Source organism: Nannocystis punicea (assembly GCF_026965555.1).
GTDB classification, from domain to species: domain Bacteria; phylum Myxococcota_A; class Polyangia; order Nannocystales; family Nannocystaceae; genus Nannocystis; species Nannocystis punicea.
Map to the genome: position 1 here is coordinate 9,674,910 of NZ_CP114040.1, position 115,343 is coordinate 9,790,252.

At 69.1% G+C, this 115,343-nt stretch carries 88 protein-coding genes and 3 pseudogenes (2 of these 91 cut by a window edge); 55 read left to right on the top strand and 36 right to left on the bottom strand.

Translation table 11 applies throughout. The features are described from left to right. A protein-coding gene (locus O0S08_RS36950; protein WP_269034167.1) for a hypothetical protein crosses the window boundary here: on the bottom strand, positions 1 to 894 show its 5' portion. It extends 441 nt beyond the left edge of the window; the window shows 894 of its 1,335 coding nt (coding positions 1-894); the start codon lies at positions 892 to 894; the stop codon falls past the left edge of the window. 164 nt (positions 895 to 1,058) lie between these two features. On the opposite strand from O0S08_RS36950, the gene O0S08_RS36955 reads away from it, so the two are divergent. The 3 genes from O0S08_RS36955 to O0S08_RS36965 all read left to right on the top strand — a co-directional run bounded on the left by O0S08_RS36955 (position 1,059) and on the right by O0S08_RS36965 (position 3,393). Continuing rightward, positions 1,059 to 1,193: a hypothetical protein gene (locus tag O0S08_RS36955; protein WP_269034168.1), complete on the top strand. Its 135-nt coding sequence runs from the start codon at positions 1,059 to 1,061 to the stop codon at positions 1,191 to 1,193. Between the two features lie 946 nt (positions 1,194 to 2,139). After that, a complete protein-coding gene (locus O0S08_RS36960; protein ID WP_269034169.1) occupies positions 2,140 to 2,340 on the top strand; it encodes a hypothetical protein in 201 nt (66 codons plus the stop codon). Between the two features lie 15 nt (positions 2,341 to 2,355). Then, positions 2,356 to 3,393: a radical SAM protein gene (locus O0S08_RS36965; RefSeq protein WP_269034170.1), complete on the top strand. Its 1,038-nt coding sequence runs from the start codon at positions 2,356 to 2,358 to the stop codon at positions 3,391 to 3,393. Between the two features lie 379 nt (positions 3,394 to 3,772). Here the strand turns inward: O0S08_RS36965 and O0S08_RS36970 are convergent, their stop codons facing one another. The 4 genes from O0S08_RS36970 to O0S08_RS51415 all read right to left on the bottom strand — a co-directional run bounded on the left by O0S08_RS36970 (position 3,773) and on the right by O0S08_RS51415 (position 7,523). Then, a complete protein-coding gene (locus O0S08_RS36970) occupies positions 3,773 to 4,960 on the bottom strand; it encodes a hypothetical protein (RefSeq protein WP_269034171.1) in 1,188 nt (395 codons plus the stop codon). Between the two features lie 266 nt (positions 4,961 to 5,226). Then, positions 5,227 to 5,505 carry an integration host factor subunit alpha gene (locus O0S08_RS36975; RefSeq protein WP_269034172.1) on the bottom strand — a complete coding sequence of 93 codons (279 nt, stop codon included), beginning with the start codon at positions 5,503 to 5,505 and terminating at the stop codon, positions 5,227 to 5,229. 409 nt (positions 5,506 to 5,914) lie between these two features. Further along, a complete protein-coding gene (locus O0S08_RS36980) occupies positions 5,915 to 6,961 on the bottom strand; it encodes a serine/threonine-protein kinase (RefSeq protein WP_269034173.1) in 1,047 nt (348 codons plus the stop codon). Positions 6,962 to 7,244: 283 nt separating this feature from the next. Then, entirely contained in the window at positions 7,245 to 7,523 is a 279-nt protein-coding gene (locus O0S08_RS51415; protein WP_371879512.1) for a DUF1918 domain-containing protein, read from the bottom strand. 397 nt (positions 7,524 to 7,920) lie between these two features. On the opposite strand from O0S08_RS51415, the gene O0S08_RS36985 reads away from it, so the two are divergent. The 8 genes from O0S08_RS36985 to O0S08_RS37020 all read left to right on the top strand — a co-directional run bounded on the left by O0S08_RS36985 (position 7,921) and on the right by O0S08_RS37020 (position 21,054). Beyond that, positions 7,921 to 9,471 (top strand): serine/threonine-protein kinase, encoded by a 1,551-nt coding sequence (locus O0S08_RS36985; protein WP_269034174.1) that lies wholly within the window; start codon positions 7,921 to 7,923, stop codon positions 9,469 to 9,471. Positions 9,472 to 9,867: 396 nt separating this feature from the next. Further along, positions 9,868 to 10,368, top strand: coding sequence for a hypothetical protein (locus O0S08_RS36990; protein WP_269034175.1), 501 nt, complete (start codon positions 9,868 to 9,870; stop codon positions 10,366 to 10,368). A 613-nt stretch (positions 10,369 to 10,981) separates the two neighbouring features. Next, on the top strand, positions 10,982 to 11,299 hold the full coding sequence (locus tag O0S08_RS36995; RefSeq protein WP_269034176.1) for a hypothetical protein: 318 nt from the start codon (positions 10,982 to 10,984) through the stop codon (positions 11,297 to 11,299). Positions 11,300 to 11,347: 48 nt separating this feature from the next. Beyond that, entirely contained in the window at positions 11,348 to 13,708 is a 2,361-nt protein-coding gene (locus O0S08_RS37000; protein WP_269034177.1) for a coiled-coil domain-containing protein, read from the top strand. Positions 13,709 to 14,298: 590 nt separating this feature from the next. Continuing rightward, positions 14,299 to 15,795 carry a prenyltransferase/squalene oxidase repeat-containing protein gene (locus tag O0S08_RS37005; protein ID WP_269034178.1) on the top strand — a complete coding sequence of 499 codons (1,497 nt, stop codon included), beginning with the start codon at positions 14,299 to 14,301 and terminating at the stop codon, positions 15,793 to 15,795. A gap of 13 nt (positions 15,796 to 15,808) precedes the next feature. Further along, a complete protein-coding gene (locus O0S08_RS37010) occupies positions 15,809 to 16,690 on the top strand; it encodes a hypothetical protein (protein WP_269034179.1) in 882 nt (293 codons plus the stop codon). A gap of 188 nt (positions 16,691 to 16,878) precedes the next feature. Next, positions 16,879 to 18,066, top strand: a complete 1,188-nt coding sequence (locus O0S08_RS37015; RefSeq protein ID WP_269034180.1) for a WD40 repeat domain-containing protein — start codon at positions 16,879 to 16,881, stop codon at positions 18,064 to 18,066. A gap of 258 nt (positions 18,067 to 18,324) precedes the next feature. Further along, positions 18,325 to 21,054, top strand: coding sequence for a serine/threonine-protein kinase (locus O0S08_RS37020; RefSeq protein ID WP_269034181.1), 2,730 nt, complete (start codon positions 18,325 to 18,327; stop codon positions 21,052 to 21,054). Between the two features lie 13 nt (positions 21,055 to 21,067). Here O0S08_RS37020 and O0S08_RS37025 read toward each other — a convergent pair whose 3' ends face one another. Next, complete coding sequence (locus tag O0S08_RS37025) at positions 21,068 to 21,985, bottom strand: FHA domain-containing protein (protein WP_269034182.1); 918 nt, start codon at positions 21,983 to 21,985, stop codon at positions 21,068 to 21,070. A gap of 381 nt (positions 21,986 to 22,366) precedes the next feature. Here O0S08_RS37025 and O0S08_RS37030 point away from each other — a divergent pair, with 381 nt between their 5' ends. Together O0S08_RS37030 and O0S08_RS37035 are read left to right on the top strand one after the other, a co-directional pair. Next, positions 22,367 to 23,866, top strand: a complete 1,500-nt coding sequence (locus O0S08_RS37030) for a hypothetical protein (protein ID WP_269034183.1) — start codon at positions 22,367 to 22,369, stop codon at positions 23,864 to 23,866. A 273-nt stretch (positions 23,867 to 24,139) separates the two neighbouring features. Further along, the gene (locus tag O0S08_RS37035) at positions 24,140 to 26,188 is read left to right on the top strand and encodes a hypothetical protein (RefSeq protein WP_269034184.1); all 2,049 of its coding nucleotides are present in this window, start codon (positions 24,140 to 24,142) and stop codon (positions 26,186 to 26,188) included. 335 nt (positions 26,189 to 26,523) lie between these two features. Here O0S08_RS37035 and O0S08_RS37040 read toward each other — a convergent pair whose 3' ends face one another. Beyond that, positions 26,524 to 27,174 carry a hypothetical protein gene (locus O0S08_RS37040; RefSeq protein ID WP_269034185.1) on the bottom strand — a complete coding sequence of 217 codons (651 nt, stop codon included), beginning with the start codon at positions 27,172 to 27,174 and terminating at the stop codon, positions 26,524 to 26,526. A 145-nt stretch (positions 27,175 to 27,319) separates the two neighbouring features. Between O0S08_RS37040 and O0S08_RS37045 the strand changes: the two genes are divergently transcribed. The 7 genes from O0S08_RS37045 (at position 27,320) to O0S08_RS37075 (ending at position 36,584) form a co-directional block, all read left to right on the top strand. Further along, complete coding sequence (locus tag O0S08_RS37045; RefSeq protein WP_269034186.1) at positions 27,320 to 28,111, top strand: hypothetical protein; 792 nt, start codon at positions 27,320 to 27,322, stop codon at positions 28,109 to 28,111. Positions 28,112 to 28,418: 307 nt separating this feature from the next. After that, positions 28,419 to 29,612 (top strand): leucine-rich repeat domain-containing protein, encoded by a 1,194-nt coding sequence (locus O0S08_RS37050; protein ID WP_269034187.1) that lies wholly within the window; start codon positions 28,419 to 28,421, stop codon positions 29,610 to 29,612. Positions 29,613 to 29,761: 149 nt separating this feature from the next. After that, on the top strand, positions 29,762 to 30,397 hold the full coding sequence (locus tag O0S08_RS37055; RefSeq protein ID WP_269034188.1) for an RNA polymerase sigma factor: 636 nt from the start codon (positions 29,762 to 29,764) through the stop codon (positions 30,395 to 30,397). Then, the gene (locus O0S08_RS37060) at positions 30,394 to 31,674 is read left to right on the top strand and encodes a tetratricopeptide repeat protein (RefSeq protein WP_269034189.1); all 1,281 of its coding nucleotides are present in this window, start codon (positions 30,394 to 30,396) and stop codon (positions 31,672 to 31,674) included. The genes O0S08_RS37055 and O0S08_RS37060 overlap by 4 nt, the downstream gene beginning before the upstream one ends. Further along, positions 31,671 to 32,675 carry a hypothetical protein gene (locus O0S08_RS37065; protein ID WP_269034190.1) on the top strand — a complete coding sequence of 335 codons (1,005 nt, stop codon included), beginning with the start codon at positions 31,671 to 31,673 and terminating at the stop codon, positions 32,673 to 32,675. Before O0S08_RS37060 ends, O0S08_RS37065 begins: the two co-directional genes overlap by 4 nt. A 253-nt stretch (positions 32,676 to 32,928) precedes the next feature. After that, positions 32,929 to 34,866 carry a G8 domain-containing protein gene (locus tag O0S08_RS37070; protein ID WP_269034191.1) on the top strand — a complete coding sequence of 646 codons (1,938 nt, stop codon included), beginning with the start codon at positions 32,929 to 32,931 and terminating at the stop codon, positions 34,864 to 34,866. A gap of 188 nt (positions 34,867 to 35,054) precedes the next feature. Further along, positions 35,055 to 36,584: a hypothetical protein gene (locus O0S08_RS37075; protein ID WP_269034192.1), complete on the top strand. Its 1,530-nt coding sequence runs from the start codon at positions 35,055 to 35,057 to the stop codon at positions 36,582 to 36,584. 285 nt (positions 36,585 to 36,869) lie between these two features. On the opposite strand, the gene O0S08_RS37080 is transcribed toward O0S08_RS37075, so the two are convergent. Further along, positions 36,870 to 38,294, bottom strand: a complete 1,425-nt coding sequence (locus O0S08_RS37080) for a tyrosine-type recombinase/integrase (RefSeq protein WP_269034193.1) — start codon at positions 38,292 to 38,294, stop codon at positions 36,870 to 36,872. A gap of 82 nt (positions 38,295 to 38,376) precedes the next feature. Between O0S08_RS37080 and O0S08_RS37085 the strand changes: the two genes are divergently transcribed. Next, positions 38,377 to 39,657: an IS256 family transposase gene (locus O0S08_RS37085; RefSeq protein WP_269034194.1), complete on the top strand. Its 1,281-nt coding sequence runs from the start codon at positions 38,377 to 38,379 to the stop codon at positions 39,655 to 39,657. An 827-nt stretch (positions 39,658 to 40,484) separates the two neighbouring features. On the opposite strand, the gene O0S08_RS37090 is transcribed toward O0S08_RS37085, so the two are convergent. The 4 genes from O0S08_RS37090 to O0S08_RS37105 all read right to left on the bottom strand — a co-directional run bounded on the left by O0S08_RS37090 (position 40,485) and on the right by O0S08_RS37105 (position 47,951). Further along, complete coding sequence (locus tag O0S08_RS37090; RefSeq protein ID WP_269034195.1) at positions 40,485 to 42,983, bottom strand: VapE domain-containing protein; 2,499 nt, start codon at positions 42,981 to 42,983, stop codon at positions 40,485 to 40,487. 199 nt (positions 42,984 to 43,182) lie between these two features. Then, on the bottom strand, positions 43,183 to 43,356 hold the full coding sequence (locus tag O0S08_RS37095) for a helix-turn-helix domain-containing protein (RefSeq protein ID WP_269034196.1): 174 nt from the start codon (positions 43,354 to 43,356) through the stop codon (positions 43,183 to 43,185). Between the two features lie 2,426 nt (positions 43,357 to 45,782). Beyond that, on the bottom strand, positions 45,783 to 46,166 hold the full coding sequence (locus O0S08_RS37100) for a hypothetical protein (RefSeq protein WP_269034197.1): 384 nt from the start codon (positions 46,164 to 46,166) through the stop codon (positions 45,783 to 45,785). Positions 46,167 to 47,519: 1,353 nt separating this feature from the next. After that, the gene (locus O0S08_RS37105) at positions 47,520 to 47,951 is read right to left on the bottom strand and encodes a MerR family transcriptional regulator (protein ID WP_269034198.1); all 432 of its coding nucleotides are present in this window, start codon (positions 47,949 to 47,951) and stop codon (positions 47,520 to 47,522) included. 528 nt (positions 47,952 to 48,479) lie between these two features. On the opposite strand from O0S08_RS37105, the gene O0S08_RS37110 reads away from it, so the two are divergent. From O0S08_RS37110 to O0S08_RS37145, 9 genes and pseudogenes are all read left to right on the top strand, one after another. Beyond that, the gene (locus O0S08_RS37110) at positions 48,480 to 49,217 is read left to right on the top strand and encodes a Crp/Fnr family transcriptional regulator (protein ID WP_269034199.1); all 738 of its coding nucleotides are present in this window, start codon (positions 48,480 to 48,482) and stop codon (positions 49,215 to 49,217) included. A gap of 235 nt (positions 49,218 to 49,452) precedes the next feature. Then, positions 49,453 to 49,797 carry a hypothetical protein gene (locus tag O0S08_RS37115; RefSeq protein ID WP_269034200.1) on the top strand — a complete coding sequence of 115 codons (345 nt, stop codon included), beginning with the start codon at positions 49,453 to 49,455 and terminating at the stop codon, positions 49,795 to 49,797. Between the two features lie 609 nt (positions 49,798 to 50,406). Then, positions 50,407 to 53,364 (top strand): hypothetical protein, encoded by a 2,958-nt coding sequence (locus O0S08_RS37120; protein WP_269034201.1) that lies wholly within the window; start codon positions 50,407 to 50,409, stop codon positions 53,362 to 53,364. 68 nt (positions 53,365 to 53,432) lie between these two features. Beyond that, a pseudogene (locus tag O0S08_RS51420) lies at positions 53,433 to 53,666 on the top strand (transposase); the annotation flags it as partial. A 43-nt stretch (positions 53,667 to 53,709) separates the two neighbouring features. Further along, positions 53,710 to 54,669 carry an IS5 family transposase gene (locus tag O0S08_RS37125; RefSeq protein ID WP_269034202.1) on the top strand — a complete coding sequence of 320 codons (960 nt, stop codon included), beginning with the start codon at positions 53,710 to 53,712 and terminating at the stop codon, positions 54,667 to 54,669. A 75-nt stretch (positions 54,670 to 54,744) separates the two neighbouring features. Continuing rightward, positions 54,745 to 55,512, top strand: a complete 768-nt coding sequence (locus O0S08_RS37130; protein WP_269034203.1) for a Crp/Fnr family transcriptional regulator — start codon at positions 54,745 to 54,747, stop codon at positions 55,510 to 55,512. Then, positions 55,513 to 56,052 carry a hypothetical protein gene (locus O0S08_RS37135; protein WP_269034204.1) on the top strand — a complete coding sequence of 180 codons (540 nt, stop codon included), beginning with the start codon at positions 55,513 to 55,515 and terminating at the stop codon, positions 56,050 to 56,052. 36 nt (positions 56,053 to 56,088) lie between these two features. Further along, complete coding sequence (locus tag O0S08_RS37140; RefSeq protein ID WP_269034205.1) at positions 56,089 to 61,971, top strand: FG-GAP-like repeat-containing protein; 5,883 nt, start codon at positions 56,089 to 56,091, stop codon at positions 61,969 to 61,971. After that, on the top strand, positions 61,968 to 62,297 hold the full coding sequence (locus O0S08_RS37145) for a DUF7668 domain-containing protein (protein ID WP_269034206.1): 330 nt from the start codon (positions 61,968 to 61,970) through the stop codon (positions 62,295 to 62,297). Before O0S08_RS37140 ends, O0S08_RS37145 begins: the two co-directional genes overlap by 4 nt. 284 nt (positions 62,298 to 62,581) lie before the next feature. On the opposite strand, the gene O0S08_RS37150 is transcribed toward O0S08_RS37145, so the two are convergent. Continuing rightward, the gene (locus O0S08_RS37150) at positions 62,582 to 62,905 is read right to left on the bottom strand and encodes a hypothetical protein (protein WP_269034207.1); all 324 of its coding nucleotides are present in this window, start codon (positions 62,903 to 62,905) and stop codon (positions 62,582 to 62,584) included. Between the two features lie 10 nt (positions 62,906 to 62,915). Here O0S08_RS37150 and O0S08_RS37155 point away from each other — a divergent pair, with 10 nt between their 5' ends. Next, positions 62,916 to 63,698 carry a hypothetical protein gene (locus O0S08_RS37155; protein WP_269034208.1) on the top strand — a complete coding sequence of 261 codons (783 nt, stop codon included), beginning with the start codon at positions 62,916 to 62,918 and terminating at the stop codon, positions 63,696 to 63,698. A gap of 13 nt (positions 63,699 to 63,711) precedes the next feature. On the opposite strand, the gene O0S08_RS37160 is transcribed toward O0S08_RS37155, so the two are convergent. After that, entirely contained in the window at positions 63,712 to 64,110 is a 399-nt protein-coding gene (locus tag O0S08_RS37160; RefSeq protein ID WP_269034209.1) for a hypothetical protein, read from the bottom strand. 221 nt (positions 64,111 to 64,331) lie between these two features. Between O0S08_RS37160 and tnpA the strand changes: the two genes are divergently transcribed. The 3 genes from tnpA to tnpC are packed head-to-tail and all read left to right on the top strand — an operon-like array spanning position 64,332 to position 66,799. After that, positions 64,332 to 64,760, top strand: coding sequence for an IS66 family insertion sequence element accessory protein TnpA (tnpA, locus tag O0S08_RS37165; protein ID WP_269032851.1), 429 nt, complete (start codon positions 64,332 to 64,334; stop codon positions 64,758 to 64,760). Next, positions 64,757 to 65,098 carry an IS66 family insertion sequence element accessory protein TnpB gene (tnpB, locus tag O0S08_RS37170; RefSeq protein ID WP_269032852.1) on the top strand — a complete coding sequence of 114 codons (342 nt, stop codon included), beginning with the start codon at positions 64,757 to 64,759 and terminating at the stop codon, positions 65,096 to 65,098. Before tnpA ends, tnpB begins: the two co-directional genes overlap by 4 nt. Positions 65,099 to 65,128: 30 nt before the next feature. Then, a complete protein-coding gene (tnpC, locus tag O0S08_RS37175; protein ID WP_269032853.1) occupies positions 65,129 to 66,799 on the top strand; it encodes an IS66 family transposase in 1,671 nt (556 codons plus the stop codon). Between the two features lie 402 nt (positions 66,800 to 67,201). On the opposite strand, the gene O0S08_RS37180 is transcribed toward tnpC, so the two are convergent. From O0S08_RS37180 to O0S08_RS37200, 5 genes are all read right to left on the bottom strand, one after another. Beyond that, positions 67,202 to 67,690 carry an IS5 family transposase gene (locus O0S08_RS37180; RefSeq protein ID WP_371879549.1) on the bottom strand — a complete coding sequence of 163 codons (489 nt, stop codon included), beginning with the start codon at positions 67,688 to 67,690 and terminating at the stop codon, positions 67,202 to 67,204. Next, the gene (locus O0S08_RS51175; protein ID WP_371879513.1) at positions 67,641 to 68,642 is read right to left on the bottom strand and encodes an IS5 family transposase; all 1,002 of its coding nucleotides are present in this window, start codon (positions 68,640 to 68,642) and stop codon (positions 67,641 to 67,643) included. The genes O0S08_RS37180 and O0S08_RS51175 overlap by 50 nt, the downstream gene beginning before the upstream one ends. A 121-nt stretch (positions 68,643 to 68,763) precedes the next feature. Next, positions 68,764 to 69,282, bottom strand: a complete 519-nt coding sequence (locus tag O0S08_RS37190) for a YfbU family protein (protein WP_269034211.1) — start codon at positions 69,280 to 69,282, stop codon at positions 68,764 to 68,766. A gap of 2,044 nt (positions 69,283 to 71,326) precedes the next feature. After that, a complete protein-coding gene (locus O0S08_RS37195) occupies positions 71,327 to 72,400 on the bottom strand; it encodes a M48 family metalloprotease (protein WP_269034212.1) in 1,074 nt (357 codons plus the stop codon). Between the two features lie 307 nt (positions 72,401 to 72,707). Then, positions 72,708 to 73,115: a MerR family transcriptional regulator gene (locus tag O0S08_RS37200; RefSeq protein ID WP_269034213.1), complete on the bottom strand. Its 408-nt coding sequence runs from the start codon at positions 73,113 to 73,115 to the stop codon at positions 72,708 to 72,710. Between the two features lie 496 nt (positions 73,116 to 73,611). Here O0S08_RS37200 and O0S08_RS37205 point away from each other — a divergent pair. Both O0S08_RS37205 and O0S08_RS37210 read left to right on the top strand, forming a co-directional pair. Next, positions 73,612 to 73,917, top strand: a pseudogene (locus O0S08_RS37205) (transposase); the annotation flags it as partial. Beyond that, complete coding sequence (locus O0S08_RS37210; protein WP_269034214.1) at positions 73,889 to 74,491, top strand: IS5 family transposase; 603 nt, start codon at positions 73,889 to 73,891, stop codon at positions 74,489 to 74,491. The pseudogene O0S08_RS37205 and the gene O0S08_RS37210, both read left to right, overlap by 29 nt. Positions 74,492 to 75,486: 995 nt before the next feature. Here the strand turns inward: O0S08_RS37210 and O0S08_RS37215 are convergent. The 5 genes from O0S08_RS37215 to O0S08_RS37235 form a co-directional block, all read right to left on the bottom strand. Beyond that, positions 75,487 to 76,608 (bottom strand): methanobactin export MATE transporter MbnM, encoded by a 1,122-nt coding sequence (locus tag O0S08_RS37215; RefSeq protein WP_269034215.1) that lies wholly within the window; start codon positions 76,606 to 76,608, stop codon positions 75,487 to 75,489. Further along, positions 76,608 to 77,501, bottom strand: coding sequence for an MbnP family copper-binding protein (locus tag O0S08_RS37220; protein WP_269034216.1), 894 nt, complete (start codon positions 77,499 to 77,501; stop codon positions 76,608 to 76,610). The genes O0S08_RS37215 and O0S08_RS37220 overlap by 1 nt, the downstream gene beginning before the upstream one ends. Positions 77,502 to 77,629: 128 nt before the next feature. Next, positions 77,630 to 78,160, bottom strand: a complete 531-nt coding sequence (locus tag O0S08_RS37225) for a hypothetical protein (RefSeq protein WP_269034217.1) — start codon at positions 78,158 to 78,160, stop codon at positions 77,630 to 77,632. A gap of 158 nt (positions 78,161 to 78,318) precedes the next feature. After that, entirely contained in the window at positions 78,319 to 79,152 is an 834-nt protein-coding gene (locus tag O0S08_RS37230) for a hypothetical protein (RefSeq protein ID WP_269034218.1), read from the bottom strand. Continuing rightward, on the bottom strand, positions 79,137 to 79,427 hold the full coding sequence (locus O0S08_RS37235) for a c-type cytochrome (RefSeq protein ID WP_269034219.1): 291 nt from the start codon (positions 79,425 to 79,427) through the stop codon (positions 79,137 to 79,139). The genes O0S08_RS37230 and O0S08_RS37235 overlap by 16 nt, the downstream gene beginning before the upstream one ends. Before the next feature lie 1,207 nt (positions 79,428 to 80,634). Here O0S08_RS37235 and O0S08_RS37240 point away from each other — a divergent pair. After that, positions 80,635 to 81,780: a WD40 repeat domain-containing protein gene (locus tag O0S08_RS37240; RefSeq protein WP_269034220.1), complete on the top strand. Its 1,146-nt coding sequence runs from the start codon at positions 80,635 to 80,637 to the stop codon at positions 81,778 to 81,780. A 101-nt stretch (positions 81,781 to 81,881) separates the two neighbouring features. Further along, complete coding sequence (locus O0S08_RS37245) at positions 81,882 to 82,229, top strand: hypothetical protein (protein WP_371879514.1); 348 nt, start codon at positions 81,882 to 81,884, stop codon at positions 82,227 to 82,229. Between the two features lie 43 nt (positions 82,230 to 82,272). On the opposite strand, the gene O0S08_RS37250 is transcribed toward O0S08_RS37245, so the two are convergent. Genes O0S08_RS37250 through O0S08_RS37260 form a run of 3 tightly spaced genes read right to left on the bottom strand, consistent with a single transcriptional unit; the run spans position 82,273 to position 85,792 of the window. Then, entirely contained in the window at positions 82,273 to 83,631 is a 1,359-nt protein-coding gene (locus O0S08_RS37250) for a DUF3526 domain-containing protein (RefSeq protein WP_269034222.1), read from the bottom strand. Between the two features lie 50 nt (positions 83,632 to 83,681). Continuing rightward, a complete protein-coding gene (locus tag O0S08_RS37255; RefSeq protein ID WP_269034223.1) occupies positions 83,682 to 85,073 on the bottom strand; it encodes a DUF3526 domain-containing protein in 1,392 nt (463 codons plus the stop codon). Beyond that, on the bottom strand, positions 85,070 to 85,792 hold the full coding sequence (locus O0S08_RS37260; protein WP_269034224.1) for an ABC transporter ATP-binding protein: 723 nt from the start codon (positions 85,790 to 85,792) through the stop codon (positions 85,070 to 85,072). The genes O0S08_RS37255 and O0S08_RS37260 overlap by 4 nt, the downstream gene beginning before the upstream one ends. A 129-nt stretch (positions 85,793 to 85,921) precedes the next feature. Here O0S08_RS37260 and zigA point away from each other — a divergent pair, with 129 nt between their 5' ends. Genes zigA through O0S08_RS37280 form a run of 4 tightly spaced genes read left to right on the top strand, consistent with a single transcriptional unit; the run spans position 85,922 to position 90,831 of the window. Further along, complete coding sequence (gene zigA, locus O0S08_RS37265; RefSeq protein WP_269034225.1) at positions 85,922 to 87,148, top strand: zinc metallochaperone GTPase ZigA; 1,227 nt, start codon at positions 85,922 to 85,924, stop codon at positions 87,146 to 87,148. A gap of 39 nt (positions 87,149 to 87,187) precedes the next feature. Next, positions 87,188 to 88,006, top strand: a complete 819-nt coding sequence (locus O0S08_RS37270) for a class I SAM-dependent methyltransferase (RefSeq protein ID WP_269034226.1) — start codon at positions 87,188 to 87,190, stop codon at positions 88,004 to 88,006. A gap of 12 nt (positions 88,007 to 88,018) precedes the next feature. Further along, positions 88,019 to 89,020, top strand: a complete 1,002-nt coding sequence (locus O0S08_RS37275) for a hypothetical protein (protein WP_269034227.1) — start codon at positions 88,019 to 88,021, stop codon at positions 89,018 to 89,020. Beyond that, positions 89,017 to 90,831, top strand: a complete 1,815-nt coding sequence (locus tag O0S08_RS37280; RefSeq protein WP_269034228.1) for a DUF5829 family protein — start codon at positions 89,017 to 89,019, stop codon at positions 90,829 to 90,831. Before O0S08_RS37275 ends, O0S08_RS37280 begins: the two co-directional genes overlap by 4 nt. A gap of 312 nt (positions 90,832 to 91,143) precedes the next feature. Here O0S08_RS37280 and O0S08_RS37285 read toward each other — a convergent pair whose 3' ends face one another. From O0S08_RS37285 to O0S08_RS37305, 5 genes are all read right to left on the bottom strand, one after another. Continuing rightward, positions 91,144 to 91,512: a hypothetical protein gene (locus O0S08_RS37285; RefSeq protein WP_269034229.1), complete on the bottom strand. Its 369-nt coding sequence runs from the start codon at positions 91,510 to 91,512 to the stop codon at positions 91,144 to 91,146. Between the two features lie 244 nt (positions 91,513 to 91,756). Continuing rightward, positions 91,757 to 92,626 carry a hypothetical protein gene (locus O0S08_RS37290; protein ID WP_269034230.1) on the bottom strand — a complete coding sequence of 290 codons (870 nt, stop codon included), beginning with the start codon at positions 92,624 to 92,626 and terminating at the stop codon, positions 91,757 to 91,759. A gap of 181 nt (positions 92,627 to 92,807) precedes the next feature. After that, positions 92,808 to 93,980, bottom strand: a complete 1,173-nt coding sequence (locus tag O0S08_RS37295; protein ID WP_269034231.1) for an FAD/NAD(P)-binding protein — start codon at positions 93,978 to 93,980, stop codon at positions 92,808 to 92,810. A gap of 3 nt (positions 93,981 to 93,983) precedes the next feature. After that, complete coding sequence (locus O0S08_RS37300) at positions 93,984 to 95,198, bottom strand: GTP-binding protein (RefSeq protein WP_269034232.1); 1,215 nt, start codon at positions 95,196 to 95,198, stop codon at positions 93,984 to 93,986. Beyond that, the gene (locus O0S08_RS37305; protein ID WP_269034233.1) at positions 95,195 to 95,968 is read right to left on the bottom strand and encodes a hypothetical protein; all 774 of its coding nucleotides are present in this window, start codon (positions 95,966 to 95,968) and stop codon (positions 95,195 to 95,197) included. The genes O0S08_RS37300 and O0S08_RS37305 overlap by 4 nt, the downstream gene beginning before the upstream one ends. A 94-nt stretch (positions 95,969 to 96,062) precedes the next feature. On the opposite strand from O0S08_RS37305, the gene O0S08_RS37310 reads away from it, so the two are divergent. The 4 genes and pseudogenes from O0S08_RS37310 (at position 96,063) to O0S08_RS37320 (ending at position 98,791) form a co-directional block, all read left to right on the top strand. Next, positions 96,063 to 97,412, top strand: coding sequence for a CobW family GTP-binding protein (locus O0S08_RS37310; protein WP_269034234.1), 1,350 nt, complete (start codon positions 96,063 to 96,065; stop codon positions 97,410 to 97,412). A gap of 128 nt (positions 97,413 to 97,540) precedes the next feature. Continuing rightward, positions 97,541 to 97,663, top strand: a pseudogene (locus tag O0S08_RS51425) (WD40 repeat domain-containing protein); the annotation flags it as partial. A 3-nt stretch (positions 97,664 to 97,666) separates the two neighbouring features. Continuing rightward, positions 97,667 to 98,434, top strand: coding sequence for a WD40 repeat domain-containing protein (locus O0S08_RS37315; RefSeq protein WP_269034235.1), 768 nt, complete (start codon positions 97,667 to 97,669; stop codon positions 98,432 to 98,434). 66 nt (positions 98,435 to 98,500) lie between these two features. Then, complete coding sequence (locus O0S08_RS37320; protein ID WP_269034236.1) at positions 98,501 to 98,791, top strand: hypothetical protein; 291 nt, start codon at positions 98,501 to 98,503, stop codon at positions 98,789 to 98,791. Here O0S08_RS37320 and O0S08_RS37325 read toward each other — a convergent pair. Next, positions 98,778 to 101,258: a TonB-dependent receptor gene (locus tag O0S08_RS37325; RefSeq protein WP_269034237.1), complete on the bottom strand. Its 2,481-nt coding sequence runs from the start codon at positions 101,256 to 101,258 to the stop codon at positions 98,778 to 98,780. The two genes, O0S08_RS37320 and O0S08_RS37325, sit on opposite strands and share 14 nt — an antisense overlap. Positions 101,259 to 101,267: 9 nt before the next feature. Then, complete coding sequence (locus O0S08_RS37330; RefSeq protein ID WP_269034238.1) at positions 101,268 to 101,930, bottom strand: hypothetical protein; 663 nt, start codon at positions 101,928 to 101,930, stop codon at positions 101,268 to 101,270. Positions 101,931 to 102,027: 97 nt separating this feature from the next. Between O0S08_RS37330 and O0S08_RS37335 the strand changes: the two genes are divergently transcribed. After that, positions 102,028 to 102,474 carry a Fur family transcriptional regulator gene (locus O0S08_RS37335; RefSeq protein WP_269034239.1) on the top strand — a complete coding sequence of 149 codons (447 nt, stop codon included), beginning with the start codon at positions 102,028 to 102,030 and terminating at the stop codon, positions 102,472 to 102,474. A 197-nt stretch (positions 102,475 to 102,671) separates the two neighbouring features. Beyond that, positions 102,672 to 103,055 carry a MerC domain-containing protein gene (locus O0S08_RS37340; protein ID WP_269034240.1) on the top strand — a complete coding sequence of 128 codons (384 nt, stop codon included), beginning with the start codon at positions 102,672 to 102,674 and terminating at the stop codon, positions 103,053 to 103,055. Positions 103,056 to 103,814: 759 nt separating this feature from the next. On the opposite strand, the gene O0S08_RS37345 is transcribed toward O0S08_RS37340, so the two are convergent. After that, the gene (locus O0S08_RS37345; RefSeq protein WP_269034241.1) at positions 103,815 to 105,884 is read right to left on the bottom strand and encodes a TrkH family potassium uptake protein; all 2,070 of its coding nucleotides are present in this window, start codon (positions 105,882 to 105,884) and stop codon (positions 103,815 to 103,817) included. A 100-nt stretch (positions 105,885 to 105,984) separates the two neighbouring features. After that, positions 105,985 to 107,193, bottom strand: a complete 1,209-nt coding sequence (gene dapE, locus O0S08_RS37350) for a succinyl-diaminopimelate desuccinylase (RefSeq protein ID WP_269034242.1) — start codon at positions 107,191 to 107,193, stop codon at positions 105,985 to 105,987. 174 nt (positions 107,194 to 107,367) lie between these two features. Here dapE and O0S08_RS37355 point away from each other — a divergent pair, with 174 nt between their 5' ends. The 7 genes in view from O0S08_RS37355 to O0S08_RS37385 are tightly spaced (at most 16 nt apart) and all read left to right on the top strand, a layout consistent with a single transcriptional unit that may run on beyond the window. Further along, complete coding sequence (locus O0S08_RS37355) at positions 107,368 to 107,502, top strand: hypothetical protein (RefSeq protein WP_269034243.1); 135 nt, start codon at positions 107,368 to 107,370, stop codon at positions 107,500 to 107,502. A 16-nt stretch (positions 107,503 to 107,518) separates the two neighbouring features. Beyond that, positions 107,519 to 107,611: a K(+)-transporting ATPase subunit F gene (kdpF, locus tag O0S08_RS37360; RefSeq protein ID WP_269034244.1), complete on the top strand. Its 93-nt coding sequence runs from the start codon at positions 107,519 to 107,521 to the stop codon at positions 107,609 to 107,611. Continuing rightward, positions 107,608 to 109,341 carry a potassium-transporting ATPase subunit KdpA gene (gene kdpA / locus O0S08_RS37365; protein ID WP_269034245.1) on the top strand — a complete coding sequence of 578 codons (1,734 nt, stop codon included), beginning with the start codon at positions 107,608 to 107,610 and terminating at the stop codon, positions 109,339 to 109,341. Before kdpF ends, kdpA begins: the two co-directional genes overlap by 4 nt. 12 nt (positions 109,342 to 109,353) lie before the next feature. Next, entirely contained in the window at positions 109,354 to 111,420 is a 2,067-nt protein-coding gene (kdpB, locus tag O0S08_RS37370) for a potassium-transporting ATPase subunit KdpB (RefSeq protein WP_269034246.1), read from the top strand. Between the two features lie 13 nt (positions 111,421 to 111,433). Continuing rightward, positions 111,434 to 112,006 carry a potassium-transporting ATPase subunit KdpC gene (kdpC, locus tag O0S08_RS37375; protein WP_269034247.1) on the top strand — a complete coding sequence of 191 codons (573 nt, stop codon included), beginning with the start codon at positions 111,434 to 111,436 and terminating at the stop codon, positions 112,004 to 112,006. Further along, positions 112,003 to 114,717 carry a DUF4118 domain-containing protein gene (locus tag O0S08_RS37380; protein WP_269034248.1) on the top strand — a complete coding sequence of 905 codons (2,715 nt, stop codon included), beginning with the start codon at positions 112,003 to 112,005 and terminating at the stop codon, positions 114,715 to 114,717. The genes kdpC and O0S08_RS37380 overlap by 4 nt, the downstream gene beginning before the upstream one ends. After that, positions 114,714 to 115,343, top strand: the 5' portion of a protein-coding gene (locus O0S08_RS37385; protein WP_269034249.1) for a response regulator. The gene runs 84 nt beyond the window's last position; 630 of the gene's 714 nt are visible here — the first part of the coding sequence; it begins with the start codon at positions 114,714 to 114,716; its stop codon lies off the right edge, out of view. Before O0S08_RS37380 ends, O0S08_RS37385 begins: the two co-directional genes overlap by 4 nt.

Sequence of the window (115,343 nt, forward strand, 5' to 3'; positions counted from 1 at the left end):
GAGCTGGAACCACTGCGGACGCTCCGTCTCGCCGATCACGAGGTCGACGACGCCCGTGGCGTCCAGGCGAAAGAACCCCGCTCGCTGCGAGTTGGAGCCCCAGATCCGGCCCGACTCGTCGGCGGCCGCGACGATGTCGGGCAGCTCGATCGTGTCTTGCGAGTGCTTGACCTCGAGCTCGCGGGCGACAGCGTCCTCCTCGTAAAGGAGGATCCGCTGGTTGTCCTCGCTGAGATCGTCCGACACCGACACGGCCACACCGTGCCCCGGCCAGGGGAAGAGCCCCGTGACCCACGTTTCGGTCGCGCCGACGCGGGCCGGGATCTCGAGCGCTTTCACGAGTGCACCGGTCACCGTGCGGATGAGCGGGTCCCCGTCGCCTGCCACATAGACTGTGTCCGCGCCGCTGGCGGCGACCCACCGGGCCCGCCCGTCCCAGGTCGTGCGGCCCGCGAGCTGACCGTCCGGGGTCGCGGCGGCCTGGCGGGCGGTCGCATCACCGAGGCATCCGACCTGGATCGCCACGAGCTCCGGAGTGACCGCCAGCTGCCGCGGGTCGCCGTAACACGCGGGCGCGCCGAAGTGGCCGCCGTCGTCGATGTGCAGGTACCACAGCTCGCGTCGCGTCCACCTGCAGTCGCTCTCGCAGCCGTCACCGCCGCCGAGGTTGCCGTCATCGCACTCCTCACCCTCGTCGCGGACTCCGTCGCCGCAGCCGACCACGACGTCGCCGCTGGTCGGAGCGGCGGTCTCCAGGCTCGTGGTCACCTCACCGATCGTGACCTCCTGTGCAGTCGTGGTGCCCTGGGTGGTGGCGTCGTCGGTCTCCTGCGAAGGTCCTGCGGAGGGCCCACAGGCGCACGCCAGCAGGATGAGGCCGTGCTTCGGCGACACGACCACGAGCATAACCCGCGCGTGACGAACCGCGCAAGCCGGCTGCAGGGCCTGTCGCGCAGGAGTCCGGAGGCGTGCCGCTTCGAACCGCTCCAGCGCACCGACGCCGATGCGTGAGAGCAGCGAGGTGCTGCGGCGTTTGTTGACGGAGGCCGGTGCGTGCCGTGGCCACCGCCGTCCGCGAGCACGCGCTCATGGTGAAAGACTCGCCGCGTCGCCTCCGGTGGCGGGTGGAGGCGCTGCACGACACGGCGATGGCGCTGCCGAGAGCGCTCGCCGAGGAGCGCGGTATGGGGTGAGCGTTCGTCGCAACCGCTCGCCGAGGGGCGCGGCAGAGGCATGCGGGAGCGCCATGGATCATCGACGCTGCTGGGGTGAGTCTGCTAGGATGTGGCCAATGCGATGGCTCGCCCTCGTCCTGACCCTAGCGACCGGGTGTACGTCGATCCCCGTCGGGACGTGGACACCGCGCGAACCAACGACCGGCGCCAGGACGGCCCACCCGGATATCTACACCGATTGCGCAGCCTTCATTGGGGTTCGTCGGTGCCGCCTCGCCGAGGTGAGAGACGGAAGGGCCGTCGACTCGGAGCTCGCCGAGATTGCGCACACCCTCCCCGCCACGCCTCGCCAAAACCCCGGGCCGCAATCATCAGCCCCTCCGAGCGGCCCCGCGCGCCCGGGCGCCCAGTTCTGGGGTAAGGTGGCCGAGTCCGCCTTGTCCGCGCTTTTGAGGCCGTTCACCACGTCCCGATGACCGGCCCGATCGCGGGCAGCCCGTGAGCCCTTGTTCGGGGGCGCGGTGCAGGGCCGCCATGACCTGTGCGCCCCGCATCCTCGCCGACCCGCTCGACAAGTCGACCCGCGCGGCAGCGCCGTGGCGCAAGACACCGAGCCCCGCTCGCATGACGGGCCATTTGCGGGTCGACGGGCCCGCGACTGCGCCCGGTGGAACAGACCGCGAGGCCGCGTGAGCACATTTGCGCCCCGCACGGATCCGCGCGGCCCTCTCGGCGTCGTCGCTTGAGCGTGCCCCGCGCATTCGCTCCGGCTTCTGTGGCCAATATCGACGAACAGCGAACCCTTCGGCCGGCCGGTCGACCTGCTCCACCTGCGTCCACGCGGCCTCTCGCAAGCTCGAGTCATGCACTACTGTATCGGCCGGAGCGGGCAACCGCCGAATCGGGCCACCGATGCGGCGGCCGCACGCGCGCGCGCTGGGAACCGAGCAGAAGGAGCACGAAAATGGCCGACCAGGGACTCATGATCAGCATCCAAGTCGCGGACCTCGCCCTCGATGAGGAAGGAAAGGTGATTATCCGGAATCCAGCGATCGCCGAACAGGTCGCGGCCGCCATGAAGCGGGCGGAGACCGACGACACGCCGACCCCGCGCGTCAACAACTGCCACGGCGGCAATTGTGCCGCGGGCTGCCACCCGAAGTAAGAGGACGGTGTGGACATGACCGGGGAACTGTCGTCCTTCGACGAACAGCTGACCGCATCCGTCCGCGCCGATCGGCTGCAGCTCATCCTGCTGCCGACCGAGCAGTGCAACTTTCGCTGCACGTACTGCTATGAGGATTTTGCGATCGGACGCATGACGCCGGAGGTGGTGAGCGGCGTCAAGAAGCTCATCGACCGCCGCGCGGACGGATTGTCACACCTGCAATTGTCGTGGTTCGGCGGCGAGCCGACGCTGGCGCGTTCGATCATCGAAGACATCTCGTCGCACGTGCTCCGGACGCAGGAGCGGTGCGAGGGCCTGCGCTATCAGAGCGACATGACCACGAACGGCTATCTGCTCGACGGACCTGCCGCCGAGCACCTGAGCAGGCTGGGGATTCGGAGGTACCAGGTCTCGCTCGACGGCCCCGGCGAGCACCACGACCGCACCCGACTGCGCGCCGACGGCAAGGGAACCTTCGAACGGATCTGGTCCAACCTGCTGTCGATCCGGGCCTCCTCGGCGGACGTGCACGTGATGCTGCGGATCCACCTGACCCCGGAGAACATCCCGACGATGAAGGATTTCCTGCGGCTCGTCCGCGACACCCTCCTCGTCGATCCGCGCTTCACCGTGTTCTTGAAGCGGGTGGTGCGCCTCGGCGGCCCCAACGACCCGGCGATGGAGGTCCTCGAGTCCGACGATCCGCGGATCGCGGCGCTGGTCGCTCTCGTCGCCGAAGGCGGCACCGAGGACCGGCTGTTCGAGCCGGAGGAGGTCTGTTATGCGGCGCGCGCCAATTCACTGGTCGTGCGCGCAGACGGCCGGCTGGGAAAATGCACGGTGGCTCTGTCGGACCCGGCCAACACGATCGGGCAGCTTCTTCCCGACGGCAGGGTCCGGATCGACAACGCCCAGCTGCGCCCATGGCTGCAGGGCTGGGAGTCCCGCGATCCGGAGCTGACCGGCTGCCCCTACGTCGCTTTCACGTCCCCGCAACCACGGCTGGTGCAGATCACGAATCGGCGCTCCGAGTTGCTGACGCCGACCTGAGGCGTTCTACGGCTCGAGCGGTATTCCAGCAGCGGCGCCCGCGGCTGCTCGGCGACCCCGTCCGACAGCGCCGGTCGGGCCGCCGTCGCCGTCAAGAGCCTCCGGCCCGAGCTCGACGGCGGTCGCGAGGAACGCTTCTGCCGCGAGGGCAAGATCCTCGCGAACCTCCGTCACGGGAACATCGCCGACTTCATCGACTGCGGCACCACCGAGGACGGCCAGACCGCGAACGGGGCCGTCGAGTCAGCGGCGACTCGCGGCGCGCTCCGTTCTTCATTCTTCATCCGATGCTGCGCCAGAGCGCCTTGCAGGACCGCCTCTCCGTGACGAAACGCCTCCACGGGGCTCATCTCGGCTGGCGCGCAGATGCTGCCCAGCATCAAAACGCGTACGAGAAGTTTCTCGACCCCGTGTAGGTCGTCGGCACCTTCACCTTGGTGCGGAGATATGTTTCGATGCAGCTGGCGGCCGCTTGGCGAGCGCTGTCTTCGCTGCTGATGTTCGCCTCGGCGCGCGCGACCCGGGTCTCCTCGATCGTAATCCGCAGGACGACGAGCGCGTTGCCGAGCCCGCGCGGATTTTTGCATTGCTTGGCGATCGCGTCGCGATGCGGTCGAAACAGGTGCTCGGGCTCGGTCGGCGGATCCGGCATGGCCGGCGGCGGCCCTTGCTCGCTCGCAGGACTCGACTCCGACGAGCCCCTGTCGGCGGACGCCTTCTCGGAGGTCTTTTGCGCCGCGGGCTCCACCTCGCCACTTGATTGTTTCTGCCGATCGGCCTCGCGGGTCCCCGCCGATTCGGACTTCGCCGAGGAGGTATTCGCTGATTCGGACTTCCCGGCTCCAGATTGCCCGGACTCGGATTTCTCGGACCCGGATTGCTCGGACCCGGATTTCCTGGACTCGGATTGCCCAGACCCGGACTCCTCGGACCCGGACTTCTCGGACCCGGACTTCCCGGACTCGGATTGCCCGGACCCGGACTTCTCGGACCCGGATTGCCCGGACTCGGATTGCCCGGACCCGGACTTCTCGGACCCGGACTTCTCGGACCCGGACTCTGCTGCTTTTGGCTCTTCGGCGCCAAGCTCTCCCGCGCCGGGATCTCCCGCGCCGGGCTCGCTCGCCCTGGACGGGGACGAATCGGCCGGAGGCGTCTCGCCCGCCGGTGACGAGTCAGCGCTCTCCGGGGCCGCGGCTTCTGCCGGCAGCAGCTCCGCTCGTTCATCCCCGTCCGAACTCGCCATGCGAACGCCGAGCACGACCACACCCAGCCCGAGCAGCGCGAGAACAGCGATGAGCCCGGGCGGCCGTCGCTGACCTGTTGGTGTCGGTGGTGGAACGCCGGGCGCGGGGGGTGCTTTGGGCGGCACCGAGGGCTCTTCGCCGAGGATGATCTCGCTCCACTTGTCCGAAGGCGGGGGCGTCGGACCACCCGCCTGTGCCATCATGATGAGTGAGGAGAGTGGCGTTGCCGCCGCGCCTCGATCGCGCGCGCCACTGAGGGCCGCGGTGATGATGCGATGACGATCTTCGAGGAGCTCCCCCGACGCGAGTCCGCTCGGCATGGGCAGAGCGTCGCAGAGCCCGCCCCGCCGCGCAAGGGCGGGGAGCGCGGCATACTCCCCAGGGTGTGTGCTGTCGTCGGCGACGACACGCAGCGCGAAACGCAGGACCGGGGCTGGGAACGCCCATTCATGCTGTCTGAAGAGACAGCCGCCTCCCGACGACAAGCGGGCTCCGTGGCCGCCCACCAATCATGTCTTGTCGGAAGAGACAGCCCCTCCGACGACGCCGAGCGCAGGCCGACCAGGCGCGCGCCAGGCTCTCTCGTCTACGCGTTGATCGTGGCTTTCAGGCGATTGCTTGGCTTGAACGTCAACACGCGGCGAGCCTCGAGCATCATCTCCTCCCCGGTCTTCGGATTTCGACCGCGGCGCGTGGTCTTGTAGCGAACGACGAAGTTGCCAAAACCAGGCAGCTTGACGCTTTCACCCGAAGCGAGCGTCTCCTTGATCAACTCGAGAACGATCTCGACCATGTCGACGGCCTCCTTCTTCGAGAGTCCGCCAAGCTCGTCGGACACACGCTCGATGATGTCTGCCTTCGTCATGTGCAAGGCATCCTTGGAGAAGGATGCAGACCGCATGTGGCGGCGACCAGGAGGGGAATGAAGACGAGGCGAGACTGCCGGGGTTTGAACATGCGCATGTCCTGAGCAGGGCGAAGACGGGCGTTGGACCGTGCGATCCGCGGACCCTCCAAGAACCCCACGACGGCGTCAAAGATCACCGCGAGGGCTGCGCGCTCACCAGCGCGAGCCGCCGCGATCACGGCGGGGTCCTCCGGGTCCTTCGTGAGCGTGCGAGGCTCGGCCACGGGAGCTGCGGATCGCCGACGCCGTTCGACCGCATGGGAGTCGGCTGGCTGTTCGGACAGGCGCATCGGTGTGCCCGAAGAACGCATCGACGAAGTCGTCCTGCCATCGCAGTGGCCAGCGTCCGCCGGAGCCGCCGGCCACCTCACTGCCCCATCGCCCAGAGGGCGATGATCAGCAGCGCGAGAGCGGCGAACACCGTGATGAAAACCATCAACCCGCGGTTCGGCGGCGGCGCCGGTCGTTGGGGCTGCGATGCTGGGGGCTGAGGCGGCGGTGTCGGAGCCACCACTGCGGAGGCCGGACGATTGGCAAGAGCGCGCAGTTGGTCACGGACCTCGCGAGCGGTTTGTGGCCTCTGCGCAGCTTCACGCGCCAGCAGTTGGCTCAGGAGGCGGTCGAGTTCAGGGGGCAGATCCGGAATCTCGCGCGCGAGCGCCGGCGGTGCCTGCGTGAGCTGTCGAATCGTGATGTCGGACAGCTCGCCGCCGTCCCAGAGCTCGCGCCCAGCGAGACTTTCCCAGAGGATCACCCCGAGCGCGTACATGTCCGTGCGGTGATCGGTCGGCTCGCCTGCGGCCTGTTCCGGCGACATGTAGCCGGGCGTGCCCATCACGGTGCCGAGTCGCGTCAGGGGGGTCATGTCGGGACCTGAATCGGCGACGCGGGCCAGTCCGAAGTCCAACACCTTGACCACTGTAGCGTCCTCGCGGGCCTCGAGGAGGATGTTGTCGGGTTTCAGGTCGCGATGAATGATGCCGGCCCCATGGGCTGCGACGAGCGCGTCGGCGATCTGGGCTCCGATGTCACAAGCCTTCCGCCAGGGCAACTTCCCGCTGGCGATCGTGTTCGTCAGCGTGCGCCCCCGGACCAACTGCGTGACCAGGTACGCGCCGCCCCCCGGCAGCGGGCCGAAGTCGATCGCGCGGACCACGTTCGGGTGATCGATCTTCGCCGTCGCCATCGCCTCACGCCGAAAGCGCTCGGAGATCTCGGCGTTGCCGGTGAACTCGGCGTGGATCATCTTGACCGCGACCATCGTGCGGAGGCTGAGCTGCTCCGCCGTGAACACGGCTCCCATCCCCCCCTCGCCGATCAGCTCACGGAGTCGGTAGCGGCCGTCCAGCGTGTGCCCGATCCATGTCGCCGGCGACGCACCAGGAGTGGGGTTGAGTGATGCGGCGTTGCTCAAGATGACTCCGGAGTCGTGGGGGAGGCGACTGGGCCGAGAACGGGTGGGAGTACCCCCGGCCTCGTGTGCATGGTGACCTCTACTCGGGCGGTTGCAGACCGACGACCGCAGTCTCCAGGCTCGATGTGCGGCGGTCAACAGCCTCCCGCATGGCGCACCGGCCGCCGAGTCCTCGAACGCGTGCTGCGGCGCGAACCCATTCACTTGGAAAAGTTCACGGGCGGCCGGTCCAAGAAGGTTTTCCCGAGCAAGCGGTCGCCTCGATGCGCCCGGCGCGAGCCAGTTACCTGGGCCGCTTGTGCTCGATGATGGTGTCCGGAGACGGATTCATCACCAATTCGTGCCCGTTCGGAAACTTCACCCTGTACGGTGGCGCACCGTCGGGGCCGAGGACCTCGACGATCTCGCCGACCAACGGAGGATCGCTGAGGACCGTTATGCGAATGGAATCGCCCACGTGTGCCTGCATGATGAACTCCTTCCTGGCGTTCTTCCGCTGTGGCCCTGGCCCTGTCAAGCGAGGCCAGCCGGGCCCATGCGGCGGCGCTCGACGCGATGGCATGAACAGGACGTCTACCCACGATGCGGCATCGAGTCTTCAAGCCCGCACGCCGGCGACGCGGGGCGCCGTGATGTGAAGCGTCCCGCGAGGAGGCGCCGCGTTGCCTCGACGGGCCCACGTGCGCTCCCGTCGACGGCTTGTACGTGCTCGTCGTCAGCGCGCCGCGCGACGAGAACGGCGAGCTGTCGGCGACCGCGAAGTTCCCCCTCCAGGCGACGACATGCTCTTCCTGTCGGGCATCCGGAGCGCCTACGCCGCGGTCGCCTCGGGCCTGAACCTCGTTACCGCGCCAGGCGCTGCAGTTACGCCTGGGACTGGGCCGAGGGTAATGCCCAGGCCGGCGCTGGGCCCGCTCCTCGGGGGCTAGGCATTCGGGTATAGTCCACCCCGCTTTCGCATGTCGAACGCCCCCGAGAGCACCCCCCGCGAGTCGCGCTGGATCGGCCGTGTCGTCGACGAGCGCTACAAGATCGTCGAGGTGCTCGGCGAGGGCGGCATGGGGGCGGTGTTCGTGGCCGAGCACCTGCGTCTGCGCAAGCAGGTCGCGTTCAAGACGATCAGGGCCGAGTTCGCAGCGCACACCCAGGCGGAGGCCCGCTTCGAGCGCGAAGCACTGGCCACCGGGCGCCTCGACCATCCCCACGTCGCCAGCGCGATCGACTACGGACCGTTGCCGGAGGGCGGGTTCTATCTGGTGACGCAGTTGGTCCGCGGTGAGAGCCTGAGCAAGCGGCTCGAGGCGGGGCCGCTGCCATGGCCACAAGTGTGTCTGCTCGGCAGCCAGATCGCCGATGCGCTGGCGGCAGCGCACGCGCTCGGCATCGTCCACCGCGACCTCAAACCCGACAACATCCTGCTCGAGCAGCGCCGCGACGGGGCGCTGCACGTTCGCGTGGTCGACTTCGGGATCGCTCGCGTGTCGGGCGAGCAGGCGACCATCGCCGACGTCGCGCAGCCGCTGACGCGCTTGGGCGCCGTGATCGGCACGCCGGGGTACATGTCGCCCGAACAGGGCACGGGCCAGCAGGTCGACTTCCGCGCCGACCTGTACGCGCTCGGCGTCATCCTCTGGGAGTCGTTCACGGGACAGCAGCTGTGGCAGGGCGACACGCTGGTTCAGATGCTCACGCGCCAGCTCGGGCGCCCCGCGCCGAGCCTGCGCGCAGATGTGCCCGAGGCCATGGCGGTGATGATCGAGCGGCTCCTGGCCCGCGCTCCGGCGGAGCGCCCGGAATCGGCGCTCGAGGTTCGGGACGAGCTCCGTCGTCTGGTGTTCGGCAACGAGGTCAGCCTCCCGCCAGCGGTTTCCGCGAGCGCAGCGCTTTCGTCAGCGATGTCGGGCAGCGCAGCGAGACCCCTCGTGGCCACGCCCGGCGAAGTGACTCACGCCGACGTACGAAGCGGCACGACGGCAGCGACCAAGCCATCCGGAGTGCTCGAGCCTGGGACATCCCCGCGGAAGAGCCCCCGCGGGGTATGGATCGGCATGGCGGGGGCGCTCGTGATCGTCCTCGCCGTGCTCGTGTACGGCCGAAGCAAGACGGACGAGATCACCAGCGAGACGGCTGTCGGCACCGAGTCGGCCCCTGTCGACACCAAGCCCACGCCGCATGCGACCGTCGACGAGCTCATCGCCCAGGCGCCGGCGGCCTATGCCGAGGACGTCAAGATGCTGCTCATCAGCAGGCACCCGCAGGCCCGCCGACTCGCAAGCGAGGCGATCGCGGGTGCGCCGTCCAGAGACTTGAAGAAGATCCCGGAGTACCTCCGCGACTTCGCCCGGTTGGAGCTGGCCGACGACTGCGATGACAAGAAAGCCATCCTGAAGAAGTTCGAAGCAGCCGAGGAGGTCCGGGCGCTCCCGGGGCTGAAAGCCATCGCTGGCGGGCGGAGTGACTCCTGTGAGCTCCGCGACGAGCTCACCCGCCTGATCGCCCGCTTCGAGTGAGGAACGTGAGCCGAGCCGGGCGAGCCGCCGGCCTCGACCTCGAGCCCGTTGCCCGCGGCGGCGCTTTGAACATTCCTTCGATGCTTGCGGTCGCGGCCTCGGTACCTGGGCGCTCGACTCGCACGGTGCTTCTGGCCGTCCATCACGACGGCGACCGCGCTCCCGGTCCGAGCTGCGAGCACGACGACCGAGTCTGCGAATGGTAGCCTGCCGGGTGATCACGTTCTTCAGAGAACGGCCACAGGCGAGTGCTCGCACTTATGCCAACTTTGGAATCACCAGATTTCGTCGGGTCTAAATTCGTCTACAAACAACGAAGATTCCACCGGCCGCGGTCGTCCGCAGGCGCATGATTTTGAGAGGAAGGACGCCAGCGTGCATGCTATGGTCGCGGCCATGCCCAAGTTCGACTTTGTCTCTGCAATCGAAGATCGCAAGCGTCAGCTCCTCGTCGAGGAGCTGCGGAAGCAGCATGAGCTCACGATTGGCGAGCTCAACCAGCTGGCGCGCGGCGAGCTCGGCCCGGTGCTCCGCTCGATCACGATCGCCGAGCTGATGGGGTCCGGGCCGGTGCCGGGCGTCTCGGGTGCCGCTCGCGGCGCCTCCCCGCGGCCGGAGGCCCGGGTACCCCGGCGGAACCCGAGCAACTCGTCCTCCTCCCAGAATAAGCCCCTGCGCAACGAGGTCGTCACCCGCACGGCGGCGGGGCGTGAGGCGTTCGATAAGCAGATCCTCGAGGTGATCGAGGCGATTGGAGGCCCCGCGAGCGCGACCGAGATCCAGCGCCGCGTCGGCGGTACGAACATGCAGGTGCGCTCGGGAGTCAACCGTCTGATTGAGGCCGGCCATGTCACCTGGACGGGCAAGGCGCGCGGGACTCGCTATTACCCGGCCTGAGCCCGCGTCGCCTTCCTGTAAGAATCGGCCCGCTCGCCCCGCAATCCATCCCGACGTCGTGCTCAGCCACGCTTCAGGTGGGAGCCTGAATCGCGAGACAGCGCGGGGCGAGACTGGCGGTCAACTGGCGGGTTGCGGCTGCCGCAACGATCTGCACGAAGAGACAGGTCCAGGGCTGCGGCGCGGGCTCCTCGCGCTCGCGTCGCCGGTGTCGGAGCCGCGCAACCTCGTGTCGCCGCTCAGGCGGCCGCGCCCCCGGCGCCCTGTGCAAGCAGCTCAAGTGCATGGCCCCGTGCTCACGCGCTCGCCGTGGCGTCAGCTTCACGTCGCGGGTCGGCCATCGTTGTTGGACCGCCGCGCCAGCGGCGATTCCAAACCCCGGCCGCGCAGTGCTGCAGTTCTCGGCTCCCCGGCCTGCGGTATCATGCGGCCTCTCGAGGAGACCCTGCGCATGCGTCGTGCCCCCCGTCCCCATGTCCTCCCGCGCCATGGGCTGCTGCGCACCGTCCCCATCGCCGCGCTGTTGATAGCGAGCTGTACGCGTCCGCCGCCGCACTCCGTAATCGATGACGCTGAAGCGGCGCGTCTGGCGTACCCCGGCCTCGATCATGCGGTGGACCGCGCGCTCAAGCTCGGGTTCGACGGCTTCAACGCGGCCTCGAGCGCGAACATCCCCGAGCAGTCCGAACCCGGCGAGGCCGCGGGGTTGATGGTGGTCAATGGGAAGGTCGATCAGGGCAGCTCAGCCAACAAGGGGATGCGGCTCGAGGTCAGCCTCGCGGACTACTCGGACGGACTGATCGAGGGCGTGTACGACGTCGTCTACGACGGTGGTCCCAATGGGATCTTTCGTCGCAAGGCGGGGACGATTCACGTCGTGGGCACCGCGACCTCCGACTACGGGGTCTTCAACGTCGACGTCAGCCTGTAGTGAAGCCGCTCGGCGTCGCTATCCACTGTCACCAAGGTACCCTCGTCCATGAGCGACTCTCTCTGGCAAAAACTCCATGAGAAGATGATCATTGCGGCTCGCGGCCGCCTGCCCGATCCGCCGCCGGACAGCCAGCTGATCCGCGTGAGCTGCGAGGTCGCACCGGCCGCCTTGCGACCCCTCCTCGAGGCGCGACGCTTGACCGAGGCGATCTTGGGCGAGACGAGGTCCGGACGGACCCGTCCGCGGACCCGCACGCTGTTCGGCGACACGCCGGAGCGCGCGACGGAGGCGGTGGTGGTCGAGCTGTGGAACCGCCTCGCCAAACAGAACGGTGCCCGGTGGGTGGTCGTGTTCGACGCGGTGGAGCGGGCCGACGAGGCGACCCTGGCGGCGCTGACCCAGATCGTGCAGCAGCCCGGCTGGCTTCGGTTGCCGCTGCTGCTGGTGTTCCATGACGAGCCGAAGGCGGCCGCGGCCGAGCTACTCGCCGCCGTGCGTGCGCGCGACGGCGACTCGGTGGTGCGTGGGGAGGAGGCGCTCGCCAGCGAGGCGAAACCGATCAAGTGGAGCACGTTGCCTCCCGAGGTTCTGCGCGCGCTTCGTGCCGGGGCGCTGATCGGCCCGGGCTTCGAGGTCAGGGTCCTCGCCGAGCTGCTGTCGATCGATCCGGAGCTCGTGCTCGAGCGGCTCCAGCACGCCATCGATCTCGGCGTCCCGGTCGAAGATCGGGGTGAAGGCAAGTTCTCGCTGCCGAGCTCGGCGCTCTCGGCCCTGTCCGCGTCCATCATCCCGTCGCTCGCACAGGCGTGGCACCGAAAGCTCGGGCAGCTGCTCGGCGCACGGGCGGCGAGGGCCATCCCGCCGCCCCCTCCCGCTCCAGGAATCGCGGGGATAGCAAAGTTCCAGGCGGAGAGCGTCGACGACACCCGCGTCGCGGAGATCATCGACATGTCTCATGAGGTCGTCGACCTGGCCTCAGAGACAGCCGCGGCCACGTCCGGAACGTCCGGCGCCGGCGTTGACGCCGGTGCGCGCCCCGTCGCTCCTGACACGAGCCGCCCGCAAGCTATCTCCGGGGAGATTTCAGATCGAGTCGAGTCGGCCCAGAGCAACCCACCTCGGCGGCCGGTTCAGCGCAAGACCGTGCTAGCCCCGCCCGCCGAGGGCGCACGCTCGACACGGCGCAAGACCTTGGTTCTGAAGCCGGAAGTGGACATGCCGGCGCCGGTCGAGTTGACCGCGACCGGGAAGGTCGCAGCGGCGACGGTCGGCGACCCGCTGATCGACAATGTTCGGGCGGCCGAGCACATGCGCCGGGCCGGTGACCTCGATTCGGCCGCGGAGCACCTGTGCGAGGCGGCCCGCGAGGCGGCAGCGATGGGCGCGCCGCAGGCCGCGGTGGAGCACGCCAATGGGGCGCTCGCGCTGCTGGCGACGCTGCCGGTCGGCGTGTCTCGACAGCGACTCAAGGCGCGGGCGCTGCTCGAGCTGGGACGGGTACAGTGGCAAGCGCCAGGCTACGAGCACGGGTTTACGCTGGCGCGGGCGCGGGCGTCGCTCGAGGCAGCGCGCGCCGAGCTCGACGCGGACGCACCGGTCGAGCTCGTCGTCGATCTGGCGCAGGCGCTGGCAGGGGTCCACTTCGACCTCGGTGATCCGCCGTCGCTCGCGCTGGCGCTCGCCGAGGTGGAGGAGGCGAGCCGCGTGTTGCACGCCGCGAACGACGCGATCGGGGCGGCCCGCCTGTTCAACGATCAGGCCGCGGTGCGCGTCCGCATGGGCGACGGCGCCCACGCACTGAAGCTCCTGCGCGCGTCTCGAGCGATCTTCGACGCGCGCGCCCAGGACGATCCGGCAGCGCTGCGCGAGCTCGCCGAGTCGGAGCACCTCCTGGCCAACTTGCCGCTTCATGCACGCATGCGGCTCGGTCGCGAAGAGGAGGGCTACGCGATCGGTATGGATCATGCGCTCGCAGCAGAGCGGGCGTTTGGCGAGCTCGACGATGACCGCGAGCTCGCCCGCGTGTGGGAGACGATGGGCCGGCTCGATCTCAAGCGCCTCCGCCTCGAGGAAGCGAGGCTGCGGCTCGAGGCCGCCTTCGAGGTGCAGACGCGAATCGGCGACCTGACTGGGCTGGCGCAGACCACGGAGTTTCTGTCGGAGGTGCTGGCATGGTGCGGTCGCAACGCCGAGGCGATCACGATGCTCCGCGACTCGGTGATCTACAACCGCGACAAGGGGTCGCCGCGCGGGCTGATCTCCAACCGCCAGGCGTTCACCGCACTGTCGTCGCGTTTTGCCCAACTGCCGCAGCACGCGGACGGTCTCCGGGAGGTCGAGATTTTGTTGGCCGCCGGGGAACGCGAGCTCGGCGTGTCACCACCGGACGCGACCGAAGAGCGCTGAACATCCTTCGGCACAGCGCTAGCGAGCGGTGAGCCCGAGCTCGAGCCCAGGCGCCGAAATCGCGGCTATCGCATGCTACCGCCGCAGATACGCCGTGGGCGACGTCCTGACGTACCGGCAGGTGCGATTCGGGCGGTCGGTGAGGGCGGCGACCAGGCCGGCCCGGTCGGGAGACAACCCGTAGTAGCGGTCACGTAGCTCGGCCGCCAGGCCAGCATCGTGAAATGAGCCCTGCGGAAATTCCAGTCGCCGGCCCGCGAGTGCTCGTGGGCGCGCGTCGCCGCCCTCAGCCACCGTCTTACATCGCGGCGCTTGAGCGCAGTACTGCGCTTTCACCGGCGCGCGGCTGCGCGTGTCACCTTTTGCAAGGTCGGTGAAAGATGCGAATCACCATTCTCCGGGTATCACTGCACCGCGGCTTGGCGAGGACGACGATGCTCGTGACGACTCATGGTTCGGACGAATCTTCGAAACGAATAAATGGCGGGTTCGATCATCAAAATCGCGTGAATGCGAACGCGTCGGCTGCGCAGATCCCACTTCCTGACCGAGCCGAGCTCGAGCGCGGTCGGGACAGGGGACTTGAGCACATGCTCCGCCACTTCCAGTGCCCGGAGGATCGAGGTGAGTTCCGCTTCCTCGGCCCTGCGAGCGGCCGGGTCCTGGAATCTGCGCTCACGTTGCACGTCCTCCGACGCACGAACATCGAGCCGGAATGGCAACAGCGGCTGCGGGGCTTCCTGGTGGGCCACAGCGCGGGAGCGGATCCCATCAGCAGGCTCTTCGCGGCCGCCGCTCTCGGGCTGACACAGACCGAGGACGCCATGACGGCGCTGGACGGCTTCCTCGGCGATCTCGCATACGGCCGCCGCCGGAAGCGGGCCTTGTTGCTCATGCTGCTGGTCGAACTGGAGGTGGTGCCGCTCGCGCGCGCCGGGATCATGCTGGACGACTTCGCGGTGCAGGCGGCCCACCGATTCAGTCAGTTGCATGGGGCCGCCTCGCGGCTCATGTTCGGACGACATGCGGGCGGTATCCCCGAGGGCACGGTACCGCGCGACGCCGCTTTCATCGTGGCGTGCCAAGCCGCCAACGGCGGCTGGGAGCAGCAAGCGCTCCTCACGTTGCTGGCGATGCTCGCTCTCGGCCCCGACCACCCAGCCTTCGAGCGCGGCCTGCGGTTCCTACGCGGGCTCGAGCGTGAGGACGGGGGCATCCCGTTCATTCCCGACGTCGATGTATGGCTCAACGCTCTGGCCGGCCTCGCCCTGCAGGCGGGGTCCTCGCTGCCCGAGGTGCGCCGGCAGGTGGCGCGGTTCTTGATCTCGCGCCAGCACACCCACGGCGGGTGGAGCTTTACCGACGGCGTCCAGCAGACGGATAGTGACTGCTCTGCGCTCTGCGTCGAGCTGTTGCTGCGCGAAGACGCGGAGCGCCATGCTCCTGCGGTCGACCGCGCGCTGGAGTATTTCCGCGAGAGGCAGCGAGACGACGGCGGATACCCGGCATATGAGCGCGCGGGTGAGTCCGAGCCTACCATGACCGCCAATGTCCTCTTGGCTCAGTGCCTTGGGGTCGGCCGGCGACCGGAATTAGTGCCTTCGATGCGCGCCGCGCGGCAGTTCATTCGTGGCAGCCAGCGCAGCGACGGTCGCTTCGAGACGAGTTGGAGCCTGTGCGAGACCTACTCCATCTTTCGCGTGATGGCCTCGCTGGAAGCTCACCGGGCCGTGGACCCCGGGCAGACCCCGGACACTGTGGGGGAGCGAGCGTTGCGTTACCTGCTCGCGCATCAGCGGACCGACGGCGGCTGGGGGCAGGCCGCCACTGCCCCTTCTGACGCCCTGAGCAGCGCGTACGCCCTCGCAGCTGTGAGTCTGCCGCGCTTCGCTACCGTCGTTCCGCCGGCATGTGCGCGGCGAGCAGCCGCATACCTGCTGGGACAGCAAGATCCGCGGACTGGCGCGTTCGTGTCGATCCCGGATCAAATGGGACCTCGGCCGATACCCTACGAGGTCCCGGTGCTGAGCACCGTGATGGGTGTATGGGCTCTATCGCTGACCATTCAGCGGTTGTCCCAGGGATAGGAGGATTCCGACAATGTCACAGAGGTCCACGCACTCGATCCCCACGCTCGAACAATTCCTCGCAGCCCCGCTCGCGGAGGTGCGGCCTGTGGCGCCGGCGACGATGGTATGGGTCGTGGAGGGCACCCGTCGCAGCGCGGCGCTGGCCGGCGTCCCCGCCGAGGACTATGGGCGCTGGTCGGTGCCGCGGATGAACGCCTGCGTGCGCATGTTCTTCGAGCACGGCGTCCGTCACGTTTTCACGCCGTTTCTGACGCCGAGCCAGTTTGGAGAGAAGACGCCCGGCTACCGTGAGCGCTTGTTCGAGTATGCCGGGCTCATCGCCAGCGAGCCGGAATTCCTCGCTCCGTACATCACGCACGGCTGGCGCGTGCGGCTCCTCGGAGGCGACAGCCTGCCGGAACTGCGGCCCTACGCCGCGAAGTTGATCGAAGCGACCCCGTACGGCGATCACACGCTGTGGTGCTCCGTGGTGGCCGAGACGGGAGCGCCATGGAGCGAACTGCTGCAGGCGGTAGTCCGCAGCGGCGCACGCACGCGCGAGGAGGCCATCTCTGCGGTCTATGGTGAGGACATCCCACTGGCCACATTGATGGTCGCGTTCGGCAAGCCGCTCGTGTCGCCCGAGCAGGTGCCACCGCTGCTCGTCGGCAAGATGGACGCCTACTGGACGCAGCGTCCCGGCTATCGCATCGACGAACGCGAGTTCCGGGCGATCCTCCACGATCACGCGTATGTTCGACGCACCTGGCAGGAGGACAAGACGGGTCGCCCCGACGAGGCGGCGGCGTTCCGCCGCGCGTGGGAAGAAGGACCGACGCTGGGGCTGGGCTTCCGCTTGGGTCCGTTTTGGTACCCGAGCGCGACCGGGGTGCCTGTCGGGTCGCCGGGTTGACGCCGCGCCTCCCCTGTCAACCTCGGGGGTTTGCTCGCCGACATCAATCTCACAGGCGACCTCCCCGGGCGACGGGTCGTCCGCTCGCTTCGACCTCCTCTTACCCATCGAAAATCTCACTTTGAACTTCTTGAACGCGAAATAAATGGCTCAGTGATTCGAAGACACGTACAGAAGGAGATGAACAAATGAGCAATGTAACCCTTATTGGCGTTGGTACGGACAATCAGCTCTACACGCGGAACAAGGTGAACGGCCAGTGGATCCTGGTGCCCAACAGCGGCTCGGTCAAGTCGGTGGAAATGCTGGCGGACGGCACCCTGATGGGAGTGGGCACGGACAACCAGCTCTACACGCGAGCCCGCGTGAAGGGCCAGTGGACCCTGGTGCCCAACAGCAGCACGGTCATCTCGGCGACCCAGCTGAAGGACGGAACCATCCTGGGGGTGGGCGGCGACTACCAGCTCTACACGCGGCGTAGCGTGCAGGGTCAGTGGACCCTGGTGCCCAACAGCGCCACGATCCTGTCGGTGACCGAGCTGCAGGACGGCACTCTGCTCGGCGTGGGCGGCGACCACCAGCTCTACACGCGGCCTGGCGTGCAGGGTCAGTGGACCCTGGTGCCCAACAGCGCCACGGTCCTGTCGGTGACCGAGCTGGAGGACGGCACCCTGGTGGCGGCGGGCGGAGACCACCAGCTCTACACGCGGGCGGGCGTGCGGGGCCAGTGGTCCCTCGTCCCCAACAGCGGCTCGGTCATCGCGGTCACCTCGCTGCTCCCGGCCATCCTCGGCGTCGGTACGGACAACCAGCTCTACACGCGGACCGGCATCAAGGGCCAGTGGTCCCTCGTGCCGAACAGCAGCACCATCCTGTCGGTGGCCGAGCAGGAGGACGGCACCCTGCTGGGAGTAGGCGGAGACAACCAGCTCTACACGCGGACCGGCGTGCAGGGCCAGTGGTCCCTCGTGCCGGGCAGCAGTACGGTCCGATCGGTGGTCGTGCTCAAGGACGGAACCATCCTGGGGGTGGGCGGCGATTACCAGCTCTACACGCGGACGGGCGTGCAGGGCCGGTGGACCCTGGTGCCCAACAGCGCCACGATCCTCTCGGTGACTGAGCTGCAGGACGGACGGTTGCTGGGAGTGGGCGGAGACCACCAGCTCTACACGCGCCCTGGCGTGCAGGGCCAGTGGACCTTGGTGCCCAACAGCGCCACGGTCCTGTCGGTAACCCAGCTGGCGGACGGCACCCTGCTGGCGGCGGGCGGAGACCACCAGCTCTACACGCGGCCGGGTGTGAATGGTCAGTGGACCCTCGTGCCCAAGAGCGGCTCGGTCATCGCGGTGGCCGCTCGACACGTCCACCTCTCTTGATCGCCGTCGGCGCGTAGACGCAGTGCTCGTCGAGCTCGAGGTGCTTCTCGCCTCCCTCGCGCATTCGGCCGCGCGTAACACGCGGAGCGTCCCCGCTCCCCCGGCGCTCCGAGCACCGGCCGGCGATCTGGACCATCACGATGCCGATCCGGGGGATTACGAGCGCGCCCACGCCAGCGCGGTCATGGACACCGTCGTTTGCGACGAAGCGCCGACACCGTCGGTGGCGGCCGGGTATCCTCGGTCGCCGCCTGATTCATGTCCACGACGCTGCCCACGCACTCGGCGACGCTCTCGGTGAGCGCCGACACCCTCACGGCCCCGTCCACCCAGCCGCCCGCGGATCGCCTCACCCGCGGCGTGCTCGTCGGTCGATACATCATCATCGACTGCATCGGCGACGGAGGAATGGGGCAGGTCTATTCGGCGTACGACCCGGATCTCGGTCGAAAAGTCGCGCTCAAGCTGCTGCACGACGATGCGACGGGCCACCAGCGCCAGGCCAGACTTCTCCGAGAGGCGCAGGTGATGGCACGCCTGTCACACCCGAACATATGCCCGGTGTACGACGTGGGGAGCTTCCACGGGCGGGTGTTCTTCGCCATGGAATTCATCGATGGGGAGACGCTCCGGGCGTGGCTGCGAGCGCGCGCGTGGGAATGGCGGGAGCTCCTCGCGGTGTTGCTCGCCGTCGGTCGCGGAATCGCGGCGGCGCACGCGGAGGGGCTGGTGCACAGCGACCTCAAGCCCGAGAACATCATGCTCGGCGCAGACGAACGGCCGCGGGTGATGGACTTCGGGATCGCCCGCGTGGACGGAGCGCCGCGCACGGAGGCGCCGCAGTCCCTGTCCGGGCTCGCGCTCGACATGGAGAGCAGAGGGACCAGGACGATCAAGGGGACCCCGCAATACATGGCGCCCGAGCAGTGGCACGAGGACTCGCTCGACGCGCGCTCCGACCAATTCTCGTTCTGTATCGTGGTGTGGGAGGCGCTGTTCGGCGAGCGGCCGTTCGCCGACGGCCACGTCGCGACGCATGTGCGGGCGCGGCAGGAGCTCCGCCCGCGCCCGCCTCCGCAGCCCTCCCTCGCGCCCTCGTGGCTGCGCGCCGTCCTCTTGCGCGGTCTGTCGGCGCGACCGGAGGACCGGTTTCCCACGATGGACGCCCTGCTGGTCGCCTTGGCCTCCGGACAGGCCAGGCGTCGCCGCTCCTTCATCGCCGCCGGAGCGGCCGCGCTGGCGCTCGTGCTCGGCGGCGCCGCTGGCGTGCGCTGGTGGGAGCACGAGCAGCAGGTCGCGGCGTGCGCGGGCGTGGGCGAGAGCATCTTCGCGGACGCGTGGAACGAGGCCGTGCGAGCGCGCCTGCAGGCGAACTTCGCCGCCTCGGGGCTACCCGACGCCGGCGACCTCGCCGCGCGGATCGCCGGGTGGATCGACACCTTCGCGGGCCGCTGGCGACAGGTCCGCGCCGAGGCGTGCCTGGTCGGCGACGTGCACCCGCTCGGGTGCCTGTACGATCAACGCCAGCGGCTCCTCGGCCTGCTCGACGCGCTCGCGGAGGACGACCCTCGCGCCCGGTCCGGAGCGATCCGCATCGCCGCAGCGCTGCCGGACCCGAGGACCTGCGCCGACCCCGTGCTCGTGCCGTCCGCGCCGCCGGCCGAAGGATTCCATGCGCAATTGGTGGCGACCCGCCTGCGGCAGGAGCTGCGGCGCATCGAGGTCTCCGGAGCCTCCGGGCACCTTCACGAGGCGAGGGCGCGGGCGTTGGAGGTGCGTGGACAGGCCGCGAGCGCGGGGCTCCCGGGCCTCCACGCCGAGGCGACGAACGTCGCCGGGATGCTGGCCGACTGGGACTCCGATTACACCGAGGCCGCGCGACTGCTGCGACGCGCGGTCGTGGAGGCTGGCGCATCGAAGCGCGACGACGTCGCCGCCGACGCCGCGATCCGGCTGATCCTCGTCGTCGGTGACCACCAGGCTCGGCATCAGGAGGCGCTGGTGATCGGCGACTTCGCGGAGATGCTCGTGCGACGACTCCAGCAGGCCGATCGCTACCGCGGCGCGCGGCTGCTCGGTTTCCTCGCCGTCGTCCACCGGGGGACCGGCGCGCTGTCCGAGGCCGAGGCGCTCAACGAGCGAGCGCTCGAGCTGCTGCGGCGCGAGCTCGGGGAGGTCCACCCCGAGCTGTCGGTGTCGATGGGCCACCTCGCGAACATCTACTACCAGCAAGGCAAGTACCGCGAGTCGCTGGCGCTGCACACCGCGGCGCTGGCGAACGCCGAGGCCCTGTACGGCGCGAACAGCATCGAGGCCGCGGCGTGCCTCACCAACATGGGCGCTGCCCACACCCAGCTCGACGAGGACGAGGCGGCGCTGCCGTTGCAGGAGCGGGCGCTGGCGATCCTCGAGCGCGCGCTCGGGCCCGAGGCCCCGGATGTCGCGCGTGCGCGCCACAACTTCGCGGTCGCGCTGGGCCAGCTCGGTCGACACGCGCAAGCCCGCGAGCAGATCGAGCGCGCCTACCGGGCGGTCGAGGCCACGCTCGGCCCGACGCACCCCCAGACGGCGCTCACCCTCCTCGATTTCGCCTTCATGCAGAAGGAAGCCGGCGAGCTCGAGGCGGCCGAGCGGAACTACCGCCGCGTCCTGGCGCTCTGGGAGGAGACGCTCGGCACGGAGCACCCGCAGCTCGTCCTCGCCTTGAACGCGCTCGGCGGGCTCGCCCTCCAGGCGCAGCGCGCCGAGGAAGCGATCGTCGTCTTCGAGCGGGCCATCAAGCTCGGCGAGACCCGCGGCTCGCCGCCCGAGCTCGTCGCCGACGCCCGTGCGGGGCTCGCTCGCGCTGTGTGGGAGGCCCGGGGCGATCGGGTCACCGCGCTCGCGCTGGCGGGCAGGGCCGCCGCCGTCTTCCGCGAGGTCCGGGGCCAACGCCTCCCGGCGCTCGCCGAACTCGAGGCCTGGATGCAGCAGCTCGCCCCTCCGTGAGGCTGGCCTCGTCTCAGTTCTCGAGGAGCGGGAAGATCTCGAGCGACGCCACGCCGATCCGCAGCAGCCCCGTCCCGGGGCGCCGCTCGATCAGCCGGGCCGCGTCGGCGACCCCCGCGTCGGCGAGCTGACGACGGCTGCGAAAGATGTCGATGTACAGCCGATCGCCGTCGCAGTGGAGCTGGCGGAGCAAGTCGCTCTGCTCGATCCACCCCTGGCGATCGGCGGGCGAGGCCGCGTCACGCAGGCGCGCGCGCGCGAGCAGCAGCAGCGGGTAGTGATGGACCCGGACCTTGAGGTCGATCACGCCGCCGCGATGGAGCGCGATCATCTCCACGGTCTCCTCGTCGCGGCTGACGCGGAACCGGAGACCGATCGAATCGATCGTGGGCTCGTCGCCCTGCGCCTCGTCGGTCTGCATCAAAGTCCCGGGCAGGTGGAGGTGCCATGCCCCGCTCGCCGAACGGACGGTGTCGCCGTCGCGTGCCTCGCTCACGCGACCCGCCTGCTCCATCGACCACCCGTGCTCGGCGCTGCGATGCACCGTGATCTCGGGCGCGTTCGAGTCGGGCAGCGCGAGCAGGCCGTCCTGCGCCTCGATCTGCGGGCCGCCGTCGAGTGGTACGGCGAAGGCCGCCGGCGGCTCGACGCCGGCGAACACGTAGCCGTCAGCGCTGCCGAAGCCGAGCGCCGCCCCCGCGGTCAGCGACACGCGCTCGCCGACGCCGACCCGCCGGCCCGCGACGAAGGTGCCGTTGCGGCTGCTCAGGTCTTGCAGCTCCCACGCGCGCCCGTTCCAGCGCACGAGCGCATGCTCCGCCGACACCTTGCGGTCTTCGAGGCAGACGGTGCATACGCGAGAGCGGCCGATGAGGCTGCGCTCGTGGAGAAACCACGCTCCTGCTCCGTCGATCCGGCGAATCTCGGCCATGGCGCGGCCGCACTGTAGCGCAACGCGAGCCCGTGGACCCGCTCTCGGCGCGTCCGCGGGACCATCGCCTCGCCGCGAGCGCGGGCGCGAACCCTGCGCGGCGCCGCACTTGCGAGTCCGGTTGATCCGCGCGCCCTTGGCGTTGGCCGAGCTCGAGCAGCTCGGACTGCAGCACCGCCGATCAGAAGGGCGCGCCGAGCCAGCGATAGATCGCCTCATTCGGGTCCATCCAGAGGAACTCCCGTCGCTGGCGACGGACACGTGCTTCAGCGACCCTTCGATGCCTTCCCACTCGTCCTCCGCATATGTCGCGACGGAGGTTCCGCTCGCTCACGCTATTATCGAGCGGGAGGCGGCCTCAAACGGAGATAAAGTGGCGAGATGCGCCGCCTCGCCCCCGTCCTGCTCCTCCTCGCGTGCGGCCCGGACCTCCCGACCCCCGGCGACGGATCCACCAGCGACATCCCCGGCTCGTCCTCCGCGCCCTCGCCGACGAACACCAGCGGCTCGCCCGCGACCACCAACACGCCCACGAACGCCACGACGAGCGCCCCCGACGACAACACGTCAACGACGCTCGACCCGCCCGCCACCACATCGACCACGACCGGCGAGCCGACCCTGTGCGGCCCCGCGTGCGCCGAGCTGCGCGACATCACCGGCAACCTCGAGATCGAGCCCGGCACGGACCCACAGACCTTCGCCTGCGTCCGCCGCATCGACGGCGACCTCGAGATCCACGACCTGGCGGACGGCGACATCCTCGCGCACCTCGGCAACCTCGAGGAGGTCACCGGCGGCGTGACGATCCGGGACAACGCCGGCCTCACCGACGTTCCGGGCCTCGGCTGCCTGCGCAGCGTCGGCGCCCTCCGTATTCAAGACAACGGCGCCCTCACCAGCCTCGCCGGCCTCGCCGGCCTGCGCAACGCCGGCAGCCTCAGTCTTCAGGACAACGGCGCCCTCACCAGCCTCGCCGGCCTCGCCGACCTCCGCCGCGCCGGCGGGATCTACCTCGACGGCCTCCCGGTCCTGAGCGAGCTCCCCGCATGGACGTTCGAACCCGACAACGCGCTCGGCGGCCTCAGCTTCATCGACCTCCCGGCCCTGACCGACCTCGACGTGTTCGCCGGCATGACCACCACCAACGGCGAATTCTACTTCACCGCGATCGGCTGCCCCGCGCTGACCAGCGTGGTCGGCGTCGGCGACCTGCTGCGGTCGGCCGACCCGGTGTTCGTCTATCTCCGCGACCTGGCCACGCTCACCGACCTCGCCGGCCTCGACGGCGTCCCCGCGTTCAACAACCTCGACCTCCTGTCCTTGCCGCAGCTCGCCTCGCTGGCCGAGCTCGAGGGCACCCAAACGATCCACACCCTGAACGCTTCCTCGCTGCCGAAGCTTGCCGACCTCCACGGCCTCGAGGACCTCGCCGAGACCGACATCCTCGCCCTCGCCGACCTCCCGCTCCTCACCGACATGTCCGCCCTGTCCGCCCTGACGAACATCGCGGTCCTCTCCCTCGACCGCCTACCCGCCCTGCCCGACCTGTCGGGCCTGTCGTCGCTGCACACCATCAGCATCCAGCTCAGCCTCGGGTCGTGCGACGACAGCCCCGACGCCGGCCTCGACAAGCTCGTCGACCTCACCGGCCTCGACAACCTCGAGGTCGCGTTGAACGTCGTGATCGGCAACAACGACGACTTCGCCGGCTTCACCGGCGCCCCCAAGCTCGCGACCGTCAGCGAGCTCCACGCCGTCCACAACCCCTCGCTCGCCCCCGGCACTCTCGCCGCCTGGGCCGCCACCCTCGACCCCACCCCGATCCTGTGCGAGAGCCAGGACCTCGACATGTGCAGTTGCTTCGTATTCGACCCGTGACGCGAAGCCTCACCGCATCGCCGCCACCCGCCCCGCGTAGAACTTCTCGACCTCGGCCTGCCACCGCTCCGGCGCCTTCGCCAGCGCCCGCGATGAAGCGGGTACCGCCGAGTCAGGTGCGGTGGCGCAAGGAGCGGGAGCTGTTGCATCACGCCCTATCCCGCTCACGCGGGATCGTCGGTCCGACGATCTCAAAGGTCGGACGGGGAGATGCCGCCCCGGCCCGCATCCGCGGACCCTCGGTGTTCTGGCACTGGACCCGGCGAGAGTACTGTGGCTTGGAATTTCCCAAGCGCACTCAGTAGACGCTGCCAACCCTTCGCCGGCCGAAGGTACACCGAGACGAGGCCCCCCTTGCTTCCGAGATTCGCTTCGAATGTTCATGCACAAACGGGCCTCGTGCTGGCGACGGTGCTAGCGATCGCGTTGCCCGAGGCCGAGGCCCACGCCGACTGCGGGTGCGACGGCACGATCACCGCCGACGGCGACGGACCCTGCCTGCGCTACGCGGCCCCGTCGGGCCCCGGCAACGACATCACGTTCCGCTTCGCCGAAGCGTACGAGTGCGGGCAGTACGTGACGGGCGAGTTCTTCGTCGTCGCCTCGGGCGCAGCGATCACTATCGCCGCGATCACGCCCGACGGTGCGCCGGGTCGTCACGGTGTCGACGTGAATCCCGATCCGAACGGACCGCAGCGCTGGGACGATCGCCTCGGCGACTACGCCGACGCGGTCGGCTTGCCGCTCGACGTCGCAGCGAACAGCTCGGTCGTCAAGTACGTGTCCGACAATCCCGCCGGTGATTGCGACGGCGATGCGGACGAGAAATCATGCGGACGGTTCGCCGCGGTGGTGACGATCGTGGACGCGGCGCCCGACGATCCGAGCACCGCGTTTCGTCCGCCGTTCGTCGGCGCGGACAAGCCGACGTTGTCCGCGGCGACGTTGCAGACGCAATTGTTGTCGCGGCTGTCGGCCGACTGCGCCGATGTGCCCACGCTCGCAACCGCCGAGGCGTGGACGCGGCACCTGCGGCTCGACTACACGAGCGACTCGGTCACGTGCGATCTGATGCCGCCGGAAGATGCGATCCCGAACGGCCGGCCGTGGTCGACCGACATCTGGGCCGACGACACCGACGTGCATGGGTGGCTGCACCTGGCCGACGTCTGCGACGCACCGCCGTGCACGCCCGAGCAGGATCTCGCGACGAAGATGCCCGTGCTCGTCGGCTACGTGCAGCACGGCATCGACGTGTGGGGCGTCGACCGGCAGGACGCGAGCCTGTTCCGCGGCGGCGGAGGCAACGGCGGCGGCAAGCTGCACGCGTACGTGTTCGCGGCGACGATGCTCGCCGACGCGGAGATGCTCGCCGATCTCGCGGCGATCGACGAGGAGCGCTTCTTCGAGAGCGCGAGCTACTACGCGGGCGAAGGCGGCGTCGCGCTGTGGGGCCAGCCGACCGGCGACGAGGCGGCGTACTGGAACGACTTCGGTGATCAGTCGACGCGGACGATCCGCGACCCGTACCACTCCATCGACGGCGGCTTCGAGCCCGGCGGCTGGTATCAGGACAACACGGCGAAGCCGACGCAGTACACCGCGCTCCTGATGCGGATCATGCCGGCTTTGCAGGCGAACTGGCCGGTGAACGGCGACGTCGTGCTCGCGTATGCGGATCGCTGGGTCGAGCACGGCGCGCTGACGCAGCCGGATGACTGCGCGCCGATCGGCGGCGAGTACGGCGTCGACTACGGTCCCGACGGCATGGGCGGCTGCATCGCAGGGGGCGGCCGCGTGCCCGAGCTCGACGGCAACAACGCGAACGGAGGCAATCGTTCGCGCCCGTTCGGCGAGTGCATGTGGCAGAGCTTTCGCGCCTGCGCCGAGGACTGCTCGTGCCCGGGGCAATCGTGCAAGAGCGCGAGCATGTGCGGCAACGGCATCGTCGATCCGCACGAGGCGTGCGACGGCGACGACGCTGCGAGCTGCGCCGAAGGTTGCATCGCGCCGGGCCAGCCCGGCGCGTGCACGTGCGCGGACGGGGGCGCGGACGGGGGCGAGGGCGGAAGCGATGGCGCGGACGAAGGCGGCACCCCAACCGAGTCGGCGACTTCGATGGACGCCGACGACACGGCGACGTCGAACGCGAGCGCCGGCGACACGTCGAGCGGCTCGTCACCCGCGGAAGGAAACGACGACGACGCGAGCGGCTGCGGCTGCCGCTCCTCGTCGACGCCGCCACCGAGCCTGTTCTTCCTGCTGTGGATCGTCGCGTGGCGCCGCCGTTGCCGGCGGGCGATCGCCTCGTCGCGCCGCTGATGCTCCACGCGATCCCGCCGACCGCGAGTACCGCGACGCCGGCCATCATCACCACAGGGAGCTCGATCCCTGGTCACGACACCGACGAGGAAGAGCGCGGCAGACGCTGCCGCCGCTCGCAACCGCTGCTGTCGGTGCTCGACGAGGATGTCGAGCCAGGTTTCCTCCGCAGCCACGCGGTGTGGACCGCGTGGATCGCTTTCGGTCAGCGCCGTATCTGCTCGACGCGACCGCCGACGACGAGCGCCGGCCGCGGCAGGTGCATCACGAATTAGGCCGGCTGTACCCGAGGGCGGTCACTGCATCGACCGCCACCATCGGCTGACCGAGGCGGCTCAGCGCGCAGGCGCGGTTGAAGTGGGCGATCGCGATGTCGGGGCGACGGCGATGGCGGCGTCGAAGCCGGCGAGCGAGCCGGTGTAGTCGCCCTTGCGGTGGAGCTTGAGGGCGTCGCAGTTGTGCTTCGGGGCGGCCTTCGGTTGTTCGCGCAGGTCGCTGGACACCGCCCTGCCCGACCGCGTCGTCGTGCTGGCCGACGACTTCCTCCACCTCACCGGCCACGACCCGCTCACCGGCGCCGAGCAGGGCATCCATCGACGGGAAGCACCGCCGGGGGCCGCCCGGAGGCCGCGCTCAGACCCGCCGCGGCGCTGACGGGTCTCGTGCGCATGGTGCAAGAAGCGACCGGACGGCACGCTCAAAAAAATATCGCAAAAACCCGCAACGGTTCCCGTCTCCTTGTCGGCCTGGGCGATCGCGCCCGGCCCGGGAAGGAGCGCGCACGCAAACGGGATCGTAACGTTGGCCATCGCTGCCGGAGGCGGGCTCGTCATCCATGCGGTGACATTCACGGCCAACTCCGTCTGCGGCCACGTACAGCTCACCGAGACACCGGCAACGCCGCGACGGACGCCGAGAGGAACCCTCGACGACACCGGCGCGGACGAGGTGATGCGCGCCAAGACGGCCGCGATGGTGCGCATCATGACACTGCTTCACGGCGGCCCACTGCCTGCGCGCACCCGTCGTCTCCCGATGGCCCGGCGATCGTCGCCGGCAGAGTTCACGCGCGCGTGAACTGCAACGCTCGCGGGCACAGCGTCGTGCCCGCTTTGTCTGAAGGTCGAACACATGAACAAGATCATCGTCATTTTTGCATCCCTGTCACTCGGGCTCGGAGCGGGCTGCGCGGGCGGCCTGAAGCTGGACAGCAATTCGCTGTTCAAGAAGAAGGCGGACGAATCGTCGGCTGCCTCGCCGGAGGCCGAGGTCGCCGCGGCGGGCGCGTCGGACAAGCCCACCGCGACCCCGCCCGCCGACCCCGCCGCGGAGCGGCGCGCGTACTACCAGCCGCTGATCGACGACGTCGATAAGCTGCAGCAGCAGCTGCCGGCGTGCTGTCAAAGCGAGGACTTTCTGCTGGAGCTCACGTCGCCGTACCCGAGCCATGAGTTCGTCAAGCAGTACAAGTCCGCCTGGTCGCACAAGTCGATGCGCAAGGCCGAAGACCTCGAGACGCCGGAGTGGAAGGCCGTCGAGGCGAAGTACGCGGAGCTCGACGAGGCGCTCGCCGCCGCGGTCCGCCTGCCGAAGGACGTCTACAAGGCCAAGGACGCGAAGCAGCTCAAGCGGCTCTTCTCCGACTACGCCGCGAGCCACACCAAGAAGTCCGTCGTCGACGTCGTGCTGCTGTACGACGACTGGGGCCGCAAGTCGGGCAGCGAGTGGCACGGCGACCAGCTGGTCAACTACGATCAAGGGTTCATGCGCGGGTTCGTCGTCGTCCAGGGAGACTCGGGCAAGGGCGAGGTCTGGGAATTCACTCCGCGCAAGGATTTCCTGGACGGCGGGAAGGTCAAGTTCGACGTCTACGTACCGGCCGAGGTCACGGACATCGCGCTCTCCTCCGTCGCCGCGAAGTAGGCGGAGCGCCGCGCGGCGCTCGCCTCGTTCCGCAGGGCGCGCTCGAGAGCGTCGCTCTGGCACGCCGCGGCCGCCTCGGCAAGGCCGAGGACGGCCTCGCCGGGCTGCACGCGCCCCTCGGCCTGCGCGCCGAACCGCGTTGCCCTGCGAGCACCTCGTGCTGGTGGAGCGCGCCGGAGTACGTCGTCGCCTGTGATAACGTGGCGACCTGCCCCGGCTCGCCCTCGCCGTCCTCCTCGTCGCCGCCTGCGGCCCGTCCACCGCGAACAGCGACAGCGACGCGACGACCGGCCACGACCCCACCACCATGGCCGGCACCTCGGGTGATTCGCCCACGCCGACTCCATCGACCACCACCGAGAGCCCCACCCCGACGACCTCGGGCACCACCGCCTCGGGCCCGCCCTCGCAGTGCGGCCCGCCGTGCGAGCACACCTGGGAGTACGACTCGTTCCTGATCCCCGGGATGGTCGAGTCCGACTTCCGCTGCCTGACCCGCGTGCGCGGCGACCTCACCATCCCCGGGAACACCGACCCTGCGATCGTCGCCACCTTGGCGAACCTGACCCGGGTCGACGGCCGACTCCGGATCTGGGGCACCGACATCCCCGATCTTTCGACCTTCGCCTGCCTGCGCGAGGTCGGCGAGATCGAGCTGATCGACCTCCCGCACGTCGCCGATCTCTCGCCGCTGTCCGGGCTGCGCCGGGCGCCCTCGATTCGCCTCCGCAACCTCGGTATCGCCGCACTGCCCACATTCGCGGCCGACTTCGCCGGCATCGAACGGCTCGCGCTGGCCAGCAATTCCTCGCTCACCGACATCTCCGAGCTCGCGGTCTGGGGGCTCGCCGGTGACACGCTCGCGCTCGAGCTCCACCGCATCCCGCAATTCACCGACCTCGGCCCGCTGGCCGCCCTCCCGCTCGTGGACGCCGCCCGCGTCGACGTCAGCCTGTTCGACCTCCCCGTCCTCGCTTCGATCGCCCCGCTCGGCGCCATCACGTCCGGGGAGATCGAGCTCACCACGCTGCCGGAGCTGACCTCCTTGAGCGGCCTCGAGGCGCTCACCTCTGGCAGCCTGCGGCTCGTCGACCTCCCCGCGCTCACCGACCTCGCGCCCCTCGCCGGACTCCGCGAGGCCGAGACGATCATGATCGACGACGTCCCGCAGCTCACCAGCCTGATCGGTCTTGGCGCACTCGAGCGCGTCGAACACAGGTTCCAGCTCGGCGCTTGCTCGGCTCCGTCCCTCCCCGGCCTCCACGGCCTCCACGGCCTGGATTCGCTGGCCCGCGTCGAGTCGCTGAACTTGCTCGGCCTCACCGGTCTCACCACCCTCGCTGGCGCACCGCTCCTGACCGAGCTCGCTCACCTCGACATCGTCGACAGCCCCGCGCTGCCGCAGGCCGCATTCGACGCTTTCCTCGCCCAGCTCACCGCCCCGCCGCTCGCCTGCCTCGCCCCGGAAGGCGCCTGCATCTGCGTCACCCGCCCGCTCTGAGGCCGTCGAGCGCCACATTCGCGGCCCCGGTGGGGTCCCGAGCACCCACCCGCGCCCGTCTCCGCAGCTCGCCGCCGCTCCGCTCCGACGCCCCAAGATATTTGAGCCGTGCCGGCGCCGCGCGGACACTTGACCCTGGGCACCTCCCATTGACCGCGCACGCACGACGCAGCGGCGTTGCCACGGGCACGCTGCTCTCCACGGCTCGCTTCCTCGAAGAGGACGAGGCCTTTCTGCACGCGCTGCAGAGCGGCCACCGTGGCGCCGCGGCGGCCTTCTTCGAGCGCCACGCCGATCACGTCGAGCGGGTGCTCGTACGCGTGCTCGGGGTCGATGCGGAGATCCCCGACCTCGTGCAGGAGGTGTTCCTCCGCGCGCTGCGGGGCATCGGGGACTTTCGCGGTGGACCCGACAAGCTGCGCGGATGGACGACCCGGATCGCCGTGTTCACGGCCCGCGGGTGCATTCGGCGTCGGCGGGCGCGATGGTGGCTGCGATCGATCGCGCCGGAGGAACTGCCGGAGCCACAGGCCGACGACGCGTCGCCCGAGCTGGCCCACGCGGCCGCGGGGGCGTTGCGGCTCTTGCATCGGCTGCCCGTCGACGAACGCATCGCGTTCTCGCTGCGGTACCTCGAAGAGATGGAGCTGCGCGAGATCGCGGAGGCCTGCGACACCTCGCTCGCCACGATCAAGCGCCGACTCGCCCGCGCCCAGGCTCGCATCCAGCGGCTGGCGGCCCGCGACGCCACGTTGAGCTCGTGGCTGCAAGGAGGGGACGGATGACCGATCCAGAGACCCCACTCGAGCGGTTGGGCGTCGCCATGGCGCGGATGCAGGATCACGGGCGCGCGGCGCTGCCGAAGGCCAGGCTCGCCGACGTGCTGGCCGCCCTCGATGCACCGCGTCGCTCGAGCCGCCCCTTCCTGGCCGCGTTCATGGCCACCGCGGCCGCGGTCTGTGTGCTCGCGCTGGTGTTGTTGCGCTTCCGCGAGGACGGATCCGCCGTGGTCGCGGGCGAGCCTGCGGCCGATCCGGTGGCGATGATGGGCGCGTACGTCACCGCACCGGCCGACGAGGAGCTCGTGATCGAGTTCGCCAGCGGCGGCGAGCTTCGCCTGCATCCCGGGGGGCGCGCACGCGTCGAGCGGGCCGACGCCGACGAGGCGCGTGTCGCCCTCGTGTCCGGCACGGCGACGGTCACCGTCCCCGTCGATCTCGCGACCCCCTGGCAGGTGAGCGCCGGGCCGTTCACCGTGAGCTGTGCGACGTCCACGTTCACGATCGCTTGGCGGCCGGACGAAGCGAGCTTCGAGGTCCAGGTAAAGCAGGGTGGAATCACCGTGCTCGGTCCGATGGCGGGGGAGACCCATGCCCTCGAGACGGGGCAATCGTTGCGCATGGATCTGCACGACACCGCCGCCGTCCCGACCTCCCAGCCCGCGCCGAGCCCTTCCGTGCCCACCGCCGTGCTCCCCACCGTATCCGAGGCTTCGCCGCCCGAGCTCGAACCGCCGCGGCGCACCACTCGGTCGGCCAAGCCCGAGGCCGCCCGATCGACCGCACCGACGCCGACGTCTCCCCCCGAGGCCGCCGCCGAACCCTCGTGGCAACAGCTCGCGCAGCTCGGCCGCTATCGCGATGCCCTCACCGAGGCCGAACGCATCGGATTTGCCGACCTCGTGGGCACCTTGCCGGCCGCGGACCTCCTGCGTCTGGCCGACACGGCTCGCTTCGCGCGCAACTCCGGGCGAGCCCAGAAGGCGCTCACCGAGCTGCGCCGGCGATTTCCCGACGCGCCGGAGGCCGGCACGGCCGGGTACATGCTCGGCCGCATCGCCTTCGATCTCGCGGCCGACTACGATCGCGCCATGCACTGGTTCTCGACCTACCTCGACGAGCATCCCGAGGGCCCGCTCGCGAAGGAGGCACTCGGGCGCCTGATGGAGTCGCAGGAGCGCGCGGGCCGGGCGAGCGAAGCGCAGGCGACCGCACGACGATATCTCGCGCGCCATCCCGAGGGTCCACACGCCGATCTCGCGCACCGGCTCGGTGCACCTTGAGCCTGTCGGTGCCGTTCGCCACCTTCGCGCTCGTCGCATCGCTGCTGGGCACCGGGCCCGCGCCGGGCGGTGCAAGCGATCGCATCGCGGTGGTCGGCGATGCCGACGACGAGGCGATCGTCCGTCAGCTTCGCGCCGAGCTGTCCGCCCTCGGTTTCGAGGTGCTGGCCCCGGAGGCCCCCGCGGAGGGCGACGAGCTCTGGGCCGACGACCTCGGAGCTGTCGCCGCGATCCGAGTGGTCGAGCACGAGGCGCTCGAGATCCACATCGCCGATCGTGTCGCCGGCAAGTCGGTGCGCCACCGCGTAGCGATCCCACAGCCGCATACGGAGGAGGACGCCCGCATCGTGGCCATGCGTGCGATCGAGCTCTTGCGGGCCAGCCTGCGCGAGCCGCAAGAGGCGCCCGTGGTCAGTCCGCCTCCTCCCAGGCCATCCCCGCCCTCCACGCCATCCACGCCATCGCCGCCACGCCCCGCGGCCCCGCGCTTCTTCATCCATCTCGCTCCGGCGGTGGCCGGTAGCCCCGGCGGCCTCGGCCCGTCGCTTCATGCCCTGCTCGGGCTGCGCTGGATGCCGCATCGGCACCTGGGGCTCGCGATCCAGGCCCTCGCACCGACCGTGGGCACCGTGGCGAGCGGCCCCGAGGGCACCGCGCGGATCCACACCGCGCTCGTGCTCGCCGGGTTGCACGTGTCGTTCGTGCGCTCGAGCGCACGCTGGCAACCCGACGCAGGTGTTGGGATCGGTCCCGCCTTCCTGCGCATGCGAGGCTCGGCCGCACCGGCGTACGGCGACGCCACCGAGGTGGTGGCGTCCGCCGCGTTCGCGGCCCGGTTCGGTCTGGCCGTCGCGGTGCACCCGCGCGTTCGTCTCCGGCTCGACGGCCACATCGGGGCGCTCGTGCCTCGACCGCTCGTGCGCTTCGCCGGTCGCACGGTTGCAGACTGGGGGCGACCCTTCGGCATCGGTGCCCTGGGAGTCGAGATCGTGCTCCCGTGATCGCGTGATTGTTGAGCCGTGATGGGCCGGTCGGGACACTTCACGGTCCGGAGGAGTTGACGTGCGTCCCACCATTCTTTTGCTGATCGGTTCCGCTCTCGCGTGCCAGGCTTCGAGCGCAGGTGATCCCATCATTACCGGTGACGGCTCCACGACCGGAGATACAAACACGACGGAAGCTACGGGCGCGACCGGGCCCGACGACGGTGACACGAGCCCGACGGGGTCCGGGCCCGACGACGGTGGCACGAGCGTGGGCGGCACGGACGGCGAGCCGGTGGACTGCGAGGCCCTCACCTGCCAGTCCTGGTGCGACGAGGCCACGTGGGGCGGACCCATCCCCACGGCCGAGACCGACGTCGTCGTGCCCGACGGCAAGGTCGTCCTGCTCGACTGCGACGCCGAGGCGAAGACCTTGACCATCGAATCGGGCGGCGCCGTCAAGGCCTCGCGATCGACCTCGTCGAGCTTGACCGTGCACGGCAACGTGATCGTGTGGGGCCGGCTCGATCTCGGCACGGAGGACGACCGGCTTCCGGCCGACGTCGTGTCCGAGCTCGTGTTCGCCGGCATGCACGACGACGACTACGTCGGCACCCCGAGCACGGTGTTCGGGGGCGAGGAGTTCACGCCGCCCGTCAACACGCCGCTCGAGATCCTCGCCACGGACGTGGGCCTGTGGGTGATGGGGCGTGGGGTGTTCTCTGCGGCCGGCGCCCTCAAGCAGTCCTGGTCGAAGCTGACCGACGGCACCGCGCCGGGCGATCCGACCCTGTCGGTGGAGGATGCCACGGGATGGCAGCCCGGCGATCGCGTGCTGCTGACGCCGACGACCGTGATCGCCGAGGCCGACTTCGCCGACCAGTTCGACGAGGCCACGATCGCGTCGGTGAACGGCACCGAGGTGACCCTGGCGAGCGCGACCGCCTTCGAGCACGCGGGCTGCGCGGATTGTGTGCGCCGCGGCGAGGCGGCCAACCTCACGCGCAACGTCGTCGTGCGTTCGTTCGACGCCTCCGCCCACGCCCACGTGATCGTCGGGGAGGAGGGCGTCGCGCAGCTGGACAGCGTCGAGCTGCGCTGGCTCGGACCGCTTCGCGACTGCACCGCTGCCGACGAGCCGGCCCGCAGGTCGCCGCTGCGGTTCCATCAGCAGGCGGATGCCTCGGGGACCTCGTTCGTGCGGCACACCGCGATCTGGGCCAGCGGCAAGGACGGCATCGCCATCGAGCACAGCAACGGCATCGAGGTGACCGACGTCGTCGTCTACGACACGCAGGAGACCGCCGTGGCCCGCACCTACGACAACAGCGCCTGCGGCCTGCGCTGCACCGAGCGCGAGAAGTTCGAGCCGCGCGACAACGACCTGACCCACGTGCTCGCCGCGCGGGTGGCCGTACCGAACCGCGTCGAGGGTTGTGCTGCGATCGGCGGAGCCATCGCGATGTTCGCCGGCGGCGGAGACACGCTGGACTGCGTCGTCACCGGCACTGCCTACAACTATGGCACTTTCGGCAACGTGGCCGCGTTCCACTGGTCGGAGATCGGCTCCGGCATGGATCCGGCCGACCGCTTCGAAGGCGTCGTCGCGCACAACAATGCCGGCAACGGCATCTCGAACTGGCAAAACAACACGCAAAACGACACGCCCTACACCGCCAGCGCGTGGTCGAACGGAGCCTACGGCATCCTCCACGGGGCCTACGGCAACAGCATCTCGTACCAGGATCTCGTCGCGATCGACAATGCCGAGCTCGGGTTCGGCATCAAGGGCATCAACCAGGAGGACGTCCCGCGCATCGATGGCGCGACGATGGACAACGTCGGGGTCGTCGATTACACGTTCGTGCCCGAGTCGGCGCTCGTTCTCCGCGACGTGACCTTCACCGGCGAGCGCTCGCCCGCGTTCACGCAGATCCACGACGAGTGCAGCGGCGGCGACGAGACGGACCCCCAGGACGGCGAGTGCATCTTCGCCTGGCTGCTCATCGAGAACCCGGTGTTCCCGACCGGCGTCGTCCCGTTCGACTTCGGCTGGCACCAGAACCTGAACACCGTGTGGGAAGTGCGTGGATTCTCCCACCCCGACTATCCGGAATTGCCGGCGAACTTCGACCTGTATCGCGCGGACAACATGGTCGCGGGGGGCAGCTACCACGCGGACTTCGACGCCTGGCTGGTGCCGCAATGAGACGCACGGTCTGGATGCTCGCGTTGCCGTGGATCCTGGGCTGCACCGCGGGATCCGACGACGAGCTGCAGGCGCCGCTGGTCCTGCCGCTCGAGGTCCTCGGCCCGGCCGGTACGGAGCGGATCGCCGACCTGTGGCTCGACGAGACCCAGCTCGCGGCGGCCGACTCCGCCGCGCTCGTGCTCACCTTGCACAACGTCGTGGCGCCCGGGTCGGCGGAGCTGGTCGTCAACGCGGGCGAGCCCATCGACGTGAGCGAGCCGTTCGTGCACCCGGACGGGCGCGTGAGCACGGCCGAGATCGCGATCGACCCCGGGCTCCTCGTGCCGGGGGCGAACCGCCTGGCCTTTCGCTACCCGCGTCAGATCGTCGACGCGGGGGCGGCCGTCTCCGGGTATCGCGTCCTGCACGTGGCGCTCCGCATCGGCGACACCACACACGTGCTCGGCGAGCCCGCCGAGCCGCCCGAACGGTGGCGTCCGCTCCGAGACGACGCGGCGTCCATCGAGCGGGGCCGCTCGTACTTCCAGGACGTCGCACGCGACGGCGGACCGACGTGTGGGCGTTGCCATGCGGACTCGGGCGCCGATCTCCAGTATTACGCGTTCTCCGATCGCAGCATCGTCGAACGCGCGATGCACCACGAGTTTTCGCGCACCGAGGCCGAGGACCTCGCTAGCTACATTCGCAGCCTGCCCGTGCCCGCGGAAGGGCGACCGTATCGGCCAGCGTTCCAACCGGGCGCCGACAACCACGGCGCCGCCGGAGCGGGGCCGGAGTCCATCCTGCCCGACGACGCGAGCTTCGGCGAGCACCTCTGGGGCGCCGCGAGCTTGCCCGCGGATCTACCCTGGGACTGGCCCGAGACCGTCGACACGTTCGTGCTGCCGACGTCGATCGCGGTCCCCACCTTCGTACGCTGGCTGCCGCGAAGGATCGACGAACGCTGGTTCACCCGCCGGGACGGAGAGCTCGCCGTCGCCGAGGCCGCGCTGGCCGACGATCCTTCTCTCGAGCACGCGCAGGCCTTCATGACCGCGGCCATGGCCGTGGGTCGGGAGCTCCTCGTGGAGGAGGGCGATCATCTCGCGCGCATCGACCTGCTGCGCTACGCGGCGGTCAAGCTGTGGGACTGGTCGCGACGCAACGGCTTTGACGCTCCCGATCACGGCATGCCGGACGGCAGCCCCGCGTATCCGTACGAGGTCGGGTTCGCGTTCTTCGAGGCCGCCGATGCCCCGGGTGGGGTACCCGCACCCATGGCGCAGACCCTGTCGTGGTGGTGGGCCCAGCTCGCAGCCAATCCCGGGCGCGGCCTCTCGACCGGTCAGCGCCCGCTCGACTACGAAGACGTCCTGACGGCGGCCGAAGCCGGCGGCGCGGGGCCGAACGAGATCGCGTTCCTGCACCTGTACGGAAGCTGGGAGGAGTCGCGCGGGCCGGTGGCCGAGAAATGGGGCACCGAGCACGGCCCCGTGCGGCTGCTGGCGGTCCCGATGCGACGCCTGGATCCGGTCGACCGCGCGACGATCCTGCGCCGCTTCTTCGCCAGGCAAGCCGAGTTCGTCGCCGGGGGCGGCGTGCTGACGCAGGGGCACCACATCGCCCTGTCGCAGGCGTGGAATCAAGGCTGCGCCGAGCTCTCGGCCGCACAGCGCGATGCCCTGCGCGGCGCGGCCCCGGCCGAGATCCGACCGGACTTGGCCGGCTGTCCCTGAGCCGGCGGCTCGAAGCCCTTCTCGAAGTCGCCGCACTCCGCGAACGCTTCGAGCTCCGCCTTGACGAACTCGGGTAGCAACGATTACCCGAAGTCGTCCGGGTCTTGGGGCAGATTTGTGGCACCCAGAGGCAACCCGGGGCAAGTCGTCCATCTCGCCAAAGCCCCTCCGCGTGGAGATCCGCGGCGTTGTGGCAGCGGAGGGGCTTTTGGCGAGGATGGGTCAGAACTTGTTCCACAGATACCGAGTATCTCCCCGCCGACACGGAGATACAGGCATTTTGCGCTACGAACTTAACATTCGTAACTTCGGCCTAACCCTTTCGGGCGTGGGCGTGGGCGTCGGGGTCGGAGCGGGCACCCCTTCGTCGAGGCGGGCGATGCCGGCCTTCATGGCCTTGGCCGCGTTGCGGACGTGCATGTAGCCCTCGGTGGTGCTGGCATGCTTGTGGCGTGCCAGGAGCTGGAGCTCCTGGAGGTTCGCCCCCTTCTCCAGCAAGAGCGTGATGAAGGTGTGCTTCGCCTTGTGGAAGCCCCTCCACTCGACCCCTGCCCTGCCGGCCAGCTCGATCATGTGGTTGCGAAACGCGCTCTCCGACATCCAGGCGTTCCGCTCACCCGGGAAGACGTGGTCGGTCAGCTTGCGATCCTTCCGCGCCTTCGCCAGCTCGGAGCGGAGCCGGGCACGCATCGGCACGGACACGGCCTTCTTCCCCTTCGGGCACTTGAGGCCGGTCCGGTGCATTGAATGCCTGATGTGGACCTCGCTGTTCCTCAGATCCACGTCGCACCACCGGAGCGCCAGCATCTCGTTCCGCCGCAGCCCGGCATCAAGGCTGAGCAAGAGTGCAAGCGTCCCGATCTCGTCCCCCTCCGCGGCGGCGAGGAGGAGTTCCATCTCCTCGTCCGTGTACGGGTCCTTCTCGGCGGCGTCCCGGGTCTTCAGCCGCTTGATCGTGGGCACCCCGGCCAGTTTCTCCTTCTCGACCGCGTAGGACAGGATCCCCTGCAACTTGACGATGATGTGGTTGCAGGTCGACGGGGCATAACGCTTCTGGAGTTCCTCGCGGTAGTCCAGGATCCTCGTCTTCGTGATGAGGTCGAGCGGCATCTGGCCGAACTTGGGCTGCAGGTGGCGGCGCCAGACGCTTGCCCACGTCTCCCGCGAAGTCGGCTCCTCGTGGCTGATCACCCGGTCTTCCATGTGCTTGTACATGTGCTCGAGGGTGACGACCCGCCCCGGGTCCGTCTCAGGTTCGGGCACTCGTGCTGCCCGAGCTTCAGGCTTGGATTCCTCTTCCTGTCCCCTCTCCTTCCTCGTCTCGCCGAAGATCTCGGCAAGGAATCGATCCGCGTTCTCGCGTGCCCACACCATCGCGGTGTCCGCGGTGTAGCCCTCCGGGGCCGTGCGCTGGATCCGGAGGTTCTTCCCCTTGGTGCTGCGGGGGTCTGGGCAAGAGAAGCGCATGTCGACTTGGACGCGTTCTGGGTTGTGTGGTGATGGCCTGGTGCAGACCTTCATGAGCCTGGCCTTCTGGAGTGAAGGCCCGGCCTCTTCTTTCGCCTCAAGCAAGGGGACCAGATCTTCGCGGACCCAGCAACGCCTTCCACCGATGATGCGGCCGGCGGGGAACTTGCCCCTAGCGATGGCCGCCCTGAATGCCTTCGGCTTCTTCCCAAAGAAGGCCGCAACGTCGTCCACGTAGGCCATGTCCCGGGCGCTGTTGAAATTTCAAGTGGCGGCCTCATCACCCCGAGAGGATTCGCGGGGCTCCAAAACGACAAGGACCGCCGTGACCAAGAGTGCCAGGAAGAGCCCCAGGAACGAAGTCGAGATTGTCGCGCCTGCGACCCGTCAGCTCACGATGCCGCTGCCGGAGCTGCTCCACGAGGAGCTGTACGGGGCGGTGACCCGCCTCGGACTGGTCGCGCTGAGCGCCCTGCTGCAGCAGGAGGTCGAGGAGCTGTGCGGGCCTCGGTACGCGCGGGGCATGGGAGATCGGCCCAGCCGGAACGGCACGACCGCAGGGAGTCTGGCCCTCGGCGGTCGGCGGGTCGAGGTGCAGCGGCCACGGGTCCGCAAGGACGGCAAGGAGGTGAATCTTGCGACCTGGGACCGGCTCGCCTCCGAGGATCCGCTGAATCGGCGGGCGGTCGAACAGATGTTGATCGGCGTGTCGACCCGCAAGTATGGGCGCTCGCTGGAGACGGTGCCTGAGGACGTGAAGACGCGCGGCACGAGCAAGAGCGCGGTCAGTCGCCGATTCGTCGCGGCGACCGGAGCCGAGCTGGATCGGTGGCTCCGGCGCGACCTCAGCGAGCTCGCGCTCGCCGCCATCATGATCGATGGGATCTACATCGACCAGCACGTTGTCCTGATCGCGCTCGGCTTCGACGAGACCGGCGCCAAGCACGTCCTGGGCGTCCAGGAGGGCGCGACGGAGAACCGCGAGAGCTGCACGGCGTTGCTGCGAGACCTCGCCGAGCGAGGCCTCGATACCAGGCGCTCGACCCTCTTCGTGATCGACGGCGCCAAGGCGATGAGGCGCGCGATCCTCGACGTGTTTGGCAAGCGGGCGCTCATCCAGCGCTGTCAGGTGCACAAGGTCCGCAACGTCGTCGACCACCTGCCCGAGCAGAAGAAGGACAGCGTCCGCAAGGTTCTCCGCGAGGCCCTGGGCGCGACCACTGCCAAGACCGCCAAGCGAAGGCTCGAGGCGCTCGCAGGCAGCCTCGCCAGCGAGCACCCGAGCGCCGCCGCGTCCGTCCGCGAGGGCCTCGACGAGCTCTTCACCGTCAAGGAGCTCGGCCTCCCCGACGATCTCGTACGATCGCTCTCGACCACCAACGCCATCGAGAACGTCAACAACGGCATCCGCCGGATCGCCGGCCGCGTGAAGCGCTGGCGCGGCGGCTCGATGATCCTGCGCTGGATTGGTGTCACCCTCCACGAGCTGCAGCGCGGCTTCCATCGCATCAAGGGCTGTCGCGGCATGAAGGACCTCGTGACTGCCCTTCGCACCCGCGACGCTCAACTCGATCCACCCATTGACGTGGCCGAGAAGGTCGCGTAAGTGCCTCATGCCGCTGCGCGATTTTCAACAGCCCACGGGACATCGCCGTCCACGTAGGCGATAGCCGGAAGGTCGCAGACGGCCGCTCGCGGCAGGGACCGTTCCCGCTCCAGGGTACGGACACTTGTGAGGCAAGTCGCGACGTCCCGCGCCATCACCGGCCGGTCCGGCTCATCCCTCAGGAATTGCTGAACGAGGTCGGGGGCTTCATCCGAAGGGCCGTCACTCGTAAAGGCGTCCCGGGAGTCCCGGCACAGCTCGGCAGCCGCCGGCTTCCCGCAGTGCCGCGTCATCGCTGGGAGCCCTCCACCTGCCCACCAACGGCCAAGACCTGTTCGGCGATCTCCATACCGTTAATCGTTTCCATTCCATTATCCCTGCATTCCACCGTGGGCGACACACGCCTCCGTCGCTATGCGGCGATCTCAGAATTTCGCCGGACGCTCCACACGAGGGCTCACGCGAGCCCGAGATCTCACCAATAGCTCAGTCCGTCCGCACCTTCAAGCGAATCCTGCACTGCGGCATGCAGCGTCCGCCCCCCACATCAGATCGTGAGCATCGATCGGCCGCAGCTCACGTGACCGCCAACGCTGCGCAGTTCGATGCGAGCCCGAATCTTTCCGATGCTGCTTCTGCCCTCACAGCAGCGAATGCTGCACTCGTGGACGCGAACCAACCCCCGGCGACGCGGCCGCAGTTCGCTGCCGTCGCCAACGCCGTCCAGGTCGATGGACCCAGCGCTTGCCGAGGCGGCTGCCGCACTCGCGGCGGTGAATGCTGCACAAGCCCCGATCCGCTCCAAGCCCTCGTGAGGTGACGTTGGTTCACCGCGGCTTGGCCTGCCAGTGAGCCGGAGCCTCGTAGCCCCGTTGTTCGCCGCGCTTGGTGCGACGCCACCCGAGACGGGCGAGCCAGATTCCGACCCGAGTGCAATCGCCCTGGGTCGGTTCGCCGTCCTTGCCCGACCCGATCTTCGCCCCCACCACGATCTGGCGAGCGGTGAGCCACCGGCTCGGCTGGCCGTTGAGCCACTCGAGGAACTTTTCCTTGACGGGGTCGTCAACCTCAAACTGTGCGCCGTCAGCGTCTTGGCGCTGTCGTTCCTCTGGCGTGAGCCACCACGGGCATTCCGCGTTGAGGCGACCGCGCTGGACCCAGGCATCATATTCCGCGAAGATCTGGGCCCAGAGGGCGTCGCGGATCGGCTCCAGCAGGTCGAGCCGGATCGGAACGCAGATCGGGATGCACAAGAACCGTCGACTTCCGGTGGGGTCAGCCAGGATCTGGACCTGGTTCGTGGTCCCGAACAACACCGAAGCCCTCGGAAACCGGGCAACCCGGCGCCAGTAGGCCGGACGAATGGTGTCGGCCTCACAGGACAGGAAGGCCTTCCACCCCTCGGTGTTCCTGTAGAAGGAGCCCTTCTCGATCTCGGGCACCTCGTTGATCCAGTGAAACCGCATCGCCATGACCGAGTCTCGGTCGAGCTTCTTCAGATCCGGGACGCCGTACCACGTGTTCACCGCGACGAGCGCCCGGGCGAACGACGACTTGAATTGCCCCTGGGTCGTCCCGGAGAAGACAAGCATGAGATCGGCCTTGCAGCCCGGCTCGACCGCCCGCGCGACGGCCGAGCGAAACCACTTCCGGAGGTAGAGGGTGTACAGATCGATCTGCTCGGCAGTGTAGCCGTTGGCCGCGGTGATCCCCAATACCTTGGAGCTCACGTAGGCGACCCAGTCGCGTTCTCCGCTGTGCCTCGGCAGAGCGCGCAGGTAACACTCCACCGGATTGAGCCGATTCTTGAGGGCGATCGCGCTCGCGGCGTGCTCGACCGTCTGGCGCTGAGCATCACAGCGAAGCTCCGCCAGATCGAGCTGGAGATCGCTCATGCGCTCGTCGTCGAGCGGGCTGAGCTCCCAGGGGCGCTCTTCGTCGAGAATCTCGGATGTAGCGAGGGTCATCGTGTCGAAGACCAGGCGAAGCGCGGAACGCTTGCGCAGCAGCATGTGCACCGCGGCGTACGTGGCACGGATCGTCCCGCTCTTGGTGGTGTACCGAGCCAGGCGCTTATCGCGTCCGCCCTTCTCGACGTTCTCGGCCTCCGCGGTCTTCTTCACCACCCGCTTCGCCCGCGAATTGCGATCCTTCGGGTCGATGCCCGCCGCCTTCGCTACGCGCGGGGCAATCTCGCGCCAAACGTCGGGATCGTGAGCGGCGACCGCCTTGAGGCCCGTCATGTCAAACACCGACGCTCGATCGGCAGCAGGCACGCAGGGCGGCACCATTTGGATCAAGAACTCGATGCTCTCGGACGAGGATGCCGCCATCTCCCTCAACCTCGCGCGCTGAGCTTTGATGATCTCCGTGCCGGCGGCCGCGGCGGCGTCATGGGCGCCCTTCAACACACCGGCCAAGTCGACCTCGCTGTCGCCAGCAGGAAGGCTGATCACGCGGATGGAGCGCGCCAGCTCCTTGTTCCTCTCCCACATCCCCGCGAGGAAGCGCGCCATCCTGCAGTCGCCGAGACTCGCCTCGGTGCCCTTGTCGCGGTGCTTGCCCTCAGGGCTCGTGTTGAAGCACGCGAAGAGCCGCCGATGCGCCTTGGCATGCGGCGTCAGCAGTCGGACAAGCAGGTCAAGCTGCTTCGGACAGGCACCGGCATCCACAATGGCGATCGCCGCGGCGCCTGCCTGATCGACAAGGACGGCATCCACGACGTCCGCGCACACGATGATGGGCGCGTCATTCTTGGGGAGCATGCCCTGCCTGTCGCCCGCACCGTCGAGCTTGGCGCCGGCCGACATTTCGAGGAACCCTGGCGAGAAGACCAGCGGGTAAGCATTCTCGCGATTGCCGCCGTGCACCGCGCAGGAACATGGCTCTCGAGCCAGTAGCAGGTCCTTCTTGGCCCCGTCGCGCAGGTCGCTCGTCTCTTCAACGAAGGGCTTGGCGATGTTGACGGGCTGCGCAATCCAGCCGCAGATGCCGCCATTCTGGTCTCGCACCGGAATCACGACGCTACCCGCGAAGCGCTGCGCAAAAAGGCCGCTCTGGAGGAGCTCCCGAGTTCCGAGCCCGAGCGCCGCCAAGGACTTGTTCCACCCGTGCTCGTGCGCCGCCGGCATGTAGCCGATGGACCAGCGCGCGAGAGTGGAATGGATGATCCCTCGGGAAGCGCCGAAAGAGCGGATGGCCGCGCCTTCATCGGCGTTGTCGACCTGTGCGGCCCAATGTCGCGCGATGCGCTCGTCGACCCGACGAAGCGCAACTTGCTTGGTATCGTGGAAAGAGGTATTCCTGGAACAGGACGCGGTGGTCATCGCACTGTGCTCCCTGAAAGGCTCGCCCTGGACCGGCGGGCCTTTCGTCTTGGGTCTCGTTCGGCACTCCCCCGCCCGGGGAGCGGTGGTCGCGAATTCGTCGTGGTCGGGTTCCTCGGGGGAACCGGCGGCGTCGTGGCCGCCGACGCACAGAGGCGCGCTCCCTCGACGCCCGCAGCGCTGCGGCCGCCCTGGCCCTCTACCGCGTCTGGGGCCTGGTGCAGGTGGCTTCGAGCCACTGCTCGATGGCCGAGGAGGTGATGCGGATGTCCCGACCGGTCGGCCGCGAGGCCAGCAAGCGCCCCTCGCGGATGGCCTTCCGCAACGTCGTGTGGTGGAGGCGACAAGCGTCGGCCGCCTCCTGCAACGTCATGATGGGGGGAAGATTCATAGTTTTGTCTTGCGACATCGCCATCCTTCTACGACATCCTGATGCGCACCTCACAGCCGCTTCCCGCGGCACGTACGAAAGCTACCAGTGCTCACTTCAGGCAGCGAGCGGCGGACCACAGGACGCCGCGGGGCTGGTGTGCCAGGCCCAGGGAGGAATTTCAACCCCTTTCGTCGTCCTGAGTCCGACGAGTCCGGCGGGGCGGACCATTGCACTGACGCCGAGTCCGACGAGTCCGGCGGGGCGGACCATTGCGCTGACGCGAGTCCGACGAGTCCGGCGGGGCGGACGAGTCCGGCGGGGCGGACGAGTCCGGCGGGGCGGACGAGTCCGGCGGGACGAGTCCGGCGGGGCGGACGAGTCCGGCGGGGCGGACGAGTCCGGCGGGGCGGACGAGTCCGGCGGGACGAGTCCGGCGGGGCGGACGAGTCCGGCGGGGCGGACGACGGGTGTGGGAGAGGGGGGAGGGGGAGGGCAAGGGGGGCCGGGTCCAAAGGTCTGGACGGGTCCAAGGGTCTGGACGGGTCCAAGGATCTGGACGGTCCAAGGATTCGGACGTCCGAGGTTCTGGACGGTCCAATGATTCGGACGGGGGAAGGGTCCAGGGGCCCTTCGCGCCCGAGGTCGTCCCCGTCATCGCCTCGCTCGATGACGGACGGCGGGCCGTTGGGCCTTCTGGGTCTTGGTAGCCTTGTACGACGAATCCGCCCAGTACCAGCGAGGCGTGGTCCAGACGGGCCTTGTCGGCGAAGCGCCTGATGCGCGGACCCCCTGAGCACCCTTCAAGCCCTCCAGGCTCGCGCTCTTGTCACACACTACGCGCGCATGAGCATCGCGTGAATGAGAGATCACGTCGATACCGTCGGTGCTCGTCGCTAACTGTGCGCACTCGCCACCGCCGGACACAACCGCCCAACCTCCCTCATGGAGGAGCGAGGCGATGACGGAGGACAACCTCGACGCCGAAGGGTGCCCGGGGGCCCCCTTCGGGCAGCCTCGATTCAGCAAGGGTGCCCGTCGTCAAGTGGGCCCGGACGCGGCCCAGGTGGGCCGTCTCGGCGAAGCGCCCGTCGCGCATACACCCTGGCCACCTTCAAGCCCTTCAGGCTTGTGCACTACCATCTTCGCGACGTCCGAGATGTGCGGAGGCCCAGCGATAGCCCTCGGGCGGGGTCGGGTAAAGGGCAAGCTCGCTTCGCTCGGCGCTTCGCGCCCCTTGACCCGACCCCGCCCGAGGTCTCCCAGGCCAGTATGGGCCGAAGGGGAACCTTCGGCCCCTTCGGGAGCCCTCGCGATAAAGTCCCCGGCTGGTCCAAGTCCGATGTCGCACTCCGCGTTCAATGAGTGTGATGATAGCAACGGCGGGTAAATGGTCGTGATGGCGGCACATCACAGCTCCGCAGGCGCGTGACGTACAGGCCAAACGGGCGCCGGCTCGAGCGGCGAGTGCGGGATCCGTTCGATGTATCGATCGAGGCTTGCAGAGCGTAGAGGGTGATCAGGGTGTACGCGCATCAGGCGCTTCGCCGAGATGGCCCGCCTGCGCCGAGGCTGAGCCCATTTAGCGACGGGCACCCTTGCCGAATCAAGGTTGCCCGAAGGGTGCCCCCGGGCACCCTTCGCGTCTGAGGTTGAGCTTCGCGTTGATTCCGACAGTACATCGGCCCCGCGAACCTGCTGGAGCGGCGAGTGCGAGGGACAGTTCGGTAGATCGATCGACGCTTGCAGGGCTTGAGGGGGTCAGGGTGTACGCGCGTCAGGCGCTTCGCCGACAGGGCCCACTGGGCCGAGGTTGAGCCCATTTAGCGACGGGCACCCTTGCCGAATCAAGGTTGCCCGAAGGGTGCCCCCGGGCACCCTTCGCGTCCGAGGTTGAGCTTGCTGCTGCACCGAGTGCCGTCGTTGTTTCATGCCGGCGGTGACGGCAGCAGGCCGGCAGAAGACGTGCTCGACGGAGTGCCGCCGGGCCCGGCAGAACAAGCTGCCCGGCGTCGACGTCAGCGCGACCTCGAGGCCACGCGGTCGACGGCCCGAGCTGATGTGACCGACGCGACGTGGACCGACGCGATGGGCACGGCCCCGTACCCTGCCCCTCCCACCGGCAGCACCTCGCCAATCTCCGCGCCGCCGAGCAGACTGCGACCGAGTAGCCCGCCGCCTCGCGCTTTCCCGAGCCCCGGTCCGACCTCCCGGGGCTCCGTCATGCCCGGCTGTTCCTGCTTCCGCACGACGAGCCGCTCGACCTCTACGAAGCCATCCGCCAGCGGTACGAGCGCGGCGGCCGCTCGAGTTCGTCGTTCGCCGAGCACTCGGACTTTTCGAGGAGGTTATGGCCGCGCTTGGGCTCTGTAGGTCCCCATGAAACCGTGCGAAAACCATTTCGGCCAGAAACGAGGTCCTAGCCGTGGCTACGTCCTCGTCCTCGGGGTCAAGGTGCTGCTCATCCTCGCCTCGTCGATGCTCTGGGCGTCGGGCGTTAACTTCGCGGAATCCACCGAATTCAAGGTCGTCGCCGCGGGCCCCTGCGGCTCGGCGCGGTTCCCTGCGGCTCGACGCGGTCCCCTGCGGCTCGGCGCGGTTCCCTGCAGGCTTGCCATGTCGAAGCTCCCGGCGAGATCGTCGGGGCCGGCGAGGTCGCCGCCACCGGCCTCTATTGAGAGCCAGCCGCTCTCAAGCACGCACGCGCCCGAGTAAGGGCCTCCCTGCGCGCCCGAGCCTTGGCCACTGGCGGTCTGTGTGACCCATCGCGGCAGCCCCTCGGCGACGCGCGACACGTCGCTGTGCTCGATCATCGGGAGGAAGTTCGGCGCAGAATGTCGACGCGGGTCTCGATGCGGCCCCTCGTGGTGACGCTCGAGCTCGCGGTGCGGGACTCGTCGAGCTCGAAAAACGGTCGGCACGTCAGAGGTGTGGTGCGCGCGAGCACCGTCGGCCCAACGCCGAGTACCTCGAAAGCCTCGACGTGGACGCGGGGTATAGAGACGCCCAAGCATGGGTCGGCCCCCCGGCTCAGCTGGGCCTCCGAACCCCAACTCGGAGTTGACGCCTTCACCTGCGTCGCCGCCGCCGATCAGCTTGTCCGTAGCGAACGCGTTCGGCTGCGCCCCACGAAGGCGTCTCAGGACCAAGGACGGCCTCGATGGAGCTCATCGTCCTAATGTCCCGGCACCAAGGAAGGCAACGGACTTGCCACGCTCACCAGCGTCCACGCCGGCCAGCATCCCGCGAGCGGCCGCGCTCCGCGCCGGCCCTCATCCGCGGCGTAACGCCGCTGTCGAGACTTTCGCTTTCGCTTGGACGTAGTCGTGCTCGGTAGTTCTCGCCGTCGAAGGCGACGGCGACCTCGTCGGCTCGATCGGGGATGGCCGGCGGGATCGAGCGGGTCCGACCCGCCGGCTCCGCGCAACCGGGGCGCCGCCGCTGCCGTCGGCGGCGGCCAAAGCGACCTCGACGCCGGTCGCGCCGGGAAGCAGCGAGTTGCTCGTGACCGGACCGTCGACGACGATCCGGGCGGCTCGACGTCGCGCCAGAACAGACCGCCGTCGTCGGTGCCGTCGCGGCTCCACGCCACGGTCGCGCCGGTGTTGTTGGCCGCGATGTCCACGCGGTTGAAGCTATCGAAATCGCCGTCGTACTCGGCGAGGAGGACTCTGCCCGGGTCGAGGATGACGCCGGCGGGTGACCCGCAGTGACCCGCATGGTGAATCGCTTGTCCAGGTGCGGGTCATTGTCGACTCCGCGGCTCCAGACGACGACGTGGCGGATGCCGTCAAAGCCGAGCACTGGGTCGGTCCAACTGTTGCCGACCGGGTCTCTCTCAGCGGCGGCCGCGGGCACGGGCTGGTCGAGCGCGAACTCAGGGGGAGAACACGGCGCCGCCGGGCGCGCCGCGCAAGATCGGCGAGGCAGCACAGGGCCTCCGGCGCCGCGGAGCTGGATGCACGCAAGCGGGCACGGGAGCCGTGCATTCACCCTGTGAGGCCGACGTCACGAACGTGCATCTACTCGAGATCAGCTCCGGCGCCTTCGACGGCGAGACCGTGGTCCCGGTCGGGAATGTGCATGGCGCACGCAGACCGATGAACGACCCGATGCGCCGAGACCGCCGTCTGGGGGATGAGCTCGCCGAGGACGGGCGTCGCCGCTCACGTGTCAGGCTTGCGAGCGCTCTTGTTGCTTCCGCCTGCGAGTGTGGCACGCGACCGCCGCGGGTCTGGTAGTACCTCAAGGATCCGCGGGCAAAAGGTGGCGACCATGATGGGGCGCAGGTCCAGAAGACCGAATCCCTGCTTTCGCTGCTCCCGGATGAACTTGGCGAGCGTGACCGCGAAAAGCGGGAACCTGGACTTGTTGCCGCGCCCGCCGCTGCCCTCGGGGATCGGCAAGAGGCCCGCGCGTACCCAGTCACCGACCGATCCGCGTTCGATTTCACCAGCCGCTGCGACCTGCTCGGTCGTGGCGTAGATGTTGGGAAAGGCCTCGCGCACCACAAGTACGTCCCCTGCGCGGAGCGCCTCGGTGAGCTCCTCGGGGGTAGCGAAGCGTAGGACACGCGGCGGCGAATCGTCATGCGTCATGGCCTTGTCCTGGGCAGCGCCGGGAGGCTCGTAGGGTCGGCAGACCCCAGGGCGGATGCGCTCCATGACTCCGACGGAGGGTAGCGCGACCCATAATTTTACTGCAAGTTAATCTTGATTAGCATGATGAATGACTGTAGCTTTTCGCTGGTTTTCACGGAGATACTCTCGTAATGGGCGATTCCGAGCCACCTCCGAACCAGGACGAACATGAGCTCGCGGTCACGATCTATGAAGTTCGGCGCCGGAAGTCGGGCTTCTACATGAACCGCACGCGTGTGTGGTACGTGGATGCGACCGGCGCCCAGTGGCTGCTGAGCGCGCCGGACGTCCCTCTCGTCCTCCAGCCTATCCAGGAGGACTTGCCTCGAGACGCTGAGCCTGTGGGCCGCTCCGCTGTCCGTCTGGTGTCGCGAGAGCTCGCGGCGCTGGTCGACCGGCACCTGTGCTCACGCCGACTGATGTGGCCCCCAGGTCCCGGCCCCACGGGTGGATCCAACTGACAGCCTGCATGTGGAGATGGGGCTCATGCACGCCAAACCCGTCCACGACTTTTTTCGTCGGCTAGCGATTGGGGTATTGCCGCCATCGAGCCTGGCGTTCCTCGTCGAAGCCGCCGATACCCGCCAGCATCCCCCCGGGAGCGTCATTCACTCGCCCGGCGATCCCGCCGAGCACGTCTACCTCATCCACGCGGGTCGCATCGCGCTCGGCCGTCGCGCGAGCCCGCATCGGGTGATCACCATCGATATCCGCCGATCAGGCGACGTCGTCGGCGAGGGCTGTCTCTGGACGGCGACGAACTGGGAAGACGACGCCGTGGTGGTCGCTCCTGCCCTGGTGACAGCGTTCGCTCGCGCCTGCTTTCGGTTGTTCCTCGACGATCACCCGGGCGTCGAGCGAGCGCTGATGGAGCAGGCCATCGCGCACCGGGATGCCGCCCTGCGTCGCACTTTCTCGGTCTTGAACCGCAGCGTCCGTGCTCGTCTCGCCGCGGTGTTGCTGGATATGGGCGAGCAGCAGGGGTGTCGCTCGCAGCATCGCGCGGTGCGGCTGCGCCAGCGCGAGCTCGCGGCGCTTGTCGGCGCGACGCGAGAGACGATCGCCGTGGAGCTGCAGCGCCTCGAGCGCGATGGTTTCATCGTACGACGCGGCGAGGTCATCGCCCTCCTCGACCTTGAGGGATTGCAAGCCTGCGCATGCGACGCTGAGCCGCAGCCCGCCCCGCGAGCTCGCCGTTCCCAAGCAGGTGGAGGGAGCCGATGAGTCGGTGCGGCGCCACGTTACCGGCGGGGCTGTACGCCTGCGGCAGCCGCATCTTCTACGTGGCCACCGATGGCGCCGCCTATCTCCTGCGGGGCACTCGTGGTCATGGTCTGTGGCCTGTGTCGGGCCCGCCCGCATCAAGCCAGCGGATGGATCGCAGCGAGCCCGAGCTCGAGCGCCTCATCGCTTTTGCCGAGTCGGGTGCCAAGAAACCACCCATGCCGGAGGCTTCGTGATGTTCGACGATTCGGTGCCAGTGCCGGCGACCTTGGAGGCCCACAGGGGGCGCGGCAACTACCGCGGCGCGTTCGCCTCCCGCGCGGACCTGGGCAACATCCTGCGTCCCGCGCTCCAGGTGAGCGCCGGGCTTTCGCGAGAGGCGCGCGTCGAGATCGTCGACACGTTGCGGGTGCGCTCGGAGATCTGGGTCGTCGAGCATCTCGGCCTGGTTCACGTGTTCGGGGCCCCTGACAGCCTCGCCGACCAGATTATCGCACGGGAGCGGCCCGATCTCACCGGCGAGGACGAGGCCCCGGGCGCGTCGACCCTCTTCTTCAGCCTGGAGGCGCGCGCCTCCTGATCTACCTCGCGCCCGCGCCGGGCGCCCGACGACGGCTGCCGCCGCCGAGTTTGTTCGCTCGATCGCGCCGCTTCAGGCGTCACGGGAAAGGTGTGTCATGAGTAAGCGTTACCTCCGGGGAGCCGCATGGGCTCTCTCTTGTCTTCTCGCCTGTCATACGGATGTTGCCCACGCACCGGGCACGTCGTCGGACACGACATTCGACATTCTCCAGCCCGCGACCACCAGGCCGCCCGGCAAGGTGTGCTTGCTCGACGCGGACTGCGGCGCGGGCCGCTACTGCGAGCTCCGGGTGTGCGTCGACGGCTGCCTCGATGATGACGCCTGCGACGGGGGCACATGCGATGCGCACGGACGTTGCATCGGCGACGAGGAGGCGCCGCTCGCCCTCTCCGCGGTGCCCGTGCTGGCGACCCGCACGACGATCGTCCGTCCTGGGGATCCCGCGGCGACCACCGTCCTCCGCAATGACGGCCAGCACCCTCTCACGTACCGTCTCGCGGCCGGGAGTCCGGCCCTGACGTTCGACCCGGGGCCCGCCGTGCTCGGAGCCGACGAGGAGGTCGAGTTGTCGCTCTCGACTGGGCCCAGATCTCGCCCGATGATCGCATGCTCCCGGTCCAGATCGTCGCTGGAGGTGGCACGCTCCTGTGGTCGATTGAAGTGGAGGGCCTGCCGCAGCCCGGCTACTTCGAGGGGGCGCTGCAGCACGAGGCGGGCGACGTCGGCCTGGGTAGCGCCGCGCTGGCGCTGGAGCTCGATTTCAGGGACGACGGAACGATCGCGGGCCGTGTCCGCGGTGACGCGAGCCCCTTGTGGCCCTTGCCGGTCGTCGTCACGGGGACGTGGACCGCGGGGGGCGACGTCGTGGTCGTACTGCGGGATCGGCTCCCCGCCGAGGACTGGCGACACAGTCCCATCGCCCGCGAGCTCGGCCGTGAATTTGTCCTGAGCGGCAAGCACACGGCGGACCAGATCGCGGGCTCGGTCCACGAGACCCTCACGGGCATGCGCCCCGCGCCTGTCGAGCTCGAGGGCTCGTTCGTGCTGCGGCGTCGCGGACCCCTCGGCGGCCTCGTGCTCCCGGCGGCCTATGTCCCCGAGGATGCGACCGCGCCCGCCTGGCTCGCGCCACCGAGCCTTGACTTCGAGGCCTGCGCGCTGCTCGGCAAGTCGTTCGGCACCGATCAGACCCTGGTCGAGCCGAGCGCCGCCTGCAGCGCCTGCGCCACCGGCGGCTGCCCGGCCGCCGACCGGATCGAGTGCGCCGGGGCGCTCCGCGAGGCGACGTTCAACATCGACGCAGTCCTCGCCCCGCTGCAGGGGGGCCAGGACGTGAGCCCGCCCGCTGGCAGCGACACCTGGACCGACTGCACGGCGGAGACGCCCAACTATGGGGACGATGGCCGAACCTGCCTCGACATCGACGGGATGCGCTGCGCCCACGCGCTCTTCCGGACCGGCGCTGCGCAGACCCCCGGGCCCTGGGGCGAAGCCTTCTCCCACATGGCCGCGACGTTCTCAGCGGACGAGGGGCGAGCGGCCACGCTGCTCGCGCTTGAGACGGAGGTCGACGTCGCGTTGTCGTTCAAGGACTCCCTCGGGGAGCCCGTCGCGGACGCGCTCGCGCGAGAGCAGAAGCTGCTCGCGTCGAGCCGCACGCGCCTCGCGGCCGCGCTGGCGCCGACGCTGGCGCCGGTCTACCCGAGCAGCCTCGAGTGGCTCGCCGACAACGCGGATTACGACTCCCTGGCACGCGCGCGCACAATCCCGCTCGAGCTGCTGGCCCAGTACGCCCGGGCGACTGCCGCGTGGGCCCGGCTCGGCCATCGCGCCGGTCAAGATGCTGCCGATCTCCGCGCGGCCGTTCGCCTGGGGATGATCGCCATGCATGCGGCGAGCGCCGAGCTGGCGGAGCGCCTCGCCGACGAGGCGAACGCGGCTCCGGGGCTTCAGGCGCTCGGCAGCGTGCTCGATACGCTCGCCGGCGCGTACGCGGAGCTCGCCGAAGGCGGGAGCCGGTTCGGCTACCCGGCGGCGTATGTGCCGCTCGCCCTGGATCAGGCAGACATCACCGAAGGTCGGACCAACTTCGAGGCGGTTAGAGAGCTGGCGACAGGGGACCTCGAGCTGCTCGAGCAGATCACGGCGGAGGCCTGGCAGGCGATCCGCGACTACGAGACCAAGTCCCACGGCCTCGCGGCCACCGCGTTGCGCATCCAGGACGAGTACGGCAGCAAGCTCCGCGGCTACTGCGGCAGCCTTCCCGGCGAAAATGCCCCGAATCTGGCGACCTGCGGGGATCACGGCGGCCAGATCGCGGAGCTGCGGGCGAACATCGAGGCGACGACGCTGCGCATCAACCACGCCGCACAGGCCGTGCAGAACAACCTCGATGCGGTCGAGGTCGAGGAGCAGCGGTTCGCGGCGGAGCTCGCGGCGCACGAGGAGCTCGAGCAGGCGGTCGCCGACGCCCAGGGGAAGATCATCAACGTCGTCACCTACTACGGCACGGCGCGGTCGGCCGCCGAGCAGGCCGCGGCGATCGCCGAATGCACCCGCGTGCGCGCCAGCGCGAACGCGGAGTACCAGTCCCTCATCGCCGGGTGCAAGCAACAGACGCAGCAGGCGCTGCTCTCCGGGCCCGGCGTCTTCGGCTTCTCGACGCCCGACTGGCGGGGTCTGGTGCTGGCAAGAGACCAGTGCGAGGCCCAGAAGGCGGCGCACGTCGCCGCGACGGACAACCAGTGCGAGAGCATCATGGCCAACGCCGAACTCGCGGGCGAGATGGACGAGCTCAGCCGCAACGAGGATCTCGAGCTGCGCATGATCAACGCCGAGATGGACGCCATCATCCGCGCCGGCGAGCTCAACGTCCGCCGCGCCGAGTCGGAGGCGCGCGTCAAGAACCTGCGCTCCGAGGCGCTGCTCCTGCAGATCGAAGTGAAGGAAGCCGAGCTCGCGCGGGACACCGCGATGACGGCGATGTCGAGCGCGTTCCAGGAGGTGGGCGCGCTGCTCATCGATCAGGCGAACGCGGTCGGTCTACTTGTGGACGACAGCCCCGACAACCCGCTCAAGCGTCCGAACTTCCTCGCGGCGCGCCTCGCCGCGGCCGGCCGCGTCCTGCCGGCGCGCGAGCAGACCATGCGCCGGGTCTACCTGGCACTCCGGGCGCTCGAGTACCACCTCAACCAGGAGTTCCCGACGCTCCGCGGCTCGCTCGCCGCTGCGCGAGCGCCCGCGGACTTCGTCGACATCCTCGCGTGCCTGGACACGATCGCGGAGGACTATCGGCTCGAGCAGGGCGCTCCCCAGGCGTACGTCACGGAGGTCAGCCTGCGCGCCGACATCTTCGGCATGACCTCCGACATCCCGGACGTCGACGGTTCACCGGCCACCCCGGCCGAGCAGTTCGCGGCGCTCCTCGCGGATCCGCTGCACCGCGCGCCGGACGGCTCGGTCCACCTGCCGTTCACGCTCAGCGCCTTCGAGCACGCGCTGTTCTCGGCGTCGCTCTGCGACGACCGCCTCGAGCAGGTCGAGGTGAAGCTCATCGGCGACTAGGCCATGTCCGAAATCCCGAAAACGCCAGTTTCTTGGAGACATCGGGATTTCTTGATCTGGTCGGGGACATGACGCCCCGCGTTCCCCGCCACCAGCTCACGGACGACCAGTGGAACCTGATCGCGGACCTGTTTCCGACTCGCAACTGCAAGACGGGACGGCGCGCGAGAGATCGCCGGACGATCCTGAACGCCATCTTTTGGGTGCTCCGCACAGGAGCGCCGTGGCGTGATCTTCCGATCGAGTTCGGTCCATGGTCGACTGCGTGGGACTTCTTCAACAAGTGGAACCAAGACAGGACGTTCGACGAGGTGCTGCGACGACTCCGCAGCTGCGTGGTTTCGCATGACGACCCCCCCGCCGAGCTCTGGTGCATCGACGGCACGTCGATCCGCGCGGCTCGCTGCAGCAGCGGCGGGGGGAAAATCGACGAACCCAGAAGAACCGAAGGATCACGCGCTGGGGCGCTCCCGGGGTGGCTGGGGCACGAAGATCCACATCCTGTGTGACGCACACGGACACCCCCTCCACTTCCATCTCAGCGCCGGCCAGATCCACGACCAGACGATGGTCGACACCTTGCTCTGCGGCGCCGATGAGACTCTGCACGACGAACACGGGACACCGATGGCTTGGCCCGTCGCGCTCGCCGGCGACAAGGGTTACCGAGCGAACTGGGTCGACCAGTACCTGTTGGAGCTCGGCATCAAGCCCATAATCCCGAGTAAGGAGAACGAGGACCGCTCCCTTCGGCCTGTCGCATTCGACAAGGCCGCGTACCGGCGTCGAAGCATCATCGAGTGCCTCATCGGCTGGCTCAAGGAGTCACGCCGGATCGCTACCCGGTTCGAGAAGAAAGCCATCAACTTCGGCGCGATGGTTAAACTGGCGTTTATCCACCGCTACCTGCGCCTGCGTGCTTCATGCGCGATTTCGGACATGGCCTACCTCGGCGACGCCGAGGCTGAGGTCATGCTCACCCGCCAGGGGCTCGCCGGCGTTCGCCGCTGTGACGGCGTCGAGCTGCCCGACTGGGACGCGTATGTCCCGTATAGCTTCGAGCGCGACGAGCTCGTGATCCAGGCGGGCGTGAACGACTGGGGCACGGCCGGCGCGAACTGGGGGTTCGCGGCGTGGCCGGTCCACGGGGAGCAGTGGACGCTCACGATCCCCGCCGCGGACCGAGCGCCGGCGAACCGCGACCTCGACATCCGCCGCATCAGCGACGTCGTCCTGCGCCTCCGCCACCGCGCCGGCACGCTCGCCCCGCACGGGCAAGGGCTGTTCACCCCGAGCTGCGGCTGAAGTTCCCTCGCGGCCGTTGCCCGCACGCATCTTCCCCCCTCCCGTGCGGGCAGCGGCCTTCCTTTTCGTTCCTGCATGAAAGGTCAGGTCCGCGTGTCTACAGATCGGCACTTCGAGCTCCTTCAGTCGCATCCCATCCTCGCAGGGATCGGAGAGGGCCAGCTTCAAGCCCTCGCGGAGCGAGGGTACCTCGGGTCGGCTCGGCGCCAGCACGTCCTGTATCTCACCGGGGACGTCGCCAGTCAGGTGTTTCTCGTCCACGAGGGCCGCGTCAACGAGCTTCACGTCGACGGGGGCGGTGGCGCGGTCGGCCTCGCCCATCATCACCGCGGGGACCTTCTCGGCGAGGAATGCTGCTGGGCACCGCGGACGCGCGACACAATGGCGCTCGCCGCGACCCCGGTGGTCTACTCCGAGTTGCCGCGGGACGACTTCCGCCGCTTGCTCGACGCTCACGTCGGCCTGGAACGGACCCTCTATGCCCGGCTGATCGAGCGCCAGGCTTGTTCTGCCGGGCGGCTGTGCTCCGCGCTCACGAAGAGCGCCAGGTCGAAGGTCGCCGCGGTCCTCCTCGAATTTGCGGCGCACGGCATCGCCACGGAGGAGGGGTGCCGGCTCCCGTGGCGCCTCCCCCAGCAGGAGATCGCCGCGTTCGCGGGCATGACGCGCGAGACCGCCGCGCTCGAGCTTCGGCAACTGGAAGCGAAGGGCCTCGTCCGCCGCGAGGGCCGCTTCCTCGTGCTGGTCAGCCCGGAACGCCTGGCGGTCATAGCGAGGTCGGTTCGCGTCCAGCCGGACAGTCGAGTCCGGCCGAGCGAGGAGCACTCATCCTACTTCGCGTGAGTGCCTGGCCTTAAGTTCATCAAGGGATTCACGATGCCCGCGAACCATTCATTTCTCGCCCCGATTGTGGCGCTCGCGCTCCTCCTCGTCTCGACACCCGCCGAGGGCGGGAGTCCGCGAACGGCCTCGGCCGCCGCGAGCATGAGGGCTCGTTATGCTGCGCTCGAGGAGCAGTACGGCGCCGCCTATGCCGAGGACGACGGCGTGGGCCTGCGCAGGGTCGGCATCGCATTGACCGCCCTCGGCGGCGGGGCGCTCGCCATCGGGATTCCGTTCCTCGCGGTCGGCCTCGGCCGGGACGACCTCCCGGTGGCCGATGTTCTCCTCGGCGCGGCCAACTATCTCGTCGTGCCCGGCGTCGTTTCGACAGCGGTCGGCATTCCGCTGCTGGTGAAGGGCACGCGCAGGCGCGACCGCTATCGCCAGTGGCTCGACGAGCAGGATCGTCAGCGCCACCTCACCCGCACGCCGCCGCGACTCGCTCCGCTGCTGCGCCCCAGCCGAGGCGGCCTGTTTCTCGGGCTCGATCTGCGCTTCTAACCGCGGCTCCACGTCGCCGCTCTCGAAAGGACCGTCATGCGTGCATCGCTGTCTTCCCTCATCGGCGTGCTGGCGCTCGGCGCCTGGCTCGCCCCGACGCTCGTCCATGCCGACACCAGCGCGACGCTAGCGACCGCGATCAATCTCCCCAAGGGTCCAGCGACCATCGAGGGGCACGGCCAAGGGTACGACGTGAGCGCGGCGAGCGGGCTCCCGTCGATTCGCTACGCGCTCGAAGTGCCCCCGGGGCGAGCCGGCCTCGATCCCCAACTCGCGCTCCAGTACGATGCGGGCAGCGGCGCAGGTCCGGTCGGCCTCGGCTGGTCGTTGGAGCAGCCCGCTGTCGAGCGCTCCCTCCACGGGGGACTCCCACGCTACGACGGCACCGACCGCTGGAAGCTCCGCGGCCTCGGCGGTGGCGAGGACCTCGTCGAGGTCGAGGATGGCATCTACCGCGAACGCATCGAGCAGGGCGCGCCGGTGGTCGTCCGCGCGCTGGCGGGAGGCGCCATGTCGGCCGTCACGACGGACGGGACGGGCTACCTCTTCGGGCTCGAGCCCGAGGCCCGCCTCGAGGAGAACGGCAACGTCTATCGCCTCGAGCTCTCCGCCGTCACCGATCCCCATGGCAACCGCCTCGACTTCCAGTACGTCCGCCCCGAAGGGTCCCTGCCGCTCCTGGCCGCGATTCGCTACAACGATGGCCGCGCCGCCGTGCGGTTCGAGTACGAGGCGCGCCCCGACATCGTCCGCTCGCGCGCCCCCGGTTTCGCGACGGAGCTGCGGCACCGCCTGCGCACGATCGCCACCGAGTTCGACGGCGCCGTCGTGCGGACCACGACCCTCGAGTACTCGAGTGACGCGTGGAGGCCCTCCAGCAGCTTGACCACGATCCGCACCGTCGCCAGCGACGGGGCCGCGCTCCCGTCCTGGCGCCTCGACTACACGGGGGCCGCCGAGGAGGCGCGCGTCGCGGTGTTCGCCGGGGCGCCGGCGCTCGATCCGACCGCCGATGGCCGGGCGTGGGTCGACATCGACGGCGACGCGCTCCCCGATCTCCTCGACGCGTCGCCGGGCGCGTGGCGCTATCGCAAGGGGCGAGGCGACTCGCTCGCGGCGACCTGGACGGATATCCCCTCGCCGGCGCTCGCGCTCACGAAGTCCGCGCGCTTCGCCGACCTCACCGGCGACGGCATCGAGGACTTGCTCGCGCAACCCAACGCCGGGGAGGTGTGGGCGTACACGACGAAGACCGGCGCGCCCTTCGGCGAGGTCACGCCGATCACGCTCGACGTTAGCTTCGAGCTCGCCGATCCGCGGGTCGCCGTCGTCGACCTCAACCTCGACGGTCGCATCGACGTCCTGCGGCACGAAGACGCGGACGGCTGGATCTGGCTGCGCCACCGTGACCAGCCGGGCTACCTCGCGGCCGAAGCGGTGGCGCCGCCGCCCGCCGGCATGCGCCTCGGCGACCCGGGCGTGCAGCTCGCAGACATGGACGGCGACCGGATCCCCGAGCTCGTCAGGGTGATGCAGAGCGAGAGCCGCGTCCTCGTCGCCGGCGGCGAGGGGCGGGGCCTCTTCGCCGACCCGGTGGAGTTCGCGGGCGTGCCGGCGATGATCGAGCAAGAGCGCTGGGAGCTCTCCGACGTGAACGGCGACGGCGCCGCGGACCTCGTCCGTCTCGGCGCCGCCCTCGAGGTCCACGTCAACCAGCTCGACGGGCGCTTCGCCCACGCGCTCACCGCGACCTGGCCCGAGGTACAGGCCGACGAGGTCCTCGTCCTGAGCGACGTGGACGCGAACGGGACGATCGAGGTGCTCCGGATCGATACGGACGGCTCCGATCCCTGGCGCGTGTGGTCGATCGGGGCTCGTCCGGGTCTGCTCGTGGGCGTGCAGACGGCGCTCAGCTACTCGCACGCGTTCAGTTACACGACCGCCGCCGCCCTTGCGCTCGCCGACGCCGACGCCGGCGAGGGGTGGGCCTTCACGCCGCCGACGGCGACGCCGGTGCTTGCCGAGTCGCGCGAGGCCGACGCGCACACGCCCTGGACGCGGGCGGCGGCGCACCACGTGCGGGACGGCTGGTACGATCCGGCGCGCGGCGAGTTCCGCGGCTTCGCGGAGCTGCGGACCGAGCGCCCCGGCGACGCCTTCACCGAGGCCGCGACCGAGATTCAGCGCTACGACCTCGGCCAGGGCGACGAGGCGCGCAAGCTCCAGCTCGTGGCCAGCGAGACGCGGAGCCCCCGCGGCGTGCTCGTCCGCGACGAGCACGAACTCGAGGTCGACGCGCTCGCGCCAGGCGTCCGGGCCGTGCGTCGGCGCGCCACGGACACCTACCACGTTGAGGCTGGGCCGGAGGCCGCCGCAGTGCGGACGCGGACCGAGTGGGACCACGACGCGTGGGGCAACGTGCTCGAGGAGCGCGCGCTCGGCCGCGTCGACCGAATGACCGGCATCGACATCCCCGGCGACGAGCGAATCACCACACACACCTATGCGGTTGCGGCGTCGGCCGACGCGCCGCGCGACCGCATCGCCGAGACCGTGATCGCCGACGCGGACGGCACCCAGGTCAGTGCCACGCGCACGCATTACGACGGCCCGGAGGAGCGCGGCCTGCCGCTCGGCCATCTCGGCGCGCAAGGCGTCGTCCGCCGCGTGGAGACCTGGCTCGCGAGCGACACCTGGATCCCGACCCTGCGCCAGCGCGTCGACGTTCACGGCAACGTCACCCGGATCCGCGACGGTGAGGACGGCACCCTCGAGCGCCGCTACGACGTGGACGGCCTGTACCCGATCGAGGAGCGTCTCCTGCTCGAGGGCGGAGAGGCTCTTACGACGCGCGCCGCATGGGACCCGGCGATCGGCCACCCCACGCAGGTCGTGGCGCAGAACGGCGCCGCGCGCTCGTTCGAGTACGACCGCCTCGGCCGCTTGGTCGCGGATGTCGAGCACGGCGACTCCGCGGAGCTGCCGACCCGCCGCTATCGCTACTTCCTCGCCGGCGACGCCGGCGCGCCGGCGGTCGTCACCGAGCTGCGCAAGCACAGCGGCGCGCCCGAAATCGAGACGAGCATTCAACACATCGACGGCCTGGGCCGCTCGCTCGCGCGGGTGACTTCCGATGACGCCGGTGTCGCCGCGATCGTCGGGGAGGCCATTGTCTACACCGCCGAGGGCGAGATCGCCGAGCGGTTCATGCCGCACGCGGCGCCCGCCTCCAGCCTCACCCCGGGGCAGCCGCCGACGCCAGCGTCCGACTGGCCGCGAGTACGTCACGCTTACGACGCGCTCGGCCGCATCACGCACACCCGAGACGCGGACGGCCGCGACACGGTCACGACCTACGGCCCGCTGCGGAGCGAGCATCGAGAGCACGAAGATCTCCACCCCGAACCGCCATACGCCGACACCCCGGAGCTCCGGCTGCAAGACGGGCTCGGACGCACCACGACGCTCGAGTCCCATCTGGTCGATCGGATCATTCGCGACCGCTACAACTTCGACGCCGCCGGGCGCGTCGCCTCGCACACCGATCCCGCCGGCCACGAGAGCCGCTACACCTACGACGGCGCGGGCCGCCTCGCGGCGATCGACAGTCCCGACGCCGGCCACATCGTCCAGCGCTACGACGACGCGGGCCGCCTGATCGAACGCGTCACCGCCACCGGCGCCCGCGTGCGGTGGTCCCATGATCGCGCCGGCCGGCTCGTACACGAGCTCGCGCTCACCCCCGCGGGCACGACGGCCCGCGAATCGACTCGCACCTACGACGGCCCCGGCCCCTGGGACCGCGGCTATCTGAGCCGCGTCGACGACGACGCCGGCCACCTCGAGATCGGCCACGACGCCCGCGGCAACGTCAACCTCCAGGCGCGTCGCTTCACTGCGCAGGCCGGTGCGGTCACGCTGACGGCGCGAACCGTTTTCGACGCTCAGAACCGGCCGCTGCGCGAGGAGTACCCGGACGGCAGCGGCTTCCAGCGCCAGTACACCGCGCGCGGCCTCGAGGAGCCGCTCGCCGGCTGGGTCGACGGCGCCGCGCTCGACGCCGCGGGGCGGTGGACCCGGATCGACCTGGCCAACGGCGTCACGCGCACCCGCGAGCTCGACCACGCCGGTCGCCAGCTCGGCGAGCGCGTCGTCACCGACGTCGCCACGCTCCGCGCGCTCACCCACGCGTACGACGCCGCGGGTCTTCTCGGCGAGACGCGTGACCTCGTCGGTCCGACGCCGCACAGCCCCTCGCTCGACGCGCGGTACCAGTACGACGACCAGCACCGCCTGGTGCGCGCCGAGGAGGCCGGCGAGGTCCAGGTATTCGCATACACCGACGACGGCAACCTCTCGAGCTTCGCCGGCTCGGAGTTCACCTACGACCGAGTGCATCCGCATGCCGTCGCCGACGCGCACGGCCAGCACCTCACCTACGACGACGCCGGGCGGCTGACGCGAGTCGCGGGGGACGGCCCGCTCTCCCCCGGCACTTGGCGCTGGGACCCCCACGACCACCTCGCGTCGTTCGTCGCCGCGGACGGGCGGCGCACCGAGCACGTCTACGACCACGCGGGTCGGGAGGCGATCCGCCGCGAGTACACCGCCGCCGGCGCGCTGGCCCACGAGACGCTTTATTTGACCCCCGCGGTCGAGGTCCGCGACGGCCGCATCGTCCGGTGGATCACCTGGGGCGGCGAGCGCATCGCCGAGGCCCCGGCGAAGCTCCCCCGCGGCGGATACCGGCCCGCGGCCGCAGCGTTGCTCGTCGCATTCGTCCTGTTCGCCCTCGGCGTCGCCCGCTCGCGGCCCCAGCTCATGCGCCTCGCCGCCGTGCTCGCGCTCGGCCTCGGCGCGCAAAGCTGCCGGCACGAGCCCGGCGCCGCGTCGCTCCTCCCGGACACGCAGACGCGGTGGCACGTGTCTGACCGCCTCGGGAGCGCCGCGCTGGTCCTGGACCACCACGGCGAGGTCGTCGCCCGCGACGCGAGCACCGCCTACGGCATGCCCCACACTGCGTGGCGCGAGGGACAGGCCGCCGGCCCGACCTACCGCTTCACCGACAAGGAAGACCTCGCGCTCGCCGGCGCGGTCACGGTCGGCGCGCGTCACTACCTCCCGGCGCTCGGCCGCTGGGCCACGCCGGACCCGCGGTTCCTGTACGAGCCCGCCGCCGACCTCGACAACGCCGGCGAGCGCAACCTCTACCGCTACGCGGCCAACAACCCGGTCGCCAATGTCGACCCGGACGGCCACAGCTTCTGGTCGAAGCTCGCCAAGGCCGGCCGCTCGATCGCCAAGGGGGGCAACGGCCTCGACGCCTTTATGGGCATCGTCGACGACGCCTGGACCGTCGTGAACCCGGCGTCCTCGTGGGTCGATCGCGGGGTCGCCCTGGTCTCGCTGGCCTCCGAAGCGCTGCCCGTCAGCGCCGGCGACGCGAAGGACGTCTACCGCTACGTCCGCGGCGCCGACAACGTGGCCGACGCCGCCAAGCGCGTCGAGCGCCGCGACTACTCCGAGGCGGCCAAGGCCATCGAAAAGTACACGGGGCCGAAGCTCGGGACCTACCGTGAACTGCGATCGCCTGGCGTTCCGGGCACCGAAGCCCACCACATCATCCAGAACAAGTCCGTCGAGAACCTCCCGGGGTATAGCCGGTCGCAGGCCCCCGCTATCGTCCTTGAGGGAGGCGCGCACCTCCCCGGCTCGCCGCACCACAGGGCAACGACGGTGCAGCGTGAGGCAGGCGGCGGCACGTATGCGTCGGAGCGCCGGATCGGCTACAAGGCGCTGCGCAAGGCGGGTCTCACCCCTCAGCAAGCTCGCCAAGCGATCGAGCAGGCGGATCAGTACTTCGGTTCGCTGGGCGTGACCCCGACAACGCGAACCAACATCCCGAAGAACCGAAAATGACCGACACTTCCCTCCGCAATCTCACTCGCGAGATCATCCAGCAGATCGCGGACCGCGACCTGGACCGGATCCGTCTTGAACCCGGCAGCGACAGAGAGGACTTCAAACTCGCCCTTCGAGAGTATCCGGCCACTTTCGTGGCGATCCCCGAGCATGGCCTTGACGAGATGGATGCGTTCAAACCCACCTCGGGCTATGTTTCGTGGTGCGTCGAACTGCCCCTATGGACTAAGGAGGAAGGGCGCAGCGATATGTGGCTGTTCCTGAACGTTCGCGAGGAGGGGGGCCACCTGGTCGGCTATGTCCGGGGTGTACGCGTTCCTTGAGTCGAACACCAGGTTCTGGGTCGAGCATCGCTCCTGTCCATAAAGACAGCCCATCGCATAAGCGGCATGCATGTGGATCTCGCCCTGATGCCTTCGAGTCCTAATCTGTCCATAAAGACAGTTCCCGGTGTACGCGGCATACATGTACCGTCGTTCATCCGCCAGTCGGGAGCGCACCCTTGGCGTTCTGTTGTTGCTCAGGGCCCGCACTTGTCGTCAGGCGCCCGCACGCGCCGATGACGGCCTCCCGCGCGGTCGACACGTGACAGGGAGGCGCACTTCCGCTACAGTAAGCGTGTGCGGCCCGGGTTCTTCAGCTTTGCCGTCCTCATCGGTCTGACCGTCGCCTGCAACGGCGGGGATGCCGCGACCGGATTCTCGGACCCAAGCCATCCCGGAGTGACGACGGTCCCTCTCAGCTCGAGCAGTTCGACGGGGGGGAGCGCGGAGCCGGACTCGAGCTCGACGTCGTCCACCAGCTCGTCCGGCTGGTCGGGTTCGACGAGCACGGGGCAGGACGGCCCCAAGCTCGACATGCCCGTACCCGACGCCTCCACGCCTTCGGTCGGGTGCAACGGGAAGATCGATTTCCTCTTCGTGATCAGCACCTCGGGCACGATGCTGAACCAACAGCAGCAGCTCGCCGACGCCTTCCCGGGGTTCATGAATAAGATCCAGGGGCAGCTCGGTGAGTTTGACGTGCACGTTCTGTCAGCCAGCCCTACCGGCGGTTTCTACATGGACCCTTGCAGTAACTGTGCGGATGCCGCGGATTGCACCTATAACGCTCAACCGCCTCTCTGCGGTGCTCAACTTGATGCTTGCGACACGAGGCTTGGGGCCGGCGTCACGTTCCCGGCGGGCACTGGTTCGAGCAATCGCCGTTGTGAGCTATTCGGGGGCAACCGCTACATCCTCGGTGAGGATCCCGATTTTACGAGCTCGTTCGAGTGTATCATCCAGGCCGGAATGAATGGCGCAATCGCGTCAACTCGTGAGTCAATGGCCAAAGCGATCAGCGACGAGCTCAGCGGGCCCGAAGGATGTAATGCCGGATTCCTCCGCAAGGACGCTCTCCTCGTCGTCACGCTGCTCGACGATCTGTATGACCAGTTTTCCCAAGGCACCATGGATGACTGGCTTCAGGCGCTTCGCCATGCAAAGCACGATAACGAGGACGCTTACGCCGTACTCGTGTTCTCCACAGATGTCGATGCTGGCTTCGGGAATCTGTGCAAGCCTTTCGAGCCTACAGAAGAGCCGAACCCACTGCGCGAATTCGCAAACAGTGTCAAGCACGGACATTTTGTCTCGATCTGCGAGTCGAGCTATGTGGAGCCGTTTGACACCTTCGTCGACGAGGTCGTCTCGCTCTGCGAGAATCTTCAGATTCCTCAATGAGGACAGCCGTCTGTTACGGGTGGTGGATTTGCACGATTCCGACTGAATGGTCGTCGGCAGTGCGGTATCCCGGCCACGCGCAGAATCCTCGCACATCGCAGGCCATGCCAAGAGCGGCATCATCACCCTCAACGTGGAACGTATAGGGGATGCGTGGGCCTTCGGCATCCATGAAGGCGAAGACCTGAGCGTCAAGGTCGATCGACTGGCGCTTCCCAGCCACGACCGCTTTTCCTTCGCGGTCGCAAGCGGCGCCGAAACCTTCGCTCGGCGTAGACTCGGCGATCCTGTGGGTCGAGGTTCCGTCGAACTCGATCCATCGGGTCAACTGCTGCCGCTTGCTCGTGTTGATTGGGGTGCGTTGCGTCCAGCCGGACCCGATAAGGCGCTCACCGCAGAAGGCAAGGGACATTGTCGCATCGTGTTCGTAGTAGCATCTCCGGACGCCGTCCACGGGTAAGCGTCCGGCGAGCTACGTCGTGACAAGGTGCCAGCCGAGGACCTACAAGAGGGCCTCGGAGGCTGAATGTCGAAAGAGAGTGATGAAGATCGTGGTGACCAAGGCGCGGTCGTGCTGCAGCCCGAGCCGCCGGCGCGAGGGACGTTCGCGCTGCTGATCCCGAGCGACATGTCGTGGCAGGCGAGCTCGTTCGGCGGTGCGCTGCGGCTGGACTTCCGACCGATGCGGCCGAGAGACCGGGCGGCGCGAGCGCGGGCGAAGGCCAAGCCATGAGCGCGAGGGGGGAGGCGACGTGGCGCAAGCGGGTCGACGGCTGGATCGCCAGCGGTCAGACCTGCAAGGAGTACGCGGCGCGTATCCGGGTCAATCCACACACCCTGGGTTGGTGGAAATGGCGCCTGCATGCGGCGCGGGCCGATGCACGCGACCAGGGCACGGGCGAGGCCGGCTTCGTCGAGGTGACGCAGGAGGTCGCCGCGTCGATGACGAGCGAGCCCGGCGTGCTCGAGCTCGAGGTCGGGCGCGTGGTGCTCCGGATCCTTGGCCATGTCGAGGCCGACATGCTCGGGCGCGTGCTCGACGTGCTGGAGGGACGACGATGATCCCGGCATCGGTGCGGATCTTCGTATGCACGGAGCCTCAGGACATGCGGCGCGGGTTTGATGCGCTCGCGCTCACGGTGCGGCAGGTGATCGGCGAGGACCCGCGCGGCGGGGCGGTCTTCGTGTTCGCCAGTCGCAGGTCCGATCGCGTGAAGGTGCTGTGGTGGGACCGTAACGGCTACTGCCTGATGTACAAGCGGCTGCATCGGGCGCTGTTCCGCGTACCGGCGGCGGACGAGCCGGCGCAGCGCTCGGTGGTCGTCGACCCGAAGGGCTTCGCGGAGCTGCTGCGGGGCGTCGAGCGAACCTCGCGCCGTGAGGGTCGAAATCGCTCTTGACGTGAATGCTCAAAAGCGTACGTAGGAGGCGTGACCGAGGTCGAGCTCGTCCGCAATGAACTCGAGAGCCGCATGCGCGAGCATGCGGACGCGATCGGCAAGCTGACCGCCGAGCGCGAGCGGTACAAGACGCTGTACATGGAGCTGCTCGAGCGCTGCAAGCTGCTCGAGAAGGGCATCGTCGTCGGCAAGAAGGCCGAGCGCTTCGCCGCCGGCGACGACCCGCAGCTCGCGCTGCAGATCCTCGAGATGATGCTCGCCGGCCGCGACGTCGTCGTCGAGGAGGTCGAGGAAGAGGTCGAGCTCGACGACGCCGAGGATGAAGACGCCGACGACCCGGAGGTCGATCGTCCTGCGCCTGCCCGGCGGCGCTCTCGCGGTCGCCGCCCCTTGCCCGAGAACCTCCCGCGGGTCGAGATCGAGGTCCTGCCGCCCGAGGTCGTGCGTGAGGGCCTCGACGCGTTCCAGCGGATCGGCCAGGTCGTCAGCGAGGTCGTCGAACGTCGACCGGCCTCGCTCGTCGTCGCGCGGATCGTCCGGCCGAAGTTTGTCCGCAAGGGCGAGGCGCTGGGCACGGTCGAGGACCGGACGATCGAGGCACCGGCGGTGCAGATTGCCGAGCGCCTGGAGCTGCCGATCGAGCGCGGCCTCGCCGGCCCTGGCCTTCTCGCCGACACGATCGTCCATCGCTGGCAGGACCACCTGCCCGCGAACCGCCTCGAGGCGCTCTACGCTCGCGACGGCCTCCAGCTCGCGCGCTCGACGATCTGCGGCTGGCACGAGCAGCTCGCGGACCTCGTCGAGCCGCTCGTCGAGGCCATGTTTGCCGACGCCTTCACCCAGCCCTATCTCTGCACCGACGCGACCGGCGTCCTCGTGCAGGCGAAGGAGCAGTGCCAGCGCGCCCACTTCTGGGTGCTTGTCGCGCCGGAGCGCCACGTCCTCTTTCGCTTCTCGCCGGCCCACGACAGCGAGGCCGTCGACCGGCTCCTGAAGGGCTATGCGGGCTATCTCGTCGCCGACGCCCACGCGGTCTACGATCACTTGTACGCGACCGGCGACGTCCTCGAGGTCGGCTGCTGGGCCCACTGCAGGAGGTACTTCTTCAAGTGCCTCGGATCGGAGCCGGAGCTGGCCCGGCACGCGTTGTCGCTGATCAAGGCGCTCTTCAAGATCGAGCGCGCACTGGCGACGGCGCCCCGCAAGAAGCGAGAGTCGGTCCGCCAGGCAAAGTCGAGACCGATCGTCGACGCATTCTTCCTCTGGTGCGACCAGCAGGCCGCGCTCGCCCTCGACGGTACGCCGCTGGTCAAGGCCCTCGGCTACGCCCGCAATCAGCGGATCGCGCTGCAGCGCTTTCTTGGCGACGGCCGCCTGCCCCTCGAGAACAACATCTCCGAGCGCAACCTCCGACGCGAGGTCATCGGCCGCAAGAACTGGCTGTTCCTCGGCAGCGAGGAGGGCGCCCGCGCCAACACGCTCTTCGTCTCGCTCCTGGCGAGCTGCCAGCTCCACCGGATCGAGCCCTTGGCATACCTCCGCGACCTGCTGTGCCTGCTTCCGTCGTGGCCCCGGCGCCGAGTCCTCGAGCTCGCACCGGCCTTCTGGCAGGAGACTCTGAAACAGGAGGACACTCAGCAGCGGCTCGCCACCAACGTCTTCCGCGGCGTGTCCCTCGGGAAGCATGCGAGCGAGGTGTAGCCGAACGGCGGATCAACCGGGAACGTAGCTCGCCGGACGGATACGTCCACGGCGAGCCGAGCAGCGCGCCGGTGAGCGGATCCACGCGAGCGACCCAAGTTCGCGTATAAACGAAAAAGTCGTCACCCAGGAAATCCCGGTCGCCGACGATGTAGAGGATGCCGGTATCGGGATGGAGAAGGATCGCGCGCGCCCGCTCGCTCAGTTTGTTAAGGAGGTCCGGCTGCTCGTTCTCGGTCCAGGGGGCCGGGGACCCCATTGTATTTACGTCGTCGGCAGCGTGGATGCGCCACCACCGCCAGTCGGTCGAGAACGGATTTTCGCTCACGGTCCACCACCCCACCGCGACGACGATCGGGGCGGGCCCCGGCGTGATCGCCACGCCCGAGACGGCCTCGCCGACTAGGCTATGTCCGAAATCGCGCATGAAGCAGACAGACGCAGGTAGCGGTGGATAAACGCTAGTTTAACCATCGCCCCGAAGTTGATGGCTTTCTTCTCGAACCGGGTAGCGATCCGGCGTGACTCCTTGAGCCAGCCGATGAGGCACTCGATGATGCTTCGACGCCGGTACGCGGCCTTGTCGAATGCGACAGGCCGAAGGGAGCGGTCCTCGTTCTCCTTACTCGGGATTACGGGCTTGATGCCGAGCTCCAACAGGTACTGGTCGACCCAGTTCGCTCGGTAACCCTTATCGCCGGCGAGTGCGACGGGCCAAGCCATCGTTGTCCCGTGCTCGTCGTGCAGAGTCTCATCGGCGCCGCAAAGCAAGGTGTCGACCATCGTCTGGTCGTGGATCTGGCCGGCGCTGAGATGGAAGTGGAGGGGGTGTCCGTGTGCGTCACACAGGATGTGGATCTTCGTGCCCCAGCCACCCCGGGAGCGCCCCAGAGCGTGATCCTTCGGTTCTTCTGGGTCCGTCGATTTTCCCCCCGCCGCTGCTGCAGCGAGCCGCGCGGATAGACGTGCCGTCGATGCACCAGAGCTCGGCGGGGGGGTCGTCATGCGAAACCACGCAGCTGCGGAGTCGTCGCAGCACCTCGTCGAACGTCCTGTCTTGGTTCCACTTGTTGAAGAAGTCCCACGCAGTCGACCATGGACCGAACTCGATCGGAAGATCACGCCACGGCGCTCCTGTGCGGAGCACCCAAAAGATGGCGTTCAGGATCGTCCGGCGATCTCTCGCGCGCCGTCCCGTCTTGCAGTTGCGAGTCGGAAACAGGTCCGCGATCAGGTTCCACTGGTCGTCCGTGAGCTGGTGGCGGGGAACGCGGGGCGTCATGTCCCCGACCAGATCAAGAAATCCCGATGTCTCCAAGAAACTGGCGTTTTCGGGATTTCGGACATGGCCTAACCAACAAGCCACCGCGTCGAACTTCGGCCTCATGCCAAGCCAACGCAGCAATCTGGCGTCGTTACCAACATCTGCCTCGATCAGGAGGGCGGTCCCAGGTCCGGGCTCTGCAATGCAAGGGTCCAAGGGGCTGTACTGAATTTGATAGTAGACAGACGAAAAGTTCCTCGTTCCTCGAAGTAGAAGCACGGACTTGAAGCCACTAGCGGCTAGACTCTTATGTGTTCTCTCCAGACAAGTGGGATTCTCATCGATGCTGGTCACAGCATGCCCCTGGCTCAGCAACTCCAAAGTCGACCGACCAGTCCCGGTGCCAATCTCCAAGACTCGCGTAAGCCCATCGAGCGAGCCGGCCATCCAAGGATACGCTCCCTGTCCAGCCAAGGAAAACGATGAATTCTCCCACAGTTCTGTGTACTCCGCATAGGACGTCTCCAGGTTGCATCTGCGCCCTTCGCGCCACTCATGCTCGTCGCTCTTGCCGTTCATGGACCCGCCCCATAGCACAGTTGCTCCCGTTCGCGTAGTCGAAGCGCGGCCTGCGGGCCAGGCGTCTACTCCTCGCCGTACCGGCGGTGCTCGGCGAGACCATACAAGCCGCCCGCGTGGTTCAGGTCTGTTCCTGACCGGCCGCGATGATCCGAACGATCTCGTCCTGCGTCAGCAGTTCGGACCGCTTCCCGAGCGAGCGCCAGGCCGCGAGCATCCGGCGGTAGACCGGGAGGACCGGCCAGTGCGTGTTGTAGTTCCCTTTGGCGGGCTTCGACTCGCCGTAGTGTCCCCTCTTCTCGATCAAGAAGCGCGCAAACGCGTAGTGCTGCGACTCGTGGTTCCTGTCGTATCCCCTGAACCGAGCTCGATCGATGTCGACGCCGCTCTTGTCGGAGAGGCTGTCGATCGAGTGGCTGAGCGAACGGAACATGTCGAAGATGTCGTAGACCTCGGGACCAACGCCGGGAGCTGGCGGATCGAACAGCCCGTTCGTCAGCTCGTCGTACAGGTGCTCGTAGCCATTCTCGACGATCTCGAGATGCAGCGAGTAGTCCTCGTCGGGGTTGAGGTGCTGAAGGATGCGAAGCTGGTTGGCGAGCAGGAGGCGCTCGGTCAACGTGAGGGTCAGGTCGGCCATGAGGCGCGGAACTGTAAGGCCGGCCCTATCCGCGTCAACCCTCCTGGACTACGTGTCCACCGGTCGATGAACCGTCTCGTGTTGTCGAGTCGGCGTCGAAGTCCGCCGAGCCCATGCCACGGCCGGCCACGAGTCGGCAGGTCGGCGGTGCGGCGGCGTCGCCGTCCGGCACGACGATGCCGTCGGCGACGAACTCGTCGAGGGTAACGCCCGGGCCAATGCCTGGTCCCGACGTAGACCCGGACGTGCCAAGAGCATCCTCCCCTCCATTCAGGGGCGTGCCCGCTCCACGCCCGCAAGCTGGGCCACATCGAGCCGGGGATCGAGGAGTTGGCAGGGGCGCCCGACGGGTTCGAGCTACGCTGACGTAGACCGAGCAGGCGCCTCGTGGGCCGGGGGCGGATCGTGGCCGACGAGTCGCCGCGGGCGGCGCTGTGGAGCCCCCGGCGGGCCAGGTCGCCATGCAGTCCATCACGACGACGCGCAAGGTCGCCACGGCCGGCGAGCTCGTCGGTCTGCCCGCGCTGGCAGGGGCGCGGTCTGGTCGGGCGGTTGGGCCTGGCCGCTCCGCCGCGACCACCGCGGCCCGAGCGGGCGACGAACAACCGCTTCGAGCTTGTCCGAAAAGTCCCATTATGAGACGCGGAGGTCCTCGACGTGGAGGTCGCGGCCGCGGTCGGGTCGCAGCGCGGCCAGCGGGGGCGACCAGGCGGTCCCTGACGCGCTCCACGGTCCAGAACAGGCCGAGGCCGTGCACGTCGCCGATCGAGGGTGGCGAGCGCCTTGAGCTTCTGCCCGAGCAGCACGCCCATCGACGCCGAGCGCTCGATGAGTTCGAGCCGACTGTACTCGTCGATCGCCGCAAGCGCGGCGCGAGCGTGAGCGGTTGCGCTTCGTCGGTATGGCCGTGCGCGAAGACGTTGTCGTCAAAATGCTCGGCGATCGTCGCCGGATGCGGGGACACGATCCGGGCGTGACCACGTCGACGGAAGCGCCCCACCGGCCGACATGACGCCCACCGTGGCTGGGCTGGCCGCAGCCACGAAATGGCCACGTCGCCACTTGCGCGCGACGATGTGAGGCACAAGATGGCGCGCAATGGCGCCTCTTCCGCTTCGACTTGCAAACGACCTGCCCTTGAATCCCATCCAGTTTATCGCCGAACGGATACTCAGTCACACGAAACCCGATGTCTGGCTCTGGGCCGACACCCGCGCAGCTTGCTTCAAACTTCTCCTGCAACTACGCGACGAGCTGGGCGGCGAGGCTGATAGGGTCGTCAAGACGCACCACACCCTCTACCTTCGAAGTGGCGGCCGCGTCCAGGGGATGAGCCCCAAGGACCGCCCAGACGGCGAGAGGAGAATCGCGGTCTGGATGGCGACTTCGCAGATCCCGAACGAGTACATGGGTCGCCTCCTGCACCTCGGCCAGTGCGAGGAGTTCTGGGCACGACCTGGACTTGTTCCGTTATGGCCAGACGGCTCCGACTGGCGGAAGGGCTCTGTTGAGGCAACGTAGCGCCGGCCTTCGAGCGGGAGACTTAGCCTGAGACCACGCTCAAGCCGGGTCGCCCCAGTCGAGGCCGTAGCCAAAGCCCGAGGAGAACATCACGACATTGACGCTTCCGAACTCGGCGGGTGTGCCAGGTCCGAGTATCCACGTAATTGCGCTCGGTCGCCGCGAGCCACGCACGTGGTCGCCTCGTCGACGTCGCCGAGTTCCTCGTCGAGGGCCACTCAAGCAGCGATAGCGATCAGGGCATGACGCCGCGCTGGGCCCGGCAGTAGTCGTGGGGGCTTAGCTCGCCTGCAGGTCGAACCGGCGCTCGGAGCGGGGGATCCCGGCGGCCGCGAGCACCTTGGCGAGGATCTGCGGCGTCGTGGGCATTTGGAACGCCCGGCATCCGACGCGCTGTTGCAGGAGCCAGTTCGCCGGGACGACGCCGAGTCCGGCGGGCCGGACCACGCGTGGCCAAGCGTTGCCGATCTCACTGGAGAAGAGTGGCGTGCCCGACACGCGGCGGGCGCGCCACCATGTGGAGCTATAGCGTCCCGTCGTCGGTGCATCCCCACGCCTCGAGCCGCAGCGTCCAGTCCCAGGCCCAGAGAGCGCCCGAATCGGCGCGGCGCAGGTTCCAGTAGCGGCCCTGAGTGAGCTCCAGCAGCAGCGACTTCTCGATGACCTGTTGCGCGTTGAGGAGATAGTCGTCGCCGTCGAGGGCGAGGAGGCTCATGAGCAGCGACGAGAGCACGTCGCTGGGCACGACCCAACCGTCGAGGCCCGGGATCGGGATGCCGTCGACGTTACCGACCATCTCGGCGGCCGCTTTCACGAGCTGGTTGAACCCATCGGCCGCGTCGGACTCGAAACAATCGTAGGTGACGTGCATGTTGCCGCCCGGCGGCGCGAGCTGGTTGTCCGCGCCCCAGATGATGCCGGCAGTGGTGCCATAGTTGTGGGTATCCCCCTCGTCCAGTTCCTTCGTGGGGGGCAGGAGATGCAACTCGGCGGTGGTTTCGGCCTCGGTCGTGATGATGCAGTAGACGACGTCATCCGCAACGTCGTCGTAGTCCTCGTTCACGGTGATCGACGCGACCCGGATCCGCAGCCGTGGGTTGTCGCAGACGGCCGTGGGGTGCGTCGGCTGTGAGAGCGGCAGGTGCTCGACGATGAGCGGGAAATGATCCCGATACTGCTCCACCGAGCCCATGCCGGCCCGGCCGAGGGCGTGACGAATTCGGGCCGCCAACGCCGGATGATCGGCGAGGGCCGCGCGGAAGCGGGTCACTCGATCGGGCTCGTCGGGGCGTGGCACGGCGAGGGCATGCGCGAGAAGCCGTACACCCGCATCGCCGCCGGCGACCCGCGCAGCGACTCGGCTCAGGATCTCGTTCGTCGTCAGGAGCGCCATCTCGGTCGTTAGCTCCGGCATCTCCTCGGTGATCGCGGGCGGCTGGAGGTTGCCATCGCAAGCCGGCGCCTGGTCGCACATCGCACACGCACCACAGTCCTCGGGACAGTCCACGCATCCCTCCCAGACGTCGCAGGTGCCGTCACCGCAAACCGCTGCGCTTTCGGTTTCCCCCACCTCATCTCCTCCATCGGTGGGGTTCATGCCCGAGCCTGAGCCGTCCGTCGTGTCACCGTTTGAACTGCCACCCGAAGTAGCGGGGGGATCTACGGTCGAGCCCGGGAGCGGTCCGCCCGAACTCGCTCCTGGATCGTCCTCGTGACAAGCGGCTGCGACCAGCAGCGCACCGAAACCGAACAGTAGTGTTTGCCGTGTTGGAACCATGTCCTCATGGTCGCACCTGCAAGGTGCAGATACAAGCGCCATGGCCGCGCGAACGTGCTTCCGCGTGACCCATGGTCCGGTCAGGCGACGGCGTTGGGCCCAGGCAGCCCTGGTGTGCCTTGGCAGGCTATGCGTCGTCCAGCCGGTTCTTCCTGGCGTCGTTGCGGGACTGGCGAGGCTCCGCCAACAGCTCGACGATCTTCTTGCCGAACTTGACGGTGAGCTGGGGTCGGATCTCGGCGAGGCTGAAGCCCATCTCGCGCTGCCCCTTGACGAAGCTCGCACACGTGACGGCGTACAGCGGATACCTGGACTTGTTGCCGCGCCCCCCCGAGCCTTCGGGCTTCGGCAAGAGGCCCGCTCGTACCCAGTCGGTGAGGGAGAGCTTCTCGATGCCGCCCGCACCCGCGACTTGCTCGGCGGGTACGTAGACGTTGGGGAAGGACCTGAACACCTCGACCGCTCTGCGAGTCGCCGCCGCATCGACTTCTTCGGGAGTGGCGAAGCGCGGAAGGCCCTTGGACTCGTGGGACATGACCGCTCGGATGGTGCCATCATCTCGCAGGTTTTTCTACCATTTCCCCGGCAATCCGCCGTTAGGGGCTGCAGCTCATTGAGGAGCAGGCCGCAGACCGCGCGCCGCGGACCACGCGCCTGGAGAAGGTTGTCGCGCGCACCGTGACGCAGCGGACTCGCCTACTCGCGATTCATCGCGCTTTGAAGAGCATGGTTCTTCACGTCGACACGCACGCCGCATCGGCGTCGGATGTCCAAAGGGCCAGCTCGCGTTGTATGCCGCATACACGAATTTCACGGCTGGACGGGCTCTTTGACGGGCGCTATGAGAAGGGCAGCGGCCCGTGATCCGGTTGACCACGACGACCCGGTCGTGCATCGTCGCGGACGTGCTGGAGGATCAAGACGTGCCGCCTGATCCACAGGCAAGCGCTCCCGAAGGGCTAGGCTATGTCCGAAATCCCGAAAACGCCAGTTTCTTGGAGACATCGGGATTTCTTGATCTGGTCGGGGACATGACGCCCCGCGTTCCCCGCCACCAGCTCACGGACGACCAGTGGAACCTGATCGCGGACCTGTTTCCGACTCGCAACTGCAAGACGGGACGGCGCGCGAGAGATCGCCGGACGATCCTGAACGCCATCTTTTGGGTGCTCCGCACAGGAGCGCCGTGGCGTGATCTTCCGATCGAGTTCGGTCCATGGTCGACCGCGTGGGACTTCTTCAACAAGTGGAACCAAGACAGGACGTTCGACGAGGTGCTGCGACGACTCCGCAGCTGCGTGGTTTCGCATGACGACCCCCCCGCCGAGCTCTGGTGCATCGACGGCACGTCTATCCGCGCGGCTCGCTGCAGCAGCGGCGGGGGGAAAATCGACGGACCCAGAAGAACCGAAGGATCACGCGCTGGGGCGCTCCCGGGGTGGCTGGGGCACGAAGATCCACATCCTGTGTGACGCACACGGACACCCCCTCCACTTCCATCTCAGCGCCGGCCAGATCCACGACCAGACGATGGTCGACACCTTGCTCTGCGGCGCCGATGAGACTCTGCACGACGAGCACGGGACACCGATGGCTTGGCCCGTCGCGCTCGCCGGCGACAAGGGTTACCGAGCGAACTGGGTCGACCAGTACCTGTTGAAGCTCGGCATCAAGCCCGTAATCCCGAGTAAGGAGAACGAGGACCGCTCCCTTCGACCTGTCGCATTCGACAAGGCCGTGTACCGGCGTCGAAGCATCATCGAGTGCCTCATCGGCTGGCTCAAGGAGTCACGCCGGATCGCTACCCGGTTCGAGAAGAAAGCCATTAACTTCGGTGCGATGGTTAAACTGGCGTTTATCCACCGCTACCTGCGCCTGCGTGCTTCATGCGCGATTTCGGACATGGCCTAGTCGGGACACATCCCCAGCGGAAGTACAATGAGGTATACCAACGGCGCCGCAAACGCGGGCAGCCAGGCATCGAGTCCGATGCTGACTATCGGCTCTGGACTCAGAATACGGTCTACGAGCTAGCAGACGTAGTTCTACGACCGGGGGGGAAATTGAGCGTTGTTGACCGAGGGAGATCTCTGGAACGCGAAGCGTATCGACTGGAAGTTTATGAGTCACACTTGGAGCAGGCGTCGGTGACATCGTTGAGAGTGCAGGGTCCGGGGGCAATTGCGGAGTTCATTTATTCCGAGACACCCACTGGGGTGCCACTCGTCGGTTCAGGTACACGCCCCATTGACAAGATCAGCCTTCACTGTGTCGTTTCCGTAAAATGATCGGCCCGTAAGCGTCCGGTGAGCTGCGTTCCCGGCTGAGCTGCGGTTCGGCTACACCTTGCTCGTATGCTCCTCGAGCGACACGCGGCGGAAGACGTTAGTGGCGAGGCGCTGCTGAGTGTCTTCCTGTTTCAGAGTCTCCTGCCAGAGGCCGGGGCGAGCTCGAGGACGCGGCGTCGGGATCACGACGGGAGCAGGCACAGCAGGTCACGCAGGTAGGCCAGGGCTCGCTCCGGTGGAGCTGGCAGCTCGCACGCGTCCGACACCATCGCGCGCCCAACCTCGAGCTCGAGTACGGGCGCCGCCGGCTTCGTCGAGGTGACGCAGGAGGTCGCCGCCTCGATGACGAACGCCGGGCCGCATCTTGTAAGTCCCCGGCCGGCCAGCGTCACCTCGAGCGGGGAGCCCTCCGCGTCTCTTATTGGGCCTTTCCGGACCGGCCCTGCGCGTCGCTCATCCGCGTGGGCAGCGCTCGCCGTCCTGACGGCAGGTCTCACGCGGTTTGAGCTGCCGCTACGGGTTCGCGTCGAGCAATGCACCGACGAGGCGCGGCCCAGAATGGCACCCGGCCGAGCCCGCGCGTGGGAACGGCCAGGACACAAACCTGCGACGCGATCTTCACTGCCATGGATCTGCGAGCTGCGGATCGGTCAAGAAGGTGTCGTCGGTGAGGCTGTCGAGGAAGGCGAGCACGTCGGCGCGCTCGTCCTCCGTCAGCTCGAAGCCGCGGATGAAGCTGCTCTTGAACGGATTGGCGCTGCCGACCCCGGCGTTCGGGCCGTCGACTATCGTGCGCCCGCCGGCGGCGTAGTGGTCGAGGACCTCGGACAGCGTCGCAATGCTGCCGTCGTGCATGTACGGCGCCGTCACGGCGACGTTGCGCAGCGTCGGCACGCGGAAGCGGCCCATGTCGGCCGCCACGCCCGTGAACTCGTGCAGGCCGGTGTTGCCGGCGGGGTAGCCGCCCTTGCCGTCGATGTTGTAGAGGCCCGTGTTGTGGAAGATGCCGTTGCGCGGCGGCCTGCCCTCGTAGGCGATGCTGTCCTGGAAGTTGAAGCCGGCGTGGCAATGGAAGCACTCGAGCTTCTCCGAAGCGAACAGTCTCGCGCCGCTCTTCGCCGACTCCGAGATGGCGTCCTGGTCGCCGCCGAGGTACCGATCGTACGGCGAGTTACCCGACAGCAAGCTTCGTTCGAAGCAGGCCAGCGCGCGGGTCACGTTGGTCAACGTGAAGGGGTCGTCGTCGGCGGGGAACGCCTCGGCGAACAGCGCCTCGTAGCGCGGCTCTTCACGTAGCCGCTCGATGAGCACGTCCTCCATCCCGCGGAGCCCGAGCTCGACCGGATCGAACCCGAACAGCGGCGTCATCATCTGCTTCTCGAGGTCGAGGAGCAGCGGGTTGGCCCAGGTGTAGGTCGTCGAGTAGGCGATGTTGGCCAGGCTCATCGAGTTACGGGGCGTACGCTGCCCGGTCGAGCCGGTCGAGAGCGCCTCGCCGTCGGTGAAGGCGAGCTCCTGGCGGTGACAGCTCGCGCACGACTGCGTCTCGTTGCCGGACAAGCGCGTGTCGTAGAACAGATGGCGCCCGAGCTCCACCTTCTCCGCGGTCATCGGGTTGTCCTCGGGGACGAGCGGCACCGGGAGACCGACGCCGAGCGCCCACGCGTAGCCGCGATCGGGCTCGCCGTCGTCACAGGCGACGAGCGCGAGGCAGGCTGTCAGCGCGAGCGGGACACGCATCACTGCACGCGGAAGATCGCCTGGTTGGCGGAGCTGTCGCCGTTCGTCCAGTCGAGGCCAAGCGGGCTGAACATCGACGAACACAGCGCCTCGGGCCCGAAGGAGTGACAGGCGCAGGTCGTCTTGCCGTCCATCTCCTCGCACTCGGCCGACGGGGTCGCCAGCGTCAGGCCGCTGAAGACCGCGCCCCAGTCGACGGAGACCTTGCCGGTCTCGGCGACGAAGCCGTCGAGCTCGATCTCCGGCCGATTCGAGTTGGCGCAGGACACGATCTCGCCGGCCATCGCGTCGCCCTCGCAGCCGATGCTGCCGACGTGCAGGCCGACCGTGGACGGCGCATCCGCCTCGACCACGCCCCAGGCCGTGAAGAAGATGTGGCCGTAGTTCCAGCTCCACGACATGGTGGTGTCGTTGAGCGGCGCGGGGGCCTGCGTGAGGTCGGTGTGGTTCACCTCCTCCGGCACGCCGATCTTGAAGCGGAGCGCCACGAAGTCGTGCGCGCCGCCGCCGTGCCGCGGCTGGGCCGCGACGACGCCTTTTAGCGTGGTGTGCAGCTCCGGCGTGCCGTTGGCGCAGGAGCCCGAGCCGTCCTCGAAGTCGATGAGCGCGACGCCGCCGCCCTGGAAGACGCCGTCGTCCTCGATCGTCACAGGGTGCTCCTCGCCCTCGATGGTGACGAGCCGGACGTCGTGGACGTAAAAACGGAAGTCCTGCGGTGTCGCGGTCGCGCCGTCCTTGCCGAGCCCGCTGTAGCTCCGGCCGCAGGCGAACGGCTCGCCCTCGACGCGCCCCTCGAACACGATTTCGACGGGCTCGTCGGTGAAGCCAGGCTCGTGCGAGTCGCAGGCGGGGATGAGCAGCGGGAGGAGGGCGACAAGGCGGGACGGTTGCATCGTACGGTGTCCTTGAGCGGTGGCACCCGACCATACGGAGGATCGAGAGCGCTGTCTCTGCGACGTGATGTCGCGGGTCTTCTGCAGCATGAAGGCGAGCTCGGCTCACGCTGGATCGTGCTGCTCGTTCACTCGCACGGCGGCCCCTGCAGCGTGCCCTCGCACAGGGCTTCGTCACCGGCGGCAGCTTCGCACTGCATGAGGCGACAGGTGAGTACCTCGGCCGAGAACGCCTCGGCAGCGGCCGCGCACATCTCCTCGGCCTCGTGGTGATCCTCGCCCCAGGTGCCGTGATAGAGGTCGTGACAGTTGGTCAGCATGCAGGCGCAGTAATCCGCGACGGGGGAAGGTTCTTCGGTCGTCGAAGCCGGCTCGGTGGATCCGGACGTGTCCGTCGCGTGATCGGTCGTCTCGTGGTCGTGGGTCGTCTCCGTGCCGTGGTCCGTCTCGTGGTCATCCGTCGTCCCGTGATCGTGCGTCGTTCCCGTCGACGTCGGTTCGCTCGTCGTCGCGGCGCCGGTAGTCGAGGTGTCACTCGAAGTCTCGGTGGTGGCGGTGCTGCCTCCGCTGGCTTCGGTCCCGCCGTTGCCGTCGTCGCTGCAGGCGCCCGCGAGCGCGGCGATCAAGATCAGGGTGTAGGCCGACTTGGTGGTGTTCATCACCCGCGACCTTATCCGCTCGGACGACCGTCGCTGGCGCCGCGACCGTCAGTCGCATGTTCGCGGGTAGGCCCGACGTGCGACAGGCTGTCGCAGCACCGCTCGCTCTCGCCATGGCATCAGGGACATGTCGTTGGGGACATGTCCTGCTTCGCAAATCACGGCCGCATGCGGCGGCGGCGAGGCTTGACGTCGAAGCGGTAGCCGACCTGAAGCACCCCTCGCGCGAGAAACGGCGCGCCTGCGAGCGGCACCTGGACGTCGAGGCCGAGTTCGAGACCCCGCACGGAGAGGGACACCCCCTGCGTCAGAATGACGCGCGTGATGCCTGGCGCGTCGGCGGTGCCGAGGGGCATGGCCGCGTAGGCGCCCATCTTGAGCCACACCAGCCGATGCATCTGCACGAGGGCCGTCAATGCGCCTTCGGCCTCCGACATGTTCATGGGGTTGACGATCGGGTGCGGGTTGTTGCCGCCGCCGTGGTGGTGCCCGCCGCCCCCGGCGCCGGCGAGCGCGCGCGCGAAGCCGACGTTGCCGAGCAGCACGACGCGCCCGAAGTCGTTGGCCCACCAGAACTCGGGCATCGGCATCACGTGGCCCATGCCCAGCTCTCGGCTGGCGTCGCCGGTCGGGAACGTGGTCGCCATGCCGAAGCCGGCGGTGAAGTGCTCCCGGCTCCACCGCTGGATCGGGACGCGGAACGCGAGCAGCAGATCGCCGAGGCCGTAGGTCGCCAGGCCGTTGCGGGTGAGGCGGTACACCGGCTGCATCGCCATCAGCGAGAAGCGGCGGTGGTTGTACGAGAGGACCGGCGCCAGGCCCTGGTAGTCGCCCTCGTAGCTGAAATTGCGGTATCCGGCGGCGTCGAAGCGTACACCGACGAACACGCCTGGCGTACGCCATGATGACGTGCTCATCGAGTGGCACTGCTGGGCGGACGCGGGACGGATCCACGCCAGCACGCACGCCGCGACGATCAGGGCGCGCCGCACGCGACCCACTCGCCGAGCTTGCGGCGTTCTGCTTCGGTCGGCTGCGGCCCGCCTGGGGGCATTGAGGTGTTGATCGCGTCTGGGCCGGCAGCGGCGGACTCGTCGATGTGCTCGAGCTCGAGGCGCACGAGCGGCGCGGACTCGAAGTTGTGGTCGTTGGGCGCGCCCATGCGCGCCGAACCCTTGACGGCCACGGCATGACAGCGCGTGCAGTAGTTCGCCATGAAGTCCTTGCCGAAGTTGTCCCAGGTCAGCGTCGAGTCCTCGGGGCACATGGCTCCCGTAGGAGTGCCTTCATCTTCCTCTTGACACCCCGCTGCGGCGAGTGCGACGAGCGTGACGAGTCTCCGGAGCCACGAGTGCATCATCCTGAGCGTGCCCGATGTGCAACCCGCCCGCCGGCGCACGGTGCTGGTGCGTCAGGACGTCGCACACCTACCGTACCGGCGGCAATCGTAGGCGTCGGCGGCGGCGGCGCCTGAAGCTCGCTTCGCTCGAACTCGGGCCACCGCTCGCAGCATGCTCGCTTCTGCGGCGGTCACGGCCTCGTGCCGCGGCGGCTCCGAGACGGGCCTGGCCTCGCGCTTGGGTGAGGACGCTCGGCCCCCGGCAGCGGCGCCTCGCCGATCGGGTGGCGCTCGCAGCTCGCCGCGCAAGACGGCGTCGGCCGAGGATGACGGCCGCAGCGTGAAGCGTGCCCGCTCGGGTGCGTGGGTCGAGATGCGGGCGAGGTCGTGTGGGGAGCGCCGAGTGGCTGGAGCTCCAGTCACTGGTCGTGGCCTCGTCCTCGATCCGTCGACGGCCACGCACTCGGTGCTGGCGCGTGTGCTTGCGGTTGTGGCCGCCGGCGCGCAGGCCGAGCGCCCGGCCTCGTCGAACAGCCCGAGCAGCAGCCCCGTGTTGTGCTCGCCGTGGCGCTCGTCGAGCTCGACCTCGATCTGCAGCGGCCCGCCGTCCCACGTGATCGGCAGCGACGAACCCCGCGGCCGCGGCGACGCCCGCAACGCGGGGACAAGCAGACGGACCCACGGGGGGCGACAAAGCCCCGCGCACCCCGGCAAAGTGCTGCTCGCGGTCGAAGGCCGGTGAGTGATGCGGCCGTTGCTCAGGAGGCTTTACGCGCGCTGCACCGGCGAGCGTGCGTGCGTCCCGTTCCCTTGCGACGGCGCTCGGCCCCGCGTCGCCGCCAATCTCGTCTGCAGGCGGGCAGGCGAGCAGATCCGCACAACCAGACTACGTGATTCCGGCTCATGTTGATCCTCGCTCGGCGTCCGGTTGTTGCTCCCACCACCTGCCGCGACCGAACCGGCGCCCCGTCGCACGCTGCCGACGAGCCGCGCCCTTGCCCTGCGTGTCGCATGAGATCACTGTTGGACGAACAGCAGGTGGGAATGGGCGGTGTGCGTGCAGAGTCATCATCTCGAAGTTGCAATAAAATTTCAATTGCAAATAGATTGTATAAGTATAAAATGCCCAGGCATTATGGGTGCCTTCGAGCACGAGTCTGCGGCCGACGGCCCGTTCTTCCGCGCAAGAGCGGTGGCGTTGTCGCCGGAGCGGCGACTGCGGGCTCGCTGGAGCGCGCATCTGGACGACTATGTGGCGGCGCTCGACTTCTCGGTCGATGGCCGCGAACTGGCGGTCGCGTCGGCGTCCGGCCGGGTGCATGTCCTGGACGTTGCGGACGGGGAGGTGTGCCACGAGCTCGCCGCGCACCGCCACGGCGCGCTCGCGGTCGCGTTTCATCCGCGCGAGCCGCTCCTCGCCACGGCCGGGCAGGACGGCGTGGCGCGGCTCTGGTCGCTCGGCGCGGACGCAGAGTCGATCGATCTCGCCGGCGACGCCGCCTGGGTGGAGCACCTCGCGTGGAGCCCCGCCGGCGAGGCGCTCGTGACCACGTCGGGACGCTTCGTGCGGCTCTGGCGGCCGAATGGCGCCCAGATCGCGCGGGTCGGGCCCCACGCCAGCACGATCTCGGGCCTCGCATGGAGTCGCAGCCGCGACTGTTTCGCGGTCGCCTGCTACGGCGGCGTGTCGATCTGGTCGGGTCGCACGGGCAAGCCCTTGCGCAGGCTCGAATGGAAAGCGTCGATGCTCTCGGTGGCGTGGAGTTCGGCCAGCAACTACCTCGCCTGCGGGTGTCAAGACGGCTCGGTGCATCTCTGGTGGTTGACGACGGGCGACGATCTCGAGATGGGCGGCTATCCTCTCAAGGTCGAGCCGCTGGCGTTCGACGCGCGGGGCGAATGGCTGGCCACCGGCGGCGGTGTAGACGTCGCGGTGTGGGACCTCCGCGGCGATGGACCCGCCGGGCGAACGCCGGTGCTCTTGCACGCCCATCGAGTTCCTGTCCGCGCGCTGTCGTTCGCTCGCACGCTCCTCGCTTCCGGCGCCAGCGACGGCTTACTGTGTCTCTGGCGCCCGGAGCGGGACGACCGCCTCCTCGCCTTCGCGGTGCATGACGCCGGCCTCACCCGTATTGCCTGGCACCCGAATGGGACGTGCCTCGCTGCAGGTGACGCGGACGGCGGGGTCTCGCTCTGGGATGTTCCGCCACGTTTGGGGGCAGACGGCGCGGCGGCTGGTTCGCCGACGGGTCGTGCGTCCCGGACGGACCGGAATGCATGAACCTCCGCCTCAGCTTGGTTGCTCGCGGCAAGTGACGGCGCATGCTCGATCGAGACGGCGAGGCCGCGGCTCGCGGCGGCAGAGAGGGAACAGGTACGTGCATGGCTGAACACCACACTCACGGGGAGCACCCGCATCAACACGGCGCTGGTTGCGGGCATCCTGGCGTGCAACACGATGGGCACGTCGACTATCTCCACGACGGTCACCTGCACCATCCCCACGCGGACCACTACGACGAGCATCAGCTCGAGGTCTCCGACGCCAACCCCGACGGATGCACGCCGGAGCACCGCTGCGGCGGTCACGCCGACGGCCATACGCACGGCGCCGACTGCGGTCACCCGGCCGTGCCGCACGGAGATCACGTGGACTACCTGGTCGGTGATCATCTCCACCACCCGCATGGCGGCCACTGCGACCATCACGGGCGCGTGAAGCTGGCCTGATAGGCGCGACCTCTACCTGCGAGGATGACTCCGTCGACCGGAGTCATCCAACGTCCGGTCCGCTCACCGGCGGCTCTCCACGCCGCAGGCGAAGGACTCCCCAGAGCAGCAGGCCCGCGGAAGCGACGACGAGCAGCCCGAGCGGCGGCACCAGGCGGACGGCCACCTGCGCGGGCTCCTCCTCGACGAACCTGAACCGCGGAAGCGCGTCGTATTCGACGGCTGCCAGCCGTCGCCCGGCGTACAGCCGCGGCGCCATCTCCGCGCGCAGCGAGTCGACGAACGCCAGCACCTGCGCGCCGAAGGCCGTGTGGCGGGCTGGGCCCGTTCCAGCGAGCTCGCTCAGGGCCTCGTGGACCAGGACCGGCGGGGATACCCACGACGAGGCGCGCACGAGCTCCGTGCGCGCCTCGAGCTGCGCGGCGAAGGCCGCGAAGCGCGGGGCCGTCTCCTCCTCGATGGTGCGCTGGACCCGGTAGTAGCCGCGCGCCCACGCGAACGCGTCGTCGCCGGTGAGCTCCGGGTGGTCGTGGATCCACGCCGCAGCCCGATTCTCGGCGGCGCGGAGTTCGCCGACCAGCACCATCCGCGAGGGCAGCGGGAGCGCCTGCTCGACGACGGTGTTGATCGCGGCCGGCAACAGCAGCACCAGCGAAACCCACGCGCCAGCGAGGGTCATTGCGTTGGCGGCCGAGCTGCGGCGGCGGGTGTTCACGGCGAAGGCCAGCGCGGACCAGAAGAGCGCGTAGACGGCTGCGACCGCGAGCCACGCGAGCAACGCGACGGTGACCCCCGTCCCGAGAGTCACGGCCGCAGCGACGCCGAACAGCCCGAGCAGCGCGAGGAGCACGACGAGCCGCGCCGCGAACTTGGCCAGCAAGAAGCCCGCCGGGGAGATCGGCTGCGAGAGGACGAGCCGCAAGGTGCCGCGCTCGCGCTCACCCGCCAGCAGATCGAAGGTCAGGCCGATGACGAGCAGCGGCAGCAGGTACACGACGACGAACGCCGCGTCGAAGGTGCCTGCCTGGAGCTGCTCCGGATCGGCGAGCGATTGGCGAGTGAGGACCGTGTCGCTGCGGCCCCACAGCGAGACCTCGGCGACGCTGGCGGCGAGGTCGCGCTGCCCGGTCGCGAGCGCGGCGAGGGGCCCTGGCGGCAGCGCTGCGGCCACCCTGTAATCGAGCGGGCTGCCGGCGAAGGGCCGCTCCTCGGCACGCACTCGGCCGGCCTCGACGTCCGCGACCTCCTCCCGCTTCTGCGCGACCTCGGCGTCGATGTCGTGCTGCACGCGAGCGAGCTGCTCCGCGTCCGTGAGCGTCCACGCCCGACCCCGGGCGAGGGCGTATCCGAAGCAGAGGAGCAGCACGAGCGCGCCGAGGCGCAACGTCGGCTCGCGGAGCAAGAGGCGGAGCTGAGATCGAAGGAGCGAGGGCCGCACGAGGCTCTCCGGGTTCAGGGGTCGACGTGGAGGCGCCGCGCCGACGCGAGCGCCAGCGACGTCGCCAGGAGAAACAGCGCAGCGAGGATCGCAAGGCCGCGCAAATCTGCGGGCGACGGGTCGGCGTCGTCCCGGCGGAGCTCACCCAGCTCGCGCCACAGCTCGGGCCCGGCGAGGTACTTGAACGGGCTCGCGCCCGGGTGCTGCGTGACGTCCTCGTTGAGGCGGCGGACGAGCGCTCGTCGGTGCTCCTCCGCCGCCGCCGCGAACTCGCGGTGAGCGGCGAGATCGGTGCCGCACAGCGCGGCGGACAGCGGCTGCAGGGCGAGCCGCGGCGACAGTAGCGCCAGCGCCAGCCGGAGATCCGCCTGACGCCGGTAGATCGCGTACAGCTCGCCGTAGCGACGGTCGTAGACGCGGTCGCCGTACTCCTCACCGGCCTGCAGCGCGACGCCGGCGAAGTTGACCGGCAGCTGCTCGACCGTCTTCACGTCGTACCGGGCGAGCAGCTCGGCCTTGAGCGCCTCGGTTCGGCTGTCCTTTGGGTCATGTCCGTTGATCCCCTGTTTGATGTCGCGCGCGACCTGGGCGAAGAAGTCGTGCTCCGACGGGGTCGGACATGCCCAGGCGGCGATGTCGGAGGCGATCCGCGGGACCGCGACGACCGCGGCGACCCACAGCGCGAGCGAGCCGACCAGCGCCGCGCTCGAGGTGCGCGCGCGCGCCGAGATCGCCAGGTTGAGCGCGGCGAAGCAGCCGAGGTAGAGGCCGTAGCCGAGCGCGAGCAAGCCGACGTACGGCAGCCCGTTCGCTCCGGCGAGCGCCGCCGCCGAAAGCAGCGCCACGAGCAGCAGCGGCGCGAGCACCAGCATCGCCGCGGCGAGCTTGCCGAGTACGAGCGCCTGCGGCCTGACGCCCTGGCTCACGAGCAGGCGGAGTGTGCCGCGCTCGCGTTCGCCGGCGATCGCCGCGAAGGTCAGGAGCAGCGCGAGCAGCGGGCCGATCACTTGCAGGATGTTCGCGGCCGTCAGGTCTCCGAAGCGCTGGACCGCCGGCGCGTCGTCGGCGGGGCGGTGTACGAGCGTGTTCTGGCGGTGCGCCTCGAGCCACACGGCGCTCCCGAGGTAGCGGTCGACCCCGCGGTCGAACAGCGCGAGCCCCGAGATCGGCTTGAACGCGTATTGCCCGAAGTGCGCCGCCCCATGGGGGTTCTTCGGACCCTGCTCAAGCCAGTTGGCCCGCTCCAGCGCCGCCGCCTCCTCGCGCTGCGCCTGCAGGGCGCGCACGTTCGTCGCGCCGACGATCACCGCGACCGCGAGCAAGCCGAGGGTGAGCACGACCACCGTGAGGATCCGGCCGTCGCGCCAGGCGGAGCGCAGCTCGTGCCGCACGATCCGGCCGATCATGCCGCCGCCTCCTCCGCGGCGCGGCGTACGTGCTCGAGGTAGACGCGCTCGAGGTCATCGCCTGCGAGGTCGCCGCTGCCGCCCTCCCACACCAGACGTCCGGCGGACATGATGCCGATCCGGCTCGCCAGGTCGCGGGCGCGGAAGAGGTCGTGCGTGGCCATCAAGACGGCGACGCCCTCGTCGCACATCGACCGCACGAGCCGCGAGAACTCGAACGACGCGCGCGGGTCGAGACCGGAGGTCGGCTCGTCGAGGAGCAGGGCGCGCGCCCGCTTGGCGACCGCGATCGCCAGCCCGACCTTCTGTCGCATCCCCTTGGAGTACTCGCCGCTGCGGCGGTGATGCGCCGCCGCAGGCAGCCCCACCCGCTCGAGCAGGGCCGTGACCTCGGGCCCCGACACGGCGCTGCCGCCCAGCCCCGCGAAGTACTCGAGGTTCTCCGCGCCGCTCAGGTGCGGATAGAGGTGGACCTGTTCGGGGATGTACGCGAGGTGCCGCTTGCTCTCGAGCAAGTGATGCTGCACGTCGAGGCCGCACACCCACGCGCGACCGGCGGTCGGCGCGGCGAAGCCGAGGAACAGGTTCATCGTCGTGCTCTTGCCCGCTCCGTTCGGACCGAGCAGGCAGTACACCTCCCCGGGCCGCACCTCCAGCTCGAGGCCCGCGAGCGCCTCCACTTCTCCGTATCGCTTCGTCAGCGCCTCGGCACGCAGCATGGTCCGACTCCGTCTCGATTCGACACGATAGAGATCGCAGGTGGTTTCTGCCCGGGCAAGGACCCTGACGACTTTTTCGATATGAGATTGCTCTTGCAATGGCATTGCATCTGTGCGACGGTCGAGCGCGTGGAGACTCAGCCCGATCCGCGCCTCCCCGTCACCGTGCTGTCCGGCTTCCTCGGCGCCGGCAAGACGACGCTGCTGAACGCCGTGCTGCGCAACCGCGCCGGTCTCAGGGTCGCCGTCATCGTCAACGACATGAGCGAGATCAACGTCGACGCGCAGCTCGTCCGCGAGGGCGGCGCCGCGCTCAGCCGGGTCGACGAGCGCCTGGTCGAGATGAGCAACGGCTGCATCTGCTGCACGCTGCGCGAGGACCTGCTGGTCGAGATCTCCCGCCTCGCCCGCGAGGGCCGGTTCGACTACCTCCTGATCGAGTCGACCGGCATCTCCGAGCCGCTCCCGGTCGCCGAGACCTTCACGTTTCCGGACGAACAGGGCGCGCGCCTCGCCGACGTGGCGCGGCTCGACACGATGGTCTCCGTGGTCGACGGGGTCAACTTCCTCCGCGACTACGAGGCCTCGATGAGCCTGCGCCAGCGCGGCGCGGCGCTGAACGACGAGGACCGGCGCACGATCACCGATCTCCTCGTCGACCAGGTCGAGTTCGCCGACGTGCTCGTCGTCAGCAAGGCGGACCTCGTCACGCCCGCGGAGCTCGACCGCCTCGAGGCGATTCTCCGCAGCCTCAACCGCGAGGCGAGGATCGTCCGCGCGGCCAACGGCGAGCTGCCGCTGTCGGAGGTGCTCAACACCGGGCTCTTCGACTTCGCCCGCGCCTCCCAGGCCGCCGGATGGCTGAAGGAGATCCGCGGCGAGCACAGGCCCGAGACGCTCGAGTACGGGATCTCGAGCTTCGTGTACCGCGCGGGCGTCCCGTTCCATCCGCGGCGCTTCTGGGCGCATATCCAGCGCAAGTGGCCGGGTGTGCTGCGCTCGAAGGGGATCTTCTGGCTCGCCACGCGGATGAACGAAGCGATGAGCTGGTCGCACGCCGGTCGAACCCTGCGCGTCGGTCAGGCGGGCCTGTGGTGGGCGACGCAGCCGCGCCGGAAGTGGCCCGGCGACGCTGCCGCGCGCGCGGAGATCGAGCGCCACTTCCGCCCGAAGTGGGGCGACCGCCGTCAGGAGATCGTGCTGATCGGCAGCGCCATGGACCGCGACGCGTTGACCGCCGAGTTCGACGCGTGCCTGCTGACCCCCGACGAGATGCGCGGCGGGCCGCGGACCTGGATCACCCTCGAAGACCCGTTCCCCGAGATGCGCGCCGAGCCGGCATCCGAGTCGGCCTGAAGGGCGCACGCTCGACCTTTCGTCAAGGACCGTCACGCGATGACCACCCCTGCCACCTTTCAACAACCGACCGCCTGGGACAGCGTCGAGGCCGGCTACACCGATCTGTTCGCCCCCGTGCTCGCACGCTACGCCCGCGCGGCCGTCGAGCTCGCGGGCCCGGACCGGGACGCGCGCGTGCTCGACGTCGCCGCGGGCCCCGGCACCCTCGCGTTGCTCGTCGCCCCGGAGGTCGGTCACGTCTCGGCCCTCGACTTCTCGCCGGTGATGATCGAGCGACTCCAGGCCGCGGCGAGCTTGCGGGGGCTCGGCAACGTGGAGGCGGTGGTCGGTGACGGGCAGGCGCTGCCGTACGCGGATGCGGCGTTCGACGTCGCGTTCTCGATGTTCGGGCTGATCTTCTTCCTCGATCGGGCGCTCGGCCTGCGCGAGCTCCGGCGGGTCCTCCGGTCAGGTGGGCGCGCGGTCGTCGGGTCCTGGGCCCCGCTCGACCCAGGGACGCCGCCGGTCGTCCTCTCCGAGTGCCTGCGCGCGGCGCTGGCCGGACCGGGGGGCCCGCCGCTCGAGCTGCCGCTCGCCACGCAGGAGGCGATGCATGACGCGCTCGCGGACGCTGGCTTCGAGCAGATCGTAGTATCGCGGGCCACGCACGAATTCGTCGCGGCGGACGTCGACGCGTTCTGGGCCGTGCACGCGCGCGCCAACGTGCTGCTCGCGCCGCTCTTGAACGGCAGGGCGGCCGAAGCCCGCGAACGCCTCGCGGCTCGAGTCGTCGGGGATCTGCGCGACCGCCTGGGCGGCGGAGAGATCCGCTATTCACAGACTGCGCTGCTGGGGCTCGGCGTGCGCGGCGCCTGAAGGAGCGACGTCATGCGCGAAATGTTCGTACCACCGTGGTGGCTGCCGTGGATCGTCGCGGGGTTCGCCGCGAGCTGCGGCGCCGATAGCAATCCCGGGGAGACGGCCACCGCCGGCGCCACCGAGGCCGTTTCGACGACCGGCGACATGTCGACGGACGCCGCACCGACCGTCACCGGCGATGACGCGAGCGCGACCGACACAAGCGGCGACCTCCCCGAGACGCCGACCGTCCCGTGCTCCGAGTGCTTCCCGCTCGAACAGTTGCCGGACGATCTGCGCGCCCAGGCCGAGGATCTGCTGCTGCTCGCGCTCGACCGCGAGGCGCTCTACACCATCGCAGCCGACATCAAGCCGATGAGCTCGGGCTTCGCTGAGCTCAGCTATCCCGCGGACGGGCCGACGCCCCCCGAGCTCGAGGCGCTGCGCACGATCGTGGCCGCGTTCACCTGCACCCCCGAGTTGACCGCGAGCGTCCAGGTGTTCCACGCGACCTTCGACGGCGTCGCCTACTCCGACGGCGTGGTCTTCCACGTCCCGCGCGTGCGGGAGACCGTCGAGGCCTTCGCCGATCTGTTCGCCGCCATCGGCATCGCCGCGGACGAGCCGCCGCTCGCCGTCGTCGACGCCGTCGACGCCGATCCCACGACCCGGCGCTTCCGCGGCTACGGCCATTTGTTCGGCTACCCCGAATACGCCGTCGACTTCTTCGCCGAGGCCGCGGAGCACGAGGCCATGACCGGCGAATTCGTCGAGCGAGAGTTCATCCACATCCCGACCTTCGAGTCGGCCGAAGGGCGCTTCGTCTACGCGGTGCCCGTCGGTCACCAGGAGAACGACGACGACGTGGCTCTCCGCGCGCGCGCAGCCCCGGTGCTCGCGCATTACGCCGAGCTGCGCACCACCTTCATCGGCGACGACAAGCCCGGCGTGCTCCCCCTCGTCCGCACCTGGTTCGACGACGGCTCCGGTCGATGCTCGCCGCGGCATGCGCTGATGCAGGTCGATCGATGAGCGCCGGCGAGCCGAGGCGAAGGACGTGGGCCTGGCGAGGCCTCGCGGCCGCGCTCGCGCACCTCGTCGCCTGCGGGGCCGCGGACGCGCCGGCGATCGAGCCGGACACCCGCGAGCTCGAGCCCGCACCGACGCCAGCCGCCGACCCGCCGACGCCGCTCGCCTGCGCGGTGCGGTTCGCCTCGTACGACGCGTTCATCGACGCCCTCGCGGCCAAACCTGCGGACCCGCTGGATGCGGCGCCGACGCGGGCGCAGCTCGAAGCCGCCTTCCCCGAATCGGCCTTCGCCGCCCTCCAGGCGAGAGATGGCCGGTGTCTGACGTTCCCCGAGGGACGTGTGCTGCGCCCGCGCCCGGTCCCGGGCGCGCGCTGGCCGGTGGTCGTCTTTCTCCGCGGCGGCCTCGAGCAGGGAGAGCGGCTGCGCTTCGGGAACCTCGTCGAGCTCGCCGGTCTCGCCGAGCGTGGATACATCGTCCTCGTCCCCGAGTACGGAACAGCCGTCGGCAGCGACGAGATCGGCGGCGCGGAGCACGAGCGCATCATGGCGTGGATCGACCGCGCAGCGCAGCAGCCCGACGCGGAGAGCGGCGGCTTGCTCCTGTGGGGCCACTCGCGCGGGGCCGTGAATACCCTCCAGCTCGCGCGAGATCGTCGTGACGTCGCCGCCGTCGCCGTCATGAGCGGGCTGCTCGACATGGAGGCACTGCTCGCCGCGCGCCCCGAGGTCGAGCCGACGCTCCGCGCCAGCATCCCGAACTTCGACGTCGACCGGGACGCGGCGCTCCGCGCCCGTAGCCCGATCTCCTGGGCGAACGCCATCGCGGCCCCGACGCTGCTGATCTACGGCACCGACGATCGCCGCGTCGACATCGCCCAGGCCCGACGCTTCGCCGCGATCCACGGCGAGTTGCTCGAGTTCCAGGACGGCCACATGCTGTGGTCGCATCACAGCGAGGCGCTCGACGCGCTCGACCGCTTCTTCCGCCGGCATCGGCTGCCGCCGGTGCCGCTCAACCATCTTTACGTCGTGCTCGACGCCGAGACGCACACCGCGCTCCGCACCTCCAGCTTCCTGCTCGAGGAGTTCGCGGCCGTCGACGCCGGACTGCCCCATTTCCGCCCGGTCGGTCCCGACACCGATGTGCTCTATGTCCGCGGCGCCGAGACGTACCTCGAGCTGATGGGGCCGCAGAACCACTTCGGCGAGCCCGTCGGGCAGATCGGGCTCGGCTTCGGAGTCGAGATGCCGGGGTCGCTGCCGCGGGTGTTCGCCTCGCTGCGCGCTGCCGGACTGCGACCCTTCTTCTCCAGCGACCACGTCGACTTCGCCGGGCCGGCGCCGATCCCGTGGAAGCAGACCACGGGCCCGCGCGCGCCGCTGGTCGACGGACTCGCCGTGTGGGCGTCGGAGTACGCGCCAGGCTTCGCCCACTGGCTCGATCCGCAGGGTACCGACCCAAGAGCCATCGCCCGCAGCGACTTCTTGCGGCCCCGGTTCCGCGGCGACCGCTTGCTCGCGGACATCGTCGGCGTGCGCCTGGGCGTCGCTCCCGCTGCCCGCCAGACCGTCGTCGACGGCCTGCGCGCGTTCGGATACGAGGCCCGGGGCGATGTGCTGACAGGAGCGGGGCTCGAGATCTCGCTCGATGCAGGGAGCGGTCCGACCCGGCTGCTCGCAGTCACGTTTCGTCTCACGCGCGCTGCGACCTGCGACGTCGTCCTCGGCGCCGCACACCTGCAATGCTCGGGGGACCGTGCCGAGCTCCGTCTCGGATTGGCGCAGCGCTCCCCGAGCGGAGCGGCGCCGTGACGCGAAATCGGTCTGGCCTCACTCGCCGGACCCCAACAGAGATCGGCTCGTTCGATGAGCTCCGGCACGAGTGGCCTGACGCGTGCTCTCACAGCAAATCTCGCTCGAGTTGAGCCGGAACGACCCCGCAATGTTTAGACCAGCCCGCTGCATCGGAGGAATGAAGCTCGCAACGTGAGCGATGCCCGGCCATGAGGAGGTCTCACCCGAGTGGCCCAAGCACGCGGCGCCTCGGCTGTCTGTTCGACGGCCAGAGCTTGACCGCCGAACAGACGCCATTTCTCTCAAGGGCTGTACTGCTCTTCAGATTTACTACTTTTTACCCACCTGCTGGCCATTCTGCCCCCGGTGGGCCCCGAAGACGCGAAGAACCACCTGATACTTCTCCACGTGTCCCGTCTTTCCGGCGCCATTCGAATCGATCATTCCTTGAACGTTGAGAACCTCGAATGTCTTGAAATGAAGGTCCCTGTGACGGCCATTCGGATCGGTTACCTCCCTGATGGCTGCCTCGATTGCACCTTCGACGCTTTCGCCGCAGGAAGCGATGATAATCGCATCTTGATGTTCGGTGTGAGCCGCAAACATGTTTTCCTTCCTCCGCTTTGGCGGATGATGGTAGTCTGGAGGTGCGCAGGTGGCGCAGCCAGTGACCAGGAGCACAAAACGCGCGATCTCCATGGAGCGGATACAGGGGGTAAGAATCGCTGAGCCCAGACGCGCGGGCTTCCAGGAGGATGTCTTGCGCCGCAGGCTTCGCTCATGAGGCCGCCACCGACGCCGCGGAGGCGCTCAACCGCGCGCGGTTCAAGCGTGTCAGCAAGCTCAAATCCACTTGAACCTGCAGTCAGCCGCCTCCCACGCCGCGCCTGCTCGAAGTCGCCATATGGACTTGCGAGCCCTGCACAGGCCTGCGTCTACACGCTTACACGGGGACGCAATTGAGCGGATCTTGCGGATCCGTCATATAGCCGGGGTCGCAGTGGCATTGGTCGTCGTGCTCGTGGCCGTGCCCCCCGCACTCGGCCTCGCCGCTGCTTTCGGAGGCAAGCGTGGCCTCGAAGCTCCACGTCTCCAGCACGATCGTCTCGCCCCCGGGAACCGGGGTCGTGGTGAAATCCTCGGCGATCGTGACCTCCCTCAGGGTCACGCCGTCGATCTCGCCCGCGAACAGAGAGCCAGCGCTCGTCCCCAGCGCGGTCAGCGTGATGGCCCCGCCGACCTCGGGCATCCACGCGCGCCCGCAGTGGAAATGATCGTCGTGCGCCTCACACCCGTCGCGGAAGAGCAGGCAGGTCCCGCAGGTCGCATAATCCGTCTCCGCCGCGGTCAGCGGGACGGTCGTCGGTGCCGTCGGCCCGCCGAACGCCTCGTAGATCTCGAGGTTCAGCACGCGGGTGTCCTCGATCGCTTCGAGCACCCATACCCGCTTCGTATCCACGACCTCCGTGAAGGCGCGGACCTCCTCCGGCGTGAACGTCAGGGCCTCCTCGGCGTCGCTGTCCGTCCCCTCGCTGTCTGCCCCCGTCGTGTCCGTCGCCCCGCCACCGGTTCCGGTCGGTTCGGCGGTGTCCGCGTCGTCGCCGTCGTCGCCCCCCGTCCCGGCCGGCAAACAGCTCTGCTCGTCCTTCGAAAGCACGTAGCCCGAGTCGCAGTGGCAGTGATCCCCGTGGAGCTCCCCGTTGCCCCCGCAGGCCTGCTCGGCGTCGTCGGTGGCACAGGCGGCGCCGAGCCCCAGGGTGCTGATGAAGATGAGCGCGGTGATGCTTCGGAGATCGTTCGTGATACGACGCATGTTGCCTCTCTTGGTCGCTCGGCAATTATTGCAATTTGACTGCAATAGCAATCTTAATTGTGTTTTTTAAATCCTACCTCTGCCGCGCCGATGTGGGAGAACCAGGGCCGCCGAAGTCATGACCTCTGCTTCCATTCACGAACGAGGTCCGCGAACGCACGGCCCGCGACTCACCAGGGCATCACAGCGCCTCCACCAGTCGAAGCGCCGCATAACGGGCACCGATGATGTTGCGCGCGACGGGGCCGATCTCCAGCTCCGCGAGCGGACCCGTGACGTGAAGGCCCCGGCCCCACTCGAGTCGTCCGTCGACGACGGGGTAGCCGCAAGGCGCGACGGGCAGGTCGAGCTCGACGACGGCGCGGTCGACGAGCTCCCCGCCGGGACGCCGCGGATCGAACCCGGTCGCCAGAAGCACATGGTCCGCGGCGATCGGCGGCTGTCCGGCGCAGTGCAGCAAGATCCCCCGCCCCAGCGGATCGGCGGTCGCCCGCTCGACCTCGGCCTCGATCATGCACACCGCTCCCCGCGTCAACGCCTTGCGGAGCTGCCGGTACACGTCGGGCGGCATCGACCCCCTGTGACGCACCCTGCGGAGGATGTCCCGGCGGTGGCGCATGTCGTCGGTGCGCCGGAAGTGCCGCATGCATTGCTCGCCCAGCCAGCAGACGTCGCTGTCGAACTGATGTACTCGCGGTGCATGGCGCATCAGCAGCGCGACGCCTCCGCTGTGCCGACGAGCGAGGCTGACGGCCACCTGCGCCGCAGTGATTCCCCCGCCCACCACGACCGTGCGGCCCGACGGAGCGAAGGTCTCGAGCTCCCACCCGCGATCGAACACGTGATCGATGACGCCTCCGAGCTCGCCGCGGATCGCCCGCGCCCAGCTCGGCCAATACGGTTGGTCGCCGGCCCCCGGGGCGAGCAGCACGCGTCGCGCCGTGAGCACGCCGGCGTCGGTCTCGACCGCGAGCCCGCCCTCGCGCGCGCGCACCTGCAGCGCCGTCGCACGCGACCGCAGCGCGCGCAGGTCGTTGCGCTCGATCACCGCCTCGCAGTGACGGCGGAACAGCTCGACCGAGGGCCGATGATACGGCCGCGTGAAGCGGGCCTCCGGCGCCTCGGTCTCCGCGAAGTGGTGCAGCGCCGCCGGCTGGACGTCGAGGTGATGCGCCACCGGCGAGCGCAGGAACGGCATGCCGGTGTTGCGGGTGAAGGCGTGCCAGCGCGCCAGCGGCTCGTCGTGCGGATCGAGCACGCGGATCCGGTCGCGCGACACCCGTCCTCGCTTCAGCAGTTGCGTACAGATCGCGGTGCCGTGGACACCGCCGCCGACGATCAGCCAGTCGAGCATGCGTCACTCCCCCTGCGCATCCCAGGCGCCGAAAGGATCGGGAAGGCGTCGCCAGGCCGTCGGCCCCGCGGCGAACTCGGTCGAGGTGAGCAGGCAGCCGTCGAGCGCCGCGCGCAGGCGGACCTCGTCGAGCCGCTGGCCGATGAACACCAGCTCCTGCCGGCGATCACCGACGTCGGGGTCCCACACCGCCGCGATCTCCTCCCGCTCGCTCTGGTCTTTCGGCCATGCCTCCTCGGGCAGGTCGGCCCACCACGGGCCCGCCCCGCCGAGCGTGCAGGCCACGCCCGCGTGCGACCATTGCCCGCAGCCCTCGCGAGTCGCCAACCACACGAAGCCCTTGGAGCGCAGCACGCCGCGCAGGCGATGGGTGATGAATTCGTAGAGGCGCTGGGGGTGGAATGGTCGGCGAGCGCTGTACACGAACGAGCCGATCCCGTACTCCTGCGCCTCGGACTTCACCATCTCGCGCGGCTGGGCCAGCCACCCGCGGGCCTGGGCGGCGCGCTCCGGATCGAAGCGTCGCGCGCCGAGGACCTCGCGCACCGCGATCCGGCCGCGCTCCGCGGCGAGCACGACGGCGGCGGGGTTGAGGCGGCGCAGCAACGCCCGTAGCCGGCCGAGCGCCTCGGCGTCGACGAGATCGGTCTTGTTGAGGACGAGCACGTCGGCGAACTCGACCTGTTCGACCAGCAGGTCGACCAGCAGCCGCTCGTCGCCCTCGCCGACGGCCAGCCCGCGCGCCTGCAGCGAGTCCGGGCTGCGGTAGTGGGCGAGGAAGCCGGCCGCGTCGACGACGGTGACCATCGTGTCGATGCGCGCGACGGCGTCGAGCCGCTGGCCCTGCGCGTCCTCGAAGGTGAAGGTCTCGGCCACCGGCATCGGCTCCGAGATCCCGGTCGACTCGACGACGAGGTGGTCGAAGCGCCCCTCGCGGGCGATCCGCGCGACCTCCACGAGCAGGTCCTCGCGCAGCGTGCAGCAGATGCAGCCGTTCGAGAGCTCGACCAGCCGGGCGTCGACGCGCCGCAGCTGCGCGTCGCCCTGGCGCACCAGCTCGGCGTCGATGTTGATCTCGCTCATGTCGTTGACGATGAGCGCGATCCGGAGGCCCTCTCGTTGGGTCAGGAGGTGGCGTAGCAGCGTCGTCTTGCCCGCGCCGAGGAAGCCGGACAGCACGGTGACGGGGAGTCGAGGATCGAGCGTCTCTTGCGTCATAGTTCCTTGGGGGCGACGCCGTCCCGCGTGGAGACGGCCCAGAGCCGCGTCTCCGCCAGCCCGTCGCGCGGGAGCGAGCGGATCTCGGAGCGACCGCCGAGCTTGCGCACGACGGCGCGTCGCGCCGGCCATTCGAGGACGAGCGCGTCGCCGTCGACGCGGACGACCTCGTCGGGCAGGGCGTCGAGCCACGCCTCCAGCCCCGCGAGCCGGACGGGCCGGCTGCGCACGACCTCGTGCCCACCGCGGCCGTTGCCGCCGGACAGGACTCGCGCGGCGACCTCGAGGCCGTCGTCGATCGGCAAGACGCGCGCGTCTCGGCACTCCTCGCGGACGCGGGCGAAGAACGGCCCACCGCCCTGGACGAGGATCAGCCCCGCGCGCCTCAGCCGGGCGAGTGGTCGCAAAACAGTCGATGACCCGGCGCTCGACACCTCGTCTTCACGCACGAGCCCCACCGCGCCCACGAACTCGAGGACGCGCGACAGCAGCGGCGAGCGGAGCACCGCGACCACCTCGCCGAGGTCGGTCGCGTCGCCGACGTCCACGAGCAGCCGCCGCACCGCCGGGTCCGCGACGATCCGGGTGACGGCGGCGATCAGGGCCCCGCGGAGCTCGCAGCACTCGCAGCCCATGCCCCACGCTGGGTCGTCGGTACACAGCGAGACGCTCTCGCCCGGGCCCCCCAAGGCGAGGAAGCGGGCTCGCAGCGGCTCGCGGGCCGGGCCGCGAGGGCCGGCGACCACGACGACCTCGACAGGGGTGGACATGGGCCGTCATACTTCCATTCTTGCAACTTGATTGCAAGAGACATTCAAGAATTATTGCAATCAATTTGCATGAATGGTACAGCGGACCTCGCGCATGCCCAGCGACACCCGCGTCCCGGTCACCGTCCTCACCGGCTTCCTCGGGGCCGGCAAGACCACCCTCCTCAACCGGATCCTCACCGAGCGCCACGGCCGGCGGATCGCCGTGATCGAGAACGAGTTCGGCGAGATCGGCATCGATCACGCGCTCGTCGTCGGGGTCGACGAGGAGATCTTCGAGATGAACAACGGCTGCATCTGCTGCACCGTGCGCGGCGACCTGATCCGGATCATCAACGGCCTGATGCGCCGAAGAGACCGCTTCGACCACATCCTGGTCGAGACGACCGGGCTCGCCGATCCGGGCCCGGTCGCCCAGACCTTCTTCGTCGACGACGAGCTGCGCGAGCAGGTCCGCCTCGACGGCATCGTCACCCTCGTCGACGCCCACCATGTCCACCTGCACCTCGACGACAGCGACGAGTGCAGGCAGCAGATCGCCTTCGCCGACGTCGTCGTCGTCAACAAGACCGACCTCGTCGAGCCCGCGGACCTGGACCGGCTCGAGCAGCGGATCCGCGGGATGAACGCGATGGCGCAGGTCGTCCGAGCCCGACACGCCGCGGTCGACATCCACGCCGTCCTGAACGTCGGCGGCTTCGACCTCGCGCGCGCGCTCGAGGTCAAGCCGACCTTCCTCGAGCCGGATTACCCGTTCGAGTGGGGCGCGATCGTCGAGCTCTCCGCGGACGCACATACGCTCGAGCTGCACGACGGCCCCGACGCGTCGATGAAGCTCGTGGCCCTGCCGGTCGCGCGCGCCGACGCCGAGGCGCTCGCCGCCGCCCAGGAGCAGGCGGTCCGTCGCTTCGCCGAACCCGCCGCGTCGGTGCTCCCCGACTACGAGCTGCAGGCCGGCGGGCAGCTCTACAAGCTGATATTGCCGCCGGCCGGCCCCAACCGCTTCGGCCTGCGGCCCGCGCAACCAGGCCTCCACGCGCTGTTCACCGAGCACCAGCCGGCGGAGTTCGACCTCTCGCTGCGCGACGCTCAGGGTCGGATCGTCGCGCCGATCCTCGACCGGCTGTACGACTCCGGCCACGAGCACGACGCCGCGGTCACCTCGGTGGGTCTCCTCGTCGAGGGCTCCCTCGACCCCGACCGGGTCAACGCCTGGCTCAGCAAGCTGCTGCGCGAGCAGGGCGCCGACATCTTCCGCATGAAGGGGATCGTCGACCTCGGCGGCGACGACTGCCGCTACGTGTTCCACGGCGTCCACATGCTGTTCGACGGCCAGCCCGGTCGGCCGTGGGGCGACGAGCCGCGCACCAACCAAGTCGTCTTCATCGGCCGCAACCTCGACCGCGCCGAGCTGCAGGCAGGCTTGTGGGGGTGCGTGCGGTGAGCCGGTCGCGTCCGCCGTCGCTCCCCCAGTTGAATGCCCGCTGGCGCGCGCAGGTCGACGACTTCGCGACAGCCGCGGATCTATCCGCTGCAGGCGCGGCTGTCGCCTCCGCATCGGGTCGCATCACGGTGTTCGCCGCGGAGGACGGGGCTGTCCGATGGGCCAGGGATGCGCACTCTGGCGGAGTCCTGGCGCTCGCGTGGCACCCCCGAGCGCCGCTACTGGCGACGGCAGGGCAGGACGGCCACGCGCGCGTGTGGAGCGACGACGGCGCGCTGCTCCTGGATCTGGCAGACGACGCCGCGTGGGTCGAGCACCTGCGCTGGAGCCCCGACGGCGAGCACCTGGCGATCGCATCGGGCCGCGTCGTGCAGATCGTCCGAACATCGGGGGCTACCGTCGCCCGCCTCGAACCGCACCCGAGCACCGTCACCGGCCTCGCGTGGAACCGCGCCGGCGAGCGGATCGCGACGTCGCACTACGGTGGCGTCACGATCTGGACGGCTCGCACCGGCAAGGTCGTCCGCAAGCTCGCGTGGAAGGGTTCGATGATCTCGCTCGCGTGGAGCCCCGACGGTCGCGTCGTGGTCTGCGGTGAACAGGACGCATCCGTGCATTTTTGGCGGCTCGCCGGAGGCCAGGACTCGCGCATGGGCGGCTACGCGTCGAAGGTGAAGTCGCTCGCATGGGACACGCGCTCGTCGATGCTTGCCACCAGCGGCGAGCCGAATGTGATCGTGTGGGACTTCCGAGGTCGGGGCCCGGAGGGCAGCGAGCCGATCCAGCTCGCCGGCCACGATGACCTCGTCGGCGCCGTCGCCTTCGCGCCACGCGGTCTCCTGCTCGCCTCGGGCGCCGCGAACGGCAGCGTGTGCGCGTGGGACCTCGCAAACGCCGCCGCTCCGCTCGTCAGCGTCGGCGCGCACGAGGGCGATATCTCGGCAGTCACCTGGACGACCGCCGGCCGCGCGTTCCTGGCGACCGACGCGGTCGGCGGCGTCGCGCTGTGGCGGTTGCCCTAGCCAGCCGTCCGGACGGGCGAGCACATGCGCCTGGCACAGAAGCCCCGTGCCTGATACGGATCGAACATGCGGTTCCCGCTTCGGTTGTTCCTGCTCGCGCTGCTCGGCGCTGCAACGCAGTGCGACGCATCGTTGGATCCGGGCATGTGCCACACTGGAAACGGCAACGTGTGTCCCTGGTGCGGGGAGAGTTGTCGCTACGGACGGGACCTCGATCCCAACAACTTCGGCCCGTGCGCGATCGGAGAGCTGCCCGGTCTCGATGGGCCGGCCTCGTCAAGTTCGAGCGAGGGAGCGGATGACGGTTCCGATTCCTCGGGCGAGGACCAGGACGACGAGTTGATCACCGGCGAGTAGGCTCGTCGAGCGGCACGTCGAAGTCGACCGCGAAGCGCAGCTGCAAGCCCCAGCCCGCCTCGTCGGCGAAGTAGCGCAACAGGCTGGTGTAATCGCGGTAGCGCGTGTTGAGCAGGTTCGTCCCGATCAGGGACAGGCGAAACAGCCGCCGCTCCGACATGAATTCGACGCCGGCTCCCGCGCCGAGCAGCGCGTAAGCCGGCGGGGGTGGGCTGAAGTCGACGTCCGCTGGGAACCGCCGCTGGCGCACCACGATGGTGGTGTTCACCTCGATGTAGCCGCGCCCCGACACGCGGGTGTCGGGGAAGTAATAGCGACCCGCGAGCCAGTAGCGATCGGCCGGGATGAACGCCAGCGGAGCATTCGTCTGCAGGTCGAGGGCGCGAACCCACGAGGCGCTGCCGGCCAGCCCGAGCGGCAAGCGCGGCGCTCGCAGGTCGAAGCGCACCTCGCCGCCGCCGAAGAACGCGTCGACCGGCGTGAACGCGAACACCGGCAGCGGCCCGCGGGACGTGCAGCTCAGGGGGGCGCACTGGCCCTCCTGCCGCTGCGGCACGAAATAGATGTAGTTGTCGATGTAGGCCGCATGTCCGGCCGCCTCGACGAGGAGCCAGTCGCCGTCGTACTGCAGCGTCGACTCGCCGCCCCACGAGCGTTCGACCCCGATCTTCGAGCTGCCGACGCCGAGGATCGGGAACGAGGGGGCGGCGCCATTCATGAACTGCTCGTCGATCGAGGGGATCCGCGCGGACGAGTTGAGCTGGGTCCGCCAGGTGAACTCGGGGGCGCGACGCACCGGCCGGACCAGCGCGCCGAGCGTCGCGGAGGCGGTGTGGAAGGCGCGTTCGCAGGTGCCGCCGTCGCCGCTCGCCCGACAGGCGCCGGGGTCGAGGCGCCCGCCCGCTTGCTGGCTGAGAAAGTCGCGCTCCCCCAGCGCCGCGGTCCGCTGCAGCCCTTCGTAGCGCGCGCCGAGCTCGATCTCCGCGCGCTCGTGGACGAAGCGCTCGATGTCGTAGACCGCCCAGTTGCTCTGACGGTAGTCGGGGATCAGCGTCGAGGATGACGTGAAGCGGTTGGTCTGATGGCTGAAGGTCGAGCCGAGCGTGCCGACCAGGGACCACTGCCCGAGCTGCAGCCGCGCGTGCTCGTACCGGACCTCGGCGGCGTGCGTGGCCAGGCCGAACGTCAACTGCGGCCCCTCGACGCTCTTGCGGACGACGTCGAACTCCTTGCGGTCGTTGAACTGGAAGGAGTACAGCGCGTGCAGCTCGCCGGCGCGGCCGAGCCCGACGCGGGTGCGCGCGAACGCCAGGTGATGCCAGATCTCCTGCTTCGCCCGCTCGATCTCGAAGTCCGCCCGATACAGCTCGGCGCCGATCGGACGCGAGCGCGCGAGGCTCTTGCTGAAGTCCTCGGGGCTCGAGATCCGCAAGCACGTACAGATCCCGCCGACCGCCCGCATGACGCGGTAGCCGACCCCGAAGTCGACCGCGTCGCTCGAGTAGCCGAGCTGCGTCCCGGCGTTCCAGGTCGACGCGCCGGTGTTGTCGAGCGGGTAGGTCGGCGTCACCACGGCGCGGTGGCGTGAGGCGTTACCCTCGACCCGGATGGCGAAGCCGCGAGCGCGGGCGGGGGCGTAGTCGATGCGCGCCGAGCCGCCGCCGCCGAGCGGGTTCGAGTAGCCGACGGTCCCGATCTCGCTGCGGACGCTCGGGCGCTGCGGCAGGGGCCGTGAATCGAGCAAGACGACGCCGCCGATCGCCTTGGCGCCGAAGCGCGTGGTCCCGGCGCCCTTGACGACGGTGATCCGGTCCGCGACGTTCGGGTCGACCTCCGGCGCGTGGTCGATGCCCCAGTCCTGGCCCTCGTGACGGATGCCGTCGACGACGATGAGGTTACGCCGCCCGACGTGCCCGCGGATCATCGGCTTGTTCATGCCGCCCGCGGTTCCGCGCAGCGTCGCCACGCCGGACATGCCCGACAGCGCATCCGCGAGGCCCTGGCCCCGCGTACGCGCCAGCTCGGCGCCCGCGAGCGACTGGCTGGCCGACACCCCGGTGGGGCGCTCGGTGTGGACGTTGACGGCGATCACGTGGCCGCTGTGGCGCGGGTGCATGGCCTCGAGCTCGATGCGCGAGGTGGTGGTCGACCCTGACAGCGTGACCTCGAGGCGCGCCGGGGTGTGCTCCGGCATCTCCGCCACGACCTGCATCTCGCCCGCGCACAGCCCGTCGACTCGGACCCGCCCCTGCTCGTCGGTGCGCGCGTAGATCGGCGAGCTCCGGCCAGGCGCCCGCAGCTCGAGCCGCGCGCCCGCCAGGGCCTCGGTTGTGCCGGCCTCGACGACGGACGCGACCCACACCGCCGAGCAGCCGCTCACCGACGCCGGCTGCTCGGGTGCAGTCGGCGGGGCGGCGGGCTCGGAGAGGCTCAGGTGGAGGATGAGTGCGACGAGTTCCGCGGCCAATCGCTCGCCTTACGATACGACGAGGTCGAACGAGACGTCGGCGTCGACGCTGCCCGGGAGGTCGCGACCCGCGGCGAGATCCGCGGGGAGCTCGCCGGTCTTCTGCGGCTGCTCGTTCACCTCGGGGAGGTGCCGCAGGATCAAGCGGAACTTGCCGGTGCCGGCGGTGTTGCCGGTGATCGTGTTGACCAGGCCGACCGGCAGGTCCTCGCCGACCGCGTTCGTGCCGTAGTCCGACTCGACATCTGCGTAGGCGTGGGTGACCAGCGCCGTCGGCGGGGAAGACCCCGGCCCGGCCACGTCGCCGACCACGAACACGAAGTGATCTTCCGCCTCGGCCTCGATCTCCGCGGTGATGTCCTCAGGCGGATCGACGAGCGAATTCTGGAAGCGAACGGCCAGCGTGTACTCCACGCCCGACGCGAGCTCGATGCGTTCGGCCGTACCCGAAGCCCCGCCGTCGCCGTCTGGATCGTCGAACGCGAAGACCAGCGGGGCGCCACCCGCGGTCGGCGTGAAGGTCAGCTCGACCCGAGAGATCACCTCGTTCTCGTGGTCGTGGTCGTGATCGTCGTCGTGGCCGTGATCCTCACAGGCCACGGCGGCCAGGGCCGCCAAGAGGGCCGCGGTGGGCATCGGCGCCCCGAGAATCTTCTTGCAATGCTTTTGCATGTAGGCCAACCTAGTCGAGGCCAACGCGCGCTGTCAAGCGCGCCGTCGCCGAACCACACACCACGGCTGCGACCAGTCGTCACCGTCACACCCTGCCGTGAAGAAGGCGCCCTCGAAAACTACCCATCTAGACGCTTTGCGCGATCTCTTGCGCGAGGCCGGCTTGCGCAGCACGGCGCCGCGTGTGGCCGTGCTGCAGCACTTTCAGACCCGCCGCAGGCCGCTCAGCCACGGCGAGCTGGTCGAGGCGCTCGCCGATCGCGAGTTCGATGCGGCCACGCTCTACCGCAACCTGATCGACCTCGAGAGCGCGGGCCTCGTGAGCCGGGTGAACGTCGGCGACAACGTGTGGCGGTTCGAGCTGCGCGACCAGGACACGGAGACGCAGAGCGAGCATCCGCACTTCGTCTGCGTCGAGTGCGGCGAAATCACCTGCCTCGCACAGGTGCGGGTCAAACTCACTCCTGCGCCCGGTTCACTCAAGTCGGTCGTGAACCACGTCTCCGAGATCCTGCTCAAAGGTCAGTGCATGCGGTGCGCCTGAGACCCGCGGACCGTCGAAGCCGGGCTCGTAGCGAGCCAGCACGTGGATGTATGCATCGCCTGCCCAGCGGATGAGCGGGCTCTTACAATAGTATTGCATCGTTGATACGCGCGCGGATGCGTGCAGTTTCACGCTGCCGCCGTCCTGCGCGACACCGAGTCGCTGGCGACGAGGCACCGCCAGAACGAGAGACCAATGTGGAACATCCTGAACTGAAATTTCGTCGCGGTCTCGATCGACTCGGCGTCGTAGCCTCGTCCCTGTGCCTGATCCATTGCCTAGCGACGCCGCTGCTCGTGGTCCTGTTCCCGCTGGTCGTGAGCGAGCGCTTCGAGGGGCTACTGGCGTGGTCCCTGATCGCCCTCGCCACGATCTCGGTCGGCCTCAGCCTGGCCAGGCGGCGTCTGATCCCTGCCGTGCCATACACGCTGGGTATCCTGACGCTCGCCTTGACCCGTGCCCACGGGTCGGCCGAGGGGAGCTCACTCGAGCTCGTCAGCACCATGGTCGCGGCGTCGCTGATGATCTCGACGCACCTGCTCTCCCTCTCGGCCGGCGGAGCCCGAGCCCCTGAAGCGTGACATCCCCATCCGTGCGCCGTAGTTGCGCAGGAGCGTCGAGCAGAGGGGCGGGCCGGCGTGAGCAGCTCGCGCTGCTGTCCTTGTGGCGATGATATGGAAGCGGTCGAGGACGCTCAGCACCCATGGGAGGTCGGACTCGGCGAGGACGATCGGGTCCCTGCGCTCCTGTTTAGGTCTGCCCGCTGAGCACGAACAACCTGAGCGCCTCACGGCCCGTAACTGCCGCCTCATCATTACCGAATTCGGCACGCCAGAATGTCCGCTTGCGTTCAAGTAATGCCAGCAGGGTGCTGGCAAGCCGGTTGCTAGGCGCGGGCGGAAAATCACCATCGACCCCGGGGGGAGATCTTCCATGATTGAGATGGAGGATGCATTCAGATCCCTGAATGTATTCAGCGCCCAATCAACGGACTTCCTGAGCGCAGGCTCTGGGTGACATACTGCTATCGACAAGGTCACCCGACTCCCTTCCCTCTCCGGAAGAGTCTCAATTTCGAAGACATGGCCTTCCCCTGTGATCACCAGGTTTTCTGATTGCGCCCGTTGTTCTCAGAAGCCGCGCTTCAGCCTCGGCTTGAGAAAGGGGTGAATGACAGGCACGAGCCCGCCGGCGAACGAGAGCATGGGGTCGGGGGATGAGCCTTCGGCAGACGCGCTCATCGTGTGGGGCACGTCGAGCGCCCTGCGACCGCGCCCGGGAGCCCGCCCTCGACGCGCTCGACTCGGTCGCCGGGGACCGGGTGAAGCGAGCAGCGGCGGTCAACCGACCATCAGCTTGGTCTCCGGGAAGGACACGTGAACGCTTCGAGGAGTACCGAGTGCCAGCGCCAGCGAGACCGGCCCGACGCGGCCGATGAACATCGTGACGATGATGAGCCACTTGCCGAGCGCGTTGAGTTCGGCGGTGGCTCCGATCGACAGGCCCACCGTAGCGAGCGCGCTCACCGTCTCGAAGGCCGCCTTCTCGAACGCCATGTCATGGCTAGCGAGCAGCGCGAAGCTGACGATGACCGCGACGAGCGTGGCGATCGTCATGATCGTCGCCGCGCGGTAGACGATATCGTGCGGGATGGTCCGGCGCAGCAGCAGGGCGCGCGCCTGGTTGCGTGCGAGCGCCGGGATCGCGGCGAGCACCACCGCGAGGGTCGTGGTCTTGATGCCGCCGCCGGTGCTCCCCGGCGAGGCGCCGATGAACATGAAGACGATCATCATCAGGATCGTCGAGCGCTCGAGGGGCGCGTAGTCGACGCTGTTGAAGCCGGCTGTCCGCAGCGTCACGCTCTGGAACGACGCGTTGAGCAATTTGTCCTGCACGGACAGGGCGGCGAGCGAGGCGTCCCACTCCGCGAGCGCGTACAGCACCGCCCCGGCGACGAGGAGCCCGAGTGACATCATCAAGACAAGGCGCGCTTGCAGCGGGAGGCGGCGCTCGTTGCCCCGCGCTCGCCACCAGAGCGCGGCGAGGACAGGGAAGCCGAGGCCTCCCAGAATAATCAGCCCCGCGTGGACGCTCAGGACCCACGGATCGCTCTGGAACTGGATCAGCGAGTCGCTCCATAGCGAGAAGCCGGCGTTGCAGAAGGCCGAGATCGCGTGGAACGACCCGCGCCACACAGCGTCGATCGGCGCCATGCCATATTCATAACAGAACGACAGCGCCAGCGCAGCGGCGCCGAGCGCTTCGATGGCGAGGGTCGACAGCACGATGAAGCGCGTCAGCTCGTAGGCCGAACCGGGGCTCGCCAGGTCCAGGACCTCCTCGAGCGCCTGCTCGCCGCGGAGCGCCAGCCGCCCCCCGAGGAGCACCGCGGCGAAGGTCGACAGGACCATGATGCCGAGGCCGCCGAGCTGGATCAGCACGAGGATCACGAGGTGGCCGAAGCTCGAGAACGCGACCGGCGTGTCGAGCACGATCAAGCCCGTAACGCAGGTGGCGCTCATCGCGGTGAAGAGCGCGTCGATGAACTGCAGCGAGGCCCCCGTGGCCGACGCGGCGGGGAAGGTCAGCACCAGCGCACCGGCGAATGCGAGCAAGCCGAACGTCGACAGGATCAGCAGCGCCGGGCGCTCGTAGAAGCTCCGCAGCAGATCCCCGAACACGGGCCCACCGGCGAGGAGCACCAGCAGGACGCTCGCGTGCAGGATCCAGAGGAGAACCAGCGCGACCGTCAGGCTCGTGAGCGCGCCAGGCAGCCAGATCAGCAACAGCAGCGCGAGCGCGAGCGCATAGCGTCGTCGCCGCCTCAGGAGTTGAAGCACGAACGGCGCCGTCACGAGGGTCGTGGCCAGCGCGAACGCGAGTGCCAGCGCGCCGGGGACGAGCGCGTCGCGGATCGGGTAGCCGAGCACCGCGAGGCTGCCGAGCAAGGAGACCAGCAGGGCGTGCTGCGCCGCGGCGCCGTAGCGCTGCTGCCATAGCTCGCCGACGTCGCGCTCCCTCGACCGACGTGCGCGCCGAGGGTGTTCGGTGACCGCGAACAGGCTGTCACCGAGCAGCAGCAGGTTCCACACGACGAGCACCCCCGCGATCAGCACGTCGACGGCGATCATCGGGACGCCCATGCCGATGTTGAGCGACAGAACCAACCGTTCCGCGGGGAGCGCCCAGCGAGCTCCGCGGAGGATCCCGACCACGGCCAGGATCGCGGCGAGGCCGGCGAGGACGCAGTAGAGGCTTCCGAGCGTCAAGAGCTGGTCGGGGGCGCCGAGGAAGCTGTTCTCGTTGGCATCGACGACGATGCGCACGCCGATCGCGCTCAGCACCGTCGCCCCGAGGAGGCGCGCGGCCTGAAGTCGACGTGCGGGACGGGGCAGGGACGCGCTCTTCATGCGGCGGCCCCGGATGATTGGTTGGCCAGAGTTAAGAAAGAGTTAAAACGGGGATTGTCCCGAAGGGCGGGTCTCGCGCGCACACGCGACCGGCCGCCGGTCAGTGAGCGGCGACGCGCACGAACCCGGCGAGCATGAGGGTGTAGATCGCCGTCAGCGAGTCGAGGTCGGCGAGGGAGACGTGCTCGTCGGCGCGGTGCATCGATGCTCCGACGAGCCCCAGCTCGACCACAGGGCAGTACGGATGGATGAAGCGGGCATCGGAGGTCCCGCCGCTGGTGCTGAGCTCCGGCGGGCGCCCGACCACCTCGCACGCGGCCCGCGCGATCGCCTCGTGCCAGCGCCCCGGCGCGCAGACAAACGGCTCGGCGCTGCAGCGCAGCTCGAGCTCGTGCGTCTCGCGGAGCTGCCCAGCCGCGAGGCGGCGGAGCCGTGACTCGAGCGATGCGCGGGTATGGCAGTCGTTGAACCGGATGTCGAAGTGAGCCTCGGCTCGCGCCGGGGTCATGTTGGCCGCGGCGTTGCCGACGTCGATCGAGGTGATGCTGACGGTCGAGGGCGCGAAGTGGGTCGAGCCCTGGTCGAGCGGCAGCTCGCCGAGCTGATTCAGGAAGCGAATCAGGCGCGGGAGAGGGTTGTCGGCGCGATCGGGGTAGGCGCTGTGTCCCTGAACCCCGCGCGCCCGCACCGTCCCGCACATCTGACCGCGGCGGCCGATCTTGATCATGTCACCTGGCGTCTTCAGCGACGTCGGCTCGCCGACGACGCAGATGTCCGGAGCGTCGCCGCGCTCCGCCAGATACGGGAGCAGCTGCGCCGCCCCACCGTCGCTGTCGTGCTCCTCGTCGCCGGTGAGGAGCACGCTGATCGTGCCCGGAAAGCCGCGCGGGCGGGCCTCGCAGAAGCGGGCCACCGCGGCGACGAAGCAGGCGATCGCGCCCTTCATGTCGCAGGCGCCGCGCCCGTACAGCACGTCGCCGCGCAGCTCGCCGGCGAACGGGTCGACCGTCCAGCCGTCGCCGGGCGGGACGACGTCGACGTGGCCGAAGAACGCCACGTGAGGCGAACCACTGCCGAGGCGCGCCACGAGGTTGTGCACGGTGTGTCCGCCGGCGCCCGCGAAGTCGACGCGCGTGCACGAGAACCCGCGCGCCGCGAGGGCGCGCGCCATGACGGCGAGGGCGCCGCCCTCGGCGGGGGTGACGCTCGGGCAACGTAGAAGCGAGGCAGCCAGCGGCAACGGATCGTACGGATCGTCGAGCCTGAGGGGCTCCGTCGGCTGGGGTTCGATCGATGTCGTGATGAGCATGGCGAACCGAAGGTGCTGCCGGCGAGGTTAAGATGGCGCCAAAAAGCCGCTCGACCGTTGGGGGCCGGGAGGACCGCGTGGCGCTCGCCCGGGGCATGAGCGCCGGCATCACGACATTCTTAACCCCTTCTTAACTCGGACCGATGCAGCTTCCCGATCGCCAGGACTGTGCCGGTGGGGCTCGAGCTCGCCTCATCACACCGTCCGGTTCCGACCCAGGCACCGATGACCGACCTCTTCTTCATCGCCGTCGTTCTCGCGTCGTTCGCGGCCTTCTGGGGCTTCATGCGCCTCCTCGGCCGGCTCTGATCAGGGAGACCATTCTATGTCTGTCATGCACTGGCTCGCCGGCCTCGTGTCGATCGGCCTCGGCGTCTACCTCCTCGTCGCCCTCCTCGCCCCGGAGAAGTTCTCGTGACCGCGCACGCGCTCCTGCTGTGCGGCACGTACGTCGCCGTCCTCGTCGCCCTGGCGATCCCTCTCGGGGGCTACTGCGCTCGGGTCCTGGGCGGCGAGGCGACACTGCTTCAACGCCCGCTCGGCCCGCTCGAGCGCGGCTTCTATCGCATCGCCGGCGTCCGACCCGACGACGAGATGCACTGGCGCGACTACACCGCCGCCGTACTGTGGTTCAACCTGTTCGGCCTGCTCGTCGTGTACGGCCTGCAGCGGGTGCAGCACCTGCTCCCGCTCAACCCGCAGGAGCTCGGCCCGGTCGCGCCGGACCTCGCCTTCAACACGGCCGTCAGCTTCGCCTCGAACACCAATTGGCAGGCGTACGGCGGCGAGACGACGCTCAGCTATCTGACGCAGATGGTCGGGCTGACGACGCAGAACTTCGTGTCGGCAGCGACCGGCATCGCCGTCCTCGCTGCCCTGGCGCGTGCCTTCTCGCGCCGGCGCTCGGAGACGATCGGCAACTTCTGGGCCGACCTGGTCCGCTCGACGCTCTACATCCTGCTCCCGCTGTCGCTCATCCTCGCGGTCGCGCTGGCCGCCGACGGCGTGGTGCAGACGTTCGCGCCGGCGGCGGAGGTGGAGCTGATGCGCGCGGCCACTGGTCCCGAAGGACAGGTGATCACGCAGCAGACCATCCCGCTCGGCCCCGGCGCCTCGCAGATCGCCATCAAGCAGCTCGGCACGAACGGCGGCGGCTTCTACAACGTCAACTCCGCGCACCCGCTCGAGAACCCGACGCCGCTGACCAACTTCCTCGAGTGCCTGGCGATCCTGCTGATCCCGGCGGCGCTGTGCCTGAGCTTCGGCAAGATCGTGGCGGATCGGCGCCAGGGCTGGGCCGTGTTGGGGGCGATGTTCGCCATCTTCCTGCCGCTGCTCGGACTCTGCGTCTGGTCCGAAGGACAGCTCGCGCCGCAGCTCGTCGAGCTCGGCGTCGATCCCTCCGCCGGCAATCTCGAGGGCAAGGAGGTGCGGTTCGGTCCGGCCGCCTCGGCGCTGTGGGCGACGGCGACCACCGCGGCGTCGAACGGCTCGGTGAACTCGATGCACGACTCGTTCAACCCGCTGGGCGGCCTGGTGCCGATGTGGCTCATGCAGGTCGGCGAGGTCGTGTTCGGCGGCGTCGGCTCGGGCCTCTACGGCATGCTCGTGTTCGCCATCCTGGCGGTGTTCCTCGCCGGTCTGATGGTGGGTCGCACGCCCGAGTACCTCGGCAAGAAGATCGAGGCCTTCGAGGTCAAGATGGCCGCGCTCGTGGTCCTGCTGCCGTCGGCCGGCGTGCTGGTCGGCACCGCGATCGCGGTCGCCAGCGCCGCGGGGCGGGCCGGCATCTCCAACCCGGGCATCCATGGGTTCAGCGAGGTGCTGTACGGCTTCTCGTCGGCGTCGAACAACAACGGCAGCGCGTTCGCCGGTCTCGGCGCCAACTCGTTCTTCTACAACCTGGCACTCGGGCTATGCATGCTGATCGGGCGCTACGGTATCATCGTGCCGGTGCTGGCGCTCGCCGGCGCTCTCGCCCGCAAGCAGACCGTCCCGCCCGGGCCCGGCACGATGCCGACCCACACGCCGTTGTTCGTGTTCTTGCTCGCCGCGATTGTCGTCCTGGTCGGTGCGCTGACGTTCGTGCCCGCGCTCGCGCTCGGACCGATCGTCGAGCACCTGCAGATGACCGGCACCCACCCCTGAGAGTTCGTCGTCATGCATTCGCCCAAGCACAAGCCCGCCCGCGGGCCGATCATCCGTCGCGCCGCCATCGAGGCGTTCACGAAGCTCGACCCCCGGCGCATGGTGCGAAACCCGGTCATGTTCGTGGTCGAGGTCGGCAGCGTCCTCACCACGATCCTCGCCGTGCAGGCCCTGGTCGGCGAGGGCGAGGCGCCGTTCGGCTTCATCGCCGGCGTCGCCGCCTGGCTGTGGTTCACGGTGCTGTTCTCCAACTTCGCCGAGGCGCTGGCCGAGGGTCGCGGCAAGGCGCAGGCCGAGAGCCTGCGCAAGGCGCGGCAGCACGTGCAGGCGCGTCGGCTTGCCGAGCGCGACAGGCACGCTCGCGCCGAGCAGGTGCCGGCGGCGCAGCTCCGCCGCGGCGACCTCGTCCTCGTGATCGCCGGCGACACGATCCCCGGCGACGGCGACGTGGTCGAGGGCATCGCCTCGGTCGACGAGAGCGCCGTGACGGGCGAGTCGGCGCCGGTCATCCGCGAGAGCGGCGGCGATCGCAGCGCCGTCACCGGCGGCACGCGGGTGCTGTCGGACTGGATCATCGTCGAGATCCGCAGCAACCCCGGCGAGACCTTCCTCGATCGCATGATTGCGATGGTCGAGGGCGCCAAGCGCAAGAAGACGCCGAACGAGATCGCGCTCGACATCTTGCTCGCCGGGCTGTCGCTGGTGTTCTTGCTCGCGTGCGCGACGCTGTACCCGTTCTCGCTCTACGCGCTCGAGACGCGCGGCCAGGGCGCGCCAGTGCCGATCACCGTGCTCGTCGCGCTGCTCGTGTGTCTGATCCCGACCACGATCGGCGGACTCCTGTCGGCGATCGGCATCGCCGGCATGGATCGCCTGATCCGCGCCAACGTGATCGCTACCTCGGGGCGCGCGGTCGAGGCCGCCGGCGACGTCGACGTCCTTCTTCTCGACAAGACCGGCACGATCACGATCGGCAACCGTCAGGCGGTCGAACTGTTGCCGGCCGCGGGCGTGAAGGTCGAGGCGCTCGCGGAGGCCGCTCAGCTCGCCTCGCTGGCCGATGAGACGCCCGAGGGCCGCAGCATCGTCGTCCTCGCCAAGGAGAAGTACGGCCTGCGCCAGCGCGAGCTCGCAAACACCGAGGCGCGCTTCATCGCCTTCACGGCGCACACTCGCATGAGCGGCGTCGATCTCGCCGGTCGCGAGATCCGCAAGGGCGCCGCCGACGCGATCGGCAAGCACCTCAAGGCCAAGGGCGGCGGCTTGAGCCCCGACGTCCAGGCCCTCGTGCAGACGATTGCCAAGAGCGGCGGGACCCCGCTGGTCGTCGCCGAGGGGTCGCGTGCGCTCGGCGTCGTGCACCTGAAGGACATCGTCAAGGGCGGGATCCGCGAGCGCTTCGCCGAGTTCCGGCGGATCGGCATCGAGACGATCATGATCACCGGCGACAACCCGCAGACCGCCGGCGCGATCGCGGCGGAGGCCGGGGTCGACAGCTTCCAGGCCGAGGCCACCCCCGAGACCAAGCTGGCGCTGATCCGCAGCAAGCAGGCGGCCGGTCACCTGGTCGCCATGACGGGCGACGGCACCAACGACGCGCCCGCGCTGGCGCAGGCCGACGTCGCGGTGGCGATGAACACCGGCACGCAGGCGGCGAAGGAGGCCGGCAACATGGTCGACCTCGACTCCGACCCGACCAAGCTGCTCGATATCGTCGAGATCGGCAAGCAGATGCTGATGACTCGCGGCGCGCTGACGACCTTCAGCGTCGCCAACGACGTCGCCAAGTACTTCGCCATCATCCCGGCCGCGTTCGCCGTGACCTACCCCGACCTGCGCGCGCTCGACCTGATGCACCTGCACTCGCCGCAGAGCGCGGTGCTGGCGGCGGTGATCTTCAACGCGATCATCATCATCCTGCTGGTGCCGATCGCGCTGCGCGGCGTGAAGGTGCGTCCGCTCCCGGCGGCGGCGCTGTTGCGGCGCAACCTCCTGATCTTCGGACTCGGCGGCCTCGTCGCTCCCTTCATCGGGATCAAGCTCATCGACCTGGTCATCACGACCATCGGCGTCGCCTGAGGAGGAAACGAGCATGCTTCGCGCCATTCGTCCCGCCCTGGTCCTCCTGGCCCTCCTGACCGCGCTCACCGGCGCGGTTTACCCGCTCCTCGTCACGGGGATCGCGAACCTGCTGTTTCATGACAAGGCCCATGGCTCGCTGGTCGTCGCGTCGGCGGGCCCCCTCGGCTCCGAGCTCGTCGGACAGAACTTCACCAGACCGGGTGACTTCTGGAGCCGTCCATCGGCGGTCCAGTACGACGCGAAGTCCTCGGGCGCGAGCAACATGGGGCCGCTGCACGAAGGCCTGCACGAGGCCGTCGCGGCGCGGATAGCCATGTTGCAGTCGGCCGACCCCGAGGCAAAGCTTCCCGTCCCCGCCGACCTCGTGCTCGCGTCGGGGTCGGGCCTCGACCCGCACATCTCGCCGGAAGCGGCCCGCTACCAGGCGCGGCGCGTCGCGCAGGCACGTGGCGTTCCCACGGCAGAAGTGCTCGCGCTGATCGAGGTCCACACCGAGGGGCGCACGCTCGGTATCCTGGGGGAGCCGCGCGTGAACGTGCTTCGCCTCAACCGCGCCCTCGAGGGGCTCCGACCATCGCGATGAACCGCATGGAGCTCGACGACGACCGTCCCGACCCCGAGGCCCTCCTCGAGGTCGCGCGCGCCGAGGAGGCCAGGGCCAGCCGTGGCGAGCTGAAGATCTTCTTCGGCGCGGCGCCGGGCGTCGGCAAGACGTACGCGATGCTCGAGGCGGCGCGGCGCGCACGGGCCGAGGGGATCGACATCGTCGTCGGCGTCGTCGAGACGCATGGGCGCAGCGAGACGGCGGCGCTGCTCGAGGGGCTGGAGCGCCTCCCGTTGCGCACGATCGAGTATCGCGGCAAGGCGCTCCAAGAGTTCGATCTCGAGGCTGCGCTCGCGCGCCGACCAGAGCTGCTGCTCGTCGACGAGCTCGCGCACACGAATGTGCCCGGCGCTCAGCATCGCAAGCGCTGGCAGGATGTCGATCTTTTGCTCGCCAGCGGCGTCGACGTCTACACCACCCTCAACGTCCAACATCTCGAGAGCCTCAACGACGTCGTCGCCCAGATCACGTGGATCCGCGTCCGTGAGACGATCCCTGACGCGGTGTTCGACCGCGCCGACGACGTCGAACTGTGCGACCTGCCGGCGGACGAACTGCTGGAGCGGCTCAGGGAGGGCAAGGTCTACCTGCCCGAGCAGGCCCGGCACGCGACCGAGGCCTTCTTTCGCAAGGGCAACCTGCTGGCGCTGCGCGAGCTGGCGCTGCGGCGCATGGCCCAGCGGGTCGACAGCGACGTGCAGGCGTATCGCCGCGCGCACGGAATTTCGTCCACCTGGGCCATGTCCGAGCGGATCCTCGTGTGCATCGGTCCGAGCCCCAACGGGCCACGGCTGGTTCGCGCCGCGGCGCGCATGGCGGCGGGGCTGCGCGCCGAATGGATCGCGCTGCACGTCGAGACGCCGCGCCTGGCGCTCGTGCGCGCGACGGGTCGCGGGACGCTGGTCGAGACGATCCGCCTCGCCGAGTCGCTCGGGGCCGAGGTCGTCAACATCAGCGGCGAGCCGATCGGCGACAGGATCCTCGAGTACGCCCGCGCGCGCAACGTCACTCGCCTCGTCGTCGGCAAGCCGAGCCAGCCGCGCTGGCGCGAGCTGATCGGGGGCTCGGTGCTCGACACGCTGGTCCGTGGCAGCGGCGCCATCGACGTCCACGTGATCTCCGGCGACGAGGGCCCTCTGGCGCGCGGGCCGATGCTGCGGCCGATGGCGCCGAGTCGCGCCCGACCGATCCCCTACGCGTGGGCGGTCGGCAGCGTCGCCGGCGTGACCGGGCTAGGTACGGTGCTCTACAGCTACATCGACCTGTCCGACGTCATCATGCTCTACCTGCTGGTGATCATGATGATGGCGGCCCGCTTCGGCCGCGGACCGTCGATGCTGGCCGCGGTCCTGAGCGTCGCCTCCTTCGACTTCTGCTTCGTTCCGCCGTTTTATACGTTCGCGGTCGCGGATGCCCGCTACATGCTGACCTTCGGGGTGATGCTGCTGGTCGGCATCGTGATCTCGGGCCTCACGGAGCGCGTGCGCATGCAAGCCGAGGCGGCTCGCGGGCGCGAGCAGCGAACAGCGATCCTCTACTCGCTCAGCCGCGAGCTGGCGCAGCTCCGCCACAAGAACAGCATCGGCACCAGCGCCGCCCGACACGTCGCCGAGCTCGCCGGGGGACGCGTGGTCGTGCTCGTCGCCGGCCCGGACGACTCGCTGACGCCGCTGCAAGGGACCGACGTCGAGCTCGTGGCGGACCCGCTGGAGCAGGCAGCCGCCCGCCAGGCGCTAACACGCGGCCCTGCGGGCGCCGGCACCGATACCCTGTCCGCCGCCAAGGCCCTCTATGTACCGCTCCAGGCGGTCGGCCGCACGATCGGCGTCCTCGGCGTGACCACCGGCGACCCCGTGCGTCTGCGTCACCTCGCCGAACAAGAGCTGCTGGCGGCGATGAGCGGCCAGGTCGCGCTGGCGCTCCACCGCGTCCTGCTCGCTCAGGAGGCCCAGCAGGCCGAGCTCCGCGCGCGCACGGAAGAGCTGCGCGGGGCCCTCCTCAGCTCCGTCAGCCATGACTTGCGCACGCCTCTGACCGCGATTTCCACGGCCGCCAGCGTGCTCGGCCAGGCGGGCCCAATGGCGGACGAGAAGCGGCGCGAGTTCGCGAATTCGATCTACGAAGAGGCGCTCGGCCTCGGTCGGCTCGTCACGAACCTCCTGCACATGACGCGCCTCGAAACTCAGGGAGTGGCGCTACGACGCGAGTGGACTCCGCTCGAAGATCCAATCGGCGCGGCGCTGACTCGGCTCGAGCGGGTGCTCGCGGGTCACGTCGTGAACGTGTCACTCGCGCCCGACCTGCCGCCGGTGCTGCTCGACGAGGTGCTGTTCGAGCACCTGATGCTCAACCTGCTCGAGAACGCCGCCAAGTACACACCGCCAGGCAGCGCCATCGATGTCTCCGCGCGCGTCGAGGCCGCCTCTGTCGTCGTCGAGGTCGCCGATCGTGGCGCGGGGATCCCCGCAGGCCAGGAGGACCGGCTCTTCGAGAAGTACTTCCGGGTCGACGGCGCACGCCAGGGTGGATTCGGACTCGGCCTGGCGATCTGCCGCGCCATCGCGGTGGCCCACGGCGGCACCGTCACCGCCGCCAATCGGCCGCAGGGCGGCGCGATCTTCCGCGTCACCCTGCCCGTCGGGGAGGAGACGCAAACCGCCATTCCGTCCGCGCAGGAGGCAGCCGCATGAGCGAGTCCGGAGCACTGATCCTTATCGTCGAGGACGAGGCCTCGGTGCGGCGGTCCCTGCGGGCGATCCTGCTCGACTGCGGGTTTCGGGTCGTGGAGGCCGGGACCGCCGCCGAGGCCGTGCAGCGGGCCAGCGAGCACAACCCCGACCTCGTCCTCCTCGATCTCGGGCTGCCCGACCGCGACGGCCTCACGGTCGTCACGGCGATGAGAGCCTGGTCGCTGGCACCGGTGATCGTACTGTCGGCGCGCGGCCAGGAGGGCGACAAGGTGACGGCGCTCGACTCGGGCGCCGACGACTATCTCATCAAGCCGTTCAGCGCGAACGAACTGCTGGCGCGGATCCGCGTCGCGCTGCGCCACGTCGCGTTACGCACCCCAATTCGTGATCCAGTGATCGATCTGGGCGACGTGCGGGTCGACCTCAGTCGTCGGGTGGTGACGCGCTCGGGGCAGGAGATTCACCTGACCCCGCACGAGTACAAGCTGCTCGAGGTCCTGCTGCGACACGCGGATCGGGTCGTCACCCACCGACAACTGCTGAACGAAGTCTGGGGACCGGGGCATAGCACAGAGACCCGCTATCTCCGCGTGTACATGGTCACTCTGCGTCAGAAGCTCGAGCCC

What these genes read in the sequence shown, in the direction of transcription:
- O0S08_RS37240 (WP_269034220.1), top strand. Translation starts at nt 80,635, where the DNA reads ATGGGTGCCTTCGAGCACGAGTCTGCGGCCGACGGCCCGTTCTTCCGC.
- O0S08_RS37330 (WP_269034238.1), bottom strand. Translation starts at nt 101,930, where the DNA reads ATGCAAAAGCATTGCAAGAAGATTCTCGGGGCGCCGATGCCCACCGCG.
- O0S08_RS37105 (WP_269034198.1), bottom strand. Translation starts at nt 47,951, where the DNA reads ATGACGCATGACGATTCGCCGCCGCGTGTCCTACGCTTCGCTACCCCC.
- O0S08_RS37220 (WP_269034216.1), bottom strand. Translation starts at nt 77,501, where the DNA reads ATGCAACCGTCCCGCCTTGTCGCCCTCCTCCCGCTGCTCATCCCCGCC.
- O0S08_RS51175 (WP_371879513.1), bottom strand. Translation starts at nt 68,642, where the DNA reads ATGAACGGCAAGAGCGACGAGCATGAGTGGCGCGAAGGGCGCAGATGC.
- O0S08_RS37295 (WP_269034231.1), bottom strand. Translation starts at nt 93,980, where the DNA reads ATGCTCGACTGGCTGATCGTCGGCGGCGGTGTCCACGGCACCGCGATC.
- O0S08_RS37120 (WP_269034201.1), top strand. Translation starts at nt 50,407, where the DNA reads ATGCTCCCGGTCCAGATCGTCGCTGGAGGTGGCACGCTCCTGTGGTCG.
- O0S08_RS37380 (WP_269034248.1), top strand. Translation starts at nt 112,003, where the DNA reads ATGAACCGCATGGAGCTCGACGACGACCGTCCCGACCCCGAGGCCCTC.
- O0S08_RS37195 (WP_269034212.1), bottom strand. Translation starts at nt 72,400, where the DNA reads ATGAACCCCACCGATGGAGGAGATGAGGTGGGGGAAACCGAAAGCGCA.
- O0S08_RS37210 (WP_269034214.1), top strand. Translation starts at nt 73,889, where the DNA reads ATGACGACCCCCCCGCCGAGCTCTGGTGCATCGACGGCACGTCTATCC.
- O0S08_RS37100 (WP_269034197.1), bottom strand. Translation starts at nt 46,166, where the DNA reads ATGATCGAGCACAGCGACGTGTCGCGCGTCGCCGAGGGGCTGCCGCGA.
- dapE (WP_269034242.1), bottom strand. Translation starts at nt 107,193, where the DNA reads ATGCTCATCACGACATCGATCGAACCCCAGCCGACGGAGCCCCTCAGG.
- kdpC (WP_269034247.1), top strand. Translation starts at nt 111,434, where the DNA reads ATGCTTCGCGCCATTCGTCCCGCCCTGGTCCTCCTGGCCCTCCTGACC.
- O0S08_RS36985 (WP_269034174.1), top strand. Translation starts at nt 7,921, where the DNA reads ATGTCGAACGCCCCCGAGAGCACCCCCCGCGAGTCGCGCTGGATCGGC.
- O0S08_RS37200 (WP_269034213.1), bottom strand. Translation starts at nt 73,115, where the DNA reads ATGTCCCACGAGTCCAAGGGCCTTCCGCGCTTCGCCACTCCCGAAGAA.
- O0S08_RS37005 (WP_269034178.1), top strand. Translation starts at nt 14,299, where the DNA reads ATGCTCCGCCACTTCCAGTGCCCGGAGGATCGAGGTGAGTTCCGCTTC.
- O0S08_RS37000 (WP_269034177.1), top strand. Translation starts at nt 11,348, where the DNA reads ATGAGCGACTCTCTCTGGCAAAAACTCCATGAGAAGATGATCATTGCG.
- kdpB (WP_269034246.1), top strand. Translation starts at nt 109,354, where the DNA reads ATGCATTCGCCCAAGCACAAGCCCGCCCGCGGGCCGATCATCCGTCGC.
- O0S08_RS37190 (WP_269034211.1), bottom strand. Translation starts at nt 69,282, where the DNA reads ATGGCCGACCTGACCCTCACGTTGACCGAGCGCCTCCTGCTCGCCAAC.
- O0S08_RS37300 (WP_269034232.1), bottom strand. Translation starts at nt 95,198, where the DNA reads ATGACGCAAGAGACGCTCGATCCTCGACTCCCCGTCACCGTGCTGTCC.
- O0S08_RS37115 (WP_269034200.1), top strand. Translation starts at nt 49,453, where the DNA reads ATGTTCGACGATTCGGTGCCAGTGCCGGCGACCTTGGAGGCCCACAGG.
- O0S08_RS37215 (WP_269034215.1), bottom strand. Translation starts at nt 76,608, where the DNA reads ATGCGTGTCCCGCTCGCGCTGACAGCCTGCCTCGCGCTCGTCGCCTGT.
- O0S08_RS37270 (WP_269034226.1), top strand. Translation starts at nt 87,188, where the DNA reads ATGACCACCCCTGCCACCTTTCAACAACCGACCGCCTGGGACAGCGTC.
- O0S08_RS37015 (WP_269034180.1), top strand. Translation starts at nt 16,879, where the DNA reads ATGAGCAATGTAACCCTTATTGGCGTTGGTACGGACAATCAGCTCTAC.
- tnpB (WP_269032852.1), top strand. Translation starts at nt 64,757, where the DNA reads ATGATCCCGGCATCGGTGCGGATCTTCGTATGCACGGAGCCTCAGGAC.
- O0S08_RS37050 (WP_269034187.1), top strand. Translation starts at nt 28,419, where the DNA reads ATGGCCGGCACCTCGGGTGATTCGCCCACGCCGACTCCATCGACCACC.
- O0S08_RS37060 (WP_269034189.1), top strand. Translation starts at nt 30,394, where the DNA reads ATGACCGATCCAGAGACCCCACTCGAGCGGTTGGGCGTCGCCATGGCG.
- O0S08_RS37110 (WP_269034199.1), top strand. Translation starts at nt 48,480, where the DNA reads ATGCACGCCAAACCCGTCCACGACTTTTTTCGTCGGCTAGCGATTGGG.
- O0S08_RS37285 (WP_269034229.1), bottom strand. Translation starts at nt 91,512, where the DNA reads ATGGAGATCGCGCGTTTTGTGCTCCTGGTCACTGGCTGCGCCACCTGC.
- O0S08_RS37040 (WP_269034185.1), bottom strand. Translation starts at nt 27,174, where the DNA reads ATGATGCGCACCATCGCGGCCGTCTTGGCGCGCATCACCTCGTCCGCG.
- O0S08_RS37130 (WP_269034203.1), top strand. Translation starts at nt 54,745, where the DNA reads ATGAAAGGTCAGGTCCGCGTGTCTACAGATCGGCACTTCGAGCTCCTT.
- O0S08_RS36970 (WP_269034171.1), bottom strand. Translation starts at nt 4,960, where the DNA reads ATGCCGAGCGGACTCGCGTCGGGGGAGCTCCTCGAAGATCGTCATCGC.
- O0S08_RS37275 (WP_269034227.1), top strand. Translation starts at nt 88,019, where the DNA reads ATGCGCGAAATGTTCGTACCACCGTGGTGGCTGCCGTGGATCGTCGCG.
- O0S08_RS37320 (WP_269034236.1), top strand. Translation starts at nt 98,501, where the DNA reads ATGCGGTTCCCGCTTCGGTTGTTCCTGCTCGCGCTGCTCGGCGCTGCA.
- O0S08_RS37090 (WP_269034195.1), bottom strand. Translation starts at nt 42,983, where the DNA reads ATGACCACCGCGTCCTGTTCCAGGAATACCTCTTTCCACGATACCAAG.
- O0S08_RS37030 (WP_269034183.1), top strand. Translation starts at nt 22,367, where the DNA reads ATGCGCCGCCTCGCCCCCGTCCTGCTCCTCCTCGCGTGCGGCCCGGAC.
- O0S08_RS37280 (WP_269034228.1), top strand. Translation starts at nt 89,017, where the DNA reads ATGAGCGCCGGCGAGCCGAGGCGAAGGACGTGGGCCTGGCGAGGCCTC.
- kdpF (WP_269034244.1), top strand. Translation starts at nt 107,519, where the DNA reads ATGTCTGTCATGCACTGGCTCGCCGGCCTCGTGTCGATCGGCCTCGGC.
- O0S08_RS37245 (WP_371879514.1), top strand. Translation starts at nt 81,882, where the DNA reads ATGGCTGAACACCACACTCACGGGGAGCACCCGCATCAACACGGCGCT.
- O0S08_RS37160 (WP_269034209.1), bottom strand. Translation starts at nt 64,110, where the DNA reads ATGTCCCTTGCCTTCTGCGGTGAGCGCCTTATCGGGTCCGGCTGGACG.
- O0S08_RS37140 (WP_269034205.1), top strand. Translation starts at nt 56,089, where the DNA reads ATGCGTGCATCGCTGTCTTCCCTCATCGGCGTGCTGGCGCTCGGCGCC.
- O0S08_RS37305 (WP_269034233.1), bottom strand. Translation starts at nt 95,968, where the DNA reads ATGTCCACCCCTGTCGAGGTCGTCGTGGTCGCCGGCCCTCGCGGCCCG.
- O0S08_RS37095 (WP_269034196.1), bottom strand. Translation starts at nt 43,356, where the DNA reads ATGACGTTGCAGGAGGCGGCCGACGCTTGTCGCCTCCACCACACGACG.
- O0S08_RS37045 (WP_269034186.1), top strand. Translation starts at nt 27,320, where the DNA reads ATGAACAAGATCATCGTCATTTTTGCATCCCTGTCACTCGGGCTCGGA.
- O0S08_RS37010 (WP_269034179.1), top strand. Translation starts at nt 15,809, where the DNA reads ATGTCACAGAGGTCCACGCACTCGATCCCCACGCTCGAACAATTCCTC.
- O0S08_RS36975 (WP_269034172.1), bottom strand. Translation starts at nt 5,505, where the DNA reads ATGACGAAGGCAGACATCATCGAGCGTGTGTCCGACGAGCTTGGCGGA.
- O0S08_RS37020 (WP_269034181.1), top strand. Translation starts at nt 18,325, where the DNA reads ATGTCCACGACGCTGCCCACGCACTCGGCGACGCTCTCGGTGAGCGCC.
- O0S08_RS37235 (WP_269034219.1), bottom strand. Translation starts at nt 79,427, where the DNA reads ATGTGCCCCGAGGACTCGACGCTGACCTGGGACAACTTCGGCAAGGAC.
- O0S08_RS36960 (WP_269034169.1), top strand. Translation starts at nt 2,140, where the DNA reads ATGGCCGACCAGGGACTCATGATCAGCATCCAAGTCGCGGACCTCGCC.
- O0S08_RS37080 (WP_269034193.1), bottom strand. Translation starts at nt 38,294, where the DNA reads ATGGCCTACGTGGACGACGTTGCGGCCTTCTTTGGGAAGAAGCCGAAG.
- O0S08_RS37155 (WP_269034208.1), top strand. Translation starts at nt 62,916, where the DNA reads ATGCTGAACCAACAGCAGCAGCTCGCCGACGCCTTCCCGGGGTTCATG.
- O0S08_RS36990 (WP_269034175.1), top strand. Translation starts at nt 9,868, where the DNA reads ATGCCCAAGTTCGACTTTGTCTCTGCAATCGAAGATCGCAAGCGTCAG.
- O0S08_RS37260 (WP_269034224.1), bottom strand. Translation starts at nt 85,792, where the DNA reads ATGCTGCGTGCCGAGGCGCTGACGAAGCGATACGGAGAAGTGGAGGCG.
- O0S08_RS37145 (WP_269034206.1), top strand. Translation starts at nt 61,968, where the DNA reads ATGACCGACACTTCCCTCCGCAATCTCACTCGCGAGATCATCCAGCAG.
- O0S08_RS37255 (WP_269034223.1), bottom strand. Translation starts at nt 85,073, where the DNA reads ATGATCGGCCGGATCGTGCGGCACGAGCTGCGCTCCGCCTGGCGCGAC.
- O0S08_RS51415 (WP_371879512.1), bottom strand. Translation starts at nt 7,523, where the DNA reads ATGCCATCGCGTCGAGCGCCGCCGCATGGGCCCGGCTGGCCTCGCTTG.
- O0S08_RS37310 (WP_269034234.1), top strand. Translation starts at nt 96,063, where the DNA reads ATGCCCAGCGACACCCGCGTCCCGGTCACCGTCCTCACCGGCTTCCTC.
- O0S08_RS37125 (WP_269034202.1), top strand. Translation starts at nt 53,710, where the DNA reads ATGACGACCCCCCCGCCGAGCTCTGGTGCATCGACGGCACGTCGATCC.
- O0S08_RS37290 (WP_269034230.1), bottom strand. Translation starts at nt 92,626, where the DNA reads ATGCGTCGTATCACGAACGATCTCCGAAGCATCACCGCGCTCATCTTC.
- O0S08_RS37345 (WP_269034241.1), bottom strand. Translation starts at nt 105,884, where the DNA reads ATGAAGAGCGCGTCCCTGCCCCGTCCCGCACGTCGACTTCAGGCCGCG.
- O0S08_RS36965 (WP_269034170.1), top strand. Translation starts at nt 2,356, where the DNA reads ATGACCGGGGAACTGTCGTCCTTCGACGAACAGCTGACCGCATCCGTC.
- O0S08_RS37225 (WP_269034217.1), bottom strand. Translation starts at nt 78,160, where the DNA reads ATGAACACCACCAAGTCGGCCTACACCCTGATCTTGATCGCCGCGCTC.
- O0S08_RS37025 (WP_269034182.1), bottom strand. Translation starts at nt 21,985, where the DNA reads ATGGCCGAGATTCGCCGGATCGACGGAGCAGGAGCGTGGTTTCTCCAC.